Origin of the sequence: Pseudoclavibacter sp. CFCC 14310 (genome assembly GCF_008831165.1) — a bacterium.
GTDB lineage: Bacteria > Actinomycetota > Actinomycetes > Actinomycetales > Microbacteriaceae > Pseudoclavibacter_A.
Window position 1 is genome coordinate 229,747 of record NZ_WBKC01000002.1, and the last position, 113,862, is coordinate 343,608.

Below are 113,862 nucleotides of genomic sequence, written 5' to 3' on the forward strand. Positions count from 1 at the left end.
AGACGATCATCGCGCCACTGCTCACCCAACTGGACATGCCGGCGGACGCCTGCCGGGCGAGACTCACCTCCACCAGAACGGAGACTGCCGCAGGCGCTCAGCAGCGGCTGAGTATTGCCCTCGACTGGAAGGAACCAGCAACGGACGCGGACACCATGGCTGAGCAGATGATCTTCACTGGAATGCTGAAACGACTGATCGAGCAGCCCACAACCTGACATATGAGCACATTCGATCCCAGTCAGCATCCACGCGGTAACCAGGCCACCGGCCACGCCGGCCAGTTCGCAGCCAAGACTCAGACCAGCTCAGAAGTGGGTATCGGACAGTCGGCGGTCCAGACGGCCCACGAGCGATTCGAGGAAGCTCGCGCAGCCCGTGGGCGCGCAGCGATCGAACAGGTCGGTGACGAGCTGTTCCGCGATATTGGCGATCACGTGCAGGGGATCATCTACCGGGACACCGAGGAAGGCGAGGCCGAAGCCGTAGCGTTCGTCTGGAAGTCGAGCGGCACACAGCAGGACATCTGGGAGTACGACCGTCCCAATGGGGTCCGCAACATCGTGAACGACCGGCTCGGCCACGATGAAGACTTCGACAACTTTGCCATCCACTCTGACGCCAGTGGGTACGCCCACGAGCACCTGGAGTCAGCGCCTCAGTGGGACACCGAGGATTACACAGCACATGTACTGCCCGTTCAAGCGAACCCGCAGGCAGCGCGAAACCTCATAGTGGCGGAACGAGATGTGGAGGCGAGTGCCCAGGTCTACGTCGACGCGCTCGCCGAGGAGGCGGCGGCCAAGATGCTTGACACCAACCCCGGCATTCGCAGCATCCAGGTCAAAACCGACGACGATGACGAGCTTCGAGTGTCGGGCTTCGAGACAGCTGTGGCCGAGCGTCGCTTCGATGACGATGATGCTGCTCAGCGGTTCCTGGATGAGCTCGGCTTCGACCCCACAGACGATCAGCAGGATCTGCGCTGGGCTGTGGACTCCAAGCTGAACCATGGAGGCTGGGAGATCAGCACCCCGAAAGGCTCGATCATTCTCGAGCAGTGGGGGTAACGGGAGTGCTCAGCCCTCGCAGACGCAGTAGTCGACCACGTCTACATCGTCCGGAAGCCTGGCCTCTGCACTGCTCTGCGCCGCGCTCACACTGGGGCCCTCGCCCGCGACCCGTTGCACTTGCTGCTCGTTGAACCCGCAGACATAGAGCGGAACAGTGAAGGCAATCTCGACCCGAGCCATGACCTGATTCTCCGACACGGCCAGGCCAGAGCGCGCAGACACTCCGAATCCAGCAGAAGAGCACCCCGACCAGATTCGCCCCGCGCGTCGACCCGCATAGGGGGCTGTCATGGACACACTCCGCTACACCGGCCCCCACCTGAGCCGAGGTCACTCGGCATCGGCAGGAATCGACCTGTACGCCGCACAACCTGCGATCGTCACGCCCGGGATGCGCCCGACAGTCGTCTCCACCGGTGTGCGTGTCGCTCTGCCTCTCGGCGTGATGGGGATGATCGCGATCAGGTCTGGGTGCGCTGCAGAAGGCCTCCAGCTGGCGAACGCACCGGGAATCATCGACCCGGGCTACCGCGGCGACATCCGTCTGTTGCTGATCGCGCAAGGCGATCACCCAATCTCTGTCACGGCCGGCCAGCGGGTCGCACAGCTCATTCCTCTCCGTTTCGAGGCCCTGCGTCTGGAACAGGTGGTCGAGCTGCCGGAAAGCGAAGACGGTCGCGGCAACGGCGGTTTCGGCTCAACAGGGAACTGACCTTCCGCGCACAGAGGCAGTGCCACACAGATTCGATGAAAGGCGAACGTCATGACCACGCAGAGAATCACCGCACGCATCCGCCAGGCCCTCGATCATGTCGAGCAGTTGCACGTCGTCGCCGTGGTGATCGGCGAGCGAGATGCAGACATCGACTACGACAGCCTCTACCGCTCAGAGACGGTCGGACTCGTGAAGATCACAGACGAAAGCCTCACCAGCGCAGACAACGACGGTGTGCTGCTCATCACGACGACCGACTTCGACGACCAGTACGACCGCATCCAGTACTTCCTGCGCGCAATGCTGCGAAACGCCGGCGTCCCCTTCGAGCACAACGGCGAGCACAGCCTCCTCATCCGCGGTCTGAGCCCGCTCGATGTGATGGTTCTGCGCAGTTTCGGCCAACGCCCGGCCCAAGCCGCCTGAGCGCAGCACACATGCATGCGTGAACACCGACGAAGGAGGGCAGGAATATGACAGCAGGAACGATACGTGGAGTAGACCTCGGGATCACGCCCGGCAACGGGACACCGGGCTCTTTCGCCTCACACACCCATAGCGGCTACGACGGGCCGCAGCTCACCGATGAGCCAAATGTGCCCGCAGCTGCGGTCACCGCGTACTTCGCCGCCCTGTCACGTGTGCCGAAAGACGATGACGCAGACCCCTACGAGGCGAACCAGGTGTTTTCAGAGCACCTGCTGCTGACCTCGGAAGCGACCGCACATCTGGACGACGACAGCCTCCACAGGCAGGCAGCTGTCCTCAATGAGTTGGCCTTCCAGTCAGGTCAGCCGATCGCGCAGACTGCGGTCGCAGAGCTCGACCTGCAACCGTCAGACATCAGTCTCAGCGACGCAGCCACGCTGTCCACCAGGCTCGCACACCTCAGCCAGCAAGCCGACCAGCGAGTCAAAGCCTCACGGGACGTCGTTGAAGCCGACGCATGGTCGAAACGTCGGCATGCATACGCGCTCGCGGCAGTGGACACCGCAGCTGGATTCACTCTCGTAGAGGGGCGCGTCCAGCAGGCAGCTCATCTGATCGGCCTGTTGGGCTCCGGTCGCACACCTGAAGAGGCGGTCACGGCACTCTGAGGTCGCTACGCATAGGTACCGCGTGTAGCACCACCCGATGGAGGAGAACATGAGCGACCAGCCCCAGAAGACACTGACCCGACGTTCGATCCGCACGATCGTTGACCTCACGAAAGCCCTCGACCGCGCTGTCGTTCCGCATGAGGTGGTCACTGTCGCAGCAGTCGCGCTCGGGGTCGCACGACCAGATGCCCCGGATGCGAGCGAGCTGATCTCGCGCATTCTCCTTTCCGACGAGAAAGTGACGCCGATCGCCGACGTCATTCGTCTGGCTGCGGTGGACCCGCTCGACCTTGCGCTGGAGGTGCTGTCGCTGGAGCGAGACGGGATCAAGGCTGTCTGGTCTGTGCTGGAGGCACTCGGCGCAACAGACGGTGGACGACTCCCGCAGGCCGACACCCAGGCTGCCCGACGTACGGCGCAGGTTCTCTCTCGTCTGTCACCGCAGGCGATCGCCACGGCGCAGGCGGCAGTCGAATTTGCTCGCGGTGTCGTGCCGACACCCCCGGAGAGCGATGCGAGCAGAGCACCAGAGCCGGTGGCCGCTCCCGCTGCGGTGGACCACGTTCCAGGTGACTACGAGGACAGCTTCGTGAGCGCCCTCGAGGAGGACTGAACCCCGTGGCCAGATCGAAGAAGCAGAAGAAGGCCACGGAGGCAAGCGCGAAGACACGGACTCGCGACGCAGCGGAAACACCCTGGCAGGGTGCAGGGCTTGTCGAGGTGCCGGATGAGCAGTCCCCGGTCAACGCGAAACAGCCGAAGTGGCGCAAGCGCTATCGGCTGCTGGCCTGGGCGTCCCTGATCGGTATGCCGATTGTGCTTGTCGTCGACCTGAGTCTCGCGACGAAGGTCATGGACCCGAATTTCGGCAGCGCCGCAGTGCAGGTGGCCGACCAGGTGGACTCTGTCGGGAAGGCCACGGCATGGCTGACAATGCAGAAATGGCTGTCCGGTGACCCTTCGCCGCTGCCGGGTGCGACGGTCGTCTCCTGGGACGGCTTCTCCACGAAGAGCCAGGACAAGAGTGTCTCGCAGCAGGTGCTGCAGGCCTGGGGTGAGAAGGACTACACGGTGGAGATGCACCGGTTCACCCTCGTCGACAAGGCCGGTCAGGTGTACGAGGCTGACGTGACCGTCGCGGTCGACGGCAATGGCCAGTCTGAAGCGGTCGGCACGCCGTCGGCATTCCCGGTCGCACCGTCGTCGAGCGGGTGGTCGACGAAAGGTCCGTGGATGGACACCGTCGAGACCACGAAGACCGATGCCATGAGCGAGGCCGTCAACAACTGGGCGAAGGCCTACACCTCAGGGGACTCGGCGACACTGCGTCTGGCGGTCGGGGATCAGGACGCCAGTCACACGTACATGACGCTCGCGAAGGTCGGCTCTGTCTCCACGATGATTCAGAAGGCGGCGTACAAGCCGACGCTCAAGGACAAGACCTACGAGTCACAGCAGAACCCGTCGACGGTGATCGCTCAGGTCGAGATGAAGGTCGCATGGGACGGTCAGGACCCGCGCGAAGTCGACTCGAAGGGGCAGAAGCAGACGCTCGACGTGCTCATTGAGAACGCGAACACCGCCAGCCCGAGAGTCGTGGCCTGGGGTGCCACCGGCACCGGGCCCGACCTTGAGCCCTACCAGAACGCTGTCACCGGCCGCCAGATCAAGAAGGACTCCGACCAGGCGAAGACCCAGCCGACACAGCCCGCCCAAGCACCCACCGATCAGCAGCAGCCTGATCCGTCGGTGCCGATGGATGCGCAGTAGAGGAGCAACCTTTGAGCAAACACTCAAACGCCGGCGGCATGCACCAGCCAGTCGTCCACCCATCATGGCCGACTACAGTCCGTTCCCGCCGAAAGAACGGCATCATCCAAGGCATCAGCAATGACGTCTGGCTGTACAAGCGCGTGCCGCTGGCGCCGATCCGTGACGCGAAGACCGTCGAGGACGCCCTCGCCGCGCAGCGTGTGCTCGACAACGCCTTCGAGGCCTGCGCATCACTCGCCAGCGTCAGCGGGTCAAAACGCGGCATGAACAAGGGCCGCTACCGGCAGTTTCATCTGATCAGTGTGGTCGTGCCCAGATTCTTCCAGCCGCCGATCGGCCATCCCATTCACGACTATCTCGTGGAATCTCACGGAGACGTCGTCACCCAGGAGAAGGTCGTGCTGTTCGGTGTCCGGCTGAACAATAAGTTCGCCAGCCGTGGTTTCAAAGAGGCGATCGAGTCTGTCGTCGACACCATGGTCTCCGGCGGAGTGCCGATCTCAGACTTTGAGGCCGACTATCAGAAGGTGAACGCCGCCCTCGAACGCGCCGGACTGCTCGACATGCGCGATCGTGACTTCAAACTCGCGAATGGGTGGTGGAACTTCGGACGGAACCCCGACATCCCCTTCGTGCCGTACCGCGACCACGTCAGATTCTTCACCGACAGTCGAGCGACCCGGGCTGCCGAGCTGATGGGGTTCGACAAGCCAGAGCTCTGGGACGACATCGAGGGGCAGCGACCTTTGACGTTCGCCGCCGTCGGAGACTTCGACCTGAAATACACCTCGGAGACCCAGTCATGGGTGCGCTGGGCGATGGCGCTGCAGGACGTCGGCGCTCCGATGATCTCCATCCGGGGGCTGGTGGAGCCGCCGAAGATCACCCGCTCGGAGGTGCGAGGGCAGATCGTCCAGTACCGTGGCGACATCCGTGACCGACAGTCAGCCGGCAAGCTCTCCAAAGACGAGCTGGAGCAGAAGCTCGCCGAGCTGGAGTCGATCGACCAGGCGTACTCCGCGGCAGGCTCCGCACCTCCGACTCTGGTGGACACGTCGATCGTCTGTGCCATCCCCGGGCAAGTCGCCGACCTCGAAGACATCAGCATGAACACAGTCTTCTCCATGAACGCCATGAGCGACCGTCAAGACGTCGCCTGGATGGAGTCGCAACTTGCCAGCCCGTGGCGATCCAACCCAAATCTGGAGGATCTGCCATCCACGACGGTCGCGTACTCCGGAGTGCTGTCACAGTCGGCGGTCGGCGACGAATCAGGCATCTGCATGGGGTTCACCCAGAACGACCGTCAGCCGGTCTGGCTGAGCCCCACCGCCGTGGCCGACGAAGACGTACCGCCGATCTTCCTCGTGGCAGCAGGCTCCGGGTCAGGCAAAACCATGATGCTGCTGAACATGGCCGACCAATTCAGCCGCATGTCGGTCCCGAACATCATCGTCGACCCCAAGTACGGGTCAGACCACACCGCTGCAGTCATCGCCTCAGGCGGCCAGGTCATCTCCATGGACGACCTTGCCTCATCGGACGGCGCCCTCGACCCGCTGCGCTTCTCCGTCGACAACCCGCAGGAACAGATCGACACCGCCGCCGCCACAATCCTGCAGATCCGCCCATGGGCTGAGGAGCCGGAACGCTACGAGCGGGAGCTCAACAGCGCCATCTCCTACGGCGTGCGTCAGCGCGGCGCGAAATGCACCGGAGAGGCGCTCGCATACGCCTACAAAGACGGCAAGGCGTCAAAAGAGATGGTGATGCCGATCTTCCAGCTGAAGCAGGACAGCTCGCTTTTCGGCTCATTCTTCGGCATTCACCCAGAGTCTGCGGCGCTCGGCTCCTACGACGGCACCACCCTCCTGAAGCTCGGGAAGACTCGACTGACCCTCCCCACGAACCCGAACGCCCACAGGAACCTGAACGAGCGCATCGGCGTTGCAGTGGTGAAGATGATGTTCGTCGGAGCGATGATGAGTCTGACAAACCGTGACGGCGTGATCCTGCAGGATGAGTCATGGCTGCTGACGAACACGAGCCCCGAAGCAGCCGAGGAGGCCGGTCGTCTCTGCCGTTCGATGCGAGTGCTGCCTGTCTTCTTCTCCCAAGACATCACCGGTGCCATCCGAGCTGGTCTCGGCCCCCATGTCTCGCGTGTCGCCATCGGTCACATCCGTGAGAGGAACGAGGCCATCGCCGCCCTGCAGGTCGCCAGAATCGAACCCACTCCTGACGTCGTCCAGCGGATCATGGAGAAACCGATGCGTGGCGGCTCGGATGGCAGCCAGGTCGTCAACTGGTCGTCCATGGCGTCGCTGCGCCGCCGGAATTCTGACGGTACCAGCGAGATCGTCCGGGGGTCCGTGTTCATCATCACCGACCTCGCAGGACGGTCCGCGCCGGTGGAGATCCGTCTGTCGAAAGAGTTCCTGGCCCGGGCCTCCACGAACCGTCAGGACATCATTGCGCGTGAACAGGCAGGTGCCACCTCACCCGCATAGGTGTCGGCATGGGATGGTGTGCGACACAAGGTGATTGCCGGCAGCTGATGCGGGAGCTCGACGACTCGAGCGTTGACGTGATCATCACCGACCCGCCCTACGAGATCGGGCAGACGCAGAAGCCCGGACTGCACTGGGATGACCACGGCATCGCGTTCGACCCAGACGTCTGGGAGCAGTGTGCCCGAGTGCTGAAGCCCGGCGGGCACCTCGCAGCATTCGGCGCCTCGAAAACATACCATCGGTTGGCCTGCGCGATCGAGGATGCCGGACTCGTCGTCCGAGATCAGCTGATGTGGCTGTACGCCTCCGGCATGACGAAAGGGCTTTCCTTCGACCGTGTGTTCGTGAAGACCGGCCGCCCAGACCTGGCACACGAGTACGCCGGCACGCACTCCAGGCTGAAACCGGCGCATGAGCCGATCTGCCTGGCAGGTAAACCGTTCGCCACGAACATGCCCGACGGTGTCGCCCAGTGGGGGACCGGTACCCTGCAGATCGACCAGTGCCGGGTGCCGACCGATGAGAAACTCGGACGTATGCCGGGTCAGTCGACTGATGTTCTGCCCCTCGGCACCAGAGAAACGGCGAGCTCTACGCACGCGCTCGGACGGTTCCCGACGAACGCAATCCTCGTCGACGACGGCGCAGGAACCACACGTGAGCTCATCGACGATCTGGTCATCACCGGGCGCCCCAGGCAGGTCGCCCACATGTTCCCGAGCGTGGTGGACCAGGTGTTCTACGCATCCAAGGCTGCCAAGAGCGAGCGACCCACCGTCGACGGGGCCGGGCATCTCACGGTGAAGCCCCGTGCTGTGATGCGCTGGCTGGTGAGCCTACTGGTGCGTCCTGGGCAAGTCGTCCTGGACCCATTCTGCGGGTCAGGTACGACTCTGCAGGCAGCTGACGAGCTGGGGGCCGAGGCCATCGGATTCGACCTTGACCCCCACTCGATACGTCTCGTTCAGGCACGTATGTCAGATTGCAAGGCCCGCGACTGACAAGGCGAGACGGACAACCATCTCCTCGATCCGCTCGATACGACCGCCGGCGCCCAGGCAGGTGGCCACCCTCTTCAGCGCAAGGTCTACTCGCAGGTCATCCCACTGCTGCGACTCCCGCAGCGGGCTGAGCGAACCGTCAGCGCGCACCCGCGAGCACCTCGTAGCGATTACCGCGGAAACTGCCTCCGGCACCGACTCCTCAGCCGACTCAGGCAGCAGCGCGCTCGCGGCGTCAGCGATCTGGGCGATCTGCTCATCGTTCGGTCGGATCGCACCGGCGATGAACCCCCGCATCACCAGAGCCGTCGTGCGAGGCCCTGATTCCAGGAGCGTGGAAGCCTCAGCGAGTGTCAGCCCGTCCCAGAACCGCAGGGCAAGGTCCGGGATACTGCTCTGCTGGCTGGCGGTCATGGTCCCTTCGACAAGGGCAACCCACGCGGCCAGTGACTCAAGCGGCAGCGACGGTGTCGTCTGCAGCAAACGCTCCAGCGCTCGTCGACCGTCTACGGTGGCGACAGGCCGGCCGGAGATCCCCAGGTAGGTGAGGACTCCGACAGCGGCGGGATGCATCAGCTCTCTCGGGCGCCGGTCCGTAGACGTGAGCATCCGATCGAAGGTGTCCAGTGCCTGGTCGAACCGCTGGTCATCTGAGGCGGTCTCGTCGTCGGTGGCCAGTGCCGACTCCAGTCGGATGCTTGCGGCGCCGGCACGCTGCGATTCCGACGGGTCCTCGCGGATGATGCCGGTGAAGGTCTCCGATTTTGCGGCGCGAGCTCGAATATCCCGATGCTTGGACAGGGCGGTCATCTTCATCATCTGCCGTGCCCACCCCAGCAGCGACCGCCCGGAGCGGATCATCTCCAGATCGAGTGTCGAATGAGACCGTGCTGTGTCACGGATAGCCGCGATCTTCTTCTCAATGTCGAAGACGATCTCATCCACCAGGTCATGGCCGACCTGGCCTGAGAACCGATAGCGTCCGAAGACGACCTGCTCTGCCACTCTCGCCTGGATGACGATTGCCGCGAGCTGGCCGCGCACATGTCGCTCCTGATCGGGTGTCTGGGAGCCTGTGTAGTAGGCGCAGACGAGGTCTTTGGCTTGCTGGTCGTATTGGTCGTTGATCGCACGGTACGGTGATGTTGTCTCGGCCATGGCGTCTGGGCACGGTCAGGCTCCGCGCACATACGCGGATTTGAAGCCGATGTGCCCCCTCCGCGCTGGCATGTGCGCGGCCCGATTGCACGGTGTTACGACGCATATAGTCCCGTAACACCCGCAACGGAATAGACGTCAGCTGATGGCAGCATCCCGGTCGAGGATGTTTACCGGTTTCACACCCGCGCGGTCCTGCTGTCTGACCCCAAAACGACGCTTCGTCTGATCGGGGTCGAAGACCCGACCGGTGACCGGGTCGAGTTCGACTTTCGCCCGGCGGGCGCGGCCTTTGATGATCGCGTTGTAGCGTTCACCGGGGGAGCGAGCGTTCAGGATCTGAGACGCCGTCTGCTCCGAAACCTTGTAGCCGTAGACTGACCCGCCCATCCGCATGGCGAGCACGCCTCGTGCCTTGTCGTAGCCGGCCTCGCTGATGAAGCTTCGACGCTGAGACAGCGGCTTGAGAGGCACGCCCATCTGCTTGGCACGCTGTCGCCGACGGTTCATCAGCGAGCGCACCGAGCTGAGCGCGGTTCGAGGGCGACGCGACTCGAGGACGGCGTTGGCAGCCTCCGCGAGCTTCAGCCCCACCTGGTCGTTCGGGGCGAAACCGAGAGCTTTCGTCGACCAGACTCGAGGCTCATGCTCGGTCACTCGCACCCATGAGCTCACCTGGCGGCCGTTGATGGTCGCCGAAACCGGCACGTCGAACGTGCGGTGCCCGTGCGTCGCCGAATAGCGGCGGATCGCAGTCGCGCTCGGCATCCGAAGAGTGACACCCGCGCCCTCGTATTTCATGCGGTGGGTGCGGCGGTTGCCGGACAGCGCCCGCCCAGAAGTCTGCCCGGGCGTGTAGTCGTCGGGCATCTTCTCGAAACCAGCGCCGGCGGCCTCGTGCTCTGCCGAGATGAACGACCCCGACCACCACCGCTTGATGCCACGGGTGTCCGACGGGTCAAGCGAAGTCGACGCTGCTGCTGCGCCGACGGAGCGGCTACTGTCAGCGAGTGCCTTCGCCCGCTGCTGCTGTGCGGTCTTGCTGACGTTCAGTGCGTGAGGCGCAAGCGACACCTCCGGCGTGCTCTGCAGCTTCTCCGCGAAACTGCCGGGGGTGCCTTTACCCGGGGTGATGCCGATGTCTTTGCCACGGATGTGCTCGCTCATGACCAGTGATGTGTGCTGCCCGCGCACATGACGGGACATGAAGCATCTGAGTGCAAAGTTCGTCGTCATCCTGGTGGCCGTCATCGTCGCGGCAGGCCTCGGCAGCATGAAGCTCGGCGCCCTTGACGCGCTGAAGCAGGCAGTCGGCACCACCTGGAGCGACCCGCAGACGCAGGGCACTCTCGGGGACCTGTTCGGCACGGGCCGCGACGTGCTCTCCAACGGCTCGAAGGTTGTCGCCGACGCCGCCACCACGATCGCTGGGCAAGGCGATCAGACCTCTCAGGTGCGGGGCTCAGAACTCGGCTTCGACGTCAGTCAGGTGAAAGACACGCTCGGTGGCCTGCCGGTTCGCGGTGATGACCGTGGTGACGACTACAACCGGGAGGGCCAGTTCGGCCCGGCCTGGCAGGACGTCGACGGCAACGGCTGCGACACCCGCAACGACATCCTCGCCCGAGACCTCACCGCCGTCAGCAAGGATGGCAAGTGCACCGTGGTCTCCGGGCACCTCGAAGACCCGTACACCGCCCGGGGGATCGACTACCAGCGCGGCCGGGCAACCTCATCTGCGGTGCAGATCGACCATCTCGTGCCGTTGAAGAACGCCTGGCAGTCCGGTGCCCGCAACCTCAGCCAGGAACGCCGGGTCCAGCTCGCCAACGACCCGCTGAACCTGCTCGCCGTCGACGGCCCGACCAACCAGGCGAAGAGCGACAAAGACGCCGGCGAATGGCTCCCGGCGAACACCGCCTTCCACTGCCAGTACGTCGAGCGCCAGGTCATGGTGAAAGCGAAGTACGGGCTCTGGGTCACCAATTCGGAGCGTGACGCTATGGCTGGTGTCCTGGACCGCTGCCAGCAGTGAGCGGGATCAGAAGTCGTCGTAGGTCTCTGGCGCCGCAGCTGGGTTCGCTGAAGACGATTCCGATGTGGGCTCAGGATCGGTCTCTGGTGACGCCACGTCATTGAAGAAGCTTGCGAGGTCGTCAGCGATGTCGACCTCCTCGACAATGCCGACATCCTCAATGACCGGTGTCTCGTTCACGACCTCAACGGGGGTCGTGCCGTCGTCTTCCTCCAGGACGCCGAGGCGGGGACCACTCTCCTTACGGATGAACGCTTCGAGATTCGAACGCTCATCGTCCGGAAGTGGGTCACGCCGAGCTGCGAGCTGACGTGCTAACTCTTCCTGAGGGGCGTACCAGACCTGGATCACCTGCGTCGGGCCGACAAGCGGCTCCCAGAGGCCACGCCCCTTCGGAATGAAGGCACCGAGCTCGGGGGCATCGTCGGGGTTGCGCAGGGCAGACATCTTGTCGCCGTAGGAGGCTTTGCCCAGCAGGCTTCTGGCGAGGTTCGTTTTCAGGTCCCCACCAGGTATCGCGTCAAGAGTCTTTGCCGAGAGCTTCTGCGTGCCAAGCAGCAGGGTCACACCCGCTGACCGTGCCTCCCGCGCGATCTTCCCGGTCAGGATGCCGATGCTGGCCTTGTCCTGGTTGAGATGCATCATGCGGTCCCGTTCAGCCATCTCCTCCGGGTCCGACGAAGCATCAGGCACGGGCTCCTTCCCAAGCAGGCTGGTGAACTCGTCGACCATCACCCATATCCGCTTGGGGCGCAAGGCCTCCGGCAGGTCACTGAACGACGGGGCACCGTGAGCGGCGTTCAGATTCTTACGCTCGACCACCTGGGCGTAGACACATTTGAGCGCGGCAGCGGCGGTCTCGATGGAGTCTGCGAATGCTGCAGCGTAGGGGCGCACGAAGTTGAAGTCAGCGCCACCTTTCATCGGGTCGATTACGTAGATGATCTCGCCGTGAGCAGCCGCAGAAGTCAGGAACGTCTGAGCGAGCACAGAGTTGTGGGTCGGTACCAGGTCCTCAGTGAGGTAGGTGTGATGCTCCCCGGTGACCATCAGGCAGCGCATGGGCACGACGTCACCTTCGATGATGTCAGTGACGAATACGAGGTCGTGCCCAGTGCGCTCGCTTACCCGAGTCTCCAGTCGTTCAAGCTTTCGAGTCAGCCGGAACACAGGCTCCAGCGTTGTAAACGCGATGCGGTACCGGTTGCCCGTCATCTTGCGGGTGCCGTCACTGCGGGTGTATCCGGCACTCGCTGTGGTGAGTGATGCGCGAATCCCGAGCCCTCGGATGAGCTCGAGGACATCCTGTATGAGGCGCTCGTCTGTCAGGCAGATCTCACACGCCCCGTTGACGTCCACTGTGCCATCTGTGTCCATGAGTCCTTGCAGCAGGGCCAGGCGCTGTGCTTTTGACGCGCGCTGGTAGACCCTTGGGATCCACTTCTGCTTTGCTGGGCTGTCAGGGTTCAAGGTGAAGCCTGCGCTCACCAGATCAGGACGGAGGCCATCGAAGTGCCAAGTTACCGCCCGACTATCGCCGGACTTTCCCTCCGTACGCCGCAGGACGTAGCCATCAGTGAGGACGTTGTGCAGAACACCTTCGTCCAGTCCAGTAATCGAGGGGCCGCGTTTGCTTCCGTCACCGAGCCACGCTCCGAGCGTGTACGGGGCAACGGGTAGATCCAAATCCTGCCCCTGTAGCGAGCTTGCAATCTGGATCGCCCAGTTGTGAGCTCCCCGCGAATCGAGCACTCCTGCTTCCACGATCTCCTGCATGCTGACGATCGAGTTCAGGGGCTGCAAGGTTCGTGTGCGGTGTTCGACCGAATCTGCGAGCAGGGTCAGGGCCTCATCGACTGGGTAGACGGAGACCCGCTGACGCTGGACCTCACTGACTCCGACAGGGTCGAGCCCTCTCAACCAACCTCTCACCGTTTTCCTGCGGTTGCGTGAATCGCTCTCACCGAACAACAGCTCGGACAGCTGCGAGACCGTCACAGATTCGGTCAGTGGGGGACAGAGCCGCCCGTGCTCGATAACGGCTTGTCGGGCGTCTCGCGCGTCATACAGGCTGGCGGGCCTCCTGGTCGTGACCGTCCCAGCGAGCGCGAGGCTTTCCGGGAGGATGCGGCAGACTGCACTCAACGAGACCCCAGAGATCTGCGCGATAGTCTGACGTGTTGCCACCTGTCCGGCTGGCGTCTGCTCAGCCATGCCTCGGAGCCGTTGGGCGAGTCTGGCGCGCTCGTCTGCCACGACGGAGTCTCTGCGGGCCGCACTGCCCGGTGTGCGAGCTCGTCTCGCTGAAGCGGTCTGCACCGTCCACAGATGGTTTCCCCCTGAGCGGGCCCGCCGACCATCGGAGAGCACGAGGGTGTACTCCGTGCATTCTCGGATCGGTGAAAGCGCCCGAACCGTCTGGACGGACCCATCTGGTGCGTACACATGATCCCCGGGCTGAATGGTTCCAATGGTCGCCCACCCGTCCGGGAATCGTTCGGAAATGGGGACCGGGAGTCGCGTGCTCAGACTCTGCGCCTTGCCCGCACCGCTGACTCCGGCCAGCATGGCATGACCGTCCTTTGGGTCGAAGATGACGGGCTCGCCTTCGACCCCCATGGCGAACGGCACGCATCCTTCGTCTGCGAGGCGATCGACGAGCTCGAAGTCGTACGGCACGCCTTTCGGCAGTGGGTTCTCTCGGCAGACGAGCATGCGGACATGGTCGGGGCCGGTTTCGCTGTCGCGAATGTCGATGAAGTCGTTGCTGGATGCTGCCCTGAGCTTGCCGACCTTCTCCCGGACGTCGGCGGGGGCGAGCCCCATCGGCAGCTTGAAGGTGAGGTCCTGTACACGATCGTTGTGGGGGAGGACACCCGCTGAGACGAGTGAGGGCACTGCGCCGTTCTCGCTGACGACTTTCGCGGCAATGAAGACCTGCTGCCAGTTGAGGCTGGTCACATACTCGCGGTTGCGGTCGGCCGGGGTCGCGTACTCGATGCCGTCAGCACCGGGGGCTGCGCCGACGACGATGGTGGCCCGGCCGGTTTCCGCGCGGTCGACGATCAGCCATTCGGCGCCGAGGGTCTGCCGGATCTTCTCCGACTGCTTCCGGAGCGCGTCGAGAGTCACTCCGGCGCCGAGGAAGATGTCCATTCGCCAGATGGTGCCGGACGACGTGGCGGTGGTCAGAGCGGTCAGCTTCGTCAGGTGCGGGCGAGCGAGACGGCAGGCGTCGAACGCGTGGGAGAGGAAGCCGGCAAGGATGAGCCGCTGCGGTTCGTTGCCTCGCCCCGCCGGGACATAGTCCTGGGGGAGGGTTGGCAGGTCTGTTCCCGCGGGCACGGACACCACCATGAACGCTTCGGAGTGGGCGCGACCATCTCGGCTTGCAGGGTCCTTCCACGGCTGCACGGAAGCGAACGGTGCTGCCTTCAGCGTGGTCTTCAGCTTGTGCTCAGTGTCCTGATTCGTGAACTCGGCGGGCGTGACCCCCTGAGGTGTCACGAAGCCCCAGGTACCGACCGTGATGCTGCGCGCGGCACCAGTTCTCCGGTCGATGTGGCGGTACTGGTACTCGCGCTCCGTCGACGGCTGCAGTACCGGTTTGCGGCCGCCCTGTTTGACGATGTCCGTCCAACGCTGATCCCAGCGGCGGATCTTCGCGAGTTCGTCGAACCGGTGCACCCAACGCGGTTGGATGCGAGCGATCGGTGGTTCGGTGAGAGCACCAAGGTATGCGCAGTCATTTTCCGGATCGGCAATGATCTCGCAGCCGAGCTCTGCCGCCACGCGATCGAGAATGCCGAGCTCCATGAGTACGCTGACGGTCACGTCGGGGTTGGCTGGGCTGCGCCACACTGTGCCGAACGCGGCTCTCGTATCGTCGAATCCGTCGTCGGTGTCTCGCTGAGAGGGAGGGTCCGTGATCGGGGCCAGCTGCTCGAGGACGAGCGGCGGGAGCTTCTGCACTGCGTAGGCGGCGCGGGAGGCGACTGTCTCGATGACCAGCTGGCGGATGTCGTCGTCAGTCTCGGCGGCAGAGACGGCTGGCCAGTCGTCCGTGAACCAGGTGATGACGCGAAACCGTGTCGGATGCGATGTCGACGGCACTGGCTGCCCCTGGCTGTCGAGGTTCGGCTCGATGAGCAGAGCGACGGTGGTTCCAGGGTCGACGAGGGTTTCGAAGTCCTGCAGGCGGGTGAACATGCCGCGCGATCCGACCTCTGGGGGAGCGTCGAACGTGTCAATGGTGGCCACGTCACCAGGTAACCGGGAACGGTCGACCAGACGCGGGGCCGGATCGAGCTTCAGCACCTCCCAGCGAGGAGCCCACTGTGCGCGCCCATCGACCATGTCCCGCCAGTGGGCGATGACCGGCCGGTGGAGTCCCACCTGCAGGGAGAGGGGGACGCAGGCAAGGCCGAGAAACAGCGAGCTGAGGAACGAGACCTTCGGCCCAAGTGCACAACCCGCGACGACCACGGATGCGGCTGCGAGGACTCCACAGCCGAGACTGATCGTGGTGCGCAGGTCGCCGGAAGTCAGTCGCTTCCAGACCGCGGGCAGATCGAGTCCGGGGCGTGGCTGGACATCATCGGCGAACTGCCGGGCGATGGCCGGCACTTGTAGGGCGAGCGCGAACGCACCCCACGCGTTCAGCGCCGGGAACAGCGGCCACACTACCTGGAATGGGGCGCTCACCGGGAGGAACCATGCTGCGACGCCTGTGAGGAGTGCGGTGATGGAGGCCATGAGCGGCGGCCAGCCGATCGAGCTGATCTGGGGAACGATGAGTGAGAACCGTCCGGCGCGGAACATTTCGTGGCGGGACATGGACTTCTGCTCCGCCGTAGATGCCGGCTGGACGCGGCCGGTCCGGTCTTTCTTGCCCGTGAGGATCGGAGGCTGTGAGAACCAGCATGCAGCGACCACGAGGATCCAGAGCAGTGCGACGGCAGGCACCTGCCACAGCCACCAGGCGAGCGCGGCGACCGGCACGGACCCTACGAGCACCCATGGTGCGATGTCGGTCTCATTCTGAGGTGGTCTGACAGCCATGAACCGACCTATGCGTGAATGACCAGCTCGGCGAGCCGGTCAGTGATCTGCTGTCGACCAGGCTTGGTGCGGATGGTTTGATGTCGAGCGAACCTCGGCCCGGCGACGGCACGAGCGCCCCGTGGACGGTAGAGCCCGAGACGAAGTACCGCATGATCGTTTGACGGCCACACGACCAGCAGACAGTGCACACGGGCACCGGTGCGCAGGAAGCCACGGACAGCCTGCTCCGCCATCGGCAGCGTCTTCTTGTCCGCGAATGGGAACCGTTCACCCCCACGTCGGGACACGCCCCGGAACGTCCAGTAGAAGCCTGGTTTCCAGACTTTGGAGTCGATCAGCCACACGTCGCTGCCGGAGACCACGATGTGGTCGATGTTCGCACTGATCCCTGGGATCGGTATGCGGCAGTCGTGGATCACGTCGGCCCCGCCGGGACGCATCGCCAGGCGATTCAGCACCTCGGCTGTGCGCAGCTCGCCTGTCCGTCCGATACGAGCGACATCCTCGTTCGCAGCCCACCCCTCGGAGTGCTGCAGCGAACCACCTGGCACGCCGATCACCCGACCGTACGAGCGCGTCACGCGAGCACGCTCTTCACCAGGATGACGATTACCCCGAGGGCGAGCACGCCGGTGAGCGCCCAAACGATCCCGCGGACCTTCGGCTGGTCAATGAGCTTGTTGTTGTCGTCTTCGTCTTCACGCAGCAGGAACTTCATACCGGGGATGTATGCGTGCGAGGGACTTCCGCGTTGGGGGGGTCGAGCGTCGCCGAGAGCATGTCCTGTGCGGGGCTGTGCGCGTCGCTGAGGCCCTGGGGGTAGTTCCGGTGTGACGGGTTCAGCTGTGGGCTGGTGAGGCTGCTGTGGCTGTTTCTGCGTTGTCGAGGGGGTGGTCCTCGGCGGTGAGGTGCTCTCGAGTGGGAAGCGCCGGGGCCGATCTCGGCTGTAACGACATCAGCTCCAGCCGTGGGCTGGAATGACAGTCGCTGTGCTCCTGTCACCGCTGTAAGGACACCACTTCCAGCCGTGGGCCGTCACCGCTGTCACCGCGGTGTCACCGGTGGTGTGGTGACAGCGAAGCCCTACTGCGGACTGGGCAGGAGGGGGTTGTCACCACTGTCACCACTTTTTGTAGACCTCATGTAAGAGAGAGATATATAGGGGGCTCTCCCTCCCTCTCTTCCTCTCATCTGGAGGGGGTGTCCCCCAAATGCGGTGACAGCGGTGACAGACCCCTACTGCCCTTATGTTTACTGGGATGTAGCGTCACCGGAGGGATGGTGACAGGGTGGTGACAGCGGTGACGGCGGAAATGTGTTAGGCTCTCCCCGTGCGAGCCGGGGGAGAGCCTAAAGGTTTTCGGTCCCGGTGTGCGGCTTCTGCGGTTCGGTCCGTTTCTGTGGCGCGGGTGGCCTTCGATCGCGTCCCACACATGGTTTTCACGGGTTTTGGGGGTTGTCTGGTGGTTTTCTGGAATGTTATGCTCTCGACCTAGCGAGAGAGAGCATACAAGTTCCCAACGGAGCCACTGGCAGCCCTTAACGGCACCATTCTTCGAACAGTGCACGCACATCAGATGCGTACAGCCCAGAGTTGTGCAGTCCGTTCATCTCGATGGCAACGACTTCATCGGTGTCTGTTTTCAGTGCGACATCCACGACGTAGTCGCCACAGGTGGAATGTGCTTCCCGCCAAGCAGTCGTGTAGCTCTCCGCCCATTGCAGATACCGTGCCACCAGCTCCGGTGCCTCGAAGACGGGAGACACACCCCGAGTGCGCTCAACCCTCGGATCGAACGGACGTGCGATCGCATCGAGCGGGGTGAGGTGCTCGATGCAGCCCGCGCCGGTCACGACCTCGTGCCCCACAACGAAGATCCTGTACTCGGCGCTCAACGGCACCCACGGCTGCACTAGGAGTGCACCAGGGCGGTCGAGCGACCACATGCTGATCTTGCTGAAGAAGTCATGGCTGTCGAACGGCGACGTGGTGGTGAAGAAACTCATCTTCGGGTCGATGTCTTTGACGCAGACTCGGCCAGGAGCCAGTGCGTTGATGGTGTCCTTCGTCGCAGGGAACCCCTGACCTTCCCCACACGTGGTGCGGATGACCGGGCGCCCGGCATGAGCGAGAAACACCGGCTCTGCCCAGTAGCTGTCCACGACTCTCTCACCTGCCAGACGGGGATCGCTGAGATACGACTGCGAGAGGTGTCCGACATTGGCGACCGGACCGACGAGCTTCATGCGAGCGAGACGACCGGCATCCGTGCAGACCTCGCCCGTTGCCGCGTTCACGGCCTGGCGCTCAGTGGTCGTGCGGACCCAAACATGCTCCCTGGGATGCACGTTCAGGAGGGTGTCCAGCCGCAGGACGGCTTCCAGCCAGTCTTCCCGATCGCCGGTCGGCTGAGAGCTCGGGTGCCAATGCTGCCAGAGCGCCTGGAGCTCTGGAAAGCCACTGACGTAGCCCATCGGGGTCGACCAGAAGAGGATGTCTTCAGTCATGCTGAGACCTCCGAAGCGTCAGACGCGCGAAGAGGTCGCGGTTCGCTCCCTGTGCCCGCTGTTGTGCTTCGGCTTCGGTATCAAAGAGCGCCCAGAAGCCCATTTCGTCGTCTCCGATGGCGTGGACGGCCCAGACTGTTCGTCCGCCCTCGGGGGATACCTGCTGCAGAGGGTCAGTGACGGAGACGTCCTCGATGAGGCGATGCCCACCGCCGTGGACGATCACTGCGGGCACAGTGACCGAGGCGGGTGTCCTGGACGTGTCAGGGAAGCCAGCGAAAGCCTCGCCGGTCCACCCCCAGAGGAGACCTTCCTCGTCGAGCAGGATCACTCCTCTGCGTCGCTGTCTCCGCAGGGGCTGTGGACGCTGCCGGTGTCTTCTCATGCCACTCGTGTGCGCGGTTGGCTAGGATTACCGCGAGCTGATCGGGGGAGCGGATGATGTCGGATGACGAGCTGGCGCAGGCTGCCGCACAGGTGAGGCGACGGATGCGCGGCACTGCAGTTGACGTTTCGGTGAACATCGCCGAAGCGATGAGCGTGTTCGCACCACTCGGGTGGGCGATGTCTGCGGTGTGGCCATACGAAGGCACCGTCCGTGCCCTGAAAGCTGCGGAAGACGGCGCCATGACCGACCAGCTCGACCAGATACTCACCGACATCTGGAACGGGGAGCACGCACGCTGGATGGAGATCGGGGTCGAGCGCCTGCGGCGAGGAGGCAACGCTCACTGGCCGTTCAAGGCCGACCTCTGGCGTCGCGTTGATCTGGTCCAGAAGGCGATCGCACACCATCAGGCAGGTGCCTATGAGGCAAGCATTCCGATCCTGTTCGCGCAGATCGAAGGCCTTTCGTTCGACGTCACTGAAAAGGCCTTCTTCACGAAGTGGCAGCCGATTCCAGCGGTCGACGACAAGACCCTGGCTGGCCTGGGCGGCAACATCGAGGTCGTCCGCAGGGTCTGCAACGCAGACGTCAAACAGCGGCAGTCCTTGGGACAGTTCTCCAGGCACGGCGTGATGCACGGGCGAGAGCTCACCTACGACACGAAGGTCAACTCGACGAAGGCGATCGTGCTGACCATCAGCGCCTTCGAGCACTGGCTGCCACAGGCGGACAAAGTCGCAGCAACACTTCGGGCCGAGCATGGGCGAGAGGTCGCCGGTCATCCGGGTGTCGACGAGACAGGCCGGTTGCTTGACGATCGCGGTGTGCCCGAGCTTCGCAACGTCAGGTACGACCTCGAAGGCCGGTACATGCTGTGGATCAACACTGGTGGGATTGAGCCGTTCGATCTGCGCCGAGATCTTGGCGAACTTGCAACGACACACGGTGCGGCACGGGGCAGATTCACAATCCATGGTGACAACGTCGCTTTCTGGTGGAGCTATCGACTGCCGAGCGGGCACATCCTCGGCTGGGCGGCCCGCAAGATCCGTCCAGGAGCGCATCCGCCGCACGAGTCCTGGTGGTGGGATGCCGCGGCGGCCCCGGAGAACGCACCCTGGGAGGACCCGACCGGTTGGGCCCAGTACCCCGGGGACGCCGAGGGCGCTTGGCGTCCGGACGACCCACTCTTCTAGGCGTGTCGGCACAGACACCTATACTCTGAATCGAACATGTGTTCGAATACTTGGAGGTGGTTGCCGTGGCACAGATTGCGAAGATCGAACCGCACGGTCATGTGACAGTGCTCGCCGCGCTGAGCCCGGTGCACGCGGGCTTCCCCTCCCCGGCGCAGGACTACTTCGACGGTTCCATCGACCTCAACGAGCATCTGATCGCAGACCCCGTAGCGACCTTCATCATTCGTGTCGCCGGCGACTCCATGATCGGAGCCGGCATCTCCGACGGCGATGAAGTGATCGTCGACCGGTCCTTGAGACCCGCGGAGGGCAATGTGGTCATCGCCGTGGTCGAAGGGGAGCTGACCATCAAACGTCTCCGTCTCGGCGCGGCAGGTCCAGAGCTGCATCCGGAGAACCCGGACTACCCGGTGATCCGGGTGAGCCCGGGGCAGGAGCTGTCCATCTGGGGAGTGGTGACCCGATGCCTGCACCGAGTCTGAGCAGGTTCGCTCTCGTCGATGTGAACTCATGCTTCGCCGCCTGTGAGCGCATCTTCGATCCCTCGCTGGAGGGACGCCCGGTCGTCGTCCTGTCCAACAACGACGGATGCGTCGTCGCCCGGAGCGCGGAGGCGAAAGCCCTCGGCATCCCTATGGGCGAACCCTGGTTTCGGCTGCAGGCTTGGGCTGACAAACATGGGGTCGCAGCCCGATCATCGAACTACGAGCTCTACGGCGACATCTCCGGACGCATCATGGCGATGCTGCGACGATTCAGCGACCAAGTCGAGGTCTACTCGATAGACGAGGCCTTCATTCGCCTGAGCGGCACCGTCGAAGAGTTGGCCACGACGTCCAGAGAGATCCGACGGCGCATCCTTCACGACATCGGGGTGCCAGTGTCGGTCGGTATTGCGCCCACCCGAACGCTCGCGAAGCTCGCGAGTCACGGTGCGAAGAAGTCCCCCGCGCTCCACGGTGTCGCCTGCACCGACTGGTACACCGACGAGCAGATGGGCCGGATACTCACGAGCACACCAGTCGGTGACCTCTGGGGTGTCGGCCGACGCGGCGCGAAACGGCTCGCAGGTCTCGGCATCGACAACGCCTGCCAGCTTCGCGATAGCGACACGAAGACGATGCGCCGCCGGTTCAGCGTGAACATGGCCCACACGATCCTCGAACTGCGAGGGCACGCCTGCATCGACATCGGGGACCATGACGCCGTCCGGCAGCAGGTGATGTTCTCCCGATCGTTCTCGACACCGGTGACGTCGCCGTCAGAGATGCAGCAGGTGCTCTCCATCTACGCGCAGAATGCCAGCCGCCGCCTACGCGGCCAGGGGTCCGTGGCTGGTGCAGTCTACGCGTGGGCTCAGACGGCCTGGGCGACGCCTCCCATGCACACAGCGGCCGCAGCATGCGAGATCACACCTCGGACGGCCGACCCTGCGCTGCTGACGAAGGCCGCATGTCAGCTGGTGCTCCCGAGAATGCTCGAAGGCAGACGCTACGTGCGCGCCGGCGTATCACTGACCGACATCGCACAGACCAGGGATCAGGTGGTGCTGGACCTGTTCGACACGGACACCCCAGCAGCGCAGGTCGGCAGCCTCCTGGACCAGGTGAACGACCGGCTCGGACGCGGCGCGATCGGACTCGGCATGGCCGGGCTGCAGGCACCGCCCGACTGGCAGATGAAACGGGAGATGCTCTCACCGCGGGCGACCACCCACTGGGAAGAGCTCGCCGTCGCCCGATGAATGCTCAGGTCAAGGTCCGGCGGATCAGGCGGCTCGCTGACGCGACGTCGGTGGAGAGATCGGTTCCCAGGAATGCGTGACGCAGCCGCATTGGTCGGCACGCAGCGCGTTCGATGATCAGGACACCCGCAGGCATCGTCCACAGCCAGTCCTTCTCGAACAGATACTCGCTGCCGCCAGGGAGACGTTCGGCGACGGCCAGACGGATCGTGCCTGAACGGTCACCGCAGAAGGCTGGAGCGGCCGCCGCCGAGTCGCCCATATCCCCGTGGTAGGCGTCGAGCGCGTACAGCAGCAGGAGTCCGGAGAGCGAAGTTGGCTCCCAGGGATCCTCTGACACGCAAGAGCCGAACAGTGCCTGAGCCGACGCAGTGAGTACCACGTGGGCCTCTGCGGGCTCAGACGGCCACGCCGGAGTCGCCACGGTCAATGTCCTTCCACGTGGGCAGCGTGGGCCATGTCCTCGTCAGTCTGGTGTGTGCCGGCGGAGTTCAGCAACCGGAACACCTCGGCCTCGGCGGCGAGGGTACGCACCGAGGTCTGCACGGCCGGCATCGGCCACCCTGTGGACCTTCGGCGCCCGCGGGCGCTGAGCCCCGACATGGTGACCATGCCGTCGGAGTCGACTGCCTCTGGGGTGATGTCTTTGTCGTCGAACCAGTCTGCCGGTACGGAGAACTCGTCACTGGCCCATGCTCGCATGGTTTCGATGCGTTGTTTGCCGTCGATGACTCCGCACATGGCGTCGCTCCCGAACACTCGGGTGCTCTCGCCGGCGTCTCCCAGTGCCGTGAAGTACGACCTCTGGAACCTCTCTGCAGCGTCCGGGGATGTTCGTATCAGGGCGGCGATCGCTTTGGGGTCGATGGTTCCCGTGAAGCTGATGAGAGTGGTGGGGTGCATGTCCATTGGTGTGTCCTTGGCGTTCAGTAGCGTCATTCAGCGTGATGAGTTGGTGACTCATCGGTTTCTGCCGTTGTCGAGGTGAGTGGGATTGCCTCCAGCCAAGGACATTTCCCGATGGGTTTCTGCTCTTCCCCTGTTTTGGTGAAGGCTTCGCTGACGGTTCGTTGGGTGCTGTCAGCTGGGAGTCTGTTGAACGCGCTGTCGCCGACAGCGAGTTCTGTGAGTTGGGTCATGCTGCCGCTTCGCCGCCGTGAGAGATCACCAGTGCGCGTATGGTGTCGGCTTCGACGTAGCCGCGCCAGCGGTCGTCACGGTTGATGATCCAACCGGCCTCCGGAGGTTCGATACCCTCTGGGACCACGACCTCGAGATGCGAGTACGGGCCTTGAGAGTCAGCCATCGGCAGGCTGTGCACGAGGCTGTTCGCGTAGACGCCCAGGATGGCTCCGTCGACGCAGGCGATGGTTCCTGATGCCTGGTCGGTTGTTCCGAAGTCGATGATGCGGTCGAGTGTTGGTGTTCTCGTCATGCGCTCCATGTGCGCGGGAGCCGCCCACTGCGTCTCAGCGCCTACCCGGCTGCTCACGCGGCATCGGCGGGGATCGCACTATAAGGGTGAACCCGCTTCCGTAATAGCCGTTGCCGCGGGTACCGACAGCGGTGAGGATCGTCCGGTCGGGCACAGTACCGCCCTCCGCGTACACGGTGATCTGCAGACGTTCGAGTCCGTCGCCTTTCGGGTCATCACGCAGCTGGTAGGGGAACTCCGCGCGGGTGATGACGTTGTCGAATGCTTCCAGACGTGTGATCGCGTAGTTCCCTGACTCACATCCGGAGCATCCGTGGTTCCCCTCGACGTCGAGGCGAACACCGGTCTCCAGCACCAGTGTGCGCCCGTCCTCGACGCCCACAATGCGCCGACCCATGAGGAGTGCGCGGATGCGGTCTTCTTCTGCGCTACTGACCTTCCCCTGACCTCGGACTATGGGGGTGAACTTCTTCCCCCATGCGGTCAGTGACGTACGGTTCAGTCGCCCCTTGGTCAGGGCACGCCATGCCACAGCTGGGGTCTCCCCAATACGGGCGCCAGCCGGGTCGGCGACCACGATGACCTGAGCGTTGTCCCGCCGGCGCAGCCACACCTCGCCGGGTGTCGGTGTTCTCGTCATGCGGTCCATGTGCGCGGGAGCCGCCCACTGGTCTGTGCCGTGGAGACACGCGTCCAACCGTTCTCCGTCATCCATTCGAGCGTCCAACGTGTCTGGCCGACGTCGACGAAGCGCCAAGTGTGAGCCCCGAGCTCGAAACTCCAGCTCTCGTTGAACACGCCACTGACCGCCCGAGCCAGTTGTGAGCGTTGAACGGCTTTGACCACATCCGAACGCGGCGAGTCAGTCGCCCAGATCAGAAACCGTGCTGCCGAGCCGATCGTCCGGTCATGGAGCTCAGCGCGGGTTCGACGGATGATCTCCAGCTTTGAAGGTCGGAGTCGGGTGACCGCCCCGAAGTGCAAGACCAGTGCGACCGCGGTCATCCCGGCGGCAACGGACCAGACCTCTGCTGTGAGCAGGCCTGCGATCAGTACCAGCTCCGGTGCGAGCACGATTGCAAGACGCTCCATGCTCGTCGTTGGGTACGGAGGCCAGACGAAACGCTTTCTGCTCATGCGCTCTCACTATGCGTGCCGCCCAAGCTCCGGTACTCCACCGGGCGTCCGTGCTTCATGGCGTCTGCGATGCCGGCCCGCATGCCTGGGCTCAGACCATGGTCGGTGTAGACAACGGTGGCGTCCGCCCTCTCAGCGATCGCAAGACCAGCGGCGATGCCCGCTTGGCGCTCCTCGGGCTGCTGATCGTCGAGGACACCAGGTTGCGTGTACAGGAGATGGCTGGCGAACGGTGCATCGCCCCGGCTCAGACTGTCGGCCATGCAGGAGCGAGCGTATTCGACATTCGCGTCCACGTCACCGGCGTACGGCGACTCCAGGATCACGAACCTCACTTGTCTCCGTCAGCCGGAATGTACTCGACGATCTTTCGTCTGCCGCCGACCTGGCTGCCATCGCTGCGGCGGAACCGGTGGACGAGACCTGCATGGTGAACGATTGCCTGCGTGGGTGTGAGCCGCTGCACCAACACACGGGAGCGCGTCCGAAGCTGAGGATTCTCCAGCCAGAGGGTGGTGCCAATGTCCAGCTTGGTGAAATCGGTGGACTTCTTCTTCGTCATGCCATTCGTGTGCGCGGTGCATCGTCATCCTCGAACACGTAGGTCGGGACACTGGCCTTTCGTGCGGCGGAGATGCAGTGGGCGGTGCCTCTGGAGGCGTTACGGCTGAACGCCAGGCAGAGGTCCGGTCGTGCGTCGACCATCTGCTGATTCCTGATGAAGCCGGCGCTGCGCCCGAGACGATCCCAGTCCGCTGGGTGGGGTTCGAGCCTCCATCCCAGCGCCCGGGCGATGTCTGCGGTCTGCTGGTCTGCACCCCGTGCGGCGCCGTGGACGAGGGTCATGTGTTGGGCCGGCATGCAGCAGGAGACCTCGGCGAGGACTCGTTCGATCAGTCGCACGTCAGCCCAGTCGCGTGAGCCGGTGACCAGGACACGGAGCTTGCGTGCGCGGTATTCGTTCCAGGTGAGTCCTCCGCCGCCGAAAGGCAGCAGCGGTGTGACCAGGGAGGTGATCGCGATCCGTGCGGCTTCGACCGCTGAGGTCGCGTCCGGCCAGCGGGTGAGCGCGATGCTCTCTACGGGTGGTGTGACCCATTGCCGCTCGTGCGTCCAGCATCTGGTGCCGTCGGCGGCGGCGATGCGGTACCCGCCCCGGTGTGTCGATGGTTCCCACGGCCCGCGCCACTGAACGAGCGCCGACATGGCTGTGATCAGTCGCTCGGTCCCGCGGTCCATGGTGGAGTCTTCCGGCATCACCATGGTCTCGCGTGTGAGCAGGTCAGCCGATCGCATCAAGGCTCTCCGCTACGCGTGAGATCTTGTCCGCGTATTCGGGTGCGACTGCGATGACGTCATGATCCGGGGTGAGCGCCGCCATCTGGTCGGTGAGGGTGACGAGTCTGCGGCGAGCACGGTCGAACCTGCACCAGGCGAGGAACCGCTTGGATTGGGCGTCGGTCAGTGCTCGGGTGGTGCGTGCACCGCCGACTTCCCGCCCGTTGCTGATGCGCCACCGGCCGCCGTCGTCTGTGGAGAACAGGCGTGGTGAACGTTCGGTCACCCGGACGATGACCCGACTGTCTTCGATGATGACGAGGTCACCGGGCGCCAGGTCTTCGAGCGGTCTGGCTGCCCGGAGCGCAGGTGCGCCGGACTGTTCGGTGTCGTCTGCGGTGATCACTGTCCGCCTCGACCTTCGCTGATTCGGACTTCCGCGAGATCCTGGCGCCGTGGGTCTGCGACGGTGGATGGGCGGACGAGATGCGCGATGCTGTTGTTCTTCATGAGTAGATGTCTCCTTCAAGGATTCGGTTGATGGTCTGGGCCTCACGGGTTGCGAGGCCCAGATGTGGGTCGTCGAGTGCGATTCGCAGCAGTCGTGCCCACTGTTCGGCGTCCTGGGGCATGCCAGTCGAGCCCCCTTTGAAGGCCCGGACGACGTCAGTCACGATGACGGTCTTGTCTGCCCGGTTGAGCTTCGACCACTGGCCTGACACTGCCTGCACCGTGTCAGACACGATGTAGGTTCTGCGGCCCAGCGCGTAGCGAACGGCCGACACGAGCACGTGGGAGGGAACGTTGTGCAGAAGGGTCATGAACGCTCCTGATCCAGCTGGTTTTTCAGCAGGTGGTACTGTCGCCAGCTACGGATGAGTTGCGCTGCCCAGGAGCGAATGCGGGGGACCGGAAAATTGCTCGGGCGTGAGTCTGTGAACACCTCGCCGAGCGTCAGCGCCGTTTCGCCGAGCAGCGCCCCGGCATCCGACCTCAGTGTCAACCGCAGCAGGGGCTTCGGCATTCCCGTGATCTTCGCATCGAGGTCGAACCCGTCGCGTTCAAGCTCGCCCTGCAGGTCGCGCAGCGCGGTGCCGAACCTTTCGCTGGATGCCCCGTCGTCTGCCTCTTCAGTCAGGCCGGCCCGGTCCAACATCTGATGCAGCTGTTCCGCGAAGCCCGACGGATTGTCAGTGGTCATAGGTGGTCCTTCCCCGTGTGTCAGAACACCTATGCGCGTGGACTCACCAGCGCTGCCTGGGCGGGATGACACCAGCCGGTATGCCGTTGTTCGATACTCGCGGGGCAAGGTCCGTCGGGGCGTATCCGTAGAGGCCAGCCAGGTGGGCGGCGACAGGGTCGACCGTCCGATGACCGCTTCGCAGCCACTGCGGGTTTCCGAAGCATCTGCCGAGGTTGTCGATGGCGGCGGTCGCGTCGAAACGAGGGGAGAATTCAACGTCGAACGGGTCCGCGAGGCTCCTCATCTCCCAAGGGACGTCCGGCGGACCGCTCGGAAACCAGACGTTCAGCGCCGCAGCCCACGGTGAGACCCTGCCCGGTGACGGGTACCAGTCACGCCAGTCGATGACGCCGATCCGTTCAGCCGTTCGATTCCCAGGAAAACCCGGGGTGTTCCGCACCGCGAGGCGCACAGCGTCGAACGTGCGTTTGCGGACATTGCGGCTGACGGAAGAGTCAATGTTCGGGTTCTCAGCGGTGACGAACAGCACGATCAGGCCACTGTCACGCAGGGGTTTCGACGCGAGCAACCTGGCCCACCGTGCGAGTTTCGCTGGGACGTTCGACGTCGACGCTGTCAACTCGATCGCAACGCGCAGCCCGTCACCTCGAAGGGCGACCGCGTCCGCATCGAACGACGGATGCCACCCTCCGCTGATCAGGTCCTGCACCCGTCCGAGATGCTCGCCGAGCATGACCGCCACACTGCCGGTCTCCGCGATGCGCAGACCCAGCTCTGTGGCCACCACACCATGCCGGTCGTGCATGCCGGCACCGATCGCACCCTCTTCGACACCGGCGGTCACCTTCAGCCGTTCCGCGTACGAGGTCAGCGGGTACAGTGTCCGTTCGATCGCGCCAGTGCGGGTCAGCCGGTAGAGGTTCGATCTGGCTGACCGGTCTGTGCGTCGGAGGGCATCCGCGTGCACACCGACTTCGACGAAACCGAGGTGGAAGAGATCCGTCATCAGCGCCGAACGCCCAGTGGCGACCCGGGCCACGCCAGTGACTGCGGCGAGCTGCTCCGCCGACATGTTCTGCCACACGGTGAGCGCACCGACGATGGCCAACGTCTCCTGCAGACGATGCCCATGCAACCGCTGCAGTGCCGCAGTCCCATTACCGTTCAGCCAGTAGGGGACGCGAGCGAAACCGGAGGCAACCTGGCGCCGCATCTGGTGGACGTTCACCCAGGAGGCTTTCGAGCCGACCGGCCAGAAATCAGACCAGAACGGGTCGATGCGCTCACCTGCGGCAAGTCCGGCAGTCGCGCTCGAACGTGCATCGGCGAGCAGACCAGTGGCACCTTCGTAGAGTGCCGGGGGAGCACCGGCCATCAGTACCCCTGCGCGGCCCGGTAGTCTTCGACGACGGTGCCGTCAGCGGCCTCGAAGTTCGTGAGCGCGCAGGTGAACGCCGGCTGCCTGGTCTTCGCCACTTTCGTGCGCACAATCGCCACATACGGTGGAAGGTTCACGATGTCGGCCGGCAGCCAAGGAGATCCGTCCGCGGCGAAATCGTCAGCGAGCTGCTTCGCCACCTGCGGGTTGTCCTGGGCGAAAGCGAGCACCGTACCGAACCCGGTGACGGCCTCCTTCACCCGTTTGTCCAGCTGCTCGGTCCGCTGTGTCGCGAACACGGGCTGCACACCGTACGAGCGACCCTGGTCTCGCAGCCATGTGATGATCTCCGGGTTCTTTCCGGCCAGGAGTTTGAGCTCGTCGGCGAACAGCGTGCAGTGGCGGTCGACTTCCTGCCAGCCGGAGCACCGACGTTTGATCGCATCATAGAGCGTGTACATCAGCAGCCCCGACATCTCCTCCGTGAGCTTGTCGTCGATCGGGCGGCCGCCATGCGACTGGCCGGTGTTCACCACGACGGTGAGATGCTCGTCCAGCACCTGATCCCAGGTGAGTCGCGCCGGGCGCGCCCACCACTGCTCCGCCGCCAGGAGGTTCGTGATCTTGTTCCGTGGAGCTTGGAAGAGGTCGCCGCGCTTCGACGGTGTCAGCCCGGAGAACAGGGGCGTGATCTGTGTCGACGCGAACCCCAGATCGGTGCCCTCACCGGCATCCAGACGCATCGCCTCACCCTGCAGCTGACCGGCGAGAGCGACCGCCACATCATCGCCGCGCTCACCCATCAGGGCAGCCGCATACAGGAACGGCGAACCAGCGTCCGGGACACCGTCGACCACGGTGGCGATGCCCTCCGGATGCTCAGAGATCACGAATGCGGCAGCGAAAACGCGACGCAGAGTGTCGAACGAACGCTCCTGAATGGAGTCCTCGCCGAACGTGTACTTCAACGCACCAGCCGCCAGCCGGGCACGGAACTCGACAGACCCGATCTGAGGCGGGAACAGGTCGATCCCAGCTCGTGCCGGATCCCCGAGCTCGACACGGTAGACCGGGTCCCCGGCGTACTGTGCGAAACGCACATAGTGGTCTGCGCCGTCGCCTTTGTTCTCGAACGCGATCACCGCATTCCGGGCTCCTGGGAACCCCGGTCGTCCACTCGGATTCGCTTTCTCCAACGTCGTCCAGCCGAACACATTGTGCACGAACACGGACTTGCCGGTGCCGGCCGAGCCGAGGGCGATGATGCCAGAGAACATGTCCGCTGCAGACAGGTGCACACCGATGTCACCGGCGACGCCGATGAGCGGCCCGACGTTGTCCTGAACAGCCGCGGGAGCCTCGCGCCCGGCGGTGCTGTTCTCACCGGATGCGGCACCAGCCTGGGGTGCGGCGAACGCGGCGATCAGGTCAGCGCCGACCATGAACGATGTACGCGGCAGCGGATAGTCGCCAGGCTCTGAGTCATGGGTGACGCCATCCTTGTCGACGAAGGATCGTTTCGGGGGCCGCGGTCGACGCAGCATCGCACGGCGGACGGGGAACAGCCCGGTGAACCGGCCCACCCGGACCTTCGACGGCAGTGAGGGGATGCGCCCGGCACCGACCAGCAGCGTGACGAGCACCCCGACGGCGGCGAACACCCAGAACAGCGTCGTCACCAGCTGCAGCCGACCGGTCGCTCCGGTGACCAGCGCCGCGACAGCCGCGGCCAACGAGAGCCCGAACACCGGTGATGAGGCACTCCACGTCGACGGAGCGTACGTCTCGATCGGCAGGTCGAAGCCTGGCAGCGCCGCGAACACAGCATGCAGCAGGTTGTCCGCCGACACACGATCCACCGACCCCGCGTAGACGGCGACGACCGACGCCCCCTCACGTGTCGAATGATGCTGGCTGCGTTCGTTGCCGAACTGTGCGGACAGCCAGCGCCGCCACCACTTCTTCTCCCGACGGGCGGGCTGACGGGAAGAGATCGCCACCCAGTCGCCGACCGCGAGGCTCAAGGCCAGCGCCCGAGCAGTCTCCGCAGGGTCTGCTCCTGCGACCGTCTCACGTGTCTCAATGGACACCCGCCGGGGAATGCGAGCACCACGCACCACTGGGGTCAGCGGCAGCTCGATGTCCGACTCATCTGAGTGGGCGGCGACAGACACGGCGAGCTTCACCGCAGAGTCACGAGCGGACGCATCCTCTGGGGTGACGACGGCGTTGTGGATGCCGGCCTCATCACGCCAGACGACGATGGTCGAACCGTCCGGCCGCGCGTTCGCCCACGCTTTCGAGCGCATGATGAACGTCGTCGGATTCGCCTCGATGGTCCCAGCCCGGGTGAGGAGGAACGAACGGAAATCAGTCATGCAGATCACATATGCGTATCTTCCGCACGAACCCTCCGAGAAAGCCCAGTCCAATCCGCCGACCGCGCCCCCTCCGGCACCCCTCCCACTCGGGGCTGTTCTCGACCGCCGCGCTGCGCCGCCCTGTTCCGTCCTCCTCGTGCGCTCCTGTGGGTGCTGGGCTCGTCGTCCGTCTCTGGGGTCGCGTCGGTCTTCCCCTTGGGGTGGTCGGGGCTGCGCGATGCTCCCTCGGTCCGGTGCTTCGTCCCGTGGGCGCATCGCTTGCCGTCACCCGTCTGCCCGGGTGCCGGTGGAGTCGAACCGTGGGTTCGCCTCGGCGACTTCGTCGCGGGAACGCGGTGCGTTCCGGTGAGCACTGGTCGTGCCCACGCACCGGTGACGTGGGCCTCCGGTGCACCCTGTGGTGACGTTCCGAGAGGGTGCATGCGGGCTGCGCGGGCGACGCAGTCGCCTTGGTCGAAGGTGAGCATGCAGGGCACCATGCTGAGGTCCCACCGGGAAGGTGAACGAACGGAGTCAGGGGGACCGTGGTGCGGGATGCCGAGACGAGGCGGCGCGCAGCGAACACGGTCGGAGCGCACGTGGCCGGAACCAGCCAGGCGTGGGAGGGCTGGGCGGGGCGAAGCCCCAAGGTGCACCCGGTGAGGGTGGACCTCAGACCGGAAAGTCGGACGGGTGACGGGGTGAGGCCATGCCGGCACGAACGGTCAGGAAGGCCGACGTCCAGTCGGCGTTTCGGGGAGACGTGAAGGTCAGGCGAGCCGAACGAACGGGGAAGACGGGAAGGGTGCCGCTGCGCGCGAGCCCCGGGACGAAGCCGGCCCTCCGGGCCGGCGGAGTGGGAGGGGCGAGCACTTAACTATGGGTGGCTTCGGCTGTCGCCGGGTTTGCTCTGAACCGTCAGTGCACCACGGGCCTGCCGGCTGTTGCAAGGGTATGGATGAGCCGACTACTGCGCCATCATATCTGGTGTCACATCTCTAGCAGTTGGTGTTCTTTTCGATTTGCCTCCACGGTAGAGACGCCAGACACGCTGATCACCATTAGTTGACTCGAACGTGACGTACCACGGATTGTTTCCTTGGCCATCAGCACGCCAAGCATCAACAAGGTTGGAGACGGTCCAACGGCCGCTCTGGTCTGGCATGTCGCGCCAAGCGGTGGCTAAATCTCCAATTACGTAGAGGGGGACATCCTCTTGTTGCAGAACGGTCCCCTTCTTTCCATCGACTACTCGAGTACTTCCTTTAGCAGATTCGATGACGTGTTCGTCATCTTCTTCACCGTGGCTCTCTTCGTCTTCTTGGTACCGTTCCTCTATGGAGGATAGAGGGGTTTGAGCGGCACGATCAGTGAACTTTCTCATCTGGTCGCTGATCTTGTCCAACTTGCCGTTTGTCTGCGTTTGAGCTTGCGCGGAGTCTCGGTCCTGCTTACGAAAGATGAGGAAGGCGATGCCGATAGCAACAATGGTGAGGGCCACGCCAATAAGACTGATTGAATTCCAGACGAAGGTGTCGAGGTCCGGAAGGAGCAGTGGAACGAGAGACCATATAACAAGAAGCACCAGAGATAGTGATGCAGAGATCCAGACTTTTCTGGGGACCTCACTTCCATCGGTCTGATTGTCGTGTTCTTGTTTCGCGCTCATTGTGCCCCCTAGTACCAACCGGTGAATCGGATTGGTCTACATCATTTTTGTTGTCTAACTCACCATAGTGCAGGCGGCAGCGCCACCTGATAGAGCGCGCCACTCGGAAGTCTGAGGTTCGGGCTGTGTTCGGCGTCCGGGTGCTGTTCGCGCAGTGCGTCTTCGAGTCCGCTGATGATCACGTCGCGGAGCGTGTCGGCTTCGGGGAGGCCGTCTGCGATCGCTGCGGTGAGCGCGAGGGTGAGTCTGGTGAGCTGCCCGGTGGTGAGGGTGAGGTCACGGTAGCGTCTGCCGAATGCGGTCATCCGGTGTGCTCGGGTGTTCGCTTGTGTGCAGGCTTCGCAGCGGCAGCCGTGGTAGCTGTAGCCGACTTTGGTGCCGTGGGGGATCGCGTCAGTCGTCGGCATTGACGAGGTCGAGCACCCGCTGCAGTTCTGCTTTGGCTTCGGCGACTTTCCGCTCGGATCGGGTGATTGCGCTCTTCTTCAGTCGGTTGGCTTCCGCTTTGAGTTTCGCGGCTTTCGCGTTGGCCTGTTTGCTGGCTTCTTTGAGCTGGTCGGCTTCGAGACGGGCGGTCTTGTACTCGTCGATGACAACGGCGTAAGTGCGTTCAGGGTCACGTGGTTTGCGGGGCATGTGGCGTCTTTCATTCGTGGTGTGTGCTCGACTGATTGTAGCGACTACTTTGCTGACGGTTCCCGCCGGGGCGTGTGTCGATGAGGATCTCTGTTCGATCCTCTGAAGAGGTGAGAGATGAGTACCGTCGATCGACAGGGATGACTGTGGCCGTGCGGTAGAGCGATCGAATGAATGCGTCGTCACCGTAGGTGATGAGGGAACGTCCGGGGCGGTCGTGCAGCGTCTGAGCGAGTTGCTGATGGGCGGTGAACCGGTGCCGATAGAGTCTGTCGCCGTCGCGGCGGTATGGCGGGTCGATGAATGCGAGTTCGTTCGGGTGTGCGGCGAGTGTCTCACGCCAGTCTGCGGAGTGCTCTGCTGCGGTGAGTCTTCCTGCTGCTGCGAGCTCTGCGACGTTCGCGAGCCTGACGAGCGTCTCCGTTCGGTTCCACCGGTCTGTGATGCGCCGACCGTCGGACTGCGTCCAGCCGCCGATAGGTCCTGCGGTCGGAATGCCTCCCCAGGCCGTGCGTGAGAGGAAGAGGGTCCGTCGAGCGAGTGTTCGTGAGTCGTTGGTGTCGACGGACTGCCAGTGTTGGAACGCCTCCAGGGTCGGGGTGACTGACGCGAACCAGACGATCAGCGACTGGCAGTCCGTGGTGAGGACGTTCCAGAATGCGGCGATACCGGGGTCTGCGTCAGCAATGTGTGCGTGGTCGACCAGCCCTGCGGTGAGCAGCGCGATGCTCAGTGACGCCGAGCCGGCGAACGGTTCGACGAGCTCCACCTCGGATGGATCGAGCAGACGACTGATCAGCGGGGTGATGGTGGCCTTCCCGCCTGGGTAGCGGAGAGGCGAACGGGGGAGTGCGGGCACGTGGGGTCCTCTGTGGGTGGAGAACGAACGAACTCACCCCACGTGTCCATGGAGAAACACGTGGGGCGAGTTCGCGGGAGCGGAGCTGGGTCAGCAGCGACGACGACGTGAGGCTGCGGTCACTGCGGCGCCGACGAGCAGCAGCGCGAGTCCGCCTCCGAGGACGAGGGCATCGTCAGATCCCGTGCGTGCCAGACGGCTCTCATCGCCGGAGGCACCCTGCTCGGCGAGCTGTACTGTGCCGTCGCCGTGCATGGTGTAGCGCTGCGGCACCGGCGTAGTGAACGACTCCACCGTGTACTTGGCCGGAACAGCTGCGGCCGCTGCGGCCCCATCACTCGCGGGGGTGTCCACGTCGGTCTGCTGTGCAGGATCAGTGGGCTCCGCGGGGTCCTTCGGATCAGTCGGGTCTGCCGGCTGGACCGGATCAGTGGGGTCGACGGGGTCAACCGGATCAACCGGGTCAGTGGGATCAGTCGGGTCCACCGGATCGACCGGGTCGACAGGATCGACGGGGTCCACCGGATCGACGGGGTCCACCGGATCAGTGGGATCAGTCGGGTCCACCGGATCGACGGGATCAACTGGGTCAACCGGGTCCACGGGGTCAACGGGGTCCACCGGATCAGTGGGATCAGTCGGGTCCACCGGATCGACTGGGTCAACAGGGTCCACCGGGTCCACGGGATCGACAGGGTCCACCGGGTCCACGGGATCGACAGGGTCCACCGGATCGACCGGGTCGACGGGATCAACCGGGTCAGGGGTCGGCGTGCTCGCTTTGATTCCGTAGATGAACAGCGACTTCGTGTCACCGTCGAGCGTGACGGTGAGTGTGCTGTCGCCGTCGGGTACGGCAGCGAGCAGCTCATCGAGCGTCAGGCCGAACACCTTCGCAAACCACGTCGGTGTGCCGACCGGCTTGTCGCCGTCGTAAGTGACGTCAGAGAACGCTTCGAGGCTGCCGGTTCGGCCGGTGAACGCGGTCTTCCCATTCACGCTGATCGTGTAGCGGTTCTGCTGCGTTCCCAGGTCGGTGGCAAGGCTGGTCACGAAGCCGTTGTCTTTCGCTGAGGTGTTCTCGGCGACGCGCTTCGGGGCGGCCGGGGTGTCGGCAGCGGCCTCTGAAGCAGGAGCGATGGCGTCGGCGGGTGCGAGTGCGGTGCTCTGCTCGTCTGCAGGTGCGGCATCCTTTTTAGCGACCGGCTGGGCTTCCGTCTGCTGGGCCGTGGACGCATTGTCTTTCGACTGGTCCTGCTCAGGAGCAGCGGGCTCCGGCGTGGTCTTGCTGTCAGCCTCTGGTGCGGGGGTGGGTGTGGTGTGCTCCGTGCCCCCTGAGGCTGCCGGCGTGCTGTGGGTGTCGTCGGCCGCAGTCTTTGGGGCCACGGCAGGTTTCGGCGCTGGGGCGGGTGCTGCCTTCGGCTGCTCCGCGGGCTTCGGGGCTGCGTGCTCGGTGGAGGCAGGTTTGGGGGTCGGCTTCGCAGCGGGCGCTGCGGGCTTCGGTGCGCTCTCAGCCGGTTTCGCCGCGGTCGAGTTGGTCGTGCTGGTCGAGCCGTTTGGGCCGACCTCTACGGTCTTGGTCGATGACGTCGCGGGGGTCTGTTCCGCGGGTGCCACAGTGCTTGCAACGGGCGCTGCGGGTTCGGTGTCTTCGGCTGCGTTGGCGGCGGCCGGGGCGACTGTCAACGCCAGGGCGGCGGACGCGATTCCGATGCCTCCGTAGAGGGTCTTGCGGGTGTTGGTCTCCATGATTGTGTGGCTCGACCCACCCCGGCCACTGTGACCGGGTCTCGTTTCAACGGGGGTCGAAACTCCTTCCTGCTGCACTTGTGCGCGGAAGAAGAATACACCCGTAACGCTACGGTCGTAACCTAACGATCGTGAATGACGTGATCATGTGGTCGAAGAGCTCCAGTGCATCGAAGTCATCGTCGGTCTTCGACGCACAGATGATCAGGAACTGACCTGCGCCTTCGACCGTGACTGCCCCTGTGACACCGAAGGGGCTGACCGTGTCGATGCGTAGCATTTCGCCAAGCGGATGAAGCCGAACTTCGGGGAGCAGGCCCGCCTCGATACCGCCGAGTTTCGCGACCTGGTTCAGGAGCGAGTCCAAGGTGAGGGGATCTTCTATCGGCCCGGCGTCCACATGTCGAAGACGGTCTGGACTGTCGAAGGAAAGCACCGGATGAGGAAGAAGGGAACGCAGCGGATGAGGCCAAGGCGGAGCAGCAATCCAGCTGGTCGGGACGTCGATTTCGATTTGCAACAGCGTGCTCCTATCTGCTCTTCCGGTCGGCTCCGCATAGGTGTCGACTGGCGAACTGGAGGAGGCGCGCGTGACGAGTGTTTCGAAAGGCACTGCAGGTCTGACTGCAGTGTTCATCGCGGGTCTGTTCTGTGTAGCTGGTGCCCCGGCTGCCCATGCTCAGACAATCGAAACGACTGCGCTGCGGACGAGCCCTCCCCAGACCGGTGCACTGCACCAGACACTACACGTCAACGCCGCCGCGAGCACAAACGACGAGCTCGATTCCACACCTCCGCTGGCAGCGTCAACGCCGGAACCGCCGGCCAGTATCCCGGCCACCTCAGACGATGAACCGTCCTCCTCCGCTGTATCAGCTGCTGCCTCGCCGGACAGTCAAGACAGCCCAGCAGAGGCCGACAGCGATGCGGTGACCATCGCCTACAGATACCTCGGCACGCCATACGTCTGGGGCGGCACCACGCCCGACGGCTTCGACTGCTCAGGGCTCGTCCAGTACGTCTACGCACAGCTCGGCATCCGGCTGCCGCGGGTGGACACAGCCCAGCGAGCCGCAGGCACACAGGTGAACCGCGATGAAGCCCGCCCCGGCGACCTGGTCTGGAAACCGGGCCACATCGGCATCTACATCGGAGGAGGCCGGATGATCCATGCTCCCAAACCCGGAGACGTCGTCAAAGTCTCATCCGTTGACGCCGTCGGCATGACGACCTTCGTACGGATCAGCTGATGCTCAGAGCAACCCTCGGAAAGACGCCGCGTGGAATCGGACGTCCGCAGTCCTGGCTGCTCATCGGGGACCTGCTGATCCCCGTGTGGGATGCCGAGAACTTCATCGGACCCGCTGACGCACCGAGCGGCGAAACCATCGACGATCTCGCCGCAGCCATGGAAGCCCGACAAGTCAGCAGTGACCACCACACAGAAACGGACACCACATCATGCCCATGACATCCGCGAACACCGCGCCCAGCCGGCTGCGCCTGATCCTCCACGTCCCGGACGGACTGCCCGAAGCAGCGGAAGTCCAGCGCCTGCGCTCAGCCGTCGACTCGCTACCCGGAGTCTCAGCGGCACAGGTTCGAACCGGCCACATGCAGCTCGACGGGACACCCGTCGTGACCGTGGACTACAGCTCGGTCGGACCAGCCACGCCGGTCGACTCACTGACCGGTATCCTCGCTGCCATCCGTTCCATCCTCGATGACCGCGTGGAGTCCATCTCCGTTGACCAAGACCCAGCCAAATGAGCACGAGGATTGAGTCCGTGCTCGGGCCGTCTGACAAGCGGTACCTCGGCGCAGGCTGGCGACGAACGTCTTGCTCGGTCGACGTCACCGAGCAAGACGACACACACATCGGTGGGATTGCAGTCGTCTCCGTAGGAGAGGGACCAGGTCGCGACGTGCACCACCTGTCGTCGATTGACGTCGTAGCGATCGTCGACCTCCTGCTCCGCAGTCTCCGCCCGAAAGCACCTTGGGCAGTCACACACCTGGACGTGCGCACACCTGCTCACCCAGAGTCGACGGACGGACGTATCCCGGTGAACCTGCAGCTGGACGGTGAGGACCATGGTGTGACGACCTACACCGGAACGATCGGAGGGTTCCCGGTAGCCGTCGGAGGTACCTATGTCGGAGGGCTGGACAGCGGGCTGTCCGACCCGAGACTTCCGCACCCGGTCACCGACGTCGGAGACTGGGACTCGAGCAGTTCCACACTCATCGCCGAGCACGAGCCAGAGGTCGCTCTGCCGCTGTGCAACGTGATCGCCATTGTCGGCGAACTCATCGAAACCACGATCGTCGCAGAGACCGGCCGATCCCGAGACGAGCTCGGGGACATCTGGATGCGACGCATACAAGTGAGTCGAGCACCGACCGTCAGACAGATCATGCGAGAGACAACCGTCACTCTCGACCGTCTGCGCGACCTGTCACACAGAGGGAGAGAACTGATGGACATACGCGCGAGAGTGCAGCTCAGCGACTCAGCCACAGTCCGAGTCAAGCTGGGGGTGACCAGATGAGCGAGGTCGCCGACCCGATGAAAGACGAGCGGGAGCGCGTCTGGGCTGCAGTGCATGAGCACGTAGACTCAGAGCTCGGACCGAGGCAGCTGCTGGACCGTTTCGCTGACCTCTACGAGCACGATGACAAGGTGTACGCCGGCATGCGACTCGCGATCGCGCAGCCCGGCAGTGGTGCACAACGGATCGACGCGATGAAGCCCTGGATGCATGCGCTTCCTGACGTTCCGCGCGATCAGGTTGAGCTGATGGTCTGCGCCATCATGGGCGCCAGGTGCATCGGCGAGGTGCAGTGCATGGGCCGGCATGAGACCGCACTGCTGATCAGAAAGGTCGGCGAAGATATGATCGGTATCCTGAGATGGGAGCAGTCATGAGAAAGAAACGAACAGGTGGGCGTCCGCGTGACGCAAGCCTTGATGCTGCCATTGACGAGGCTCTCGTCACGCTGGTTCTCGAGCAAGGTGTCGAGGAGACCACGATCGCTGAGATCGCGGACCAAGCCGGAACCAGCCGTCAGGCCTTCTACCGCCGTTACCCAGACATGGAGCACGCCCTTCTCGCGACCCTGGCTCGGCGGTTCCCTCCCGCTGCGGCGCCAGACACCGGCGAACTCTTCGACGACCTCGTGGCGTTGCAGGAAGAGGAGGTCGCGATGCTCAACGACCCGTTCTTTCACGCTGCATTCCCGACGCTCATGATGCTGGCGGTCCGTCAGCCCGCACCGGGGGAGGGGCTCGGCGACCATGTCGTCGCTCCGCGCAGGGCCCGGGTGCAGGCGATCATCGACCGGGCCAGTGCCCGCGGTGAGGTGACCGGAGACATCGACGTGTCAGTGATCTGTGACATTCTGCTCGGATCACTGCTGCCCACGGCGTTCATGGGCGGCGGACGGGCACTCACCAGCGATGACGCCAGACGCTCGGCGATCGCTGCCCTCGCTGCAGCCCGCGCATAAGTGCCGCATGACCACTGAGCATTCCAGCTACCTCGAAGACATCCGCCTCGCAGAACAGGCAAACGCCGCCTACTACCAGAGCAGTGAGCCGATCATGTCGGACGCCGCGTTCGACGCGCTGCTCGAAAGGATCGCCGCATTCGAGGAAGCTCACCCTGACCAGGTGGTGTTCCACCGTCTGTTCAGCGCTCCAGGTGGAGGGCTCAGTACTGAAGGCACGGACGTCTCACACGAGGTTCCGATGCTGTCGCTCGACAAGGTCAGAAGCCTTGACGAGATCGAGTCTTTCACCACATCCATGGTCGCTCTCGGCAGCCCGGTCACTGTGGAACCGAAACTCGACGGCCTCGCCATTTCGATCGAGTACCGGGGCGGGCGGCTGGTGCGTGTGTCCACCCGCGGGGATGGCCGCACCGGTGAGGACATCACCGAGCGAGTGCGTTCCATCAGCAATCTCCACGGTGTGCCGTACGTCGTCCACCCTTCCGTGGAGCTTGAGGTCCGGGGTGAGCTGCTCATGTCGAAATCGGACTTCGCTACTTCGAACGCGAACCGTGTCGCTGCCGGGAAGACCGCGTTCGCAAACCCCCGGAATGCGATCGCAGGCACCGTCAGAGCGGACAGCATCGACTATGAGACGCATGCCACGTTCATCGCCTACGACGTTCCCGGATCGTCCGAGGATGTGAACGCCGCAGCAGCACACCTCCATGCTCTCGGTTTCTTGCCGTCGAGCGACCTCCTGGGCGACGTCCCACACACCGCCGAGCGCTCAGTGCTCGAAGCGGTCGAGAAGTTCGGTGTCGCCCGTGAGCACGATGACTATCCGTATCCGACTGACGGCATCGTGATCAAAGCGGTCCGTGCCGACATTCGTCCGAAGCTTGGCTCGACCTCCCGGGCCCCACGCTGGGCGATGGCGTACAAGTATGAGGCGAAGAAAGCGACGACCGTGCTGCGCGACATCGTCATGGATGTCGGCCGCACCGGGAACATCTCGTTCACCGGAGTGTTCGATCCCGTCCACGTCGACGGCTCCACGATCGCACGTGCAACCTTGCACAACTTCGCGTTCATCCATGACCGCGACATCCGTATCGGGGACACCGTCGAGGTCTACAAAGCCAACGACGTGATCCCACGGATCAGCCGAAGCTTCCCCGAACTGCGTGAGGGCAGCGAGCAGCCATACGACCCGGAGCGGGTGTCGCCGAAGTCCGGCAGCCCGCTCGACACCAGCGAGGTGATCTGGCGCTCAACCGACCCAGCGGATTCGCTCGGCTCCTGGGTCTCCTACGCAGTCAGCCGCGACTGCCTCGACATCGAAGGCATCGGCGGGGAGATCGCTGCCGCACTGGTGGAGTCCGAGCTGATCGGCGACATCGCTGACCTGTTCGGTCTCACTGTCGACGAGCTCACCGCCCTGCAGCTCAGCGAGGGACGCACCCTCGGGGCACGGAACGCCGCAAAGATCCACGCCCAGATTGAGACGGCGAAGACACGGCCACTGGCCCGTGTGATCACTGCGCTGGGCATCCGTCGTTCAGGCCGCACCTTCGGGCGCCGTCTGGCCGCACACTTCCACACGATGGCCGCACTGCGAGCCGCCGGCGTCGACGACCTTCAGCAGGTCGAAGGTGTCGGCCCGGAACGTGCTCGACTGTTCCGCGAGGGACTCGACCGTCTGGCGCCCGTCCTCGACAAGCTCGCCGCCGCCGGGGTCAACATGGGCGCAGAGCCCGACGCCGACGATCGAGGTGCCCGACCTCTCAACGGGATGACGGTCGTGGTCACCGGCGCAATGACCGGGGCACTGTCGAACCTGTCTCGCAATGAGATGAACGAGCTGATCGAACGTGCGGGTGGGAAAGCTTCCGGGTCAGTGTCGAAGAAGACCTCACTTCTGGTCTGTGGGGAGGAAGGGTCCTCGAAGTGGAAGAAAGCCACTGACCTCGGTGTCCGGATCGTCACACCGGAAGAGTTCGCGATCATGGTCGGCGATCTCGTGTGAGACAGCGGCGCACTGCGGCTGAAGACCTGCATCAGATCATGTGGGCACAACGAAAACCGGTCGGACGGATCGGATGTGCCGTAGGTCTACTGCTCGCGGTGCTGCTGTTCCTGCTCATCCTGAGCGGAGTGATCTTCGTCGTCGGCAACGCACTGTCCACGACCACGGTGACGTGCACTCTAACGTCGGTGGACTCGGTGCACGCGCGTCGGACGGCGTACGTGGAGATTGTGAGTTCAGACTGCCCCATCCTCCATGCCGGTCATCTCGGGGAACGTCAGGACCGGATCGCCGAGAAGATCCAGGTCGGGGAGCCGCACACGTTCACCGTGGCGAGCTTCGACCTGTGGCTGGGGAGGAATGGCCTGTCGTTCCCGTCGATCCGCGGTGGGCTTCCGGACGTCGACTGACGCCTTCAGTCCTCGACGTAGTAGCTCAGCAGGAGCTGACCTTCAGGGATCTGCGCCAGCGCAGCAGCCTTCGCGGTCTCGTAATCGGGTCCCGACCCGGATGCCTTCAGGACTGGCACCTCGACGGTGTCGTCATGCCCTGGATTCTCGCGTGGCGTCCGGTAGGTGATGAACACGTTCATGCCCGTGATTCTACCGCCGGCAGACCGTCGACCTTCTCCTGCCAGTCAGCGACGGTGAAGACCCGCCCTCGACTGGCGCGACACAGATTGCGGTATTGGATCGCCCATCCGAGCTGGCAGATCAGCTCGTCGATCTGATCCTCGACGTGTGCGAGCTCGGTTCCCGGTTCGATCATCATCCTCTCAGTCTGGCCCGATCACGGACCGAACGCCCCTCGCAGACAAGGGAATCTGTCCACGCGCATAGTCTCCGGCGAGGAGGCCACCATGGCACATCAGAATGAATTCCCGGTCGGCGAGCGACGCCTTGCCTGGATCGACACGGAGACGAACGGACTCTGCCCGTTCACGCAAGGCAGCCGACTGCTGGAGATCGCATGCCGGATCACGGACGCCCGAGGCACCATCGTCGACGACGGCGGATACCATGCGGTGATCCGCTACACACCGAGTGAGGCATTGGAGCTGCGCGGCGCAGCCGATGACTTCGTGAAAGCCATGCACTCACGAACAGGTCTCTGGGGGCGGCTGGCCTCCGGCACGCCACGTGCTCAGGTGGAGACCGAACTGCTCGACTACATCAAACGGTTCGCCCCCGAACAGCGTCAGGCACGCCTGGCCGGCAACTCGGTCGCACTGGATCGAAAGTTCCTGGAAGCGGAACTTCCCGCTGTCGAGAAGTGGCTGCACTACCGTGTGGTGGACTGCTCGTCGACACGGTTCGTGCTCGAGGCACTCGGGCATCACGGGAGCCCGCTGGAGGACGTTGAGCCCGAACACACCGCTTGGGACGACATCATGGGCTCAATCGCTGAATACCGCTGGCAGCTGGCTGAACTGGGCGGCGGGCACGCATGATGCCGAAACCGAGGCCTCGTCGAACGCTGGTCGCACATGACACCGTCACCAGCAGCGCACACTCGGGTGTCTGGGTGGTGGAGGCCATCTTCCGGGCCCGGGATGAACCCTGGCGTGACACGGCCATGCTGCGACCCGTGGACGAGCACGACCGACGTCGGCCCGTTGTGCGGCTGGAACGACTGATGCTCGCTCCTGACGCGAAGCAGGTGGCATGAGAACCGGCAACAGACCATGGGCACAGCCCGCCCGCGAAGGGGGTGGTGCGGGCGGCCTGTCTGCTACAGCGTACGAACTCAGAGCCGAGGCAGCAGCATCCAAGCGTGTCGGTCGGCGCCTCTCAGCGATCGTTGAAGAGTTTCGAGGCCGTCACGGTGACCTGTCGCCACAGGCGCTCCAGCTCATCCGGGGAGGCGCGGCCCTCTTCGGCATCAGCGAGAGCATGGTCGCCGATCACTACCGGCGGCCGCTGCTGGAGCAGATCGCAGCTGTCGCCCGAGACTTGGAGCGCGCCCCTCTGCGCAGTCTGGAGGCGCAGCTCGATGAGCGCATCACCTCACTCATCCATGGCGCCGACACCCGCCTCGACCGTGTGCAGGAGACGGTGGAGGACTCGGCGGACATGATCGGCTTCGGACTCATGCACGGATACGGGAACGCCTACACCCTGAGCTGCAGAGCTGGGCGAACCCTGCTCGGCTTACCTGACACCGGCGACGTCTCGGCTCCCGACACAGACGATGATGACATGCCAGGCGTCAACGACCGATTCTTCAGCCGGTCGACGAGAGCAAGTCGACGAAGCGCCCGCTGGTACAACAGGTGGGCCCGCCGTTGGACAGCCCTGCTCACACCGTAGACTTGGGAGGTCGAGAACGATCACCGCTGAGCGCAAGGGGAGCCATGTCAAGCGAAGAGATGGATGAAGAGAGCCTGAAGCGTCGGCTCGGGCTCGACTCCTGGCGGAACCTGTCGAAGGACAAGCTGATCGCTTTCGTCTCCGACCTGCCGAACATGAGCAAGGAAGTCGCTCTGGGCGTGGTCGCCCAGTTCCCGAATTTCAAGGAGCTCGCACTCAACGCCTTCGACAAAGCCACGAGCAACACCGCCAGAGTCGCGGATGCGAATTGGATCAGTCAGGAGAAGGTTCACACAGCACACACCGAGTATCGAGCGATGCTTGAACGTGAGCTCGAACGCGACGACCTGACGGCTGAGGATCGGCTGCGCATCCTGGCACTCGTGCACCAAACGGTTCAAGAAGAATCGGCGAAGGACTCCGAGCACAAACAGTTCATGGAGAAGATCCAGAAGATTGGGATGTCGGCGGCTGGTCTCGCCGTGCTCGCAGGGCTGACCGCCTTGGGCGGCAAGTTCGGTCTTGGGGAGCAGCTCAAACCAAAACGCTGACCGGCATCCACGCGCATAGTGCTCTGCATGAGCACACACAGCGAAGCACGGCACCGTCACGGCGTGAAGAACGCCCGCCTCGCGTTGACCAGGTCAGCGTACGCAGGGCAGGCGACCGCCAAAGTGGACACCGCCGACCTCCGTGAGACGTTCCTCGAACTGGACGCCAGCCACCGCATCATCCGAGACATCTCTCTGCGGTTGCAGGCACTCGAGCGCGACATGCTTGCCAACATCCCTCTGTCGGCCGCCGACCAGGACTGGGACCCGAACGACCAGTTCGGGGCATGCGCCAGGGACCGCGCACGCCGTGTGCAGGAAGCCCGCTCCGACGTGAACGCCATCATCGCCGGTATCGAGGTCCCACTGGTCGCTCATCTGCGACGACGTTCACAGGGGGGACGCCCAATGAGCGATGCACGCAAGACTGCACTCAAAGACTGCCTCGCGGAGTTCGCCGACATCGAAGAGGACACTCGATCACAGCTGCAGGAAGCGATCACCGGCCAGGTGCTCGACATGCCGGGCTGCATCGGCACCGGACATGTCTGGCGGATCACCGACCAGAGGCCAGATGAGAGCATCGACGAGTATGTGAAGGCCAACCGAGACGGTGGTTCCGTTTGGTCCGGCGCCAACCCCGCCGACGTCGCATCCGGGATCGCCTGGCTGCTGAGCTTCTCAGGCGAGGTGCACATCTACGGGCGCGACGGCAAGGAAGTCCCGGTCACGACCGCGCTGGGCCTCACCGGCAATCAGACCTCGGAAGGTGCAGCATGAACCCGCTTCGCGAAGACATGTGGCTCACCGCCGTCGACAAAGACACCGGTGAAGTCCTGGAACGGGCGGACATTGCTCACCTGAACGACGCCGGCATCGAGGCGGAAGCCCAACGTCTCACTGACCTGCACCCCGGATGTCAGATCGTCGAGGATGCCGCCCGCGCATAGTGCTCCCCATGAGCGCAACGGTATTCCCACAGTATGCAAAGACCACGAGCCCCGAAGTCGCAAAGACCCATAGCCTGAATCAGGATGCTCTGGACGCATTCCGCAAGAAGGCAAAGGAGTTGACCGACAAGTACGGTGGCACCGGGTATCTGAGCGGGTGCACGTTCGATGCGACACAGTACTTGAGCGGCATCATCAGTGAAACAGAGCCGGCCTCCGGCCGCTGGAAACGGTTTGGCTCGCGTGAGAACTACTGGCGCCCATGGCGGAATAATCCAGCCGCAATGGTGATGCGCTGTGTGCGGTACGAGCCAGAGCGTCTCCCCGGGGCAATCAGCTCAGCTTGGCAGTTCGACCGTGCAACAGGGGGCAGCCATGTCTTCAACTACATCTCGTTCGCCCTCGACGGTGTGATCTACACAGGTTGCTCAGCTGCCGGCGACGAGCACGATGAGAACAACCTCTGTGACTGGGAATCGACCTGGACTGAGATCACCGCTGGCGAGTTCAAGCGAGCGTTGGCCACCTACAACGAGCGACAGCAGGAATCATGACGCGCAACATGGGCGCACGCGCTGCCACACCTGAGTTGCGCCAGCTCCGTCAGGAAATCGCCGCACGCGACGCCGAACGAAGCATGATCCTGGCGGAATCCGACCGGCGTGCCCAGGCCCTCTCAGAGGCCATCGCCGTGGGGGCAGAGGCACAGTCAAGACTGCAGCGAATACAGGAGTGGGTCGATGCGAACCGCCAATTCCTTCCGCGCCCAATGGCCTGGGAGATCGAACGCCTCTTGCAGACAGCACAGGCACCCCAGAGTGGCGAGCACCGGTGAGGTCCGCGCACAGTAACGCAGTAGCCGATCGAACCACGAAAGGGGCTCCGCTGATGTGCGAACCGACTGAGGCTGATGCGCTGGCTGACGAGCAGTCATGGCGCACCGAGATGCTCGACGTCCTCGGGGTCGAAGACTCAGATGACGTGAGCGATCACGAGCTGATCTTGCAACAGGCCAGGAAACTGGTGAGCGAGCATGACCGCTTGACCACGGTGGTCGAGAGCGTGCGGGCGACACTCACTCAAGACGAGCCGGGCAACCCATATATGTACAACCCGTGGGAAGACGAATCTGTAGATCCGACGAACCTTGATGACGTGGTGCAGGCTGCTGTGTCTCGTGGCATCGACTTCGGCGCGTGGAACCAGGCTGAGCGGGTCAGGGGACTGTTCAGCGAAGCCCGCGTCGACACCGCCAACGGGTTCGACATCGCGACTACCTCAAAGGTGGCACCAAGTGACCCAGCCAAGTAAGCACGTCGAACCTTGGGGCGGCCGGTTCAACCTAATCTGCCTCCTCGCCGGCCCGATCGGGTTCCTGCCTCTCGCCATAGCCGTCTACGACGAGCTCATGCCCGCATGGGTGCTGCTGCTCCCCATCTGGCTCTTCGCTTGGGCCCTGTGGGAAGCGCACAAGGCGATTCGGGCGACACAAGCGCAACAGCGGAAAGAAGCGTCAGTGCCCGATCAGGAGGAAGCAATGTCGTCAGGTTCAGCTGGTCACTGTGAACCGAGTCGCAATGAGAGCGAGGGCTCAAGTTCTACGAGTGACGTGATCTCGTCGACCGATCAGATTCGGTTCCGCGCTAATCAGACCGAGAGCAGCAAGCCATGAGCGAATTGGTCATCTGCGATGCCACGGGCACAGAGATTGGCTGGTATGACCCCGTTGAGACAGTCACCCGAGACGGTCAGATACTGCGATTCACGAACGGGTTCCACGACTACGAAGTTGAAGTGCCAGTCGGCGGATCTTACGCCATTCGACCCATTGAGAGCGGAGCAAGCAATGAGTGAGAAGACACCGACAACTGACGAGATTCGGTTCCGCATCGAGCATGACTGGGAGCCGTACGGAGCCGGGGCGTTCGACCGGTGGCTCGCGAAGCATGACGCTGAGGTACTGCGCGCCAAACCAACCAAGAATGAGGTTATCGCTGCCGCCAAGGTGCTCTACAACACGCTGCTGCCAACGCCTCATCAGCTGCGTAAAGCCCGTCTGGGTCTGATCGCGGCGAGGAAGACCAGGAGCGAGGCGTTCGATGACTGATGAGCATCTTGCCAAGGTCGGTGTTCACCCTCCGACCGGGCACGTGTGGGTGGAGCGAGAAGGAAGTGTGATCGCGCAGGTCTATGACCGCGCGGACGCTGAAGAGATCGTCGCTGCGCTCAATGCGAAGACTGCGCTGGAGCAGACCGACGCGGCGAACGCGCGCGCTGACGGTCTGACGGCAGTGATCGAGCAGGTGCGGGCGGAGGTGGAGGAGCTGCGTCGGCAGGGGTATCCCGTAGGCGCCCTTGTACGTATTCTCGCCACGGCCCCGTCTGCGGCGCTCGCTCACCTGAAAGCCGAGGTGCTCCGGTGGTACGCCGAAAAGCTGATGGCACAAAAGGGGATCACGTTGGCCGATGCGTTGATTCTCAGGCACATGAACGAGGCCGCTGATCAGTTCGAGAGGGAGGCAGGCTGTGAAGCTTCGTGATCGGCTCATCCTTGGTCTGGCAGAACGCATCCTCAAACTTGCCTCGGATGGAACGCGGGAAGACCTGCGCGCGATACTCGCTCAAGGGTCACAGATGGTACGGCAGCAGAGAAGAGACGCGAACACGATCACTGCTGACGAGATCTACGGTAAGCGTGCGTCCGGCCCCCAGGACTAACCGCGCACAGGTATCACCATGAGTGGAATCTCTGGACCTGTACAGATCACCTGCGAGCAGCGGAACGCACTCTTGGGATCACCGATCACACCCGACTGGCATGTGGAGTCCGGGCTCAGCGACCCGAATGGTCAGTTCGGTGAGCCGCGTATCGAGACAACGTGGGGGCGAGGTGATGAGCGCGTCCGCGACGTACGCCACCCTGCGCTGGGTCACTACTCGCCGACCCCGGAGCATCCGGATGTGCGCCCGTGCGAGCACTGGCATTGGGTCGAGAGGGAGGCACCTGATGGTGGCACTGGCGAGCACTGAGCGCCTTGGATCGTCGTTCGGGGCGAGTTCATGGACGACTGGGAGGTAGACCGCAGTGACAGCAATACAGCGAAGCACCATCCAGATACCAGCGGACCTTCGCCGTCGAATCAAGCAGCGCGCGGAAAGGTCTGGCGTCTCCGTCACCCAATGGGTGGAGGTCGCTCTGGAACGACAGCTCGAGTACCGGACCAGGCGCGAAGGAAGCCTCATGAGAGCGGCCGCGCATATCCTGCGCTACCGAGACAGACCCGAATGAGCCCGACGGCAGGGGAGAGACAATGACCACACACGACGACCAGCGTTCAACGTCCGATCGCGCCCGACGACACTTTCGCACCACAACGGCTCTCGCTGTGGCAGCAGCAGCAGCAGCAGCAGCAGCACTGTGCCTGACCGGATGCAGTCCCACGGGCGGCAGCAAGACCGAGGTCACCGACGGCAACAGCAGTGCGAACCTCGTGGTCCAGCATGTGAATGTCGACGGCCGGGATGTGACCTGCGTGGCGATGCTCGGAGCGAAGCGAGGTGGGCTCTCCTGCGACTGGGAGCACGCCGAGCACCGTCGATAGTGGCGAGCACCGTCTGGCGCTGGATCTGCAGGATGTCCCCGCGCACATCTGGTGCATGACTGAGACACAGAGCCTCCCGACGAATCTGATGAACACGCTGCATGTGAGCGCTGGTGCAGCGAAGCTGCTCCGCCACACCGGACCGCGTGTGGTGATCACTGGTTCCCGTTCCGCGAGTGGCTACGGCGTCGAAGTCGCAAGACTCATGGTGGAACAACTCGCCGGGACGAACGCCGTCGTCCTGACCGGCGGCGCCTATGGCATCGACGCAGCCGTCATGGATGCCTGCTTCAGCCTCGACCTGCCACACGTTGCCGTCCTCGCTCACGGCCTGGACAGGTTCTACCCGGCCGGGAACGCCGAGCGTCTTAGTCGGACACCCCGCGTGAGCCAGTACGGGGAGGGCACTGCGCCGACACGTGCTCGGTTCCTGGAACGTCTGCAGCTGCTCGCGCAGCTCGCTACGCACATCGTGGTCATCGAGAGCGGTGTACGTGGTGGAAGCATCGGGCTGGCGCACGCCGCATCAGGGACGCTCACACGTGTCGGCGCAGTGCCTGGCCCGGTGACTTCAGCGCAATCCGCTGGCTCGAATGCCCTGCTCGCGGCCGGTGCCGACCTGGTCACCCCTGCAACCTTCCGCGGCTGGGTTGAGGCTTGTTGAGTTCCGCGCATACCCCAGAGGACACCACCAGAGGGGGAGACTATGGGAACACATGCATTGCCTGAGCCGGACGTGACGACCGCGATCACAAGTGAGAGTGTTCTGTCGAGGTACGTTGCAGGCGCCCAAGCTGTCGACGGAATCGAGCCGGAGCAGGCTCAGGAGAACTTCGAGGCCTGGAGAGCCAGCATCAGGGATCGCGCTCTCAGAGACGCCGGTGACGCACTCCTGGAGCTGTCCCGGCAACGCATGTCAGACACGGTCGCCGGCGACCATGATGCCTTTCGGGAGTGCCAGACACTGCACCGTGCGTACATGGTCATCCGCAAGCTCTGACGCGCAGTCCGCGCACATATGGTCCATGAGTGTTCAGCGGACCATGATGATCAAAGTCTCGGCTCAAGCCAACAACAACAAGTTCTACGAAGTCATTTGTGACGGGGATACGGTCACAAAACGGTGGGGGAGAGTCGGTTCATCTGGCCAGTGTCAGTCGCTCAATGGCGGCATCAGTCTCTATCGAAAGACGATCAGATCGAAGGGTTCGCGAGGGTATGTGATCGTAGAGGATGGTGCTACGAATGCGGTCGCTGAAACCGCAGTGAGCGCCGCTGCACATGAGCAGCTTTCTGCCGTCAATGACGACGAACTCTCGCGACTGATCGACTATCTGGTCAGCTCGAACAAGCATCAGATCGCGGACTTCTCTGGCGGTCGAATCACCGTGAACGGGGCCGGCAAGGTTGAGAGTGCGCTCGGGCCGGTTATGCCTTCCAGCGTCGCCCGGGCGCGGGCTCTGATCGCCCGGATGGCGGTGGAGCCGAGCAGGCGTCTGCCGTTGGTCGAGGAGTATCTGACGCTCATCCCGCAGCGCGTGCCGCGTGGGTGGCAGGAGAGTTTCGGCGCGTCAGCTGAGCATCGCAGAAAGCAGCTGGACTTTCTCGACCAGCTGGACGCAGCAGTCCATCAGCAGAGCATCCCGGACAGTGGGCAGGCCGGCCAGCTGTTCAACATGCGTCTGCGGCCGTTGGCCGACGCTCACGAGGAGCAGCGTGTGCTGCGGCTCTTCGAGGCCGGGCGGCACAGCAGTCATCGGTCCTCGTCGCTTCGGGTTAGACGCATCTGGAAGATCGAGCATGATGAGGCTCGAACGGCTGAATGGGAGAGCTTGGCTTCCACGGCCGGCAACGTCCGTGAGCTGTGGCACGGAACACGTGTGCACAACGTGCTCTCCATCCTGCACCAGGGGCTCGTGGTTCCGGCATCAGACGGCAGCGACAGCATCCAGATCACCGGGCGAATGTTCGGTGACGGTGTGTACCTCTCGGACCAGTCGACGAAGAGCCTGAACTACTCCGCCGGGCTGTGGGCGGGTGCACATCAGCCGCACTGCTGCATGTTCCTGACGAGGACGGTGCTCGGTCACGAATACCGCCCGTATCAGAATGGCGGGTGGCGGGGTTCGGCCAGTGTCCGAGAAGCACATGCCGGTGGGTTTGACTCGATCACAGTCAAAGGCGGTACTTGCGGGGTGAGGAACAACGAGATGGTGGTCTGGCGTCCAGAGCAGGTTCTGCTGTCTCATCTGGTCGAATTTGACCGTTGAACGTGCCGCCAGCGGCTCCCTTGGGAACCTGTATGCTCTCTCTCGCTAGGTCGAGAGCATAACATTCCGGAAAACCGCCACACAACCCCCGGAACCCGTGAAAACCATGTGTGGGACGCGATCGAAGGCCACCCGCGCTACAGAAACGGGCCGAACCGCAGAAGAAGCGCACCGGGGCCGAAAAACTTTTAGGCTCTCCCCGGCTCGCACGGGGAGAGCCTAACACATTTCCGCCGTCACCGCTGTCACCACCCTGTCACCACCCCTCGGGTGACGCTACATCCCAGTAATCATATGGGAAGCAGGGGTCTGTCACCGCTGTCACCACGATTGGGGGACACCCCCTCCAGATGAGAGGAAGAGAGGGAGGGAGAGACCCTCCTATATCTCTCTCTTACATGAGGTCTACAAAAAGTGGTGACAGTGGTGACAACCCCCTCCTGCCCAGTCCGCAGTAGGGCTCCGCTGTCACCACACCACCGGTGACACCCTGGTGACACCGGTGACAGCGGAGCTGGAGCTGGAGTCGTTACAGCGGTGACAGGAACACAGCGACTGTCATTCCAGCCCTGGGCTGGACCCGGTGCCTGTGGGGCGGCGAATGTCGGGCAGCCGTTCGCATAGGTGCTGGGCGTGAACACCACCAACCCACTCATCACTGCACTCCAAGCCGATGGGGTCGCACCCTCAGCTCTCGCTCGAGTGCCGGAGGAGAGCGCGCAGTCATCGTCAGGTACGTTCTCCTGGCTGCTCGACAACGGCGGAGTCGACGACTCGAGGCTGGCGGCGGTCGCATCCACGATTTCTCGGATGCCTACCGCTGACGTTCCGAGCGCTTCTCAGATCGACCAGGAGGTTGCCCGGCTCATTCCAGGGAAGCTCGCCAAACGGTATGCCCTGCTGACCGTCGCCGACGACGGTCACACGATCGACCTGATTGTCTCGAACCCTTTCGACCGGATGGGCATCAACGAATGCTGCGTCGCAGCCGGTCGGCGAGCTCGACTGTCTGTTGCACCCCGCTCGAAGATCCTTGAGACGGTCACGGAGATCTACCGGTCGGATCAGAGCGAGGCGCTCGACTCGCTTGGCGAGGACCTCAAGCAGCAGCTGGTCTCACAACGCACTGACTCCGGTGATGACCGTCCAGGAGATGATTCGCCGGTCGCTCGGCTGGTGAACGTCATGATCCAGCAGGCTGTCGATGACGGGGCAAGTGACATCCATGTGCAGCCGACCGGCGAGGATGTCGTCGTCCGGCATCGCATTGACGGTGTGCTCCGCAATGTCGCCAGGCATGAGCGCGCTCTGCACAGTGCACTCATCAACCGTTTGAAGATCGTTTCGAACCTGGATATTGCGACCAGAAACACTCCTCAGGATGGCCGGTTCTCTGCACGAACCGCGAACGGAACGATCGACATTCGACTTGCGCTGTTTCCGACAGTGCACGGTGAAGCGGCCGTCATGAGATTGCTCACTCATGGTTCCGCACCGATGTCGATTGAGGATCAGGAGTTCGCACCGAAAGCGTTGGCATCATTCCGAAGTGCATACCATTCTTCGTTCGGCCTGGTGCTGGTGACCGGACCGACCGGTTCAGGCAAGTCCACGACACTTCATGCCGCGCTTTCAGACATCAACGACCCCGGCGTGAACATCATCACCGTGGAAGACCCGGTCGAGTTCCGGTATCCGGGCGTGAACCAAATTCAGGTCAACGAGAAGCAGAACCTCACGTTCGCGACAGCTCTGCGTTCGATCCTGCGCGCCGACCCGGATGTGCTGCTCGTCGGTGAGCTCCGTGACCAGGAGACCGCATCCATCGCGATCAACGCGGCGCTCACCGGTCACCTGGTGCTGTCGACGCTGCACACCAATGACGCCTCCGGAGCGGTCGGACGTCTCATCGAGATGGGTGTGAAGCCGTTCCTGCTGTCGTCAGCCCTGCGAGCGGTGGTCGGCCAGCGTCTGCTCCGTCGGCTGTGCCCGCAGTGCCGCCATAAGGTGAGCGTCACACTCGGGCAGCTGCGGCAGATGGGGTTCCACTTCCGCGCCGACGCCGACGCCGGACTGCGGATGAGTGTCTTCGAGCCGGTCGGTTGCGACCGCTGCGACGGCACCGGCTACCTCGGGCGGCTGGCCATCCGTGAGGTCATGCCAGTCGATGAGGACATGGCGCTGATGATCGCCACCGGGCGCCCGAAGGAGGAGCTGCAGGCACACGCGATCGCTCACGGAATGGACACCATGCGCATGGACGGTCTGCGTAAAGCGCGGGCCGGCGCAACGTCCCTCGCGGAGATCCTGCGTGTTGTCGGGTGACGCTACGCATAGGGATTCGTTGTTGGCAGCTGATGCAGAGGAGAGCTGATGCCGAAGTTCAAGTACGTTGCTCGTGACCGGCACGGTCGCCGCAAACGAGGGAGCGACCACGCCACCAGTCAGGAGGCTCTCGCGAAGCGCATCTCGGAGCGCGGCGGAACTCTTCTGAGCGCTCACGAGGTCAGTGACTCGGCGCTCAACAAAGACATCAACATCCCGGGTCTGAGCGGCGGGTCGGTCAAGCCGAAGAGTCTGGCGATCGTCGCCCGACAGCTTGCCACGATGGTCGGTGCCGGACTTCCGCTCTCGGAGGCCCTGCGGATCGTCTCGAACCAGTCCGAGTCCAAACCGCTTGCGGCGGCACTCACGTCCGTGCGCACAGAGGTGACCGCTGGAACGAGCTTCTCCGAAGCGCTCAGCGAGCACCCGACGGTGTTCCCGCCGCTGTTCATCAGTCTGGTCCAGGCCGGTGAGGTCTCGGGAGAGCTGGCACGCACGCTGCATTCCGCGGCTGGTGCGTTCGAACGTCAGCACAAGCTGCAGGCGAAGATCAAGTCGGCGATGACGTACCCGCTGATCGTCCTGGCGATCGCATTCATCGCGGTCATCGGCATCGTGTGGGTGCTTGTGCCGAAATTCGAGGACATGTTCGCCACCCTCGGCGGGGCTCTCCCTCTGGCCACACAGCTGCTCGTCAACGCCAGCCATCAGATGTTCTGGCTCGGCCCGCTCCTGATCGTCCTGGCCTTGGGCGGCATCATCTTCGTTCGCACGTGCCGGAACAAGGACTTCTTCAGACGCCGGTGGCATCCGGTCCTGCTGAAGCTGCCCATCATCGGGACCCTTGCGCGGAAGCTCGCGGTCGCCCGCTTCTCGGACGCGCTGAGCCTGCTGACGAACGTCGGGGTCCCGATGCTGTCCAGCCTGCAGCTGGTCGGGCACGCATCGAACAACTGGGTCGTGGAGAAAGTGACCGACGAGATGGTCGAGCAGATCCAAGCTGGACGCTCCGTCTCCGGGGCGATGAGTGACCAGGAAGTGTTCCCGGAAATGGCGACAGAGATGATCGGTGCCGGCGAAGCCAGCGGTGACCTTCCGGTCATGCTCGACAAGGTCGCGGAGTTCTACAACGACGACGTGACCGAGGCGACCGAGCAGCTCACATCCATCATCGAGCCGATCATGATCGTGGTCCTCGGCGCAGTCATCGGCGGCATCGTCGTCTCCCTGTACCTGCCGATGTTCCAGATCAACACCCTCATCTCGAACAGCTAGGAGCACACCTGTGGCCATCATCACCAGCAGACGAACCGTCGGCCTCGACATCAGTCAGCGTGGCCTGCGCCTCGCCGAAGCGCATCTCGACAAAGGCACCCCGGTCGTCGACTCGTACGTCTCACGGGTGCTCCCTGAGGGGATCGTCTCCGAGGGCGCGATCATCGACAGCGAACGTTTCAGCGAGATCCTCCGGGAAGCGTTCGAGGCGGGGAAGTTCTCGTCGAGGAACATCGCCGTCGCCACGTTCGGCCGCCGAACGGTGATCAGAGAGATCACCATGCCGCGGCTCAGCCGCCAGGAGACCCGTGCAGCACTGGCGGTCCACGTTCCGACGGAGGACCCGCTTCCGTTCGACGCCGGTGAGGCCATCTTCGACTTCATCCCAGTCGAGGACGTCAAGTCCAGCTCGAAGCCGAAGATGCGAGGCATGCTGGTCGGCTCCGCCGCACAGCCGGTCATGTCGATCATCTCCGCCGTGAAGGCGGCAGGACTGCGTGTCGTCGCTGTCGACTCAGGACCGATCGCCGTTGTTCGTGCCGTGCCCGATGCTGTGTCGGCTGGTGACTACATCCTCATCGACATTGGCCGCTCGACGTCATCGGTCGTGTACGTCTCCGGCGGTCGGCCACGTCAGGTGGAGCTCACGATGGACGGCGGCGACATCGTCACCGAGCGCCTCATGGAGAAGCTTGGGCTCACACGAGGGGCCGCGGAGAAAGTGAAGCTGACCCGTGACCCGAACGTCCTGGAACGCTACAGAACACAGTTCCAGGAGGTGCTCGACGACACCGTGACCGACATTGCGTGGTCTGTCGAGGGCATCATGCAGGAGCACGACAGCATCGGCCAGCTTGTCCTCACCGGCGGCGCCGCACGTCTGCACGGCATCGAGCGCGCATTCGCCGACCGCTTCCAGGTGTCTGTGTCCGCGCCGGAGTTCACCTCGGACGAAGGGGAGGAGGTGTCGCTGGTCGCTGTCGGCCTGTCACTGCATGACCGTGGCGCATCAGCGAACCTGCTGCCGCATGAGGTGAGCGCCAAAGCGAAGCTGTCGAAAGCCGCGGCGACCAGCATCGTCACAATCGCGGCCAGCGCACTGCTCGTCGGCGCTGTCGCCGGTATCACGGGTGCGAAGGCCTCAGACGCTCAGAACCAGTTGGACGCGACGACGTCCATGAACACACAGCTGACAGCTGAGTATCAGCAGGTCGCAGACGCGGAGAAGACCGCCCGTCGGGTGGCGCTGCTGACCACGGACCGGACGGCGGCCACCGCTGTCGAATCAGACTGGTCGGACATCTTCACTCGCATGAACGCGGTCACACCCGCGGGCATGGACATCAGCGCGTTCACGATCAACAACTTCGGCTCATCGGGGTCGGGTGCGGAGAGCGGCGGGGACGGCATGAGCGTCGCCGTGTCGACGACGAGCAGCACGCTGCCGGACCTGACCGCCTGGCTGAACGCGCTCAAATCGAACCCGGACGTGCTCTCAGCGAAGGTCACGAGCTCTGAGCGCAACCAGACCACCGGCCAGTACCAGACGAGCGTCACAGTGGCGCTTTCGCCGACGTTTACCTACCGGTTCGTGCCGGAGCAGCAGTGACCAGACCGAGTTTCAACGAACAGAGGAAGCCATGACATCGAAGAAGACAGCCGGTGCAGCCAGCATCCGCAAACTCGTGCTGCCGATCATCGCGATTGCTGCGATTGGCGGGTCTGTCGCGCTGGGGATGGCGAACATCTCGGCAGCGAACGATCGGACCAGCCAGGCCCAGACCGTCCAGGGGCAGAACGACAAGCTGCAGCAGCAGGTCGACCTCGGTCGTGAAGCCTCAGAGCGGATCACCGAACTGACATCGCAGCGGGACACGCTGACTGCTGCCGTGCCGCCGACCCTCGACCAGGAGGGGTTCCTCGCCGAGCTCTCCGCCATCGGCTCCAAAGACGGCATCAACATCGACGGCCTGACCCTCGCAGATGCTGTGGACATGTCGTCCCTGGCGCCGCAGATGACTCAGGCACTGCAGTCAGTCTCACCGGAGGCAGCGCAGAAGGCTCAGGCAGCCAGCGATGCGCTCACTGAGGCTACAGGCAACGGTCTGCAGGCCGTTCCGGTCTCCGTGACGGCCTCAGGTGAGTACCGGAACATCTCCTCGTTCATCTCCGGCGTCCAGCACGCGAACCGCATCTTCTGGGTCGACGGCGCCGACATCCAGGCGCAGAAGTCCGGTGAAGCCCCGTACCGAGTCGTGCTCAGCGGTTACATCTTCGTCGCCCCGGACGGTGATGCGAAGTGAGCGTACCCGCTGAACAGTGGCACAAACTGCTCCGGTACTGCCTGGATCGAGTGGTCGAACAGGGAGCGAGCGACCTGCACATCGCCTCCGATGAGATCCCCCTCTACCGGGTGAACGGTGAGCTGCATCCTGTGCCCGGGCTGGAAGGCAAGGAATGGCCGGACTCGGTGATGCGTGACGTGATCGCGACCATCACCACCGAGGACCAGCTCGGTCAGCTGCGCCGTGACAAGGAGCTCGACTGTTCGATCGACTTGTCAGAGGAGACCCGTTTCCGTGTGAACGTCCACTATCAGGATCACGGGGTCGGTGCGGTGCTTCGGCAGATTCCCACGCATGTGGCGAGTCTGGAGTCGCTTGGAATGCCGTCGGTGCTCCGGAAATTCGCGAGCCTTCCACGCGGTCTGGTGCTGGTGACTGGGCCGACCGGGTCGGGAAAGTCGACGACACTCGCCGCAATGATCGACTTCATCAACTCCTCTCGACGCGAGCACATCATCACGATCGAGGACCCGATCGAGTTCGTTCATCATTCGAAACGCAGCTTCATCACGCAGCGCGAGGTCGGACGCGACACGGACTCGTTCCCTGAGGCGCTGAAACGCGCTCTCCGCCAGGACCCCGATGTCATCCTTGTTGGCGAGATGCGTGACCTGGAGACGATCTCGACGGCGATCACAGCTGCGGAGACCGGTCACCTGGTGTTCTCCACACTCCACACGCAGGACGCGCAGCAGACCACGGATCGCATCATCGACATGTTCCCGGCCGCGCGTCAGGAGCAGATCCGTCAGGAGCTCGCGGCCACACTCCGCGGCATTGTGACGCAGACGTTGGTTCCGGCGACTTCCGGCGGTCGCGTGGCAGCTCACGAGATCATGGTGTGCACTCCGGCGATCGCGAACATGATCCGTTCGGGGACCACCCATCAGATGCTCTCGGCCCTGCAGGCAGGGGCGAAGCTCGGCATGCACACGCTCGACCAGCATCTCGCAAGCCTGGTCAACAAGAACAAGATCACCCGGCAGTCGGCTTTGAACGTCTGCCACAGCCCCGAGACTCTCGCTGGATACCTGTCGAACGCATAGGGAACAGTCATGATCAGGAAAATCCTGCGACATGAGCAGGGGGACACACTCGCTGAAGTGGTTGTCTCCATGTTCATCCTCGCCCTGCTGGGACTCGCACTGCTGCCACTGCTTACGTCCGTGGCGGTGAGCGGCTCTGGTGTCGGCTCCCATGACCGATCCGCGCGAGCCCTGGAGCTTGGGGTGAACGCGGTTCAGGATGCCTCGAGTCGAGCGTCGATGCAGGATGCGGATCTCCGTGGCGGCAGCGAGTACACCATTCGCTGTTCGATCTTCACCACGGAGCTCAGCAGGTCTGTAGCAGATCAGAAGCCGGATACGGTGCTTCGGGTCGACCTGAAGCCGAACCGGTCGCAGCTGGACAAGCCGGAGCGCACGCTCTGGTTCAACCCGGCGACAGCCACCACCAGCGGCGACTACTCGCAGCTGTGCACAGACATGAACTCGATGCTGCAGCTGACGGAGGTGCCGTTCCGGGCACAGGTCACCACATGCACGAGAGCAGGCCAGACGGTCTCTCAGTGCACTGCAGCTGGCGGACGAACCCGCACGGAGGTGACCACGATTGTCAAGAAGTAACACGATGCGGCAGGCGCTTCGCCGGTGTGCCGGTGACCAACGAGGAATGACGTTGGTGGAGACGCTCGTCTCCATGGCTCTGATGCTGATCGTCATCCTCACGATCGGCGGACTGGTGAACTCGAGCGTCACAGTCACGAAGACCGCGCAGAACAGAACGAGGAACGTCACTGACTCGAACATCGTCGCGCAGGCGATTCAGAACGGGGTGAACGACTCATACGGTGTCCTGTATGGCGACGATGCCCGGGCACGGTTCCCGGGCGGCTCAGAATCTGATGTGAACGCAGTGATCGCTCTGACCCGTGACCGCGCGGCCGGCAACTGGCAGTGCCGGGCATGGGCGTACGAGCCGTCGACGAAGACCCTCTGGTCGAAGACGAGCGCCGTCATCGGTCAGAACACTGCCGGGCTCCCAGCGGGTGCGCAGACCGGCTTCTCACGTCCGGCGAACGCCTCCGAGGACGGGTACCGCGCCGCCGGTTGGCAGCAGATCGCCAAGTCGGTGACCCCGCAGAGCGGCAAGACGACCCCGTTCGCCGTCGACACGGTCCGCCGTGCACTCGGTGATGCCGCCAGCTCCATCGACCTTCACTACGTGATCGGGGCTGGCACAGCCGCAGCGCGGACATCGACCCTGGTCTCAGTGGACAGCGGGTACGGCAACGGAGATACCGACAAGGTGGAGGGCACATGCCGAAGCTGATCAGCAGACTGCACCGAAAGCTCCGCCGAGCAGAGGGTGTGACTTTGGCAATGGTGGTCATTGCCATGTCGGTTCTTGCGGTGCTCGCCGCCGGGCTGACCGTGTCACTGCGTTCGACGACCGGCACCGCGTCGGACTCCGACGCTCGATACCAGGCACGAGATCTTGCCTACTCGCTCAACGAGCTCGGAGTGCATCAGGCACGCTACGTCGGAGTGCCGGACTTCGCACCAGGCAAATGCTACTGGTGGTCGAAGTCCGGCGCGCAGCCGGCGAACACTGCAGGATGCACGAAGCTCACATCCTTCTCGACGTCCCAGGCATCCGATGCCATCACTCGTGGTCTGTTCCCGGCCGGTGCGTCAGGCAACGTGATTCTCCGCTTCGAAGACCCACGGTCCGCGAACCCGTCGATCGGAGCGTCCGCGGAGCCGTCGGGCTCAGCGGTCTACGCACGCATGGTGGTGACCTCGAATACGACGATCGCGTCCAAGGGCGCCAACAGCCAGGACCAAAGCGCCTCGCAGACCAGCGTCTACGACATCACGTTCGGGTGAGCCGCCCGCGCACAGGAGGCGCATGAGCATCCCAGAGCCCGCAGCACTGCCCACCCAGCTTGAACAGTGGCCGAGCCAGCCTGAACGCCCCGCAGCCACGAAGTCTGCGTGGCACCGGCTGAACGAACGGCACCCGCTGCTGAAGCCCACCCTCGACCTGCTGTACTGCGCTCTCGGAATCATCGGCGGCTGGGCTCTGCTGTGTGCGCTGGCTATCTCAAGCCTGCCCGCATAGGCGAGCTGGTACGAACAGCTGACCGAGAGAGAGGACGCAGGATGGAACAACCGACTGCCATTGAGATCATTGAGCATGACGGGCGAATCTACCTGTCTGTCCTGACCAGCGAGGGAACCGCCGCGGTGGAAGCCGTCCCATCACTGGTGGACTGGGTGTTCGAACCCGTCACCGAAGCTGACGCGAAACTGCTGGAGAACCAGTCGATCGACTGGGCAGCACAGACCGCCCGCCTGCGTCGCCGCGAGGCCGCAAAGACGCACGCGATACGGTCACACCATCCGACGTCCACAAGGTGGAGATGACGTGCTTGCACTGATCGCCGTCTTCGGGCTCGTCGTCGGAAGCTTCCTCAACGTCGTCATCCTCCGAACCCCAGCGGGGGAGTCCGTGGTCGTGGGGCGCTCACACTGCACGTCATGTGGTGAGACGCTCAGCTGGTGGGAGAACGTCCCGCTGATCTCCTGGCTGGCGCTGAGGGGAAGATGCTCGCACTGCCGTTCCCCGATCAGCGCGAGGTACCCGCTCATCGAATCCTCCACGATGGTCCTCTGGATGCTCCTCTGGCGCCTCACCGAACCGGGCGACATCGCTGACATCTCCCGGTTCGTCCTCCTGGCTTCGACGGCGAGCATTCTGCTGGCGGCCACATGGACAGATCTCGACACCGGGCTCATTCCGAACGCTCTGACGCTGCCGTCGACGCTGATCACCGTTGAACTCGTCATCCTGTGCGCCATTCTCGCCCCGAACGACGGTGGCTTCACGCGCGGCGCTGTCGTCGGGGCGCTTGCATACACGCTTCCCATCGCGCTGTTCGCTCTCTTCGGGGGCATGGGTATGGGGGATGCGAAACTCGCGCCACTGCTGGGCATGACGCTCGGGGCTCTGGGCATCGAGTACCTGGCGGTCGGAATGGTCGCACCCTGGTTTCTCGCGCTGCCGGCGGCGATACGTGTGATGCGAACCAGCCGTCGGGCGAAGCTGGTGTTCGGTCCCGCTCTCGCCGCCGGCTGGCTGGTGGCGGTCATTGCCGGGCCGCAGATCGTTCGTCTGTGGCTCCGCGCATAGGGGGAGGGAGCGGCCGGGAGGTCCGGACGCATCGCCATCAGGCGAAGAGAACACATAACGAGAAAGAACACATCATGGCGAACAATGTTCAGACCTTCTACGGAAATGTCACTGCCGACCCCGAACTGCGCTACACCCAGAACGGCACCCCCGTGGTTTCGTTCACGATCGCCCAGCAGAACGGTCACTTCGACCGTCAGAAGGGCGAATACGTCGACGAGCAGGCCACCTTCCTGCGTGTGAGCGCATGGCGAGGCCTCGCCGAGAACATCGCCGCATCACTACACAAGGGGCAGCGCGCGATCGTCATCGGCGTACTGAAGCAGAACGACTACGAAGACCGCGAGGGCAACAAGCGCACCGGGTTCGAGGTCACCGCTGATGACGTCTCCGCCTCACTGCTGTACGGAAAGTCCGAGTTCACGAAGGTGAACCGCAGCCAGAGCCAGGGCAACGGCGGTCAGCAGGCACAGCCGAACCAGGCGGCTCAGCCGGCCCAGAACAACCAGCCTGCCCAGAACACTCAGGCATCGTCAGCTCCGGCTGCTCCCGCTGCGGACGACGATGACGACGACGACTTCTGATCAGGTCTCGCCCTGAGCTGAGCGGAGGGTCTCACGGGAAACCGTGGGGCCCTCTTCGCATATAGGAAGGGCATGGGCTTTTCAGACGTGCCGTGGGCGGTGATCGCACTCGTCGCGCTCGTCATCCTCCTGCTGGCACAGTCGCGGCAGTCCAGAAGGAATCATCGGCGCCAGACCGATCCTCAGCGAACGTTCACGAAAGAGCAGCGGCAACGAGGCGCGTACCGGTGCGGCGGCCAGTGCGAGCACAAGTCTTTGCTGGGGCGCCGCTGCACCAGGCCCGGGGAACACGGCGACCACATCTACCCATGGTCTTTCGGCGGTGCGACGGCCATGTCGAACTACCAGCACCTGTGTGCCCGTCACAACCTCGCCAAGTCAAACCACGTTCCTTCGAAGCTCTACATCTGGCGGCTGGAACGTCGACGCAGGCACTACTTCCCGGAGGGTGAAGACCCCCGGGTCGAATGGCGGATGGGACGGGCGAGATGACGACGACGATCACACAACGACTGTCGCGTGCACTGGCGGTGCTGCTCTCAGCGCTGACAGTCATCGCATCGTTCGCAGCGGGCGTGATCCTGACCCCAGGGCATCAGACGCCGAAACCCGCCGATCTCAGCAGAACCGCAATGATCGCCGACGGTATCAGCCCGTCACTCATCGCCCGCGCGGAGGCAGCGACACTGGACGGTCAGGCTCCACACACTCCGGCAGCGGCTGACGTCACACCCGACGACGTCACACAGAACCCTGGCGCGCTCGATCAGCTGTTCACACAGCGTGAGAACGACCGGGTGACGCTGAACAGCATCGAACTGTCATGGATGCTTGCTGCCGGCCAGGAGCTGCAGTCCAAAGGAGTGAACCTCTACAGCAGCACCGAGACGAAGTGGAAGATCGGCGTCGCCCTGCAGGTGCTCGACCCGGACTCGACGAAACGCCACATGACCACTGACGCCCGGTACGTGCCGTCGGCGGACGACAACCACTATGAGCTGCCACCGGAAGCCGAACGGACCTCGGACGTCAAACAGCGCATCGAGGACACGAAGAAGCTCTATGTCGCTCTCGGTCGTATCGCCGGGCTCGACGAAAGCAAGTCAGAGCAGGTCTACACCACCGGCCTGCGTTGGGCTCTCGGACAGAAGGCCACCTGCGCTCCCAGCAACGGCGGCGGCAACGGCAAGCTGGAGGGCAACAGCAACCTGGAGAAGATCTACAGCTGGCTGATGACCGGCCCCGGCTACACCCCGGAGCAGGCGTCTGGAATCGTGGCAAACATCAAACACGAGTCCGGGGGAGACCCGACCGCGTCGAATGGGTCGTTCAGCCCGAACACGGCCTGGGGCGTCGCGCAATGGTTCCAGGCCCGGCATTGGAAACTCCGTGACGAGGTCAAAGCTCAGCTCGGCGACAAGTTCTATGTGGGCGACAAGTCGAACCCCCCGGCAAGTGAGGTTCTCACGCCGGAGGAGATGGACAAGCTGCTGGTGTTCCAGCTCGAGTACCTGCAGCGGGAGCTGGAATCGTCTTCCTACAAGTACATCGACACCGCGATTCGTGCCGTGAGCACCCCAGAGGAAGCCGCAGCGATCTGGTGCCGCGAATTTGAGCGGCCCGGCAACTACGGCTTCGAGGTTCCACGCCGCCAGAAAGCCGCAACCGAATGGTACGCAGCGCACCAGGGACAGAGCGCGCCGTCGACGGACTCCGGCTCTTCCGGGGGCTCTGACAGCGGGAGTATCGCCCCGAAGACCAGCTCGAACATCTCCCTGTACGGTGACTCACTGTCTGTCGGGATCATCAGCAAATGGATCGGCAAGACAGTCGACGGCGCGTGGACCAGCGATCAGGCTGGCAACAGCGGGAACTCCTACCGTGGCGGTTGGGCGAAAGTCGGCGCCACGTCTGCCGCGGTCGCTGACAACGCAAAACCCGTCGACGGTGCAGACGTCGCCGTCGTGATGGCCGGCACGAACGACCAGGGCTCATGGGGCTCCGGCGGTCAAGGCCCGGTCGGGAATGTCGAACGTGCGCTGAAAGCCACCGGCCAGAGCAACCTGGTCGTCGCCGCTGTGGCGCCGTCAGACGCGAACGGTGCCGGGTCGAAGACCTACAACGACGCCTTGAAGCAGATGGCCGATCGCAACAGCTGGCGTTTCGTCGATCCGTGGACGGAACTCCGAGCCGATGACGGACGATACAAGGACGAGTACCGCGCAGACGGAATCCACCCGAACGATGCGGGCTACCAGAAGGCCGCAGACGCGCTCTCGGCGCAGATCAGCAGCGGCAACAAGACGGTCGCTCAGACATGCAGCCCTAGTGGTAGCGGAGACGCCGGCGGTCAGGCACCACAGTTCGTCGGTGACATCGCCATGCCGTTGGCCGTGATGATCCGTGGCTCGAACTACGGTGCCCGCGTCCACCCGATCACCGGGCAGCTGCGCTTCCACTACGGCACCGACTACCCGGTGCCCACCGGCACGGCGACATTCGCTATCGCCGACGGGATCGTACACAGTGCTGGGCCGCTGGGCACCTGCGGCAATGCGATCGAGATCTTCCACAACATCAACGGCAGTCAGATCGCCACCCGGTACTGCCATCTCAGCAGCATGGAGGTCTCCGCCGGTGACACGGTGAAGAAGGGGCAGGAGATCGCGAAGTCAGGCAACACCGGTGGTTCGACCGGCCCTCACCTGCATTTCGAGGTGAGAACGTCCTGGGCATTCCCGAACGATTGGGTGACGGCATGCAACTCCGTCGACTCGGATGCCTGGCTGAAAGCACAGGGGCACAGCTGAACGCACGCATAGTGACTGGGTATGCAGGCACTGAGCACATGGGTGAACGAACACCGTAAGACGACTGTCGCCATCGGACTGGTCATCGCGATCGCGCTTGTGGCTGGTCTGTTCATCGCCCGTCAGGCACGCTGGCAGGCAGATCAGGATCAGCAGGAGCAGCGCAACCAGAGTGCGGCTGAGGTGCCGAGCGCTGAACGGCCGGGGGATGAGCCGATCGGCGGATACGAAGCTGACGTCCCCGACGAGATTCCGGTTGACCCAGCCGCCCGGAACAGGGTCCAGCAGGCGAGGGTGGAGGCCGCTGCCGGTTTCACTCAGCAGCAGATGCGTCGCGCTCAGCTTGCTGCGCTGTCAATGTCACGGTACATGAGCCAGGAGACGCAGGATCAGCGGATGGCTCGCCTCGCCCAGTACTACGCAGCTGGTGCGGAGGGGACTGACACCACCGACCCCGTACTGCGCTCACAGCGGTACCTCAACATGGTCGGGGCCGTGGAGGAAACCACCTCCGTCATCGGGTCAGCAGGGTCAGGGTTCGTCGACGTCACCGACAAGCTCGGCAACGGCGTCCCGTACGCTCAGGTTCTCGTGCCGATCGACTGGAAGGCCGAGATCACGCTCGATGGCGCTGAACCGCTCACGTACATGGGTTCCGCGACCTGGACCGTCTGGGTGCCCTACTACGAGGCCGACGGGGACAAGGCCGTAGCGGTCGTCGAGCCGGATCGCGGGAGCATCGGGATATGAGCGGCACCCCGAAGGTTCCCTCCAAGGGAGTCTCGAAAGTCCCCGGCAAGACCGGCGGCTCACCAGCTGTGCGAGGCAAAGGCTCGACACCAGAGCTCACCAGACGCACCCCGGACGGGTCGACGGCAGCGCGACCAGCAAGAACCGCCCCGAACGTTCAGCGGACACCGTCGGAAGTGCCGGCAAGACAGCAGGGAGCTGCGCGTCAGGGGTCTGCCGGCCGAGCCCCCGCCGGTCGGAGGGCAGACGGCTCGCCAGAGGAAGCGCAGTCCTCCCCTCAGGCTGCGGCAGAGCCAAGTGCCTCGGCAGCCGGTGGTGCTTCGAGCAAACCGATGGGGGCCAAGTCGCGCGCTGCTGAAGCCGGGCACCACGAGCCCGTGGATGAGCATCAGAACGGTGCGACCAACGCAGCGGGCGCAGCACTTGAGGCCTCCGGTCTGTCTGGCACCGCGCGTGGCGTGACCGGACGCATGTCCGACGGTTCGAAGATGGATGCCGCCCAGCGTGGCATCTCTATCGCATCGGACTATGTGCCGATCCTTCGCGACGTGGCGAAGCTCCCGCAGTTCGAAAAAGTCATCGGGACGATGAACAACAGGCGCTACCTGGTGGCGGTTGGTTTGTCTGTTCTGGGGCCGTTCCTCCCTGCGGTCGTGATCTTCATGATCGTCGCCGCCATCGGCATGTCTGGGGTCAGCACCCAGACGAACGCGCTCACACAGGCGGCCTCGAAAGTGCAGGAGGAGGCCGCCCCGAAAGACAAACAGGTCCAGGCACAGGAATGCGTCACCGGTACCAACGCGTCCAAGACCGACGACTCGGCGAACGGTTGTGACCAGGTGACCGTCACCTCGGCCAACGGCGGCAGCTCGTCGAATGAGCTCGGAACTGCGTCGGCTGACCGGCAGGCGGTCGTTGAGTATGCACGCCAGTTCCTGGGGGTGCCCTACACCTGGGGAGGCAACAACCCCGATGAAGGCATGGACTGCTCGGGCTACATGGTGTGGATTTTCAAGCACTTCAACATCAGCCTCCCGAGAACAGCTGAAGCCATGAGGGACTCAGGCAAATCCGTCTCCAGAGATCAGCTGAAGCCGGGGGACCTGATCGTCTGGACAGATCATGGGCATGTCGCCATGTACGTCGGCGACGACCGAATGGTTGAGGAGCCGAAACCGGGTCTCAGCGCACGTGAGGTGCCGTTGCGTGACCTGGATCGGGTCATCTTCCGCAGCATCATCAACGACTGAGAAGAGCAGGCAATGGACATTCAGCAGTGGATGAAGGATCACCGTCGGATGGTGACTGTGGTGGTCATCATCATCGTTGCGGCCGTGGTGGTGACGCTGGCCGTCATGCGGACGGCCGTTGGGCGCCAGCAGGCCGGGGGAGGGCAGACGCCCGACGCTGTGGCAGTGGCACCGTCTGGAGATGCCGACGCCGGCAACGACGACACTGCACAGCCGGGCTCTGCAGCCAGCGGAGACAAGCGGCAGCAGACACTCGACGATCTCGACCGTATTCGTTCCTTGAAGGGCGCCGGGGTCGCACCCGGTGAGCTCGAGCTGGCTGGACGGGCAGCCACTGAATTCCTGCAGTACAGTTCCGAGGAAACGGACGGCGACCGGGCAACGAGGGTGGCCAGCATCCTTGAGGACGCACCGTCGGACAAGCCCTCGATCGCCGCAACAGTACTCGGACGTCAGGGTGTCCAGATCCTCAAGCTGCAGGGACAGGTCACGAACACGGCAGTCTGTGATGTCAGCGATTACCGGCAGGATGGTGTCGTCGACGCCGAGGTCTGTGTGACTGTCTCCTGGCAGGCGCACGTCAGCATGAAGGACGGCACAGGCCTTGCCGACCACACTGAGTCCGGTGAAGGCACGTGGATCGTCACCGTTCCGTATGAGCGAAGCGTCACACGGGCGCTCACCCTTCGAGAGCCCTCATCAGCTGATATGACCTGGTCAATGGATCGTTGAGCGGGCGAACAGGTCAGGCAGACGTTCGATTCGACGCAGGTCGGAGAGCGCCAGCAACGCCTTCGGCGGCGTCCGGATCAGTGTCTGGGTCGCCGACTTGTTGAGCACCAGGCAGGTGCGGGGCTGGACGGCTTCGGGATGATCCCAGAGCATCGTCTCCAGCTCATCTCCGCCGTCCACGTCGACGAGCAGCACCAACGGGCGACCCGACTCGGTCAGCTCCAGCTGCTGGACCATCCACACGACTCGGCCGCCAGCGTTGTTCCGGAGCCTGACGATCGCTGACGCAGAGCGTTTCGCGAGCACCACGTTCAGCGCACTGAGCAGCAGGAACGTCCCGGCCAGCACCAGCGTGGCGAGTGACGCAAGCCCCACACGCAGCAGCATGTCGGTGTCAGCACCGAGCCCCACGAACCCGGCCGCCGGAATGGTGATCACCCCGGCCGCACGTTTCGGGGGCGTCAGGCTTCGGGCTCGAAGAATCAGCGCACCGATCACACCAAAGACCAGCGGGGCGACGAAGGCCTCGCCGCACAACAGAGCGACGGCCAGCGCACCGATCAGGAAGGCAACACCGGGCAGGACCAGCCAGGTGAGTGTGCAGCGGCGGAGACGGTTAAGGTCAACCAGGTCACCGAGCGTCAGCTGGGCTGTTGCTGCCGCTGGCTGGCGCGGCGCAGTCGTCTGGCGAGGCATCTGTCCGGGTTCGGCTGTCGTCGGAGGAGACTCGGGGGCAGCTGTTTCATGGAGCCCGGTCTCAGCAGCAGGCTCTGAGGGGTTCGGGTGGTCTCTGTCGTAGCGGCTGCGCAGCTCGCTCGTGCGGATCAGGTTGTAGGCGGCGTTCACCTGTGCAGTTCTTTCGGCGCCAGATTCACCGACAAGATCTGGGTGATTCTTTCGGACCTGCGCTTTCCAGGCGGCGCGGATCACTTCGTCGTCGGCATCATGCGTGACACCGAGGGTCTGATACGGGTCGCTCGACTCTTCGCTCATAGTGTTTGCCTTCGTCTCAGATGAACAGGTACACGGACAGTCCGATCAGCGTGACGACGAGCTTCGCGATCGCAAACCAGATCGGCCGGCCCGGCAGCTCGGGGTGACGGCGTCGGAGCAGAATCGTCCGCGCCCCGGCATGCAGAGCTACCGGGAGCACGAGCAGACTCGCTGACCAGAACAGCAGCGCGAACCCGCTCGCGTAGACCGTGAGACTGTCGCCGAATCGGAAATAGGTGCCGATGAGCAGGAGGCCCAACGGCCAGCTGATCCGGGACCGGTACCGGATCAACAGCTCCCGGGGAGTCAGATCCGGCCATGCGAACGTGCGCAGGTAGCTGAAGATCCTCTGATGGAGCATCGGCTCCTGGGCCGATGGGTGATGCTTGGGTCTGCTCATGCCGGGTTCTATGCGCGACCGTCGGCGACCGCCATCGCATCCAGGTGACGTTTCGCCCGTGTGACGGCAACGTAGTTGACCATCGCCTCCTCAGGAGGCAGGCCTTCTTTCCGGTTCGCATCGAGCATGTCGGTGAAATCCGAGGCGAGCCTCACATGCCGCCACTCTCGACCTTTGGCCTGATGGCAGGTGGTGACAACGACGTCTGCGTCCTCTTGAGCGGCTGCGGCATCCAAGGCGGCTCGAATTCGGTCGCTGCCGTAGGAGTCGACGATGGCCACCTGGCCCCGGAGCTCCATCGGGCATTCCGGCTGCTCGGAGAACTCGATCACCTGCTCCCAGCTTTGGAACTGCGCGAAGTCCGCGTTCGACGTGAAATGACGCTCGAGAAGGTCTTCCGCCACGCGGGCGACCTTCATCATCCCCTCTGTCTTCGACTCACCGACGATGCCGACGCAGATGCCCTGATCCTGCATCTTCAGCATCTCTTCGATCATGCGGGCGTTCGTTCGACAGATGACCACGTTCGGCGTGCGATGGCTGTGATGGTCGAGCCAGACACTGGACTTCGGTCGCATTCCGGTGATCGTCCTGCTGTCGCCGAGTCGCGTCAGCCAATAGTTCGCTTCGTCAGCGATCGCCTGACCGAACCGGAACGAAACGGTCATTGGAAGATGGTCGCCAGAGAACGAGTCCAGGGCATCCACAGCGCCCCTCCACCCGTACAGCTGCTGGGCGGAGTCACCGACGGTGACCACCTGAGTGTCCGTCTGTTCGGCGATCACTCCGACGAGCACAGGGTTCGCGTCCTGGGCTTCGTCGAAGAGGATGAAGTCCTGGTCGAACTTCGGGTGCGACATGGCCCACATCTTCATGATCTGATCGTGCGTGACCGGTGTCGCTGCATCGGACTGCTGCGCTGATGACCAGATCTGGCCGGCGATGCTGAGGATGAGCGGCGCCATCCGCTCCTGCTGCTGAACGTCCAACACCATGAGCTCGGGGTAGGCGACGTCCTGAGCGGTGATGCTCTCCCGGTTCGACTGGCAGAACGCCTGAACAGTACGAAGCCCCAGATGCATTGTCTGCCATGAGCTCAGACGCACCTCCCCGTCGGAGTAGGGGATCGCACCCCAGCATGACTTCCGTGTCTTCGCGTCCGGAAGCCGGCCGGCGATCCGATCGCGGCTTGGCACCCCGAGCGCGTGGTAGGCAAGGGAGTTCGCGGTAGCCACCCGTGTCGTGGTGGGGAAGACTCCACGTGCGTCTTTGGCGACATGCCGGTTGTAGGCGAGGTAGAGGCCGGGGTGGCCGCTGCGCTCGGCCATCGTGCGCAGAATGGTGGTCTTTCCGGAGCCAGCGCAGGCCTCGATCGACAGCCTGCGGCCGGCGGCGAAGGCATCGAGGATGTTCTGCTGCTCATCGGTGAAGGTGAGCTGTGCTGGAGTCTGAGTCATGCTCACATGTGTGCGCGGAAGCTCACGTGGCGCGCGCCGCATAGGTGTGTTCTGATGAGCACACATATCGGAGTCGTTGAAGTGCCGGGCCTTGTCGAGCCGTTGACCAGGGCGGGTTTCGACGTGGTCACCGGCGATGATTGGAAGTCGGCGGCCAGGGCTGTCCGCGATGCGCGCAAGGAGGTCGGGGCATTCCCGATCATCATCGGGGATGTGAGCAGGCCCGCGATCCAAGCATGGGTTGACGCGACGCTCTCACGCGCTGACGCGAAGATTCTGGCGGTCGTCGATGAGACTGTCGCAGACCGTGCAGGGTTGAACAGCGGCAGTGCCCTCTTCTGCGCGGTTGCTACCCCAGTCACCGCAACGCTGCTGCTGTCATGGCTCGAGATCGACCCGGACGTTGCGTTCGACGGCACGCTGTTGAGCCTGACGCACTTCGCTTCGAAGCCGGCGGAGCCAGAGATCGACCCTGATCTCGCTGACCTCTTCGACCTTGATGCCGCCGACACAAGCACTGCTGCCGCCCTGACCCCAGAGCCGAGCGAACCGGCGGCAGGATATGACGACTTCCTTCCGTCGGACAGCCTCCCAGCTGCGACGCATGACAGTCAGCACTCCGTACATCCCGAGCCTGTCTCCAGCGGCAGGCCCGCGCCCGAACCTACGGCAGCACCCCAGCAGCCGTCGCCGCAGGCGGCACCTGTTGAGCCGGCCCCGGAGCTGGTTGCAGGGTCGCCGAACGCGCCTCTTCCGGAGCCGGTCGAACCGCCGACCCCGGAACCGATTCGCTCACCCACCCCGGAGCCCATGTCTTCACCGCTTCCGGAGCCCGTTGCTGCCACACCGGCGCCGGAGCCGGATGCGACGACGCAGAAGAGCACCCACAGCATCATTGAAGAGCTGTTCACTTCAACGCCGCCGGTGCTCCCGGAGGCAACGACAGCGCCCACTTCGAGTGATGTGCCGCCAGCTGCGAGCTCGCCGGCATCGAATGATCTGATAGCTGAGCTGTTCGGGGACCGGGCCCCCGAATCTGCAGCGCCCCAGCAGCCGTCGCCGCCGCCGGTGGCACCTGTTGAGCCGGCCCCGGAGCTGGTTGCAGAGCCGGTGCCGGAGCTTCTTCCGGAGCCCGAGCCCCAGCCTGCGCCAGCAGCCGAGCTGTTCATCCCCCCTGTTCCACTGATTGTCGACGGCGAAATCGGACCGCTCCCGAAGGACGACCGTGCTCTCGCTGCGGAGGAAGAAACCGAGGCCGAACGGGCAGAGACGCAGGAGTACGACCAGGCGACGGTGATCGCACCGGAAGTCGGGCACATCAGCCCGCGGCAGGAGCTGCCCCGGTACCCGGAGTCAAGCACACCTGTGGTCTTCACCATGGCAGCGAAAGGCGGTGTCACCAAGACCACGACCGCTCTCGCTCTCGCGCACCGGGCGGCAGTCGTGTACGGCAAGCGAGTCACCGTCATCGACATGAACCGCGGTCAGGGCTCGATCTGTCAGATGCTCAGGATGGACACCGAGCGGCGCCTGACCAACGAGGGGCTACCCACGGTCTACGACATGGCGATCACCCGTCGACCGGAGGCGGCGATGATTCTCCCGGAGCGTGCAAGTCATTTCCGACCGCCGGAGCTTCCACCGGTTCCATTCGCGCTGATGCTCGCGCCCACCGACCTGCTCAACGACCCCCTGCTCGTCGACGACGGCCTGTACCGGACGGCCATCGACTATGCACGGACGGTCAGTGACCTGGTCATCGTGGACACGCAGATCATCGAATCGACGGACGTCTCCGGTCTCGTCGACAACGTGATGGCCCCGCTGGTGCGAGAACGAGGTGCGTGGGCGGTCGGGCTGTTCGAGAACAACCGTGAGGCGATCGCCAATCTGAAAGCACGGCTGGAGAGCGACTTCTCCGGCGCCCCGACCGGGCGCGTGCTGCTGGTGACCTCGCTCATTCATGATCGGGCAGAGCTCGGGACCGGTCTGCTCGCCGGGATCGACACCAAGTTCCAGGGACTCGGCCAGTACCTCGGCGCAACGTACTACGACGCGAAGTTCAGAGACGACTTGAACAACGGGTTGTTCGATTCGTCAAGCCCGGCGGTCGCCGGGGTCACAGACAAGATCGTGTCCCGCGTGCTGGGGGAGACGCCCCGGCTCGACTCGGCAGAGCTCGCCCCCAAACGCTCAGCCAAGCGGCGCGGACTGTTCAGGAGACGCCATTGAGGGGAGCGCCTCCAGCAGCTGAACAGATCGTAGAGAAGCTGGAGGCAATCCTTTGGAGCGAAGCCGCAGCCGACCTGCAGCTGGACCGGCTGCCGGCGAACGGGGTGATCGTTCGACTGCCGATGTTCGCACTCCGACCGCCGAAGATGAACGTCGGACGCAAAGCCCTGACACGGCAGCTGCTGCACCTGCGCCTGCAATGGCGGACTCCGGTCGTTCAGGTGCTCGCAGTCGGTGCGACGTTCACCGCCGAGTGGCGCACGACATCATTGGGCCATGGGCTGACCGGCAGCAGGACCTTCACCGCGGACGGAGCGATCGGCGAACGCTACTACGGCAGGCGTCAGCTGGCCCGCAAGGTGGAGTCCCTCCGCCATGGAGGTGTTCGTGCTCGCGCGGAGCTGCTGCACCTGTTCGAACCGTTCGCACGTGAACAGCTCGAACGTGCGAACTTCTCCCTTTCCTCTGAGATCGCGGACTTCCACAGACGCACGACCGCGGAGTCCCGGCAGTCCCACAGTGAGAACCTGCTCGACGACACCACCGTTGAACAGATGGTCACGGAGATGCTCTACGGGACGCCTGAGCGAAGGTCTGATGTCGACAGGCTCATCGACAAGGCTTTGGCCCCGGAGGCTTTGGACGGCTGCGATCTTGACCGGATCTTCCGGTACGGGGTGTGGTCGCGTGCTCGTTCGACAGTGCAGCGTGCGATCGGCGACCCCCATATCGGGCCGAAGATCCGCAAGCTCGTCGGGAAGTCGGCCAACCTCACATACGCAGAGGTGATCGAACGATACCGGCAGCTGTACCCACGTGAGCATCTGTCGTGGGAACGAACAGTGAAAGCGCTCAGCGCACCTCTGCCTCAGGGCCAGACGTTCACATGGGCTGCCGAGGTGCTGGAACGTCAGCCGAGAGAGGCAGCAGCATGACCGGCGTCAGCGATAACGCGGCGTCGCAGATGGCCCGGGCTCGCAACTCACTTCACACGGCGCGTCGGATGAGAGCAGAGTATCTGATGGGGGTGAGCGAGTCCGTACTGACTATTGACGATGTGATCCGTGCTGCTCGCCGCCCCGAGTGTGCTGCGCTGCGGAGGATCCTGCTCAGACAGCTGCTGATGGCCCCAGCCGGCAGTGGCCCGAAAGGTGCCGAGAACGTGCTCCAGCGCATGTTCGCTCTGCTTGGTGCTCGGAAGCCCCCGAAGAAGCCCACGATCACGTGGCTGCTTGATGAGCGCGTCGGTGGCGTTCGGCTGCGCGCATTCCTTGACGCACGGACCACCTCGAGCGAGCCTCCATGGCCGCAGTGGCCCTACGAGACCACAAGGGGGAGCACCAGATGAGAAGAGACGACGCCAACGAATCCGCTGAGCGGTGGGTGTCAGGTGAGATCAGCACCGATGACTTCATCGTTCAGCTCAGGACACCGGCGATGTACTGGGTGAAGAGCGCAGCATCACGGAACAACCTCCCATACACGGAGTACGATGACGCGCTCTCCGAGGTCATGGTCGCGCTCGTGCGCGCAGTGCATCTCTACGACGAGACCCCAGCGCTGAAATCCAGTGTCGGGAACTGGTCGGCGATGCTCAGGCAGATCGCGGTGCGCGAGACCTACCGTTTCTGCGCAGCACACCGGCAACATGGCGTCGGTGGCCTGTCAGCGATGACGCGTCGGAGCGCAAGGATCACGAAAGCCCGCCGCGAGCTGACCGCGGCCCTCGGCTATGAACCGGATGACCAGTCTGTCGTCGACCATGTGAACGACGAGGTCGACCGCACCGTCCGCAACCCCGTCAAAGCTGGTGCACGGGTGTCGCTGGCGGATCTTCGACCTCATCAGGTGCTCACCGGCGACGATGCGCACATGGAGCGCATTCGGGCCGTCGACGCGCAGGAAGACGTCGATGTCGCCATCCTCGTCGACCAGGTCATCCACGAATGCGAGCAACAGGACCCTTCGGTCGGTGGTGTCGCACAAGCATGGATCGGCCGTGTGGCCACCACCGGTGAGGTGGCGTCCATCGCCGAGATACGTGCGGCGACCGGTTTGTCGGTGCGAACGGTCCGCGCCCATGTCGAGCAGGTCAGGTCACTGCTGTCACAGCGGCTCGGCAGCCGTTGATCACGCGCATAGGTGCATGGACAGACATCACCGAGTGACGGAGTTGACGGATGGCCGACGAAACGAACGAAGCGGAGGTCTCCGCATTCCTGCGCGAGCTGGTCTCAGATGCGGTCGGCCCCGGTGTGCTGCCGCGTGCAGGCCAGGACGCCCTCGCCAGACACATGGCTGCGCGCCCGAGAGTCGCAGGCGAAGCGCCGACCGGTGTCGGCAAGTCGTTCGCAGCACTGGCGAACGCAGCGGTGAACGCCAGACACGGACGACGCACCCTGATCTCCACGGAATCGCTCTCCCTGCAGTCCCAGATCATGAACAAGGATGCGCCGGCCGCACAGGCAACCGATGCCAGACTGCGCGACGATGACCGTTCGTTCAGCATCGCAGTGCTGAAAGGGTTCTCGAACTTCGTGTGCCTCGCGAAGGCCATCGCGTCAGCTCGAGAAGCGGTCGGCACACCGTTCGCCGGCAAGGTCAGCGAAGCAGAGATCCCTGAGCTCCTGACAAAGCTGGACGCCGCCACCGGCACCGTCACCGTCGAGGATGTCGACTACGACGCGACCGAGATCGTCCCGGCCCTGCGTTGGGCGCTCGACGGCGCCGCCGGCACCGGTGACCGTGCTGACTGCGACGTGCCGATGGCTCGCGGCCAGTTCCGGCACCTGTCGATCTCCAGCGAGGAGTGCGAGCGCACCAAGTGCCCGCTGTTCGACATGTGCTACCCGCAGGCGGCGAAAGCTGCGGTCGCGGAAGCCGACGTCATCGTCACCAATCACAGCGTGCTCGCCGTCCAGGCCTCCCAGTCGATTCCCGTCGTGCTCGGGAACGCGAACGTCGGCCAGATTGACCATGTCATCGTCGACGAAGCGCATGCGCTGCCACAGACGGTGCGAAACCAGGGGCAGGAGGAAGTGTCTGCCCGTCGTGTGCGCTCTCTGATGCGGTCAGCGAAACGACTGATCGCCCCAGGCAGCGGAGCCCGGGTCGACCGCTGGTTCTCCGAAGGCAAGCGCCTTGCCGACGTACTGCAGTCCGCCTGTGCCTCCTGGCTCGCCAGCCGCGGAAATGACGATGGTGCGTTCAGTCAGGAAGACCAGCCGCTGGATGCTTCACGCGAACAGCTGGAGGGATGGGCGGGGACCCTGATCGGGCTGATCGACCCGTTGGAGAAGGTCGCTGCCGCCGGCCATGACATGAAAGGTGTGCAGGCTGCACGACACATTCGCTCCGCTGTCGCTCACTTCACTCACGCGATCGAGCAGGTCGCTGAGCACCGTGGGGGTGTCGCACGATGGGTGGAGACGATCCGGTTCCGCGACGGAACCGAAATGCCGGCGATGCAGTCCGCGCCGGTGAGTGTGGCTGGCATGATGGCCGCGAACCTCTGGGAGTACGAGGGCGGCGACGAGAAGGAACCGATCACTCCGCCTGAACGCATCGACCTGATCAGCGGCACCCTGCAGAAGAACATCGGGCATGAAGCGGGGCTCGACGTCGACTGGAGCGAGTACCAGTCCCCGTTCGACGCAGCGTACGGCAACAGCCTCCTGTTCGTGCCAAAGTTCACCGCCGATCGAGCAGAGGAGATCGCCGACCCCGGCCGAGGTGGGCGTTGGCGGTTCTCCACCCTGAAGCACCGAGCGGTCGCCGCAGACATGATCGTGCAGCTGGTGGGTGCCTGCAGCGGTGGTGGGATCGTTCTGAGCGCGAACAGCGCGAACGGACGCGAGTACGCTCGTCGTCTTCGCCAGGCGTACCCGAACCGTCTGATCCTCGACCAATGGTCGGGCGCCGGTGTACAGGAGCTCGTCACCCAGTGGCGCGAACAGCAGCAGGCGATCCTTGTCGGCACCAAGTCCATGATGACCGGCGTCGACGGCCCCGGACGCACCTGCGAACTGGTGGTCATCGACCGTCCAGCACGAGCACAGCGCAACCCGGTCGACGAGGCACGCGTTCAGCTCATCTACGACCGGACGGGGGACCGCTGGGGCGCCGACCGGCTCGTCTACGTCGCGGACGCAGCCATCCTGCTCGAACAGGCCCTCGGACGACTGATCCGCTCCACATCCGACGTCGGTGTGGCAGCGATCCTCGACTGCAGGCTGACAAAGACATCGGTGGTCAGCTACCCGACGCCGACACGCAGCCTCTACATGCATGCGGCAAGACGTTTCACCGCCAAGACCACCAACCTGGCCAAGACGCTGGAACACCTGAGGCAGATCGGAGGCGACGGACGTGCAGTCGCGTAACTCGAGACTTCTCCTGACTGCGGGGATCGCCGCCGCCGCATTCGTGTGCGGTCTGGTCCTGAAGCTCACCGTCCTCGGCGTGTGGCTGGTGCCGTCAGCGTCAATGGCGCCCGCCCTGCAGCCCGGGGACGTGGTGGTCGCGCTCAAGCTCGGGACAGACATCGACCAACTGCACCGGGGTGACGTGATCGGGTTCGACGACCCTGGTGGCTGGATGACGGACGACCCAGGGGATCACACACATCAGCTGGTGAAACGGGTCATCGGCCTCTCCGGCGAGCACGTCAGCTGCACCGCAGGCGCGGACACCATCGAAGTCGACGGCCGTCGGATCGTCGAGCCCTACCTGGATCAGCCGGCCTGCACGGTCGCTTTCGATGTGACCGTCCCAGATCACGCTGTCTGGGTGATGGGTGACAACCGTGCGGACAGCGCGGACAGCAGGTACCACCAGGACACACCGACCGGTGGATTCGTCAGCGGGCAGTGGGTGACCGGCAGAGTGATCGGTGTGCTCTGGCCGGTCCAGCACCTCACGCGACTCCCACGCGCATAGTTCAGCCATCATGTTTACGCACCTGCACGTTCACACGGAGTACTCACCCCTCGACGGTGCCAGTCACCTGGGTGAGCTGGTGGCGCGCGCTGCGAGTGACGGGCAGACGGCACTTGCAATCACCGATCATGGGAACATCGGTGCCGCATGGGCTTTCCAGCATGAGTGCGAACGGGCACGAGTCAAACCGATCATCGGGTGCGAGGTGTATCTGGCGATCGGCTCTCGGTTCGAGCGCCACACTCTCGAAACGGAAACCGACGAGTCAGCTGACTACGACTCGGAGACCACCCGGACGAAGGCGAAACGCTACTATCACCTGACGCTGATCGCCCGGAACAAAGCCGGGTGGCGGAACCTCAACCGCATTCTCGTCGAGGCGGAAGAACACGTCTGGTCACACCCCCGAATCGACTACGAGCTCCTCGCGGCCAACGCCGATGGACTCATCGTGCTCACCGGCTGTCTCGGCGGACCGGTGCTCGGGAACATGTCCCAAAGCTGCGCGTTCGCGGCGAAAGCTGCTGCAGCAGGGAACGACCTTTCGACATTCCCCAGCCCGGTGCAGGCCGAGGCGCACGCTGTCGCTGCAGACCTGATGGCCGCTCGCCGGTCGTGGGACGAGGCGTTGGCCGACATCCCAGAGGTAACCAAATACCCGGCGACTCCTGCGGAAGCGGTGGCCGGAGGAATCACGTCAGCCGAGGAGGAAGTGCCAGGACCCCTCCTCCTTGCCGCACAGCGGTGGGAGGAAGCCGACAGCAGAGCACGTCAGCTGCGCGACCCGGACAGCGACCTGGACCCTGTTCTGCTCGCCGGACTGGTGGCCAAGCATTCCGCAGCCGCTGAGCAATCTGAGGCGCTGGCCCGGGAGAATCTCGACTCCATCATCGCTGCGGTCGGGCGCGAGAACGTCTACATCGAGATCATGGAGCACGGGATCGAGAAGGAGTCAGCAGCGCTGCCGAAGATGGCGGCCCTCGCAGATGAGTACAGTCTGCCGCTCGTCGCCTCGAATGACTCTCACTACACCGCCCCGGAAGACGCCGCCACGCACGAGGCCATCCTCGCCATGCAGTCCGGTAAAGCGCTCGACGACCCGAAGCGCTTCCACTTCCACGGCGCCGGCTACCATCTGCGTACCGAAGCGGAGATGCGCGCACTGCGACCCGAAACCTGGTGGCAGTCAGCGTGTGACAACACCGCTCTCGTCGCCGACCGCGTGGAACCGCGAGTCATGCCCGATGCACGCATGCGGCTGCCGAAATACCCAGTGCCAGATGGCTACCCAGACGAAATGTCCTACCTGCATCACCTGGTGGCTGCCGGGGCGAAACGCATCTACGGCAACCCGCTGCCCGACAACGTCCGTGAACGTCTGCGCACCGAGATGTCAGTCATCGGTCAGATGGGGTTCCCCGCCTACTTCCTGATCGTCCACGACATGATCCGGTGGGCGAAAGACCACGACATCATCGTTGGCCCCGGGCGAGGCTGCCTGACGGCTGAAGCTCAGGTGTGGACGACACAGGGTATGAAGTCGATCAACGACGTCGAGATTGGGGATCTCGTCCGGACCCATACCGGTGCGATCAGACCGGTGGAGAATCGTTTCAAGTACGAGATCGACGAGCCGCTCGTCACCCTCCGTACTTTCCATGATGGTTCAGGCGTCACGATGACTCAGGACCATAAGGTTCTGTCTGTCCCTGGTCTCAGAGAAGAGCTGCATGAGCGAACCAAAGGTGGTGCAGTGTGGCCGACGGAAGTGACCGAGGAACCAACTTGGGTTGCGGCCAAAGACGTATCTGTGGGGGACTTGCTGTGCGTCCCAGTTCCGCCTTCGCCCGGCACTGCTCCAGCAGTATTCGACGTAGCTGAAACACTTCCCGAAGCGAGGCTGGGTCAGAAATTCACTGTCACGGACTCGGAAATCATCGAGCGGATACCAGTCAACCGCCCATACCGTTCCTCCGTCCGTGATGTATCGAGGCGAGCAGGAGTATCACGGAGCGCACTGCAGGCACTTGCCGGTGCCCGGGCAGCGTTCGGAGAATCTGCACCAGACGCTCTTGGCAGACGCTCTACACCTCGCGTGGTTCGAGCCAGGAAGAAGGCGGAGGAGGTGCTGCGCGCTGACGGGTTCGATTCATTCGGTGACTGGGACTCGTACGTCCATGAACACTCGTCTGTGGAAATTCGCACCCCTCGATTTGTGCCGTTGAACGATGACCTTCTGTTCCTGCTGGGTGCCATGGCCTCAAACGGATGGTTGCGAGGGGGAGGCGACCAACGACGCCTGGGCTGGGCGGAACGCCGATCAACGTCGGACACCAGGATCAGAGACGCGGTCAAGCGCATTTGGGGTCTCACGGTACGGACGGCAGAGTCGAAGACTACAGATCTGGTGCAGTACAACCTCTGCTCTGCTGCTGTCTTCGGCATGTTCTCCGCCTTCCTGCCGGGTTATGAGCAAACCGCTCAGACCAAGCGTCTGCCGGACTGGATCGCTGATCTCTCAGAGGGGCAGAAGCGCACGCTGCTCGAAGGTCTCTGGTGGGGAGACGGTTCAAAATCGGATGCAGCACGACGATGGTCGTACTCAAGTTCATCTCCCATGCTGACAGCACAGGTACGTGACCTGATCTGGGCTCTGCACGCGCCAGCCGGTGTGAAGACCGATGACCGAGTCGACAACCGCGCGGAGTTCAAGAACCGCGCGCCCTCCTGGCAGGTTCGCACCACCCCAGACTTTGGGCCCACGCAGCAAGGCCTCTGGTACGGGGGTAAGCGATACGTCTACCAAAGGGTTCGGTCAAAGACCACAGAGCAGAAGCGCACCACAGTGTACGACCTGCAGGTCCCAGTCGACCATTCGTTCATGACTGACTCCTTCGTGGTCCACAACTCCGCCGCCGGTTCGCTGGTTTCCTACTGCCTCGACATTGTCACCATCGACCCGCTGCGGCATCACCTCCTGTTCGAGCGGTTCCTTGAGCCTGGCCGAAAAGGCATGCCGGACATCGACACCGACTTCGAGAAGGCACGCTTCGGCGAGGTCTACGACTGGGCCCAGCGCACCTACGGCCATGACTCGGTCGCTCGAATCGGCACCTTCATGATCGCGACGACGAAACGAGCGATCAAAGACGCCGCTCGTGTGCATCGGCTCTCCGGCCTGGGCGATCGTCTCTCCAAAGCTGTGCCCGTCGTCGGAGGCAAGCCGTACACGTTCGCTCAGCTGGCGGACCAGTCTGACCTGAAGGGGGAGAAGTTCCGGTCAGTGCTGGCCCGTGCAGGCTCAGATGGTGCGAAGATCGTCGACCTCGCCGAACGGTACTCGAACACCATCGCCGGCACGAGCGTGCACGCCTGTGGCGTGATCATCTCCGGCAAACCCCTCGTCGGGAACGTACCGCTGAGACTGGACCCGAAGGAGGCGACCGAGGGCCGCCAGGTGTTCGTCACCCAGTGGACGGGGCCGGAGCTCGAAGACCTCGGCCTGCTGAAGATGGACATGCTCCGCATCCGCAACCTCGATGTGATCGCCAAAGCCATCGAGTACATCGAAGCGACCACGGGGGAGAGGATCGACTACTACGGCCTCCCGGACCCTGACACGCAGGGCGACCCGCGAGTCTCTGCGGCCTGGCAGCTGCTGCGTGACGGTCGCACCGCCGGGGTGTTCCAGATGGACTCCGACGGGATGCGTAAGCTCACACAGCAGGTGCAGCCGACAGAGCACAACGACCTCACCGCCATCCTCGCGCTCTACCGGCCGGGGCCGATGGGCGCCGGGATGCATGAGACGTACGCCCGCAGGAAGACCGGACGTGAGGAAGTCGACTACACCTACCTCACTGACGACCCGACCGAGGCACAGTGGATCGACACAGTGCTCGGCGACACCTTCGGCGTGTTCGTGTACCAGGAGCAGCTCATGCGCCTGGGCACGGTGGTCTCCGGGTTCGACGCCAGCATGCGCTCGAAGCTGCGCAAAGCTGTCGGCAAGAAGAAGAGGGCGCTGCTCGACGAAGTGTTCACCGCTCTGCGTGAGGGGGCCGGGAAAGAGTTCCGCGACGAAGCCGGGGAAGTCTTCTCACCGGTGTTCTCGGCCCAGACGGTCGAGCGTCTGATCGACGCAATGCAGGGGGCTGCAGCCTACCTGTTCAACCAGTCTCATGCGGCAGCGTACGCTCAGGTCGCATTCAACACCGCCTACCTGAAAGCGAACTGGCCGGCTGCCTATGGTGCGGCGATCCTTGCGTGCACCGATGACGAAGAGAAGCGTCTCACCGCAATCAACTCGCTGCGGGAAGAAGGCGTGACCATCCTCCCTCCGGATGTGAACGCCTCCCTGAGTGCCACGTTCCCGGAGGACGACACCTCAATCAGACTCGGCCTCAGCGAGGTCAAAGGCGTCGGAGTCGTCGGCGACGCCTTGGTCGAGCACCGACCCGCCGAAGGGTACACCTCACTCGGGCACCTCCGTGAGGCACTCGGCTCGGCATTGAACGTCGGTGCACTGGAGAACCTCATCTGCTCAGGGGCCTGCGACCGATACGGCCCACGGCTCGGTCAGATGACCGTGAGCCGCGCGCTTGCCAGCGGTGAAAGCATCCCCATCCCAGCGGCCGAGTTCGGGCTGCTCGAACGAAGCGTCAGGGAGCGCAATCTGCTTGGGGTGAGTCTGTCGGAGAACCCTCTGGCCAGGTACAAGGCTCAGGTAAAAGCATGGAGAGTCCCTGGGGTCGAAGACTCCGAGGGTGCAGCGCTCGGGGCACGTGCGATCCCTGTGCACCGAATCCCCGACGCGGAAGGTGCACGCGTTGTCATCGCCGGCATCCTTGCGAGCGCGAAAGAGCGCGCCTACAGCAAAGGCCAGATGCTCTCCGTCACCATCGAAGGCGGGAAGTCGAGCATTCGCGGGGTCATGTGGGCTGAGGATCTCGTCAGCCAGCTGCGCAGCGAAGAGGGCCTGCCTGCAGTCGGGTCGGTCGTCGCAGCCAGCGCACGAGTGCGCGTCCGTGAGGTCGAAGTCACCGACGAGCGCGGAGAGGTCATCGACGTCGAGCAGGTCAGAGAGCTCAACGTCATGCACATGTGGCCGATCCCGATCGACGAGAGACTCCACGAAGACCGGCTGTCGGTCGACGCTGCCGAGCAGGCATTCGCGCTCATGCGAGAACAGAAAGTCCAGCGGTTCGTCGACCTGCAGCTTCCGCCGAGCGAGTTCACCGAGCTGGAGACCAGCCTGCTGCGACCGCTGCGGAAACGACCAGTGGTCACAGTCACTGTCTGCCCAGTGTGCGGACGGCACCGGTACGTGACCGGATCGACCTCCGCGAAATGCACCATCTGCGTCGGATGCACCGGGCAGCCTGTGAAAGCACTCACGACGGCAGCCCGGGCGCCACGGTCTGTCAGCGGACGATCCGAAGCCCGAGAGAGCCCCGCCGAACAGTCCCCGGCGGGCAACGATCCGGATGAGGACAGTGACCCCGCACCTGCGGATGAGGAGAAGCCACAGACGTCACCTGCGGGTCTGCTCAGCGCAACCCTGCTGTGATCCTCCGCATATAGAGCTGGTATGAGCTCACTGCTGAAGACCGTCATCGCGACAGCCGCTGCCTTCATGGTCGGCGTGCCACTGTCATTGGGGCCGACCGCCACGCCGGACGCCCAAGCTGCTGTGGCGATCGCGCCGCAGTCTGCCGCCACCTCGAGCGCCAAACTGGACACCACCTACAGTCAGTTGAGCGACCAGATGGGCCTTGGTGCGAAGACCGGCAGTCTCTCGGGGCTGAAAGACAACGGTCAGCTGATGTACACCCAGAACGCGCTGATCTACGCTCACGACAGCTGGCAGGTCGGGGTGCCGATCAAACGGGGGAAGATCCTCGACGCCTACGCAGGGACCGGCTTCGAGAACGGCTGGCTCGGATACCCGAAGAAGCCTGAGACTGGCCGGTATGGCGGGACCGTTCAACAGTTCGAAGGCGGCTGGGTGAAAGTGGATTCCAACGGCTCAGTCAGCACCGGGGGTGGATCCTACGGGCAGGACTTGCGCAATGACCAGGATGGCATCTGGCACATTGCTGCCCTCTACACGAACACAGGTGGTGACGGGGGGAGACTCGGGCGCCAGAACGGACCGATCAACTGCGGCTTGTCTCTCGGTGGCTGCTACGCGGCATTCACCAAGGGTGAAATCTGGCGAACGCCGTTCACTGAAGCGGAAATCGCTGACTGGAGGATCATCCACCAGTTCGAGCTCACCGGGTGGGAAGACGGATGGCTGGGCTACCCGATCGAGGGAACGACCTCTGGTGCCGGAAACCCTGTCGGTGGCGCGTATGTGAACTTCGAGTTCGGGTCGATCTCCATTGACTCAGCTGGCCGCACAACCGTCTCTCAGAGCAAGTTCAACAATGGGCTGCAGAACGGCACCGGCTGCTCATATGCGAAGGCTGGAGACCACCAGTACCGTGACTCGGTCTGCTGGATTGACATGTCGCAGCTCAACGAGTCCCAGGCACGTTCAGCGGCAGGCCAGGATATGACGCTCACCCTTGACGGCGGGTATACGGCACGGTTCAAGTTCAAGGTGCGGAACTACCCAGGCCGAGGACAATCGAGTCTGTCCGCGGCAGCTGTGCCGACGTACTACGCATCGGGGCTTGGCAACACGGGGTTCGAGTCCATCGAGGGGCGACCGGCGCTGCTCTTCGACGGGCAGATCGGAAGCGGCGTCTCGATGACTATTGACTCCGTCAAGGTCACTGACGCCACCGGGGCGGTGGTTCCTGACTACGCATTCGTCACCGGTGATTCCGAGTCGACAGAAGTCGGTGAGACGGTCATCTTCCGTTCCGACAAGACCCTCACGAAGCTGGCCTCACTGTGGGGTGGAACGGGCCGTGGCTGTGATGACACCCGAACACAGACCACGGGAACGACCGTGACGTGCGTGGGCCCCAATGGTGGAAGCCTCCACCTTGTGGACGGGCCGTTCTGGCAGTACATGCAGTACGACGTTCAGCGTTCGGGGAACATCCTCTACTACAGCTACTCGCCGGGCTACATCACGCAGGACATCCTGGCGGACACCCCGAATGGAGCGATCTTCGGCTTCCTGGTGACGAAAGCGAGCACCACGGTCAAAGCCCCGAGCGACGCCCGAGGTGAAAGCCCCGTCTTCACTGGATCCGTTGGTTCTGGTTCAAACTCAGCGACAGTCGACGCGAATCCTGGGGAGACCAAAAGCACTGATGACAAGGTCTTCCTGAACGGTTCCGATCTCAAGTTCCGCGTGGACGCCAGGGGGACTTCACCAGCCTGGTACAAGTACAACTGGTCATGCACCCGGAACGGGCGGGCCGACCCGGCGCTCACCGCGGGTGCAGACGATGGCAATGAGCTGACTGTGGCGCGCTCGAAGATCAACTTCGGTGACCGAATCTCATGCACGGCCGATGTGCAGCTGCGTCCGGTGACGTTCACCATGCGTGACCGCTACTGGCGCCAGTAGGGAGCCAGAAAGCCCGGGGCCCTGTGCGACTCGCAATGTTCGGTCAACAGGACCTCGGGCTTTCTGGTGTCTACCGGTTTCGATGGACGCTCCACCATGCCACCGCTGCGGCGCATGGAACCATCACGAAGGTATGTGGCAGGAGCATGTCGATGAACTGCTGTACCCCGCCACCACCGATCAGGCATCCAACGAAGAGAGCGACATACGAGGCGAGTGCAAGCACCGCAACCACCCACAGAATGCGCTTCTTCATAGCGACCTCAGCAGACCGAGTTCCAGTCGATGGCTCCGCTACCCGCTGCTAACAGCAGTTCGCAGGGGATGCCCAGCGCTCCAACGGAGCCAGCTGCGGCAAGTCCACAGATGGCTGTGCCCCAGACGGTGTAGAGCCCATAACCGGCCCAAGCCCGTGCACAGTGGATGCCCCAACCATAAGCAGTGATCCCACCTGCAGATGGCTGGCAGCCCAGTGAAGGTGTTGAGTCCGGCAGCACCTTTGCATGCTCCTGAGTCGAGATCTCCCGAGCCTGTTGCAGGTCTACGGCATCAGCTACGTTCGTGGCCAGGAACTCCGTTGAGACTCCGGCGTGCGCTGCAGCCTCCTGAATTGCTCCAGACGAGACCAGAAGCTCAACCTTGGTTGCGCTTTGGTCATTCTCCGCAGCGGTGGCTGGGCTGACCATACCAAGTGCAACGAGTACTGCGCAGGTCATTCCGATCAGCGCTTTGATGAGATTTGTGCGTGTGAGTGTCATGCAGGCATCCTCCCTTTCAGTTACGCGTGTACCGTATCACACGGCCCGTATAGCCTGAGAGTGCGCCTGAGTGCGTGGAGATCGCTCGTCGGTGGAGGCCGCGCGCTTGTCTGCCAGCACGTCTCAGACGCCGACTGTTGGCGGTTATGGAGCCCGGCGCACAATCGGACGGCGGATGACAGAGGGCGTGGCGCCGTCGAACGCTCCGCGCATATGATGTGTGTAGAACAGGAGGTGGTGCGCGATGGCAACCCGTCAGTTCTTCGATACCTATGAGACACTGGCAGCAGCTCTCAGCAGTGCCATCGAAGTCCAGGGGCTGACCGCTGAGCAAGTGGCAAAGCGTGCTCGTGTGGATGTGTCTTTCGTCCACGACCTGCAGCAGGCCCGGCCGCAGCGTCAGATGGGCAAGACCCTCGATGTTCTGGATGTTCTCGACATCCAGCCATACGCTCTGCCTGCGCCGCCGCCGCCAGCCAGGAGACCGTTGCGCCGTGCCAGCTAAGGTCCTGGAGGTCTGGTGGGGTGGAGAGCACGTCGGCCAATTCACTCGGTCTGGTCTTGGTCAACCAGTCGAGTTCCACTACGATTCACCTGACCTTCCTCAGATCTCGCTGTCACTCCCGAATGGGAGCAAGGCCGGTGCATCTGCTCCGGGGCGCTTCCTGCGCAATCTGCTACCTGACCGGTCGCAGATGCTCGACCGCTGGGCTATGACCTATCAGACGGATAATTCGCCGTTCAGCCTGCTCGAACATGTCGGCACTGACGTCGCTGGCGCACTCGTCATCCTTCCCGAGGGAAGCTCCCCGGCGCACGATAGAGCCCCGGTGCCGTTCATCACCAAGGGCGACATCGCCGCGCGCATCATCTCCATCAGTCATGATGCTGACGCCTGGCGAGACCCGGACCCTCAAGTGGGACAGAGGTTCTCACTCGCCGGCTCACAGGGGAAGTTCACCGCGGCGAACATCGACGGAAGATGGGCGTGGCCAACCGTGAGTGCTCCCTCGACCCACATTTTCAAGCCCGGTAACAACGATCTCCAGCAGGTGGAGGAGCTGGAGGTTGCAGGCCTCGCACTCGCAGGTGAAGCTGGTATCCCGAGCCCGCATGCTGCGGTGTTCACAGCCATGGGGCAGCACGCCTTCCAAGTCGAGCGCTTCGACCGCGACACGTCGCAAGACGTTGCGGTCCGGCTTCATACCGAGGATATGGCACAGGCTCTGGGCGTCGACGTTGAACACAAATACGGTGTGACTGCTGCACAGGCCCTCAAGGTGCTTGAGCCGTTCGGTCGCCCGCAGCAGTTCATGTTCATCCGACAGCTCGCTTTCAACACCTCGTACGGAAACAGCGACGCACATGCGAAGAACTACTCGATCTACTTGGAGCCTGACCGGGTTGAACTCACCCCGATCTACGACACCGTACCCACTCAGGTCTACCCACAGTTCAACGCAAACTTGGCCATGAGTATTGGCGGTGCATCGACGTCGCAGGGAATCGAGGCTGACAATTGGCGGAAACTTGCCCGTCAGTCCGGGCTGGACGCTGAAGAGGTGCTCGACGTTGTCGAGGATGTGTCACGGACCGTCTCTGAACAGGGCATGGACGTGCTGAAGCAGCACGGTGTGCACGGGCAGACGCTCGATGCCATGGCCGGCATCATCGACCGAAACACTCGCAAGGCCCTGTCCGCATCATCCGCCGGTCACGGCATGCAACGGACCACAGTGCAGCCTCGCACATCGGACGGTCGATACGCGAACAAGCCCCAGTCCCCATCTGAGGTCGGCCTGTAGCCTGGTCACGCTCCGAGCGTCTCCCGGCGCGCTTGCACAAGATTGACGAGCACATCTGTTGCGGTGAGCTCGTCGTCTTCGTCGACGTAGACGCTGTTGTCGCCTCCGATGGTGGCGTCGAGGAACTGCGCTTTGCGATGCAGGGTGGCCTGCACGATCGGGTCAAGTGTCTCTTTGCAGACGAGGGTGCCGATCGACACCTGCTCTGCGGTCTGCCCAGTGCGGTGTGCACGGTCCTCGGCCTGCACGACGATACCTGGGGTCCAGTCGGTCTCCACGAAGAGCATCGTGTGGCACCGGGTGAGGGTGATGGCGACACCGGCAGCATGTGTCGAACAGATGAGAGCGCCGACGTGCCCTGCCTGGAATTCGTCGATCAGCTGATCCCGTCGGGCCCGGCTCATCCCACCGATGATCATGGCGGCGCCGTCGATACTGGGAACGCGTTCTGCCAGCGCTTCCGTGACCTCCTTGTGATGGGTCCAGACGATCAGCGGGTCGCTGTAGACGCCGGATGACGTCCGCGTCTGCTCGATGTGCTGGGCGATCATCTCTTCCGCGACCGGGACTTTGCAGACGCCGGCGGCTTTCCTCAGCTGTGAGATGTACCCGAGGTTCCCAGAGGCGTAGTCAAGGATGGTCTCGTCGTCGGGGAACGCACCATGCTGTGTCAGCCACTGGTCGATCTTCTGGTTCACTTCCTTGTGCGCCTTGTTGAAGCTCGCCATCGGTGCGTCGACGTAGATCGGGTACCGGTGTTTGGCCGGCAGCTGCGGTGACACCTGCTTCTTCGTTCTGCGGATCATCACCTGGCCGGTGAGCCGCTCCTGCAGCCAGTCCTCGCCTTTGCGTGAGGGACGAAGTCTCCCGTAACGGTCGAGGGTGCACGTGTGGTCGAGCAGCTGACGAAGCCCGCCGAAGACGGAGACATCCTGACCGGTGAACTCCATCAGCGGGGCGAGCTCAGCAGGGGACTTCAGCATCGGTGTGCCGGTCACGGCGATACCCGCTGCCGAGCAGTCGTGGGTGAGCTGCAGCACTGCCTCGCTGCGTTTGGAGCCGTAGGTCTTCCCGCGGTGCGCTTCATCCCAGATGACCACGTCGGGCGACCATTCAGTGAGGGTGGGCGCAAGACCGTCACGCTGTGCGAGCAGGCTGTCGGACACCACGACGGCGACTGGGCGGTCTGCGCGGCAGGGAGGCGGTGTGACCCAGCGCTTCCGAGTCTTGTCCGGCACCTTGAGCGCGAAGTTCCGTGCAGTGGAGTCAGCGGCAACGACACCGCAGCGCTCCAGCTCACGAAGCCAGTTCGTGATCGCCAGTGGCGGAGACACCACCAGAATGCGACTGGCCCCCATCAGAACGGCCGCAGCGATGGACTGGTAGGTGTTGTGCGTGTAGAGACCAGATGCAACGTAGCAATGGGTCTCTGGCACCACGAGGTCATAGATGTACCCACTGTGGTGGACTGTCTCAACCTCCTGAACCTCGTCCCAGTCGACTCCTGGTGCGCAGAGCGCCTCCATCCTGTCGATGCAATCAGCCAGTACGGCCCCGTCCAACTCGGACAGAGCTCTGATCGTCGCTTCTTTCCAGCGGCCGTTAGCCTCCTCTTTCACCGCCCTGAGAAGTTCGCCGGACTCGATCCTTCTGAGTATCTCCAGCGACTCATCCGCAGATTGTCTCGATGCGGCCATCCTTGGCTTCGATCGGAGTCCAGGGCCGAGCCTTCTTGCCGGGACACCTGCAGATTCAATTCGACGTAACGTGGCCATGCAGGGTGACCGGTGGTTCACTACCGACTCGGAGTGCGGGGTCTGCGCGAGGGTGTGCATCAGGTCGGCTTTCTCCCCGTCAGCGATCCCAATTTGTGATGCGAATCTATCCCAGTCCTGGCCCGCTATGACACCTCTCCAATACTGGCGTTTGATACCGGTCCCATTCGTTGCCCATTTCCATGTTGCCTTCGAGTTCATGGTTATTCCGAGGCGGGAGAGCATTAGCTGAACCTGTTGAATGAGGAGTTGCGATGCGCTTGAAACCTCGATTGCGTTGCGACTGACGAATGCTTCGCCTGCGAAGTAGTGCCGCAGGAACTCTCTCTGCAAGAGGACAGGACCAGTCATTATGAAGTGGGGCACGAACCGCTCTGCGGATCGGAGCCCGTGGGGTATGCCCAGATTGTTCTTCTGATACCTGATCCAGTTTCGGCTGTTGAGCGTGAGCTTCCAGATGGGCCGGTGGCCCTCAACGTGTGGGGATGACCGAATCTGTGCCTTGGTCGGTCGGCTCGTGAGACTGAGCTCATCGCAGATGAACATGAAGTCTCTGCGAAGTCGCTCAAGTGCTTGACGGTCGGTGTTGTCCAGGGTGGAACCGGCATGGGTGTCGGCTCCCTCGGCAATCTGCCATGCGAGTACTCGAACCATGGCCAGTTCGAGTGCAGAACAGTGCCCGTCAGTCTGCTCGGCCTGGTCCGACGCGCCACGCGATGACAGCCAGCTCCCCGCGGACAGTTCCCCGGCTTGCAGCCAGCCTTCCGAGGTCCAGAAGCGGTGCTGGGGCGTGCAGGTGATCCGTCTGCCCGAGCGTGTCTGAATCCGTATCATCTGGCCGTCGTACCTTTGACGGTACAGATGAGAGACCGTCGCATTGGTCTGCTGTCCGCTCGGGGTGGAGAGAGAGGGCACTTGATAGTGCTTGTCCTGAACGTCCACGAGCTCTGCGAAGTCAGGGTTCTCCTGATCTGGGTATGCGCCTGCTGAATTCTGGTTCCAGAGGTCGGCAATTCTGATCAGGTCGCCATCGACTTCAACGAGGGTTCGTCCGTCGAGGCACTTGCCGATGCCGGGCTCGTCTGCAAGGAGTCGGCGCCCGCATGCCACAGCCATCGCACCGACCTTCTGGTAGCCGAACAGGTCGATGCCGAACCAGTCGGGGAGTCGGCCGACGGCGGCAACCATCACATCACGGTCGGCGCGGCTCAGGTCTTTCGGGCTGGTCGCCGTTGAGGCGTGGACCAGCGCTTCCTGGAGGCGCGCTGACGGGGCACTCGTGTGTGTATGGCGTCTCCTGGCCAGTTCTATCGCTTCTGCAGAGAATCGGACTCCGGAGATCGGTGTATTACCGTTCGGGCATATATCTGCGATCGGCAGGAGGAACAGGCCGCGTTTGGCGTCCCAGGTCGCGGACAGCCCCAGCATCTCCTGGCACGCGGCACGGCCGACAAGCATGGGTCTGACGAGAACGTGACGGCGATTCGTCGACAGCTTCGACACCGGTGTGACGCCAGACTCGAACGGTGCCGTCAGGGTGAATCCCCAACGCACCAGCAACGCTTCGGGGGAGACCCCGATCCCGTTGGTCTCCCAGGCGTCGCCGTTCCACCAGATCGAACCGGACAGGTGTTTGCGCAGAAAGTCGATCAGCGGTCGCCCCCGGTGCTTCTCACCCTTCGGGAACCGCAGCTCGACGGTCGGTGCGCGTCGATCCGGTTTGAGTGTCGCCGTTCTCACAGGCTGTGGTCAGTTCTGCGGTGTCGCGTCAGGAGCCACACTCGAGAGGGACTTCTGTGCAGTGGCGGACAGGTCAATCTGCCAAGGGGAGTCCACGTTCTCCCGACTCAGCTCGACGTCGCCCTGGGTTCCGTCAACGGCTTTCGCCTGCACCGTGGCGTGATTGTCGGAGATCATCTTCTCGGACACGACTGTCAGTGAGACGTCAGCGCCTGAAGGCTCGCTCTCACCGGATCGGCAGGAGTCAATGACGAGGGTGGCGAGCTGACCGGGAACGAGCAGGGGTTCCATCTGGTCGCAGTTCTGAGACTGTGCGGCGGTGCTGAAGTCCGCGACCACTTCCGACGGTGAGGCCAATCCGCTGCTCGCAGCAGCCGACTCGGAGTCTTCTGCAGCATCGGTGCCGGAGGTGCTGCAGCCTGAGAGCAGCGCACCGGACATGCAGGCGAGCAGTGCTCCGGTGATGAATGCGCGGTTGGATGTCATGAGTGTCCTCCTCGGGGACTGGCGACGGTGTGTCATCGACGGCCTATGCGAGAGGGCCATGCAGCACGTGCCGCATGGCCCTCTGAGCTTGGTTGCCGCTCCCGGTCAGTCTTTGCGGAACTCTCCGGTGTCACCCAGGTCGACCAGGTGGCGGAGGATCTTCACCTTCCGGTTCGCATCGTTTTTGAGCGCCTCATGCGCTTTGAAGACGATGACTTTGTGCCCGACGAGAGCCGACGCCTGCTTGGCGACGATCATGCCCTCAGGCGTGTCCGTGCGGTCGGTGCGGATCACCTCAGTGCCCTCCGGGAAGGTGAATCCTTTTCGGTCTGCGAGGAAGCCCTTGTGGACCTGCTCGAGGAGTGCGTGCTGGGTCCATTCGCCGGGCTGCTGAATCAAGTAGACGAGCCCGCGTGTCGAGGTCTTCTCCTTCTTCACGAGTCCGACGACGGCGGTGAACACGTCGCAGTTCTCCAGTGAGTCGGCGGCCGCGACAAGGGGGTTGTTCTCTCCGCTGAGCTTTGCCGTCAACTCGTAGATGCGGGCTTTCACGCGGGCGTCATGCTCGCGCCGAGTCTCACCTTCGACGTCTGCCGTGCTGCGCAGCGCGTCGAGGATGATCAGGGTCTTGGTGATCTGGTCTGCCATTGGGTGCTCTCCTGGGGTGGTGGTTTCTCTGGATGGTTATGCGGCGTTGTCGAGCTGGCCGTCGAACGGGCCGAGCTGCGGGAGTGTTTCGAACACGCCGAAGTCCGTGTCCGGGAGTTCGTTCGAGCGATCCCAGAGCCACAGGCTCTCGTCGATCAGGACGATCACGTTCTTGCGTACTTTCTTCGCCCACGACCGCCACATGTCAGCGTCACCCCCGACCGGCAGAGGGCTCGACTCCATCACGGTGAACAGCAGCCCGCGGACGCGGGTGTTCGCCGACGACTGCCACGAGAACCGTCCGGTGAGGTGACGTTCGCCGGCACGCACGATCTTCGCCAGCAGCACCGCGAGGGTCTCGATCTGGGATCGTTTGACAACCTGGCCGGGGTACGCCTGTTTCAGGGCGGCGGTGGCACGGTTCAGGATCGCGAACGCGCCCTGCGCGGCGTAGGAGCCGATGTTCAGGTCGTCGTTGAGGATCTCGTCCCACGGTTTGCCTTCGCTGAGGTGTCTGGCCGGGGGCGCTGGTTTCGCCGCCGTCTCGGGGCTGGTCTGTTCGGTCATGGTCTTCCTTTCGCTCTCCAGCCCCCTGTGCGCGGAGAGACCGCCTCGGGTGATGCCGCCACTGCCGAGCACTGGGGTGTCGATCTGCCGCGCGGTCGGCAGACCAGGCGCACGGTCACTGGCAGTCCGGCCTTCGGCTGCTGCTGCCGGGCACACGGCGACCAGCGGGCACCATCCACACAGCGGGCCGGTCGACGTGTCGTAGCGGCGGGTATCGGCGAGGCGGTTGTGTGTGGCCCAGTTCTCGGCGAGGGTCACGGCAGTCTGGTCGATCGCGTCGGGGGAGAGGTCGACACTGCGTGAGCGTCCGACCATGGTGTAGAGCAGGTTCGCCTCGGAAGGGTCGACGATGTCCCACATCCAGCGATCTCGGTCACGGGCGTACTGATCCTTGAACCATGCCTCGTCACGGTTGCGCACGATCGTCCGAAGCGCGAGTGCGTAGGAACGCAGCTGCTCCCCGTAGTGGTCGCCGTAGCGTCGAAGCTTCTGTTCGGAGGACCATTTCCCGGTCTTGTAGTCGTCGATGGCTGGGACGACGAGTCCGCCCCGTCGTTCGACAATGGAGACCCGGTCCAGGAACCCGACGATCGGCACATGGGAGTCAGTGATCGGCAGCCCGAAGATGGACAGCTCGGTGGCGTAGACGTCCACCTCAGTGGGGTCTTCGATCTCCCAGAGGCCGAGTGCGATCGTGTCGAGGTAGTCGACCCACCTCTGTCTGGTGACGTCGTCGTCGAAGAGCTGACTGGCGAATCTGTCGCGCCCGGCACGGTATGCGTCCTTGGTTCGGGTATCCGGCGCCGAGGAGAACATGTGCTCGAAGATGTCGTGCACGAACGAGCCCGCGTCTCGCGCAAGGAACGGGTCGATCACGTTCGGCATGATCTGCCCGGCCGCCCAGCTGGCGTGACAGCCTTCCATGGCGTTCGAGACGCTCGCGGAGAAGTTCCGTCGACGAAGCTTGTGTGCGTTCAGCGTCTCCTCGGAGACGACAAGATCAGTGCCATCCCACGCGGCTCCCGAGATGAGTGTCTCGTCGGGGCCGGGGATGCGCTGGCTGCGAAAGGTGTCGACAAGTCTGCTTGCTCCGGGCATGCAACCGATGTGCGCGGAGGTCGAAAATCAAAGGGAATTACAGCGGGAGCAGAACTTGTATGCTCTCTCTCGCTGGGTCGAGAGCATAACATTCGGGAAAACCGCCAGACAACCCCTGGAACCCGTGAATTCGGTGTGTGCTGGGCTGATTCAGCGCCCGGTTCGAGCTCCGACCACCGGTGACAGGGCGACTCCGCACCGGGACCGAAAAACTTTTAGGCTCTCCCCGGCTCGCACGGGGAGAGCCTAACACATTTCCGCCGTCACCGCTGTCACCACCCTGTCACCACCCCTCGGGTGACGCTACATCCCAGTAATCATATGGGAAGCAGGGGTCTGTCACCGCTGTCACCACGATTGGGGGACACCCCCTCCAGATGAGAGGAAGAGAGGGAGGGAGAGACCCTCCTATATATCTCTCTCTTACATGAGGTCAACAAAAAGTGGTGACAGTGGTGACAACCCCCTCCTGCCCAGTCCGCAGTAGGGCTCCGCTGTCACCGCACCACCGGTGACACCCTGGTGACAGCGGTGACAGGAGCACAACGACTGTCATTCCAGCGGAGCCGACCACGGAGCTTCCAGCTCGAGCACACCATCGCCGAGACCACCCCTCGACAACACAGAATCGCCCCAGCGGTTCCCGTGGCCCCGGTGAGGGCATGTGTCCACCCGGGGCGTGCAGCAGCACACATCTGTGGGCATGAGCAAAAATGCAGCGACCTTCGATGAGTCACTTCACCCGCGGGGGAACCAGACCACCGGTCACGCCGGCCAGTTCGCAGCCAAGGCGCAGACCGCCTCTGAGGTTGCCCTGGAGGAACGCCCACGCTCCCGGTATCGGAGGCTGGGGCCTCGTCGGCCGACGGCGGGCCTGAGTGACGCTGAGGTCTTCACGACCGCACGACGGCAGATCTCCAACTACGCCTCGAAGTGGGGGTTGTCCGGCAGCGACCGTGATGAAGCCCTCGGTGACCTGCTCCTGGACCTGGCGGCCAAACAGCACAACGGGAAAGCCATCAGCGGCGCACTGATCAACGTCAGCGCACGCGCGGTCGCGAGCAGGTACGTGAATGGCCCTCACATCCGTCATGAGGATGCGAAGGCCATGACCATGCTGAAGACCGACACCGATGCGTTCCGCGAGCTCTACGGGCGCGCGCCCAGCGCTCATGAGGTCGACGGCATGGCAGCACACATTCGTGAGAACTGGCATGACCGAAACCATCGTCCGAGCGACCGGTTCCACCGCAGGATCGAGGACACCCGCGCGGTGAGCCTCGACCGCAGTGTGTTCGACGACGGTTCAGCGACCCTCGGTGACACGCTCGAAGACAACGCACCAGAGCCACTGCAGCACGTCGACTTCAATCAGGTCACACCGGTCCAGCTCGACCAGGCGTTCACCCGTGCGCGCATTCCAGCCACCGCAGAGCTCCTCCCGGAGAGCGCCCAGCGGCTCAGGGCACAGGTGGCTGAGCCGGCACGTGAGCTCGCTCGGTTCCGTACCGGTGACATCTACGACCCGCGGGTGTTCGGCCCATGGGGGAACCCGGATGCCACAGAGCGCACGAAGATCGCCGACCGCATCATCGCCACCGGTGATCTCGCAGACCGGATGTGGTCTGTGGCCGTCGACCGGGCGGCCGGGACTCCTGCTACGCATAACAACTCAGCGAAGGCCGCCTGACCGGCGGCGAGACCACGAGAGGGCCTGAAATGGACATCATCGGCTACGGCGATCTGCCGATCGTCACCGACGCAGCTTCGAACATCAACCTGCAGTCGAAATGGGGCACGTTCTGGGGCTCGGTCTCCAGCGCGCTCTCCGGCGTCTCCGGTGTGATGACGATGATCACGATCGTCGGCTTCATCATGATCGTGCTGAGCCTCGGGAAGTTCCTCTACGAGAAACGCAAGAGCCAGGGCGCCGGCGGCATCGCCGGTCAGCAGGCGAAACCCATCTGGTGGGCGCTGGCCCTCGGCGGTCTGCTGATCGCACCTGAAGTGCTCGTCCCGATCTTCCTCGGCGTGTTCGACATCCTCATCAACCTGGTCATCAACCTCGGAAACTCCGCCGGCATCTGGTAGGTCGAGCAGGGCTCTCCCGACGACGCTACGCAGTCACCCGGTTCCATACCGGCTGGTGTGTAGCGTCGTCGGCATGACCACACGACATCAGGCACGGCACGCACATTCATTCAAGACATCTCGACGGGCTGAGGCAGCGTGGACGCTGTCATTGTGGACAGCCGCGTGGCAGATCATTCCTGACGTTGCTGCCTGGATCAGCAGTACATTTCACGTCCCACTCGAAGGTTCATTTCCTCTCCCCGGCATCACCCTGCTGATCGGTGTCGTGCTGGCTGCGTTCATTCGATTCTCACCCCGGGCACGTGGGCGGCACCGTGCAAGTGGGCGCTAGACCGCCTCCGCCGCATACATCCCAGTCATGAGCATGTACACGCTGACTGAGCTGACCGGCCGCAGACGCAACCAGGACCGTACGATCGTGATCGCGACCGTTGAGGCCTCGAAGCGTACCTGGGTGGCCGGCATCCTCGGCGCGGTCGCCGGCGGGATCATCACGATGCCGTTGGTTCTGCTCACCGCTGGTGCGCCGATACTCGGCGGGGCGGCCGGCGCGGTCGCAGCAGTCTTCCTGTTCACGAAGCGCAGCAGCACCGGTCTGAAGCAGGAGTACTACAAGCAGTTCCGTGACCGCGCGAAGGCGAAGAGACGCCTGGGCGTACTCACCATGTGCAATGAGCCGGTGAGCCTCAGCATCGGCGTCGCGAAGATCGTTCCGAGCTCCCGGCGCCTGGTCGACGAGCCGTTCATCGGCGGCGAAGCACCTGACATCAAGCGCTTCCACATGGCTGATGGGTCGACTCGCCCGCGACTGCATGATCGGGTCAGCCCGGCCGCTACGCATACACACAGGGCGTGAAAGCAATGCGCCATGCTCGACCGCGAGTCCGAGACCTGATCCTCAGGGTGACGGTCGCCATGTCTTCGTTCGTGTTCGCCCTCCTCGGCGTCGTCCATGCAGACAGCTTGGAGGATAGGCTTCCCGCGTTCCGTTGGCTGGGGTCGACCATGAGCCTGCACTCACGTGTTGACTGGACGGACGCCCAGCAGCTCATGGGGTCGGTGTCACGTTCGACCATCCAGTCCTGGCTGCTTGGCATCTCGCAGGCGATCTGGGGCGGCACGATCGGTCTGCTGAAGTTCGCGCTCACCGACTTCAGCCCGACCGATGCTGCAGGTAGTGCAATCGACACCGGTACCAAGACACTCTCATCGAGCGTTGTCGGTTCCACCCTGATCGTGATCGCGGTCATCATCGTTCTGATCTCTGCATTCCACAAGAAGCGCAAAGGGGAGAGCGGTTCACAGATCTGGCGTCGGCTCGGCTTCATTCTCGGTATCGCCATGATCCTCACGGTTTTCGCCACCAGCGACAAACTGACACCGACAAAGGTCGTCGGTGCGGTATCGAACATCGCTCAGTCCGCAGTCGGTTCGCTGACGACCGGCCTCACACCAGACTTCGGCGGGTCGAAGGACAGCATGTCGTCCTACTACATCGACAACATGCACAAGGCGTACCTCGCTGACGGCAGGTCTAACGCACAGGTCGACCAGATCAGCCGGCTGTGGGAGCAGTCTGGCCTGCAGGCCTACAAACGCGTGCAGTTCGGCGGCAACAACATGATCGCCGATGACGTGTATGCCCCGTGGCTGGATCTGATCTCCGGCACACCAGCTGAAGAGATCAAACAGCACGCTGGCCTCACCCAGAACGATGTGAAGTGGGACTCACCGGCCATGCTGAACAACCGCCTCGACCAGGGAGACTCAAAGCTCACGGACCAAGCCATCTTCGCCTGGGCTGCCTGCGCATCAAGCGACGGGGGCTCCAGCTGGTACGTCCGTGATGTGTTCAGGCCGTCAGCGGGGAAGTCGTTCAAGACCATGCAGGAGAACGGCAAAGAAGGCGAAGAGTGCTGGAAGATGTTCAATCAGACTGCCGGCAACTACGGTGACGTCTTCGACAACGGCAAACCTGCGAACAACGTCAAAGACTGGCTCAAAGGCGTCGACGACGTCAATGCTGTTCGAAGCGACTCCCTGAACATGTCGAACCTCGACAAGGGTGCAGCCATCATCAACTTCTCGGACGCCGTGCACGGTGCTGACGCCGGATCCGGAACGATGGAGTCGATCACAGCTCTCTTCGTTGCGCTGGTGTGCTTCGTCGTCTTCGGGTTCATCTTTGGAGGCATCATCATCTTCATCAAGGTGATGATCATGATCATGACCGCTGTGCTGGTGATCGCTATGGTGGTGTCGATCTTCACCCAGAACGGGCCCACCATGCTCGCAAGATACGGCAAACAGTTCTTCGGGTACCAGTTCTTCGCAGCCGGGTCTTCAGCGATCCTTGCTGTGGTGCTGTGGATGACGGGCATGGTGTCCTTCGCGATCAACGGTCTGCTGTCCGGCATGGGATCGAACCTGCTGACTTCGTTCATCTCCATGCAGGTGCCGGCGTGGGCGCCGATCCTCTCGATCATCGGCCTGCATCAGGTGTTCACGAAGCTGCTGAAGATGCCGAGCCCGTTCACCCTCGGCGGGGCGAAAGCCTGGTCGACAGTCGGTGCTGCAGCCGGGCCCATGGTCGGCTCGGGCATCGGCTCATGGCTTGGGAACAAGGCCGCCACCGGTGCGAAGCGCGCCGGCTCTGCGGTCGCCAGCAAGGCGACAGGCGGTCGTCTCGGCGGTGGCGCGGGCGCTGCCGGTGTTGGCCCGAAGAAGCTCAAAGACACGACGCCAATGGACTCCGCGAAAGGTGGAGCCGCCGCAGCCGCCATGTCGAAGAAGCGAGCGAAACAGCTGGGGAAGGCCGGCGTCGACGCGGGGGAGGCCGCAACAGCTCTCGCTTGGGCGAAGGCGAACAAGGACAAGATGCCGGAGACCGCTGGTGCGAAGCTGCGCAAGTCGCTCGCTGCCTCGAAGGCTGGCCGGGCCACCGCTCACCCGTTCGCCTCTCTGGACTCCCTTGGCCAGAAACGCCGTGAGATCCGCCGTCGGCATCTCGATGGGGTCGGCCCGACCATGGGCGAGCGGCTTCGTGCCCTCACAGGGACTGACGAAGACAAGGCAGTCCTGGACAATGCTCGTGCGGCACGCAGCATGGCCAAGGAGAGCCTGAATGCCGAGCTCGGCGGGTCTCTGCGTGAACGCACCACTCGAGCGATCAAGGGTGCGCCCGGCGCAGTCCTCCAGGGGGCCAAGTCTGGCGCGAAGGGCGTCGCTCACGGCACGGTCGCAGCAGCAAGCTGGGCACGTCAGTCCGCTGGTCGAGCCATCTCGCACGCGGTCGAGAACCCCTGGCAGACGGCCGCTACCGTCGGCAAGGTCGCTGGTGTCGCACTGGTCGGCGGCGCCACCGGTGGCGTCGGTCTCGCGGCGATCGCCGGAGGCACGTACCTCGCACGCAAGAAGTACAAGTCGGTCGTCGGCGAACGCCGAGTGGCCAAGGCTAAGAGTGCGATCGCCATGTACCAGAAGCTCGGCGAATCAGGAGCTAGCAAAGCTGCTGACTTGGCTGAGCGGGCTCGGTCGCAGCGCCCCGAGGGTGAGTCGGCAGAGGGGCAGGCGTAAACTATGGGCGACCTAACCGCCACGGCCCTCGGCCAACAGCCTCGGGATTTCCTGGGCAGATGGATCGAGTTCCGCAACTCGATTCCGGAGATCGACCCGATCATGACCAGCGACGAATACTACGCCGGCTCCACCTGGGACAAACCAGCAGCTCCTCGCGACCCGCAGAGTCTCTACCGGTTCTGGACCGACCCAGAGCTCAAGATCCATCCCAACGCGATCCTGAACTTCATCGATACGCACGATGGCCAGGCCGATGTTGATCACCGTCTGTTTCTGAAATATGTGGCGCAATCCTGGCGAGATACGACCGGCAACGGTGACAAGTTCGACCGCGGCGACCCGAAAGCGAAGGCTGAATGGGCCGAGGTCGAACGCAAAGCTGATGAGATCTGGTTCCACGGCAATGCGGCCCGCCTCAACCCGAACACCGCTGAGATCGTCTTTCGCTCGTCGAAGATCCTCTGGCAGGCACAGCTGTTCTACGACGACGCAGACCGTGAAGCCGTCCGGGGTTTCAAGGTGATCATGCCTGTCCACGGCAGCCCCGAGGTCACGATCCAGCAAGTTGAAGACCGCTACCACCTGGTGGAGGAGTACACCGAGCCTGAGGTGCCTCGCGTATATCGGCCAAACGTCCTCGGCCTACTCGGGAAGCGCGCAGGCTGGGAGTTCCCGGCACGGTATGAAGGTCGCAACTTCGACGAGCAGTGGTGACGGCGCCGCGAAGGTAGCAACCCTTCTGTAACGCAACGTGTGTATTCTGGACGAGTGAATAGACCCAGAGCACTCATCGCACTCGCACTCGTGGCAGCCAGTGGCTTCGGCCTGTCTGCCTGCAGCAGCACCCCAGAGATGACCACTGACGAAGCGTGTCAGGTCGTCATGGACGATCAATTTCGTCTACACCGCGACACGGCTGACTCGTCGCAGGTCACCCACCTCGCCGACGCGTACGAGAACATCTCGAAGCGCAAAGACGACTTCGACATCTCCGTGGCCACGGGCTACGACGACATGGATCAGCGGATCAGCTCACTCGCCAACGACATGCGCCGCTCGAAAACCATCGACAATGATGGCTACGCGTATGTCAGCAAGCTCTGCTTCGGAGGACGACGATGACCGCCCGGGGTTCGGCCGCCACGGCAGCAGTTATTGCGGTGACGCTCCTTCTCGCCGGCTGCTCACCGTCACCTGAACAGCAGCAAGCCGCGTCCGACTGCAATCAGGCTCGAGATGACCTGTCCAGCGCCATAGAGACGTTCCAGAACATCACCTCTGACCCTGAGGTGTCCCGCGCCCTCCAAGCAAAAGCCGAGGACATCGGGCGCTCAGGGACCGACGCGCAGGCCGCGATCCACTCCGCGGCCGAGGCCCAGTTCGACGACAGTGTCCCGGAATGCTCCGGTGACACAGACCAGCTGAACTCGACCGCCGAGGACCTCCGGAATCGGAAGTCGAGCGTCCAGCAGCTCAGCGGCACTGCGCGGCTGAAGGCCGGAGAGGTGGGCAGCTCGTACGCCGAGACGTTCAAAGCCAGGGTTCCAGCCGTGAACGGCAAAGCCATCGCCGCATGGAAGTACGCTCGCACTCTCACCCCGAGCAACACGAACACCCCCGGCACGCCCGCAGCCGCCTTCAACACCGCGATGAGTTCACCTGCTGTGACTGAGGCGAAGGCGAACCTCAAGACGGCAATCACCGCTTGGAACGAAGCTCAGCAGAAGACCGGGTGGGATGTTCCGAACTCCGCTCAGACCACGCAGCTCATCGACAGCATCGACAACGGGTTCAAGAGCCTCGTCACAACGTACTACGACCACCTCGACTGGGTGGCGGCGAATCCGTTCTCCACCGCGGATCAAGAGCAGGTCATCAAACAAGGCGTGCTCGACAGCTACCTGCAGGCTCCAGAGTCAGCTCTTCCAGCGACGACAGACTAGCCAATGCCGATACTTCTCCTCGTCATCTTCGCTGTCATCGTGCTGGCCGTCGTCGTGGTGTGGAAGGTCCGCCCGCTGCGCTACCTGGCGCTCACCGCGCTCGGCCTCTCTTTCGCCTGGACGTGCCTGCAGGCCCTCGCGAAGGCTCTCTCCGGTGTCCCGGTCTGGGTCTGGTGGACGATCGCCGGGGTGGTCGTGGCGCTGATCGTCGCGCTGGTCGTGGTCGCTGCTGTCACACCGACACCAGCACCAAAACCGGGGCAGCAGAAGACCGCCGACGCGCTGGAAGCCCGCGAGAGCGTCGCTGACCGGCTTCTGCACGAGTCATTCAACCCCGATGGCACATTGAAGCCCCGGAACGGGCCACCACCAAGGCTGCCGAACCCCGAAAGTGCGGGCACACCCCGACCCGTGCCACCACCGCCAGACCCCAACCGGTGGTGATCAGGCAACGAGTCGAAGGTTCGGGCGGATCTGCTTTCCTCGTGATCGGGGGAGCTCCGCATCCCAGCCGGGCAGTCGGGTGTCGAGCATTCGTTTCCTCTCCGGCGTGATGACGATGTAGCGCCTGACGGAAGCAAACCAGACCCCCTCAGGTTCGCTGCGGTACGGGAAGCGTCCATGTTTGGCACGGAATCTGACGACCCCGTCGACATGCTCCTCGAAAGGTTTGCGGTTGCGGACAGGTCGTTTCATGCTCCATCCGGGGAGTTCTCGGTTCAATGTGGCGAGCTCGTCGTCCGTGAGCTTCTCGGCTATCCACTGACTGCGTCGAATGCAGATCAGCCAGGCCCCGTTCGGTTCCGATGGGGCTGGGTAGCGGCCTTCCCGCAGGAGGAAGTCACGCACCTGGGACACTGTGTGGTCGAATTCGATCTGCCCCGCAGTCTTCGCCCTTCGCCCGTGCCGCCAATCGGGGTGAACTGTGTCCAGCAGAGCGAGCCGTTCCGGGGTGAGGACGATCGAACCTGCCCGGCAATTCGAGAGGAACATGCCGTGCGGTTGGAACTCGTTCGGCAGCACACCGTGTTTGGCGATGAACCGTCTCATCCCTTCGAGGTGCTCTTCGAAACTGTGTGATCGGGCGCGTTTAGGCTTGCGACGCCATCCTGGCAGCTCCTGGTCGAGGACCCGACCCTGTGAGACAGTCACACCGACTGTGCGTTTCTCTCGAATCCACCGACCGTTCGGGTCATCCTCTCGAGGGAACCGGCCTGTCTGGCGTTGGAATTGTTTGATCTGATCGATCCGATGCATGAACGCGAGGGTGACCCCTGACGGCCACGCTCTGTCAGGCAGGTCTCGACGACCGCCTTTGACGGTCTGGGGTTTCTTGTTTGTCAAATTTGTCGGACGCGGTACCTGCTTCGGTGCATAATCTGGTGCATATTCACTCATGCCCCGTGGTGTGCGCGGGGCCAAACCAGCTATTTATGGTGTGATGCTGGGCAAGCCGATACTCAATGGACCTCGAGCTGCTTCCTGAGCTCGAGGATGTCCTTGATGGTGGGTGCTGGCACTGAAAACATAAACGCGAAGGCCCAAGCGACTTTCAGGCCGATATGGCGACGCCTCTGAGTCTCCGTCTGGCTCTTTCTTACCTGTTCCAGTTGAAACCGAAGTGTCTCACGTCCGATCGTAAGGAATGCCATTCTCAGCAGAGTCGCTGCTCCTACGATCAAGCTGATGACCCAGGCAAGCTCCCACCAGATGATGTAAGGGTCGTTCGGATTCTCTGGGAGATATGCAGAGGACACAAAGAAGATCATGAAGCTCAGGAACATAACGATGCTAGACCCAATCTGGAACGGTTTTGCATAGATTGCGTCGAGTACCTGGTCGCGTAGAGCAGAGGCTTGAAAGCGTCTGAATAACAACGGCCTTGAGTCATCGATTTTGGACCTTTGGAATTCACTGATTCGACCCTCGACCTGGGCCATCAGGTTCGGTCTCCTGGTTTTTCTGACCCTTTCCCCGATCCACTTGACCAAGGAGCTCATTGACGCCCCGGATAAAGCGGAAATAAGGGCGACAACGACTGTCTGGTTCACTGATTCTCTCCATTCTTGGTGCAACTTGATTACTTACCGGCAGGACCATAGCAGCCGAATGGTGTGCAGGCTGTACCTTGGAAGTGGTCAAAGCGTTCTGTGCTTGAGACCAGCGGTGGGGGTGGTTGCCTCGGGGTGGAATCCGGGACTTCAGTCCTCGCCGCCGCATATATCCTCTGCGACTGCATCGTGCAGTCGGATGGAGGACAAACATGCGTGCAACGGACATCACCCCAGAAGACGCCGACAGCCAGACGAATGTCGCCGCAGCGCTCCTGGAGCGCAAGATCCCTGCGGAGACCGTGCCTGCAGGTACCGAGATGCGCGTCGACGGCGAGCTCTACCGAGTTGTGCGCCAGGGCGTGGCGACCGAGTTCGTCTTGGCACTCGCCGCGATTGCGCTGACCAGCTGTCTCATCGGCGCCCTGCAGACCCTCCTGTGGGCGGCTCCATTCCTGCTCTCCAAGCTGCTGTTCGCCCTCGCCTCAGCCGCGATCGGTATCGTGCTCGTCGTGACCATCGCACAGCGCCCAATGCTCGGCAAGCGCAAATGGGCCCATGCGTCTGTGGTCGGTTCTCCTGTGGGCAGGGCGTCTGCCACCGAGAATCTGGAGGCCTCCGCGCACACGGCCTAGCATGACCACCAACCCCGTCGACATCGCCGCCCTGATCACTGAGAAGCTCGGCACACTCACCACAGTTCAGGCCGGTACCGATGAGCCACCTTCGCTGTGCGTCACCCTGCCAAGCACGTGGCCGGACGGCGACAACCTGATGCTGTTCGTCTACCCAGTCCCAGGCGAACAGTGGGTCGTCACCGACGACGGCGAGACCGCGACACGACTCGGGTGGGCAGGCATGAGCGACGAGGAGGCTCAGGCCATAGTCGCTGAGGCCTGTGGCACCCCGTTCGGCTCAGCGGCGGGCAGTGGCTCAGTGTGTATGGCGGTGTCGACACCTCAGCATGTGCCGTTGGCCATCGTCCGGGTTGCCAGCGTCTGTCTGAGCCTGGCACGTGTGCGTTGGAGCCGGTCGTGAGGCCATTCGTCTGGTCTGCATGGCTTCTGGCGCTCACAGCAGTCGCCGTGGCAGGTTTCGCCCCGCTCTCCATCCCAGCGTTCGCAGGGGTAGACCCTGTAGTGTCGGCGATCGTGGTCGGGCGCATTGCTGTGACCGCGGCATCTGCGGTGACAGTGTTCTCCGTCTCGGTCGCGAAGACCCAGTCCGGCGGTCACCGTCTGGCTGACATAGCCGGCGCACTGGTGGTCTCGTTCTTCGCTGCAGGTCTGGTCTGGCTGCTCGCCACCTGGGCGTGCACCGCGTTGGGTGCGCTCTGATGTCCGCTTTCGCATTCCGCGGCTGGTCGAAGGGAGCGGCCTCCCGCATCTACGTCGAAAGCGACGGGCGAACCATAGGGCACATCGACCTGGTCACCGGCGACCTGCATCCGACATCCGGACATGCCGAACAGCTGCGGGCCGCGTCCGGAACCCTGGTCGAACGCCTTGACGCCAGGCGCCACATCCCCGGTGACCTGGCGTTGAGGCCACCGGCATTCATGCTCAAACAGCTGCTGGCCCGCACGCGCACACCTGACCGACGAGCACGTGTCCAGGCTGGCATCGAAGGCGAGGAACGCACTGCACGTGTGCTGGCCAGGCTGGCTGGTGTGCGGCCGCTGCATTCACTGCCACTGTCTCCGGACCACGACGTCGACCACATCGTGTGCGGCAGCCCCGGGGTCGTAGTCCTGAACACGAAGACGACAGTCTTCGACTGCACAGTCGACGACGGGGTGATCCGTGTCGGCGGCCACCGCCAGGACTGGCTGCCGAAAGCCCGAAACGATGCGGATGCGCTGGAGTCGATGCTCCGTCGTTCCGGGGTGAGTGTGCCAGTCGGCTACATGCTGGTCGTATGGGCGAAGACGTTTGCCGGCAGCAGCCCCATTGTCATCCCCGGAACCGGGCTCGGCACCGCGCTCTCCGAGCTGAACACCGACGTGTCGCCCGCGGTCGTCGACGTCGCCTACGAGGTGATGCGACACCCGGACTTCTGGGCCTGAACCGCAAGCACCTGCCCCGGGGCGAGGGGCATGCCCGATGTGTATGCAGATGGCGTCGCACGCATATGTGCACTCAAGTGGAAGACCTCGAGAACCTGCGAACCCGACTGATCGCTGCCGGCGACGCCGCCCGACACCTGTACCGCAGCACCGAGGTCCGCGAAGAGGACGTGCCCTGGTGGGATCAGCTGCTCGCCTCCGTGCTGGCACCTCCGACGCACACCAGGTACGGCAACATCGTCGAAACAGGTGCAGTGGTCTGGGCCACGGATTTCGCTGCTGCCGAAGAGGTGCAGCGACGGTTCGGCTTCCCGATCGCTTTGGAGCACGCTGACGGCGCATAGGCGTCCTGCATGAGCAGAGCACAGGGCGGGGCAACGTGGTACACGTCAGACCCGCATTTCTATCACCGTCTGGTCGCCGGGCTTCGAGGCTTCGACAGCGCTGACGAGATGAACGCGTCGATCGTTGAACAGTGGCGGTCGCAGGTGCGCCCGAACGACACGGTCTTCGTCCTCGGTGACGTGTGCGTGAACCGTGTGCCGCAGACGCTGGAGCTCGTCGAGAGCCTCCCCGGTCGCAAGCATCTGATCACAGGGAATCACGACATGGTCGCGCCCCAGCATCGGGATGCGATTCGGCGCCTGCCTGTGTGGGCTCAGGTGTTCGACACCATCCTGCCGTTCGCGCGCCGAAGACTCGCCGGCCACGACCTGCTGCTCAGCCATTACCCGTATACGGACTGGGGTGACGGCGAAGGCCGCGCTGGGTGCCGGTACCGCCAGTACCGTCTGCCGGACCTGGGGGTGCCGCTGCTGCACGGGCACACTCACGGCACCGAGCGCGCCCATGGCCACAGTCTCCATGTCGGCTGGGATGCATGGTCCCGGCTGGTGCCGCAAGACCAGGTGATCGCCTGGCTGGACACACTGCCAGCGGTGACCGCCGATGAGTAGTCGACGCAGCAGCGCACACCCGCGCTTCTATGAGGAGGTCCAGGAGGGCATGCGTGTCCTCATCCGCTGCGAAGGCTGCGGGCGGTGGTTCCCGTGGACGGCGGTCGGCCGGCCGGAAGTCCAGACACCGCCGACCTACCACAACAAGTCCTGCCAGAAGCGTCATAAGGAAGCACTCCTCAGTCAGCTGCCGGGAAAGTGCCCGAGGCTCGACAAACGGATGTACGCGAGCACGCGTGAGGCGGAACTCGTCTGCGGTCAGCACCGCCGTCTGCACCATGAGCTGCTGAGACCGTACCGCTGTGTCTGCGGCGGCCTGCACATCGGGCGCCTCCACTACCGGATTGTGGGTCTCAGCCGCGGTGACCGGTGAGCGCAGTCACCAGGGCGGCCACGAGCGCCGTGCTTGTACTGGCCATACTGCTCGCCGGTGATGCGGTTCCCGGCGGTGCAGACGGCGACGGCAGCGAGCCCGCAGCTTGGTCTTCCGGGCTGAACGTGCTGCATGAACACGGGTTCACCGGAGCTGGTCGACGCATCGCCGTCATTGACACCAGCGTGAACGCCCAGGTCGTCCCGGTCGACCGGGTCTGGGAGAACCGGTGCGGTGGCCCAGCGGACACCGTCGACGGCGCACTCGCGCGTCACACCTCCACTGTGGTCTCGATCATCCATGCCATCGCACCAGCCGCGCGCATCGACGTGCACCCGGTCGGGCGTGCGTCACTCACCGGCCAGATCAGCTGTGACCGGGACCGGTCCGCTGCTGTGGCGGAGGCGTTCGACGACGCACGGGGATCGGATGTGATCGTCATCACCTCGACGGTCCAGCGGAGCCTCACCCTCGACGCCGCAGTACAGCAGGCGATCAGCTCCGGCTCGACGGTCGTCGCCGCACGCCCGGAGTCGAGTGTCGTGGACCGTTCACAGCTGTTTGCCCTGCCCGGGGTGATCGGTGTCCAAGCGGTCGACCGTGCTGGAGGGGTGCCGGCCGGCCACGCGGTGGACGACCCGGGAATTGACGTCCTCGCCCAGGGAGTCGACATGCCCGCGTTCGGGGCCCGATGGGGGAGGGTCACGGCGTCCGGCACCTCCATGGCCGCCCCTGTTGTCGCCGGAGTCCTCGCCGCTACCGGGCTCGCGGCGTCAGAGCGTCACTGGCTGACTGGGCGACGACTGATCACCCCGAAGACGGCGCTGCACCGGCTCGCGCTCCGCGCACAGCTCAGCGGAGACACAGACACCGTTGGAGGAACGAATGAGCCGCTACACCCCGTACCTTGATGCACTCGAGGAGCTGAAAACGGCACAGGCAGACGCGGACCCGAACATCATTCGACAGTGGATGGGGTGGGGGCCGATCGCTCCGCTCGTTGACCAGCTGCGCTCCGGCGCTGACGGCCCGGATGTTGCACGGCTTCGCTCCCTGGCCCCACAGGTCGTGAACATCGACAACTCGTTCTACACACCGAAACCAGTCATCGAGGCCTGCTGGGGGCTTGCGCGTGCAGCTGGAGTGACCCCCGGTGACGCTCTGGAACCGGGCTGCGGCTCCGGTCTGTTCATCAACGCCGATCCGGTCGGAATGCACTGGACGGGAATCGAAGAGGACCCGATCGCCGCCAGCATGGCCCGCGTCCTGAACCCGGAAGCGGTGATCGCCGTCGGACGCTACGAAGCCCTGCAGCATGCCCCCGGACGCTACGACCTGGTCATCGGGAACGTGCCTTTCGCGAATACCAGGGTGTTCGATCAGCAGAACCGCACGATGCACACCTCGCTGCACATGTACTTCCTCACCCGTGCACTCGAAGAGCTGCGGACCGGTGGAATCCTGATCGCAGTGACCTCGCGCTTCGTGATCGACTCGCCTTCGAACGCTGAGGAACTCGCCGAGGCTGGAGAGTTCCTCGGGGCAGTCCGACTGCCGTCCGGTTCGTTCGAGGGCACCGATGTGGTCGCCGACGTCATCGTGATGCGCGCCGGAAAGCGGTCAGCTTCCGACACCGTTCGCCACTGGTTCGACACTCACCCGGAGATGGTCGCCGGCACGGTCGAGGACACCGGGTGGATGAACGGCATCCGTGTCCACGGTGGCCAGCCGGAGCTGACGCGCGCGTTGGAGGCGTTGGGCCGCGAGGTCGCCGGTGCGGCCAGCACAGCTGCCGTCCGCCAGACCCATCCTGAGCAGTCCCTGACTCGGCTGCCGGTCGCTGACGCAGCCGGGCGCCCGATCGGGTCGTTTCAGCTGAGTGATGACGGCATCGTCGAGGTCACCTCGACCGGCAGCATCCCCGTGCGACGCAGTCGTGAGCTGGAGGCGCTGATCCCGCTCCGTGACCTCGCCGCCCAGCTGATCGCAGCTGAGACGGAGGGTGCTTCCGACCTTGAAGAGATCCGTGCCCGCACCCGGTCAGCGTACGAAGCGTACGTCGGGCGGTTCGGCCCGCTCGGGCGAGGCAAGCTCGTCGAAGGTCCGGCTGACCCTGACACCGGGCTCCCGTCGCTGTCGTGGCGCAGGCCGACAATGGGAGGCTTTCGTCGAGACCCGGGGGCTGCGCTGACCCTCTCGTTGGAGGTCTTCGACCAGGAGAGTGGTGAAGCGAAGCCGGCCCCGATCCTCCTGCACCGGGTGAATGTGCCACCGCAGCCGGTGACGACAGCGAAGACTCCGGCTGACGCGCTGGCGATCTCACGCGGGGAGGGGCGCGGGGTCGACCTCGAACGCATCGGCAGCCTGCTCGGCGTCGACGCAGCGACAGCTCAGGCTCGGCTTGGCGACCTCGTGTTCGAGACCCCGGAAGGTCAGCTGCAGCCCGCAGACGAATACCTCTCTGGGCCCGTCCGGGCGAAACTCGCAGCAGCCGAGGCCGCGGGCCTCACCAGGAATGTCGAAGCACTGAGCAAGGTCGTCCCGACCCGTCTGACGGAGACGGAGATCTCCATTCACCCGGGTGCGGCGTGGATTCCTGCTCAGGTGATCTCCGATTTCACCGAGGAGGTGCTCGGCGGACGCTGCACCGTCGAATACGACCAGCTGACCGGCCATTGGTCCGTCTCACGCGGCTGGGCTTCCGGTCAGGCGCGGATCAGCTACGGCACCGACGACCGTGAGCCCTCGCAGCTGCTTGAGCACCTGCTGAACAACACCGCCCCAGTCATCACCCGGGAGACACCCGTCGGCGACAGCTGGCGCGAGACGAAGAAAGTGAGGGATCAGAAAGCCACCCTCGCCTGCGAAGAGCAGATGCAGGCAATCGCCGAGCGTTTCTCCACGTGGGCGTGGGAGGACCCCGACCGGGCAACTCAGCTGGTCGACATCTACAACGACCGTTTCAACTCTCATGTGCCGCGCAACTTCACCGGCGAGTGGCTGACTTTCCCGGGGCTGTCCGACGGGTTCACGCCGTGGGCGCATCAGCGTCGCATGGTGGAGCGGATCATCTCCAGTGAACGGGTCCTCTGCGGGCACCCGGTCGGCGCCGGCAAGACGAGCGAGTCCATCATGGCAGCGGTCACTCTCCGCCGCTTCGGGCTGGCCGGCAAACCGATGATCGCCGTTCCGAATCATCTGCTCGAACAGTACGCTCGTGAGGCTCAGCAGCTGTACCCGACTGGTCGGTTCCTCGTCGCAACGAAAGAGGACCTCACTCAGGATCGCCGCCGGCTGTTCGCCGCTCGCTGCGCCACCGGCGAGTGGGATGCGGTGATCGTCACTCACCAGGCGTTCACATCTTTCGCCCTGTCGCCGGCAGCCGACCGGACCATCACCGCGCGGCAGGAGAGTCAGGCGATGGACACCCTGTACGCACAGGGGGTCGGTTCGTCGAAGAAGCTGGCGAAGGCCCTCCGGTCGTTCCGCACCAAGGCGGAGAAGATGTCCTCGGGTCTCGCCGACCGGGAGCAGGTCACGTTCGATCAGCTGGGTGTCGACTACCTCATGGTTGACGAGGCACACATGTTCAAGCGTCTGGATGTGGGCGCCGGACGAGACCAGGGGTTCTCCACCGGAGCGTCGAAGCGTGCGTGGGATCTGCAGCGCAAGATCGAATGGCTCGCGCTGGAACGCCCCGGCAAACCGATCGTGACCCTGTTCACCGGCACACCGTGGTCGAATTCGATCGTTGAGACCTTCGTGTGGCAGCGGTACCTGCAGCCGGATCGTCTGGACGCCGCTGAGGTGTCGAGCTTCGCGTCATGGGCGTCCACGTTCGTTCGTTTCGAGTCGAAGGTGGAAGTGTCGCCTGACGGTTCGACGTTCCGTGTGCAGCGCCGTCCTGCCGTCATTCAGAACCTTCCGGAGCTGATGGGGATGCTGGCTGATGTGGCTGACGTCCTCACCCCGGAGCAGATCGGCTTGGAGCGTCCCGCCCACACGGAACGAAACGTCGAAGTCGAACCGACAGATGCGCAGCAGGAGTTCATCCGTGAGCTCGCCGAGCGGGCGGAGGCCATCCACCAGGGAGCCATCGCTCCTGAAGAGGACAACATGCTGAAAGTCTGCGGTGACGGACGCAAGGTCGCCCTTGACCCTCAGCTGGTCGACTTGGACGAGGTGAGCCCGAAAGTGGATGCCGTCGCGAGCGAGATCGCCCGTATCTGGGGTGAGACGAAAGACCGGCACTACCCGGGCCGAGACGTGCCCGGTGCCCTGCAGATCGTGTTCTGCGACCTCGGCACACCAGGGGACACCGGCACTCAGACGTACGGCAGGCTTCGCCGCGCGCTGGTGAGGTATGGGCTGCCCGCCCAAGGCATCCGGTTCATTCATGAGGCGTCCACCGGCCGCCAGCGTGACGCACTGTTCCAGCAGTGCCGCGAAGGTCAGGTGGCCGTGCTGATCGGCTCCACGGAGAAGATGGGTACCGGAACGAACATCCAGGACCGTGTCGTGGCCGTCCACCACATGGACCCGCCGTGGCGGCCGTCGGACATCACCCAGCGCGAAGGTCGGGCGCTGCGCCCAGGGAACCTGAACGATCGTGTGTATGTCCTCCGGTACGTCGCACGGGGCACGTTTGACGCGTTCAGCTTCCAGACGCTGGAGCGCAAAGCCCGGTTCATCGCTCAGCTGATGGGTGCATCCAGCGGTCAGCGTGAAGTGGAGGACATCTCCGACAGCGTGCTCACGTTCTCTCAGGTGAAAGCGATCGCCGCCGGGAACCCGATGCTGCTGGAGCACGCTCAGGTGCGAAGCGACATCCGCCGCCTGAGGGTGATGCGCGCTGTCCAGTCACAGGGCGCGAAACGGACGCTGAAAGACGCCACATTCCTGCTGCAGGAGGGAACAGATCTCGTCGAGCAGTCGAAGACGATCAACGTCTGTATCTCAGCGCACACCCCGTCGAGCGGCTGGGACGGCATCCCCAGAGCAGTGCGGGTCATGGGCCTGATGGGAAGCCGTACGGAGGATGCCGGCTGGCAGGGGCTCCTTGTCCGTCTGGTCGACCGGAGGGAGGCGACCGGCGTGGTGGCCATCCGCGTGCAGCAGAGCCGCTACAGTGCCGGCACCATTCAAGTGGGTACTGTGTCCGCGCGGTCGTTCTCGGATCAGAAGACCGCCATCCGCCTGATCCGTCAGAAACTCGAACGCTGGGTGGGGGGAAGTCTCAACGCCGAAGAGTCCTCCGATCTGAGGGAACGGGGAACCGCTCTGATCGAACGATCCCGGGAGATGACGGCCAGCGCAGAGCAGTTCGTCTTCGACCGTCAGACAGAGCTGGATGCGGCGGAGTTCCGTCTGCGTCAGATCGAACGCGCCATGGAGGATCAGGCGCTCGAACAGGCTCAGCCGCAGCCGGTCGCCGCCTGAGCACCGCGCACAGGAGGGGAGACAGAAGGGGCCCGGTATGACCGAACCCATCACTCAGCGCACGGTGCGCGCGGACTTTGCGGCGGCGCTCGAATCCGCGTTCGGGAACCGCATCACTCAACTCGGGGCATACAAAAGAGCAGCCTGTGAGCACATACTCGAATGGGCGGTGCCAGGAGACTGTAGCAGTGCCCTTGTCCAGGTCGCGTTCGAGTTCGGACCCGTGGTCTTCGGACGGGTGCTGCTGTTCGGCCTGACCCGGCAGAACAGTCTCACGGGCTACTGCAAGTCAGTGATGCGTTTCAAGAGCCGCCAAAGACTCGGGATCACTGTGGGCTCAATGCGGTGGCCAGCCGAGCAGCTGCCGGAGGAGTTCAAGCCCACTGCGAAGCACCTACCGCCATGTGACTTCCACGGTGCACTGCTGGAGGCGTCAACGCTCGGCTACGGCACACCAGTTATGCAGGTCGCCATCGAGAATCTCCTGGTGCATGCGAGGCTGCACGGGCGGTCTTCCGCCTTGGGCCGTCTTCCTCAGTTCGAGGTGGACAAACCGGACTTCATCCGCATCCTGGAAGTGTTCCAGGCACCAGCTGCGAAGACCGCATGACCGGCGAGAAACGCTCCACCGCAGACAACCGGGTCGTCTACCGGCTAGTAAACGTCGGCGTCATCCTCACCGCTGTGGCGGCCACCCTCGTGTCCTGGCAGGGCCTCGTGTTCGTCGGCCGGTGGGCGGAACTCCCGGAGCGGATGCTCTGGCTGATGCCGCTGATGATCGACCTTCCTATCGTCGTCTTCACGCTCGGCGGGCTCGCCAGACGCTCGAGAGGGGAAACCTACTGGCTGTTCAGCCTCGCCGGCTATGGACTCACCCTCGTCAGCGCGACAGCGAACTTCCTGCATGTGGTCTCCATCCGTGGGCTCAGCAGCCTGGAGGGCGTGGCCGGGTCGTTCCTCGCCGCTCTCGCCCCGATACTGGTGCTGCTCACCACCGAGGCGCTCGGAGCGCTGCTGGCGAAACCCTCGACGGTCACAGCGGACTCGGAGGCCGCGGCCGCGACCGTGGATGCCCTCACCGCAGCGCTGGAACGAGCGCGTACGACGATCGCCGACAGCAGGCAGGAGGTTGCCGAGCTGGAGAAGTACCGCGACAATTTCGGTCGCGGACCCGCATAGGGCAGTGCACATGAGAATGTGCCGGCGCAGATCGCGTCGAGCGGGAAAGGAACCACATGAGCGTCACCGTGTTCAGCAAACCAGCATGCGTCCAGTGCAGCACCACATACCGTGCCCTGACGAAGCGCGGCATCGAATACGAGACCATCGACATCACCAAAGACGAGGCCGCCTTGCAGAAGGTGAAGGAACTCGGCTACCTGCAGGCGCCGGTGGTGCTCACCGACGAAGGTGTGCACTGGTCAGGGTTCCGCCCCGACCTGATCGAGAAGTACCTGGTTGAACCCGCACGGCAGCATGCGGCTGCAGCC

At 63.7% G+C, this 113,862-nt stretch carries 119 protein-coding genes and 1 pseudogene (2 of these 120 cut by a window edge); 80 read left to right on the top strand and 40 right to left on the bottom strand.

What is annotated here, in order from left to right; translation table 11 throughout:
• Positions 1-218: the 3' portion of a hypothetical protein gene (locus F8O06_RS04780; protein WP_158037772.1), read on the top strand. The gene continues 151 nt to the left of window position 1, outside the view; only the last 218 of its 369 coding nucleotides appear in the window; its start codon lies off the left edge, out of view; the stop codon is at positions 216-218.
• Between the two features lie 3 nt (positions 219-221).
• The gene (locus F8O06_RS04785) at positions 222-1,070 is read left to right on the top strand and encodes a hypothetical protein (RefSeq protein WP_158037773.1); all 849 of its coding nucleotides are present in this window, start codon (positions 222-224) and stop codon (positions 1,068-1,070) included.
• A gap of 9 nt (positions 1,071-1,079) precedes the next feature.
• On the opposite strand, the gene F8O06_RS12170 is transcribed toward F8O06_RS04785, so the two are convergent.
• The gene (locus F8O06_RS12170; protein WP_192496840.1) at positions 1,080-1,253 is read right to left on the bottom strand and encodes a hypothetical protein; all 174 of its coding nucleotides are present in this window, start codon (positions 1,251-1,253) and stop codon (positions 1,080-1,082) included.
• Between the two features lie 109 nt (positions 1,254-1,362).
• On the opposite strand from F8O06_RS12170, the gene dut reads away from it, so the two are divergent.
• The 7 genes from dut to F8O06_RS04820 are packed head-to-tail and all read left to right on the top strand — an operon-like array spanning position 1,363 to position 8,175.
• Positions 1,363-1,785, top strand: a complete 423-nt coding sequence (gene dut / locus F8O06_RS04790; RefSeq protein WP_158037774.1) for a dUTP diphosphatase — start codon at positions 1,363-1,365, stop codon at positions 1,783-1,785.
• Positions 1,786-1,836: 51 nt separating this feature from the next.
• Positions 1,837-2,214, top strand: coding sequence for a hypothetical protein (locus tag F8O06_RS04795; protein WP_158037775.1), 378 nt, complete (start codon positions 1,837-1,839; stop codon positions 2,212-2,214).
• Positions 2,215-2,261: 47 nt separating this feature from the next.
• Positions 2,262-2,885: a hypothetical protein gene (locus F8O06_RS04800; RefSeq protein ID WP_158037776.1), complete on the top strand. Its 624-nt coding sequence runs from the start codon at positions 2,262-2,264 to the stop codon at positions 2,883-2,885.
• Between the two features lie 49 nt (positions 2,886-2,934).
• A complete protein-coding gene (locus tag F8O06_RS04805; protein WP_158037777.1) occupies positions 2,935-3,501 on the top strand; it encodes a hypothetical protein in 567 nt (188 codons plus the stop codon).
• Between the two features lie 5 nt (positions 3,502-3,506).
• Entirely contained in the window at positions 3,507-4,658 is a 1,152-nt protein-coding gene (locus tag F8O06_RS04810; RefSeq protein ID WP_158037778.1) for a hypothetical protein, read from the top strand.
• An 11-nt stretch (positions 4,659-4,669) separates the two neighbouring features.
• Positions 4,670-7,171: an ATP-binding protein gene (locus tag F8O06_RS04815; protein WP_158037779.1), complete on the top strand. Its 2,502-nt coding sequence runs from the start codon at positions 4,670-4,672 to the stop codon at positions 7,169-7,171.
• A 47-nt stretch (positions 7,172-7,218) separates the two neighbouring features.
• Complete coding sequence (locus tag F8O06_RS04820) at positions 7,219-8,175, top strand: DNA-methyltransferase (RefSeq protein WP_192496841.1); 957 nt, start codon at positions 7,219-7,221, stop codon at positions 8,173-8,175.
• Here F8O06_RS04820 and F8O06_RS04825 read toward each other — a convergent pair.
• Both F8O06_RS04825 and F8O06_RS04830 read right to left on the bottom strand, forming a co-directional pair.
• Positions 8,152-9,333 carry a hypothetical protein gene (locus F8O06_RS04825; RefSeq protein WP_158037781.1) on the bottom strand — a complete coding sequence of 394 codons (1,182 nt, stop codon included), beginning with the start codon at positions 9,331-9,333 and terminating at the stop codon, positions 8,152-8,154. The genes F8O06_RS04820 and F8O06_RS04825 overlap by 24 nt on opposite strands.
• 138 nt (positions 9,334-9,471) lie before the next feature.
• Positions 9,472-10,500 (bottom strand): KTSC domain-containing protein, encoded by a 1,029-nt coding sequence (locus F8O06_RS04830; RefSeq protein ID WP_158037782.1) that lies wholly within the window; start codon positions 10,498-10,500, stop codon positions 9,472-9,474.
• A gap of 37 nt (positions 10,501-10,537) precedes the next feature.
• On the opposite strand from F8O06_RS04830, the gene F8O06_RS04835 reads away from it, so the two are divergent.
• The gene (locus F8O06_RS04835) at positions 10,538-11,368 is read left to right on the top strand and encodes an HNH endonuclease family protein (protein ID WP_225733403.1); all 831 of its coding nucleotides are present in this window, start codon (positions 10,538-10,540) and stop codon (positions 11,366-11,368) included.
• 6 nt (positions 11,369-11,374) lie between these two features.
• Here F8O06_RS04835 and F8O06_RS04840 read toward each other — a convergent pair whose 3' ends face one another.
• From F8O06_RS04840 to F8O06_RS04855, 5 genes are all read right to left on the bottom strand, one after another.
• Positions 11,375-16,429 carry an LAGLIDADG family homing endonuclease gene (locus F8O06_RS04840; RefSeq protein ID WP_158037783.1) on the bottom strand — a complete coding sequence of 1,685 codons (5,055 nt, stop codon included), beginning with the start codon at positions 16,427-16,429 and terminating at the stop codon, positions 11,375-11,377.
• Between the two features lie 8 nt (positions 16,430-16,437).
• Complete coding sequence (locus F8O06_RS04845; RefSeq protein ID WP_225733404.1) at positions 16,438-17,013, bottom strand: nuclease-related domain-containing protein; 576 nt, start codon at positions 17,011-17,013, stop codon at positions 16,438-16,440.
• Positions 17,010-17,150: a hypothetical protein gene (locus F8O06_RS12175; RefSeq protein ID WP_192496668.1), complete on the bottom strand. Its 141-nt coding sequence runs from the start codon at positions 17,148-17,150 to the stop codon at positions 17,010-17,012. The genes F8O06_RS04845 and F8O06_RS12175 overlap by 4 nt, the downstream gene beginning before the upstream one ends.
• Before the next feature lie 821 nt (positions 17,151-17,971).
• A complete protein-coding gene (locus F8O06_RS04850; protein ID WP_158037785.1) occupies positions 17,972-18,940 on the bottom strand; it encodes an ATP-grasp domain-containing protein in 969 nt (322 codons plus the stop codon).
• Positions 18,933-19,271: a hypothetical protein gene (locus F8O06_RS04855; RefSeq protein ID WP_158037786.1), complete on the bottom strand. Its 339-nt coding sequence runs from the start codon at positions 19,269-19,271 to the stop codon at positions 18,933-18,935. Before F8O06_RS04855 ends, F8O06_RS04850 begins: the two co-directional genes overlap by 8 nt.
• Before the next feature lie 107 nt (positions 19,272-19,378).
• Here F8O06_RS04855 and F8O06_RS04860 point away from each other — a divergent pair, with 107 nt between their 5' ends.
• The 3 genes from F8O06_RS04860 to F8O06_RS04870 all read left to right on the top strand — a co-directional run bounded on the left by F8O06_RS04860 (position 19,379) and on the right by F8O06_RS04870 (position 22,271).
• Positions 19,379-20,524, top strand: coding sequence for a hypothetical protein (locus tag F8O06_RS04860; RefSeq protein ID WP_158037787.1), 1,146 nt, complete (start codon positions 19,379-19,381; stop codon positions 20,522-20,524).
• Positions 20,525-20,598: 74 nt separating this feature from the next.
• Complete coding sequence (locus F8O06_RS04865) at positions 20,599-21,009, top strand: LexA family protein (RefSeq protein ID WP_225733438.1); 411 nt, start codon at positions 20,599-20,601, stop codon at positions 21,007-21,009.
• On the top strand, positions 20,991-22,271 hold the full coding sequence (locus tag F8O06_RS04870; protein ID WP_158037788.1) for a Y-family DNA polymerase: 1,281 nt from the start codon (positions 20,991-20,993) through the stop codon (positions 22,269-22,271). Before F8O06_RS04865 ends, F8O06_RS04870 begins: the two co-directional genes overlap by 19 nt.
• Before the next feature lie 4 nt (positions 22,272-22,275).
• Here the strand turns inward: F8O06_RS04870 and F8O06_RS04875 are convergent, their stop codons facing one another.
• The 19 genes from F8O06_RS04875 to F8O06_RS04965 form a co-directional block, all read right to left on the bottom strand.
• The gene (locus F8O06_RS04875; protein WP_158037789.1) at positions 22,276-22,695 is read right to left on the bottom strand and encodes a hypothetical protein; all 420 of its coding nucleotides are present in this window, start codon (positions 22,693-22,695) and stop codon (positions 22,276-22,278) included.
• 2 nt (positions 22,696-22,697) lie between these two features.
• A complete protein-coding gene (locus tag F8O06_RS04880; protein ID WP_158037790.1) occupies positions 22,698-23,180 on the bottom strand; it encodes a hypothetical protein in 483 nt (160 codons plus the stop codon).
• Positions 23,181-23,406: 226 nt separating this feature from the next.
• Positions 23,407-23,706: a hypothetical protein gene (locus F8O06_RS04885; RefSeq protein WP_158037791.1), complete on the bottom strand. Its 300-nt coding sequence runs from the start codon at positions 23,704-23,706 to the stop codon at positions 23,407-23,409.
• A gap of 34 nt (positions 23,707-23,740) precedes the next feature.
• On the bottom strand, positions 23,741-24,346 hold the full coding sequence (locus F8O06_RS04890) for a hypothetical protein (RefSeq protein WP_158037792.1): 606 nt from the start codon (positions 24,344-24,346) through the stop codon (positions 23,741-23,743).
• A complete protein-coding gene (locus F8O06_RS04895) occupies positions 24,343-24,843 on the bottom strand; it encodes a hypothetical protein (RefSeq protein ID WP_158037793.1) in 501 nt (166 codons plus the stop codon). The genes F8O06_RS04890 and F8O06_RS04895 overlap by 4 nt, the downstream gene beginning before the upstream one ends.
• Entirely contained in the window at positions 24,840-25,178 is a 339-nt protein-coding gene (locus F8O06_RS04900) for a hypothetical protein (protein WP_158037794.1), read from the bottom strand. The genes F8O06_RS04895 and F8O06_RS04900 overlap by 4 nt, the downstream gene beginning before the upstream one ends.
• On the bottom strand, positions 25,175-25,405 hold the full coding sequence (locus F8O06_RS04905) for a hypothetical protein (protein WP_158037795.1): 231 nt from the start codon (positions 25,403-25,405) through the stop codon (positions 25,175-25,177). Before F8O06_RS04905 ends, F8O06_RS04900 begins: the two co-directional genes overlap by 4 nt.
• Positions 25,402-26,139: a DUF2493 domain-containing protein gene (locus tag F8O06_RS04910; RefSeq protein WP_158037796.1), complete on the bottom strand. Its 738-nt coding sequence runs from the start codon at positions 26,137-26,139 to the stop codon at positions 25,402-25,404. The genes F8O06_RS04905 and F8O06_RS04910 overlap by 4 nt, the downstream gene beginning before the upstream one ends.
• On the bottom strand, positions 26,126-26,527 hold the full coding sequence (locus F8O06_RS04915) for a hypothetical protein (protein ID WP_158037797.1): 402 nt from the start codon (positions 26,525-26,527) through the stop codon (positions 26,126-26,128). Before F8O06_RS04915 ends, F8O06_RS04910 begins: the two co-directional genes overlap by 14 nt.
• Positions 26,528-26,627: 100 nt before the next feature.
• The gene (locus F8O06_RS04920; RefSeq protein ID WP_158037798.1) at positions 26,628-26,942 is read right to left on the bottom strand and encodes a hypothetical protein; all 315 of its coding nucleotides are present in this window, start codon (positions 26,940-26,942) and stop codon (positions 26,628-26,630) included.
• On the bottom strand, positions 26,939-27,322 hold the full coding sequence (locus F8O06_RS04925) for a hypothetical protein (protein WP_158037799.1): 384 nt from the start codon (positions 27,320-27,322) through the stop codon (positions 26,939-26,941). Before F8O06_RS04925 ends, F8O06_RS04920 begins: the two co-directional genes overlap by 4 nt.
• 43 nt (positions 27,323-27,365) lie before the next feature.
• The gene (locus tag F8O06_RS04930; RefSeq protein ID WP_158037800.1) at positions 27,366-28,700 is read right to left on the bottom strand and encodes a hypothetical protein; all 1,335 of its coding nucleotides are present in this window, start codon (positions 28,698-28,700) and stop codon (positions 27,366-27,368) included.
• The gene (locus F8O06_RS04935) at positions 28,700-31,081 is read right to left on the bottom strand and encodes a hypothetical protein (protein ID WP_158037801.1); all 2,382 of its coding nucleotides are present in this window, start codon (positions 31,079-31,081) and stop codon (positions 28,700-28,702) included. Before F8O06_RS04935 ends, F8O06_RS04930 begins: the two co-directional genes overlap by 1 nt.
• A 949-nt stretch (positions 31,082-32,030) precedes the next feature.
• A complete protein-coding gene (locus F8O06_RS04940) occupies positions 32,031-32,732 on the bottom strand; it encodes a hypothetical protein (protein ID WP_158037802.1) in 702 nt (233 codons plus the stop codon).
• Positions 32,733-32,791: 59 nt separating this feature from the next.
• Entirely contained in the window at positions 32,792-33,139 is a 348-nt protein-coding gene (locus F8O06_RS04945; RefSeq protein WP_158037803.1) for a hypothetical protein, read from the bottom strand.
• Complete coding sequence (locus tag F8O06_RS04950; RefSeq protein WP_158037804.1) at positions 33,126-33,368, bottom strand: hypothetical protein; 243 nt, start codon at positions 33,366-33,368, stop codon at positions 33,126-33,128. Before F8O06_RS04950 ends, F8O06_RS04945 begins: the two co-directional genes overlap by 14 nt.
• Positions 33,369-33,378: 10 nt before the next feature.
• Positions 33,379-34,227 (bottom strand): DNA adenine methylase, encoded by an 849-nt coding sequence (locus F8O06_RS04955; protein WP_158037805.1) that lies wholly within the window; start codon positions 34,225-34,227, stop codon positions 33,379-33,381.
• A gap of 90 nt (positions 34,228-34,317) precedes the next feature.
• Positions 34,318-35,976: a hypothetical protein gene (locus F8O06_RS12350; RefSeq protein ID WP_225733405.1), complete on the bottom strand. Its 1,659-nt coding sequence runs from the start codon at positions 35,974-35,976 to the stop codon at positions 34,318-34,320.
• A gap of 109 nt (positions 35,977-36,085) precedes the next feature.
• Entirely contained in the window at positions 36,086-36,613 is a 528-nt protein-coding gene (locus F8O06_RS04965; RefSeq protein WP_192496892.1) for a hypothetical protein, read from the bottom strand.
• A 292-nt stretch (positions 36,614-36,905) separates the two neighbouring features.
• Here F8O06_RS04965 and F8O06_RS12355 point away from each other — a divergent pair, with 292 nt between their 5' ends.
• The 7 genes from F8O06_RS12355 to F8O06_RS05000 all read left to right on the top strand — a co-directional run bounded on the left by F8O06_RS12355 (position 36,906) and on the right by F8O06_RS05000 (position 41,907).
• Positions 36,906-37,226 (top strand): C40 family peptidase, encoded by a 321-nt coding sequence (locus F8O06_RS12355; RefSeq protein WP_225733406.1) that lies wholly within the window; start codon positions 36,906-36,908, stop codon positions 37,224-37,226.
• 211 nt (positions 37,227-37,437) lie between these two features.
• Entirely contained in the window at positions 37,438-37,746 is a 309-nt protein-coding gene (locus F8O06_RS04975) for a hypothetical protein (protein ID WP_158037808.1), read from the top strand.
• A complete protein-coding gene (locus tag F8O06_RS04980; RefSeq protein ID WP_158037809.1) occupies positions 37,743-38,528 on the top strand; it encodes a hypothetical protein in 786 nt (261 codons plus the stop codon). Before F8O06_RS04975 ends, F8O06_RS04980 begins: the two co-directional genes overlap by 4 nt.
• Positions 38,525-38,905: a hypothetical protein gene (locus F8O06_RS04985; protein WP_158037810.1), complete on the top strand. Its 381-nt coding sequence runs from the start codon at positions 38,525-38,527 to the stop codon at positions 38,903-38,905. Before F8O06_RS04980 ends, F8O06_RS04985 begins: the two co-directional genes overlap by 4 nt.
• Entirely contained in the window at positions 38,902-39,486 is a 585-nt protein-coding gene (locus F8O06_RS04990) for a TetR/AcrR family transcriptional regulator (protein WP_192496842.1), read from the top strand. The genes F8O06_RS04985 and F8O06_RS04990 overlap by 4 nt, the downstream gene beginning before the upstream one ends.
• A 7-nt stretch (positions 39,487-39,493) precedes the next feature.
• Positions 39,494-41,497: an NAD-dependent DNA ligase LigA gene (gene ligA / locus F8O06_RS04995; protein ID WP_192496843.1), complete on the top strand. Its 2,004-nt coding sequence runs from the start codon at positions 39,494-39,496 to the stop codon at positions 41,495-41,497.
• A gap of 98 nt (positions 41,498-41,595) precedes the next feature.
• Positions 41,596-41,907 carry a hypothetical protein gene (locus F8O06_RS05000; RefSeq protein WP_158037813.1) on the top strand — a complete coding sequence of 104 codons (312 nt, stop codon included), beginning with the start codon at positions 41,596-41,598 and terminating at the stop codon, positions 41,905-41,907.
• A 5-nt stretch (positions 41,908-41,912) separates the two neighbouring features.
• Here the strand turns inward: F8O06_RS05000 and F8O06_RS12180 are convergent, their stop codons facing one another.
• Complete coding sequence (locus F8O06_RS12180) at positions 41,913-42,089, bottom strand: hypothetical protein (RefSeq protein WP_192496844.1); 177 nt, start codon at positions 42,087-42,089, stop codon at positions 41,913-41,915.
• On the bottom strand, positions 42,086-42,268 hold the full coding sequence (locus F8O06_RS05005) for a hypothetical protein (RefSeq protein ID WP_158037814.1): 183 nt from the start codon (positions 42,266-42,268) through the stop codon (positions 42,086-42,088). Before F8O06_RS05005 ends, F8O06_RS12180 begins: the two co-directional genes overlap by 4 nt.
• An 88-nt stretch (positions 42,269-42,356) precedes the next feature.
• Here F8O06_RS05005 and orn point away from each other — a divergent pair, with 88 nt between their 5' ends.
• From orn to F8O06_RS05160, 32 genes and pseudogenes are all read left to right on the top strand, one after another.
• Positions 42,357-42,947 (top strand): oligoribonuclease, encoded by a 591-nt coding sequence (orn, locus tag F8O06_RS05010; RefSeq protein ID WP_158037815.1) that lies wholly within the window; start codon positions 42,357-42,359, stop codon positions 42,945-42,947.
• Entirely contained in the window at positions 42,944-43,165 is a 222-nt protein-coding gene (locus tag F8O06_RS05015) for a hypothetical protein (RefSeq protein WP_158037816.1), read from the top strand. Before orn ends, F8O06_RS05015 begins: the two co-directional genes overlap by 4 nt.
• On the top strand, positions 43,162-43,806 hold the full coding sequence (locus tag F8O06_RS05020; RefSeq protein ID WP_158037817.1) for a hypothetical protein: 645 nt from the start codon (positions 43,162-43,164) through the stop codon (positions 43,804-43,806). The genes F8O06_RS05015 and F8O06_RS05020 overlap by 4 nt, the downstream gene beginning before the upstream one ends.
• Positions 43,807-43,850: 44 nt before the next feature.
• Positions 43,851-44,357, top strand: a complete 507-nt coding sequence (locus tag F8O06_RS05025; protein WP_158037818.1) for a hypothetical protein — start codon at positions 43,851-43,853, stop codon at positions 44,355-44,357.
• Between the two features lie 27 nt (positions 44,358-44,384).
• A complete protein-coding gene (locus F8O06_RS05030; protein ID WP_158037819.1) occupies positions 44,385-45,137 on the top strand; it encodes a hypothetical protein in 753 nt (250 codons plus the stop codon).
• On the top strand, positions 45,134-45,307 hold the full coding sequence (locus F8O06_RS12185) for a hypothetical protein (protein WP_192496845.1): 174 nt from the start codon (positions 45,134-45,136) through the stop codon (positions 45,305-45,307). Before F8O06_RS05030 ends, F8O06_RS12185 begins: the two co-directional genes overlap by 4 nt.
• An 8-nt stretch (positions 45,308-45,315) precedes the next feature.
• Entirely contained in the window at positions 45,316-45,861 is a 546-nt protein-coding gene (locus F8O06_RS05035; RefSeq protein WP_158037820.1) for a hypothetical protein, read from the top strand.
• Positions 45,858-46,142: a hypothetical protein gene (locus F8O06_RS05040; RefSeq protein ID WP_158037821.1), complete on the top strand. Its 285-nt coding sequence runs from the start codon at positions 45,858-45,860 to the stop codon at positions 46,140-46,142. Before F8O06_RS05035 ends, F8O06_RS05040 begins: the two co-directional genes overlap by 4 nt.
• Before the next feature lie 53 nt (positions 46,143-46,195).
• The gene (locus F8O06_RS05045) at positions 46,196-46,618 is read left to right on the top strand and encodes a hypothetical protein (protein ID WP_158037822.1); all 423 of its coding nucleotides are present in this window, start codon (positions 46,196-46,198) and stop codon (positions 46,616-46,618) included.
• Between the two features lie 535 nt (positions 46,619-47,153).
• Entirely contained in the window at positions 47,154-47,414 is a 261-nt protein-coding gene (locus tag F8O06_RS05050; RefSeq protein WP_158037823.1) for a hypothetical protein, read from the top strand.
• Positions 47,415-47,481: 67 nt separating this feature from the next.
• Positions 47,482-47,847 carry a hypothetical protein gene (locus F8O06_RS05055; protein ID WP_158037824.1) on the top strand — a complete coding sequence of 122 codons (366 nt, stop codon included), beginning with the start codon at positions 47,482-47,484 and terminating at the stop codon, positions 47,845-47,847.
• 771 nt (positions 47,848-48,618) lie between these two features.
• Positions 48,619-48,909 (top strand): hypothetical protein, encoded by a 291-nt coding sequence (locus tag F8O06_RS05065; RefSeq protein WP_158037826.1) that lies wholly within the window; start codon positions 48,619-48,621, stop codon positions 48,907-48,909.
• Between the two features lie 55 nt (positions 48,910-48,964).
• Positions 48,965-49,573, top strand: a complete 609-nt coding sequence (locus F8O06_RS05070) for a DNA-processing protein DprA (protein WP_158037827.1) — start codon at positions 48,965-48,967, stop codon at positions 49,571-49,573.
• A 382-nt stretch (positions 49,574-49,955) separates the two neighbouring features.
• A pseudogene (locus F8O06_RS12545) lies at positions 49,956-50,120 on the top strand (WGR domain-containing protein); the annotation flags it as partial.
• A 54-nt stretch (positions 50,121-50,174) separates the two neighbouring features.
• On the top strand, positions 50,175-51,179 hold the full coding sequence (locus F8O06_RS05075; protein WP_225733439.1) for a hypothetical protein: 1,005 nt from the start codon (positions 50,175-50,177) through the stop codon (positions 51,177-51,179).
• A gap of 633 nt (positions 51,180-51,812) precedes the next feature.
• Positions 51,813-53,504 (top strand): GspE/PulE family protein, encoded by a 1,692-nt coding sequence (locus tag F8O06_RS05080; RefSeq protein ID WP_192496847.1) that lies wholly within the window; start codon positions 51,813-51,815, stop codon positions 53,502-53,504.
• Positions 53,505-53,552: 48 nt separating this feature from the next.
• Positions 53,553-54,779 (top strand): type II secretion system F family protein, encoded by a 1,227-nt coding sequence (locus F8O06_RS05085; protein ID WP_158037830.1) that lies wholly within the window; start codon positions 53,553-53,555, stop codon positions 54,777-54,779.
• A gap of 10 nt (positions 54,780-54,789) precedes the next feature.
• Entirely contained in the window at positions 54,790-56,388 is a 1,599-nt protein-coding gene (pilM, locus tag F8O06_RS05090; RefSeq protein WP_158037831.1) for a pilus assembly protein PilM, read from the top strand.
• Positions 56,389-56,419: 31 nt separating this feature from the next.
• Positions 56,420-57,082, top strand: a complete 663-nt coding sequence (gene pilO, locus F8O06_RS05095) for a type 4a pilus biogenesis protein PilO (protein WP_158037832.1) — start codon at positions 56,420-56,422, stop codon at positions 57,080-57,082.
• Positions 57,079-58,170: a type IV pilus twitching motility protein PilT gene (locus tag F8O06_RS05100; RefSeq protein ID WP_318655867.1), complete on the top strand. Its 1,092-nt coding sequence runs from the start codon at positions 57,079-57,081 to the stop codon at positions 58,168-58,170. Before pilO ends, F8O06_RS05100 begins: the two co-directional genes overlap by 4 nt.
• A gap of 9 nt (positions 58,171-58,179) precedes the next feature.
• The gene (locus F8O06_RS05105; protein WP_158037833.1) at positions 58,180-58,749 is read left to right on the top strand and encodes a hypothetical protein; all 570 of its coding nucleotides are present in this window, start codon (positions 58,180-58,182) and stop codon (positions 58,747-58,749) included.
• Between the two features lie 4 nt (positions 58,750-58,753).
• The gene (locus F8O06_RS05110) at positions 58,754-59,455 is read left to right on the top strand and encodes a prepilin-type N-terminal cleavage/methylation domain-containing protein (RefSeq protein ID WP_263970007.1); all 702 of its coding nucleotides are present in this window, start codon (positions 58,754-58,756) and stop codon (positions 59,453-59,455) included.
• Positions 59,456-59,520: 65 nt separating this feature from the next.
• On the top strand, positions 59,521-60,012 hold the full coding sequence (locus tag F8O06_RS05115; RefSeq protein WP_158037835.1) for a hypothetical protein: 492 nt from the start codon (positions 59,521-59,523) through the stop codon (positions 60,010-60,012).
• A gap of 22 nt (positions 60,013-60,034) precedes the next feature.
• Positions 60,035-60,247, top strand: coding sequence for a hypothetical protein (locus F8O06_RS05120; RefSeq protein WP_158037836.1), 213 nt, complete (start codon positions 60,035-60,037; stop codon positions 60,245-60,247).
• Positions 60,248-60,288: 41 nt separating this feature from the next.
• Positions 60,289-60,552, top strand: a complete 264-nt coding sequence (locus tag F8O06_RS05125) for a hypothetical protein (RefSeq protein ID WP_158037837.1) — start codon at positions 60,289-60,291, stop codon at positions 60,550-60,552.
• 1 nt (position 60,553) lies between these two features.
• Positions 60,554-61,318, top strand: a complete 765-nt coding sequence (locus F8O06_RS05130) for a prepilin peptidase (protein WP_158037838.1) — start codon at positions 60,554-60,556, stop codon at positions 61,316-61,318.
• 74 nt (positions 61,319-61,392) lie between these two features.
• Positions 61,393-61,902 carry a single-stranded DNA-binding protein gene (ssb, locus tag F8O06_RS05135; RefSeq protein WP_158037839.1) on the top strand — a complete coding sequence of 170 codons (510 nt, stop codon included), beginning with the start codon at positions 61,393-61,395 and terminating at the stop codon, positions 61,900-61,902.
• A 72-nt stretch (positions 61,903-61,974) separates the two neighbouring features.
• Entirely contained in the window at positions 61,975-62,394 is a 420-nt protein-coding gene (locus F8O06_RS05140) for an HNH endonuclease (protein WP_158037840.1), read from the top strand.
• Positions 62,391-64,712, top strand: coding sequence for a phage tail tip lysozyme (locus F8O06_RS12500; RefSeq protein ID WP_192496849.1), 2,322 nt, complete (start codon positions 62,391-62,393; stop codon positions 64,710-64,712). Before F8O06_RS05140 ends, F8O06_RS12500 begins: the two co-directional genes overlap by 4 nt.
• A gap of 21 nt (positions 64,713-64,733) precedes the next feature.
• On the top strand, positions 64,734-65,462 hold the full coding sequence (locus tag F8O06_RS05150) for a hypothetical protein (RefSeq protein ID WP_158037842.1): 729 nt from the start codon (positions 64,734-64,736) through the stop codon (positions 65,460-65,462).
• Between the two features lie 377 nt (positions 65,463-65,839).
• Positions 65,840-66,712 carry a C40 family peptidase gene (locus F8O06_RS05155; protein WP_192496850.1) on the top strand — a complete coding sequence of 291 codons (873 nt, stop codon included), beginning with the start codon at positions 65,840-65,842 and terminating at the stop codon, positions 66,710-66,712.
• Positions 66,713-66,724: 12 nt separating this feature from the next.
• On the top strand, positions 66,725-67,444 hold the full coding sequence (locus F8O06_RS05160) for a hypothetical protein (RefSeq protein ID WP_158037844.1): 720 nt from the start codon (positions 66,725-66,727) through the stop codon (positions 67,442-67,444).
• On the opposite strand, the gene F8O06_RS05165 is transcribed toward F8O06_RS05160, so the two are convergent.
• The 3 genes from F8O06_RS05165 to F8O06_RS05175 are packed head-to-tail and all read right to left on the bottom strand — an operon-like array spanning position 67,430 to position 70,294.
• Complete coding sequence (locus F8O06_RS05165) at positions 67,430-68,437, bottom strand: J domain-containing protein (RefSeq protein ID WP_158037845.1); 1,008 nt, start codon at positions 68,435-68,437, stop codon at positions 67,430-67,432. The two genes, F8O06_RS05160 and F8O06_RS05165, sit on opposite strands and share 15 nt — an antisense overlap.
• Positions 68,438-68,453: 16 nt before the next feature.
• A complete protein-coding gene (locus F8O06_RS05170) occupies positions 68,454-68,798 on the bottom strand; it encodes a hypothetical protein (RefSeq protein ID WP_158037846.1) in 345 nt (114 codons plus the stop codon).
• A gap of 47 nt (positions 68,799-68,845) precedes the next feature.
• On the bottom strand, positions 68,846-70,294 hold the full coding sequence (locus tag F8O06_RS05175; RefSeq protein WP_192496851.1) for a UvrD-helicase domain-containing protein: 1,449 nt from the start codon (positions 70,292-70,294) through the stop codon (positions 68,846-68,848).
• Positions 70,295-70,348: 54 nt separating this feature from the next.
• Between F8O06_RS05175 and F8O06_RS05180 the strand changes: the two genes are divergently transcribed.
• The 7 genes from F8O06_RS05180 (at position 70,349) to F8O06_RS05210 (ending at position 84,995) form a co-directional block, all read left to right on the top strand.
• Complete coding sequence (locus tag F8O06_RS05180) at positions 70,349-72,526, top strand: AAA family ATPase (RefSeq protein ID WP_158037848.1); 2,178 nt, start codon at positions 70,349-70,351, stop codon at positions 72,524-72,526.
• Entirely contained in the window at positions 72,523-73,461 is a 939-nt protein-coding gene (locus F8O06_RS05185) for a hypothetical protein (RefSeq protein WP_158037849.1), read from the top strand. The genes F8O06_RS05180 and F8O06_RS05185 overlap by 4 nt, the downstream gene beginning before the upstream one ends.
• A gap of 409 nt (positions 73,462-73,870) precedes the next feature.
• Positions 73,871-74,656 carry a hypothetical protein gene (locus F8O06_RS05190; protein ID WP_158037850.1) on the top strand — a complete coding sequence of 262 codons (786 nt, stop codon included), beginning with the start codon at positions 73,871-73,873 and terminating at the stop codon, positions 74,654-74,656.
• Positions 74,657-74,706: 50 nt separating this feature from the next.
• Positions 74,707-76,908, top strand: coding sequence for an ATP-dependent DNA helicase (locus F8O06_RS05195; protein WP_158037851.1), 2,202 nt, complete (start codon positions 74,707-74,709; stop codon positions 76,906-76,908).
• Positions 76,895-77,464 (top strand): signal peptidase I, encoded by a 570-nt coding sequence (gene lepB, locus F8O06_RS05200; RefSeq protein WP_158037852.1) that lies wholly within the window; start codon positions 76,895-76,897, stop codon positions 77,462-77,464. Before F8O06_RS05195 ends, lepB begins: the two co-directional genes overlap by 14 nt.
• A 10-nt stretch (positions 77,465-77,474) precedes the next feature.
• The gene (dnaE, locus tag F8O06_RS05205) at positions 77,475-83,033 is read left to right on the top strand and encodes a DNA polymerase III subunit alpha (protein WP_158037853.1); all 5,559 of its coding nucleotides are present in this window, start codon (positions 77,475-77,477) and stop codon (positions 83,031-83,033) included.
• Positions 83,034-83,054: 21 nt separating this feature from the next.
• On the top strand, positions 83,055-84,995 hold the full coding sequence (locus F8O06_RS05210; RefSeq protein ID WP_158037854.1) for an LGFP repeat-containing protein: 1,941 nt from the start codon (positions 83,055-83,057) through the stop codon (positions 84,993-84,995).
• Positions 84,996-85,065: 70 nt separating this feature from the next.
• On the opposite strand, the gene F8O06_RS05215 is transcribed toward F8O06_RS05210, so the two are convergent.
• Both F8O06_RS05215 and F8O06_RS05220 read right to left on the bottom strand, forming a co-directional pair.
• Entirely contained in the window at positions 85,066-85,251 is a 186-nt protein-coding gene (locus tag F8O06_RS05215) for a hypothetical protein (protein WP_158037855.1), read from the bottom strand.
• A 7-nt stretch (positions 85,252-85,258) separates the two neighbouring features.
• Positions 85,259-85,753: a hypothetical protein gene (locus F8O06_RS05220; protein ID WP_158037856.1), complete on the bottom strand. Its 495-nt coding sequence runs from the start codon at positions 85,751-85,753 to the stop codon at positions 85,259-85,261.
• Positions 85,754-85,997: 244 nt separating this feature from the next.
• On the opposite strand from F8O06_RS05220, the gene F8O06_RS12190 reads away from it, so the two are divergent.
• Positions 85,998-86,258: a hypothetical protein gene (locus F8O06_RS12190; protein ID WP_192496852.1), complete on the top strand. Its 261-nt coding sequence runs from the start codon at positions 85,998-86,000 to the stop codon at positions 86,256-86,258.
• Positions 86,182-87,558: a HipA domain-containing protein gene (locus tag F8O06_RS05225; protein WP_225733407.1), complete on the top strand. Its 1,377-nt coding sequence runs from the start codon at positions 86,182-86,184 to the stop codon at positions 87,556-87,558. Before F8O06_RS12190 ends, F8O06_RS05225 begins: the two co-directional genes overlap by 77 nt.
• Positions 87,559-87,563: 5 nt before the next feature.
• On the opposite strand, the gene F8O06_RS05230 is transcribed toward F8O06_RS05225, so the two are convergent.
• The 4 genes from F8O06_RS05230 to F8O06_RS05245 all read right to left on the bottom strand — a co-directional run bounded on the left by F8O06_RS05230 (position 87,564) and on the right by F8O06_RS05245 (position 93,872).
• Entirely contained in the window at positions 87,564-91,073 is a 3,510-nt protein-coding gene (locus F8O06_RS05230) for an SNF2-related protein (protein ID WP_158037858.1), read from the bottom strand.
• Positions 91,074-91,082: 9 nt separating this feature from the next.
• The gene (locus F8O06_RS05235; protein WP_158037859.1) at positions 91,083-91,559 is read right to left on the bottom strand and encodes a hypothetical protein; all 477 of its coding nucleotides are present in this window, start codon (positions 91,557-91,559) and stop codon (positions 91,083-91,085) included.
• Positions 91,560-91,664: 105 nt separating this feature from the next.
• Positions 91,665-92,207: a hypothetical protein gene (locus tag F8O06_RS05240; protein ID WP_158037860.1), complete on the bottom strand. Its 543-nt coding sequence runs from the start codon at positions 92,205-92,207 to the stop codon at positions 91,665-91,667.
• A gap of 36 nt (positions 92,208-92,243) precedes the next feature.
• Positions 92,244-93,872 (bottom strand): RecB family exonuclease, encoded by a 1,629-nt coding sequence (locus F8O06_RS05245; RefSeq protein WP_158037861.1) that lies wholly within the window; start codon positions 93,870-93,872, stop codon positions 92,244-92,246.
• A gap of 703 nt (positions 93,873-94,575) precedes the next feature.
• Here F8O06_RS05245 and F8O06_RS05250 point away from each other — a divergent pair.
• The 8 genes from F8O06_RS05250 to F8O06_RS05285 all read left to right on the top strand — a co-directional run bounded on the left by F8O06_RS05250 (position 94,576) and on the right by F8O06_RS05285 (position 101,932).
• Positions 94,576-95,562, top strand: coding sequence for a hypothetical protein (locus F8O06_RS05250; RefSeq protein ID WP_158037862.1), 987 nt, complete (start codon positions 94,576-94,578; stop codon positions 95,560-95,562).
• Between the two features lie 29 nt (positions 95,563-95,591).
• Positions 95,592-95,963 carry a hypothetical protein gene (locus F8O06_RS05255; RefSeq protein ID WP_158037863.1) on the top strand — a complete coding sequence of 124 codons (372 nt, stop codon included), beginning with the start codon at positions 95,592-95,594 and terminating at the stop codon, positions 95,961-95,963.
• 361 nt (positions 95,964-96,324) lie between these two features.
• On the top strand, positions 96,325-96,822 hold the full coding sequence (locus F8O06_RS05260) for a hypothetical protein (RefSeq protein ID WP_158037864.1): 498 nt from the start codon (positions 96,325-96,327) through the stop codon (positions 96,820-96,822).
• Between the two features lie 149 nt (positions 96,823-96,971).
• Positions 96,972-99,542: a hypothetical protein gene (locus F8O06_RS05265; protein WP_158037865.1), complete on the top strand. Its 2,571-nt coding sequence runs from the start codon at positions 96,972-96,974 to the stop codon at positions 99,540-99,542.
• Between the two features lie 3 nt (positions 99,543-99,545).
• Positions 99,546-100,259, top strand: a complete 714-nt coding sequence (locus tag F8O06_RS05270; protein WP_158037866.1) for a hypothetical protein — start codon at positions 99,546-99,548, stop codon at positions 100,257-100,259.
• 54 nt (positions 100,260-100,313) lie between these two features.
• Positions 100,314-100,667: a hypothetical protein gene (locus tag F8O06_RS05275; protein ID WP_158037867.1), complete on the top strand. Its 354-nt coding sequence runs from the start codon at positions 100,314-100,316 to the stop codon at positions 100,665-100,667.
• On the top strand, positions 100,664-101,488 hold the full coding sequence (locus F8O06_RS05280) for a hypothetical protein (protein WP_158037868.1): 825 nt from the start codon (positions 100,664-100,666) through the stop codon (positions 101,486-101,488). The genes F8O06_RS05275 and F8O06_RS05280 overlap by 4 nt, the downstream gene beginning before the upstream one ends.
• A 3-nt stretch (positions 101,489-101,491) precedes the next feature.
• A complete protein-coding gene (locus F8O06_RS05285; protein WP_158037869.1) occupies positions 101,492-101,932 on the top strand; it encodes a hypothetical protein in 441 nt (146 codons plus the stop codon).
• Here the strand turns inward: F8O06_RS05285 and F8O06_RS05290 are convergent, their stop codons facing one another.
• Both F8O06_RS05290 and F8O06_RS05295 read right to left on the bottom strand, forming a co-directional pair.
• On the bottom strand, positions 101,933-102,886 hold the full coding sequence (locus F8O06_RS05290; RefSeq protein ID WP_158037870.1) for a hypothetical protein: 954 nt from the start codon (positions 102,884-102,886) through the stop codon (positions 101,933-101,935). It lies immediately after the preceding gene.
• 62 nt (positions 102,887-102,948) lie between these two features.
• Positions 102,949-103,539, bottom strand: a complete 591-nt coding sequence (locus F8O06_RS05295; protein WP_158037871.1) for a hypothetical protein — start codon at positions 103,537-103,539, stop codon at positions 102,949-102,951.
• A gap of 212 nt (positions 103,540-103,751) precedes the next feature.
• Between F8O06_RS05295 and F8O06_RS05300 the strand changes: the two genes are divergently transcribed.
• From F8O06_RS05300 to nrdH, 11 genes are all read left to right on the top strand, one after another.
• Positions 103,752-104,174, top strand: a complete 423-nt coding sequence (locus F8O06_RS05300; protein ID WP_158037872.1) for a hypothetical protein — start codon at positions 103,752-103,754, stop codon at positions 104,172-104,174.
• A 1-nt stretch (position 104,175) separates the two neighbouring features.
• Entirely contained in the window at positions 104,176-104,577 is a 402-nt protein-coding gene (locus tag F8O06_RS05305) for a hypothetical protein (RefSeq protein WP_158037873.1), read from the top strand.
• 47 nt (positions 104,578-104,624) lie between these two features.
• A complete protein-coding gene (locus tag F8O06_RS05310) occupies positions 104,625-104,876 on the top strand; it encodes a hypothetical protein (RefSeq protein ID WP_158037874.1) in 252 nt (83 codons plus the stop codon).
• Positions 104,876-105,604, top strand: coding sequence for a nuclease-related domain-containing protein (locus F8O06_RS05315; RefSeq protein ID WP_158037875.1), 729 nt, complete (start codon positions 104,876-104,878; stop codon positions 105,602-105,604). The genes F8O06_RS05310 and F8O06_RS05315 overlap by 1 nt, the downstream gene beginning before the upstream one ends.
• Before the next feature lie 65 nt (positions 105,605-105,669).
• Complete coding sequence (locus F8O06_RS05320; protein WP_158037876.1) at positions 105,670-105,948, top strand: hypothetical protein; 279 nt, start codon at positions 105,670-105,672, stop codon at positions 105,946-105,948.
• A gap of 9 nt (positions 105,949-105,957) precedes the next feature.
• A complete protein-coding gene (locus tag F8O06_RS05325; protein WP_158037877.1) occupies positions 105,958-106,560 on the top strand; it encodes a metallophosphoesterase family protein in 603 nt (200 codons plus the stop codon).
• 369 nt (positions 106,561-106,929) lie between these two features.
• Entirely contained in the window at positions 106,930-107,844 is a 915-nt protein-coding gene (locus F8O06_RS05330; RefSeq protein ID WP_158037878.1) for a S8/S53 family peptidase, read from the top strand.
• Positions 107,819-112,372, top strand: coding sequence for a helicase-related protein (locus tag F8O06_RS05335; protein ID WP_158037879.1), 4,554 nt, complete (start codon positions 107,819-107,821; stop codon positions 112,370-112,372). Before F8O06_RS05330 ends, F8O06_RS05335 begins: the two co-directional genes overlap by 26 nt.
• 37 nt (positions 112,373-112,409) lie before the next feature.
• Complete coding sequence (locus F8O06_RS05340) at positions 112,410-112,982, top strand: hypothetical protein (protein WP_158037880.1); 573 nt, start codon at positions 112,410-112,412, stop codon at positions 112,980-112,982.
• A complete protein-coding gene (locus F8O06_RS05345) occupies positions 112,979-113,551 on the top strand; it encodes a DUF2637 domain-containing protein (RefSeq protein ID WP_158037881.1) in 573 nt (190 codons plus the stop codon). Before F8O06_RS05340 ends, F8O06_RS05345 begins: the two co-directional genes overlap by 4 nt.
• Before the next feature lie 56 nt (positions 113,552-113,607).
• Positions 113,608-113,862 carry the 5' portion of a glutaredoxin-like protein NrdH gene (nrdH, locus tag F8O06_RS05350; protein WP_158037882.1) on the top strand. The gene runs 12 nt beyond the window's last position, so the window shows 255 of its 267 coding nt (coding positions 1-255); the start codon lies at positions 113,608-113,610; its stop codon lies beyond the right edge, outside the window.

Excerpts from the sequence above, each read along its gene's own strand:
- F8O06_RS04785 (WP_158037773.1), top strand. The coding sequence starts at position 222 with ATGAGCACATTCGATCCCAGTCAGCATCCACGCGGTAACCAGGCCACC.
- F8O06_RS12170 (WP_192496840.1), bottom strand. The coding sequence starts at position 1,253 with ATGGCTCGGGTCGAGATTGCCTTCACTGTTCCGCTCTATGTCTGCGGG.
- dut (WP_158037774.1), top strand. The coding sequence starts at position 1,363 with ATGGACACACTCCGCTACACCGGCCCCCACCTGAGCCGAGGTCACTCG.
- F8O06_RS04795 (WP_158037775.1), top strand. The coding sequence starts at position 1,837 with ATGACCACGCAGAGAATCACCGCACGCATCCGCCAGGCCCTCGATCAT.
- F8O06_RS04800 (WP_158037776.1), top strand. The coding sequence starts at position 2,262 with ATGACAGCAGGAACGATACGTGGAGTAGACCTCGGGATCACGCCCGGC.
- F8O06_RS04805 (WP_158037777.1), top strand. The coding sequence starts at position 2,935 with ATGAGCGACCAGCCCCAGAAGACACTGACCCGACGTTCGATCCGCACG.
- F8O06_RS04820 (WP_192496841.1), top strand. The coding sequence starts at position 7,219 with ATGCGGGAGCTCGACGACTCGAGCGTTGACGTGATCATCACCGACCCG.
- F8O06_RS04825 (WP_158037781.1), bottom strand. The coding sequence starts at position 9,333 with ATGGCCGAGACAACATCACCGTACCGTGCGATCAACGACCAATACGAC.
- F8O06_RS04830 (WP_158037782.1), bottom strand. The coding sequence starts at position 10,500 with ATGAGCGAGCACATCCGTGGCAAAGACATCGGCATCACCCCGGGTAAA.
- F8O06_RS04835 (WP_225733403.1), top strand. The coding sequence starts at position 10,538 with ATGAAGCATCTGAGTGCAAAGTTCGTCGTCATCCTGGTGGCCGTCATC.
- F8O06_RS04840 (WP_158037783.1), bottom strand. The coding sequence starts at position 16,429 with ATGGCTGTCAGACCACCTCAGAATGAGACCGACATCGCACCATGGGTG.
- F8O06_RS12175 (WP_192496668.1), bottom strand. The coding sequence starts at position 17,150 with ATGAAGTTCCTGCTGCGTGAAGACGAAGACGACAACAACAAGCTCATT.
- F8O06_RS04850 (WP_158037785.1), bottom strand. The coding sequence starts at position 18,940 with ATGACTGAAGACATCCTCTTCTGGTCGACCCCGATGGGCTACGTCAGT.
- F8O06_RS04860 (WP_158037787.1), top strand. The coding sequence starts at position 19,379 with ATGATGTCGGATGACGAGCTGGCGCAGGCTGCCGCACAGGTGAGGCGA.
- F8O06_RS04870 (WP_158037788.1), top strand. The coding sequence starts at position 20,991 with ATGCCTGCACCGAGTCTGAGCAGGTTCGCTCTCGTCGATGTGAACTCA.
- F8O06_RS04880 (WP_158037790.1), bottom strand. The coding sequence starts at position 23,180 with ATGGACATGCACCCCACCACTCTCATCAGCTTCACGGGAACCATCGAC.
- F8O06_RS04885 (WP_158037791.1), bottom strand. The coding sequence starts at position 23,706 with ATGACGAGAACACCAACACTCGACCGCATCATCGACTTCGGAACAACC.
- F8O06_RS04890 (WP_158037792.1), bottom strand. The coding sequence starts at position 24,346 with ATGACGAGAACACCGACACCCGGCGAGGTGTGGCTGCGCCGGCGGGAC.
- F8O06_RS04895 (WP_158037793.1), bottom strand. The coding sequence starts at position 24,843 with ATGAGCAGAAAGCGTTTCGTCTGGCCTCCGTACCCAACGACGAGCATG.
- F8O06_RS04905 (WP_158037795.1), bottom strand. The coding sequence starts at position 25,405 with ATGACGAAGAAGAAGTCCACCGATTTCACCAAGCTGGACATTGGCACC.
- F8O06_RS04910 (WP_158037796.1), bottom strand. The coding sequence starts at position 26,139 with ATGCGATCGGCTGACCTGCTCACACGCGAGACCATGGTGATGCCGGAA.
- F8O06_RS04920 (WP_158037798.1), bottom strand. The coding sequence starts at position 26,942 with ATGACCCTTCTGCACAACGTTCCCTCCCACGTGCTCGTGTCGGCCGTT.
- F8O06_RS04925 (WP_158037799.1), bottom strand. The coding sequence starts at position 27,322 with ATGACCACTGACAATCCGTCGGGCTTCGCGGAACAGCTGCATCAGATG.
- F8O06_RS04930 (WP_158037800.1), bottom strand. The coding sequence starts at position 28,700 with ATGGCCGGTGCTCCCCCGGCACTCTACGAAGGTGCCACTGGTCTGCTC.
- F8O06_RS04935 (WP_158037801.1), bottom strand. The coding sequence starts at position 31,081 with ATGACTGATTTCCGTTCGTTCCTCCTCACCCGGGCTGGGACCATCGAG.
- F8O06_RS04940 (WP_158037802.1), bottom strand. The coding sequence starts at position 32,732 with ATGAGCGCGAAACAAGAACACGACAATCAGACCGATGGAAGTGAGGTC.
- F8O06_RS04945 (WP_158037803.1), bottom strand. The coding sequence starts at position 33,139 with ATGCCGACGACTGACGCGATCCCCCACGGCACCAAAGTCGGCTACAGC.
- F8O06_RS04950 (WP_158037804.1), bottom strand. The coding sequence starts at position 33,368 with ATGCCCCGCAAACCACGTGACCCTGAACGCACTTACGCCGTTGTCATC.
- F8O06_RS12350 (WP_225733405.1), bottom strand. The coding sequence starts at position 35,976 with ATGGAGACCAACACCCGCAAGACCCTCTACGGAGGCATCGGAATCGCG.
- F8O06_RS04965 (WP_192496892.1), bottom strand. The coding sequence starts at position 36,613 with ATGAACACTGCAGTCAGACCTGCAGTGCCTTTCGAAACACTCGTCACG.
- F8O06_RS04975 (WP_158037808.1), top strand. The coding sequence starts at position 37,438 with ATGCCCATGACATCCGCGAACACCGCGCCCAGCCGGCTGCGCCTGATC.
- F8O06_RS04980 (WP_158037809.1), top strand. The coding sequence starts at position 37,743 with ATGAGCACGAGGATTGAGTCCGTGCTCGGGCCGTCTGACAAGCGGTAC.
- F8O06_RS04985 (WP_158037810.1), top strand. The coding sequence starts at position 38,525 with ATGAGCGAGGTCGCCGACCCGATGAAAGACGAGCGGGAGCGCGTCTGG.
- F8O06_RS04990 (WP_192496842.1), top strand. The coding sequence starts at position 38,902 with ATGAGAAAGAAACGAACAGGTGGGCGTCCGCGTGACGCAAGCCTTGAT.
- ligA (WP_192496843.1), top strand. The coding sequence starts at position 39,494 with ATGACCACTGAGCATTCCAGCTACCTCGAAGACATCCGCCTCGCAGAA.
- F8O06_RS12180 (WP_192496844.1), bottom strand. The coding sequence starts at position 42,089 with ATGAACGTGTTCATCACCTACCGGACGCCACGCGAGAATCCAGGGCAT.
- F8O06_RS05005 (WP_158037814.1), bottom strand. The coding sequence starts at position 42,268 with ATGATGATCGAACCGGGAACCGAGCTCGCACACGTCGAGGATCAGATC.
- orn (WP_158037815.1), top strand. The coding sequence starts at position 42,357 with ATGGCACATCAGAATGAATTCCCGGTCGGCGAGCGACGCCTTGCCTGG.
- F8O06_RS05015 (WP_158037816.1), top strand. The coding sequence starts at position 42,944 with ATGATGCCGAAACCGAGGCCTCGTCGAACGCTGGTCGCACATGACACC.
- F8O06_RS05020 (WP_158037817.1), top strand. The coding sequence starts at position 43,162 with ATGAGAACCGGCAACAGACCATGGGCACAGCCCGCCCGCGAAGGGGGT.
- F8O06_RS05025 (WP_158037818.1), top strand. The coding sequence starts at position 43,851 with ATGTCAAGCGAAGAGATGGATGAAGAGAGCCTGAAGCGTCGGCTCGGG.
- F8O06_RS05030 (WP_158037819.1), top strand. The coding sequence starts at position 44,385 with ATGAGCACACACAGCGAAGCACGGCACCGTCACGGCGTGAAGAACGCC.
- F8O06_RS12185 (WP_192496845.1), top strand. The coding sequence starts at position 45,134 with ATGAACCCGCTTCGCGAAGACATGTGGCTCACCGCCGTCGACAAAGAC.
- F8O06_RS05035 (WP_158037820.1), top strand. The coding sequence starts at position 45,316 with ATGAGCGCAACGGTATTCCCACAGTATGCAAAGACCACGAGCCCCGAA.
- F8O06_RS05040 (WP_158037821.1), top strand. The coding sequence starts at position 45,858 with ATGACGCGCAACATGGGCGCACGCGCTGCCACACCTGAGTTGCGCCAG.
- F8O06_RS05045 (WP_158037822.1), top strand. The coding sequence starts at position 46,196 with ATGTGCGAACCGACTGAGGCTGATGCGCTGGCTGACGAGCAGTCATGG.
- F8O06_RS05050 (WP_158037823.1), top strand. The coding sequence starts at position 47,154 with ATGAGTGAGAAGACACCGACAACTGACGAGATTCGGTTCCGCATCGAG.
- F8O06_RS05065 (WP_158037826.1), top strand. The coding sequence starts at position 48,619 with ATGACCACACACGACGACCAGCGTTCAACGTCCGATCGCGCCCGACGA.
- F8O06_RS05070 (WP_158037827.1), top strand. The coding sequence starts at position 48,965 with ATGACTGAGACACAGAGCCTCCCGACGAATCTGATGAACACGCTGCAT.
- F8O06_RS05085 (WP_158037830.1), top strand. The coding sequence starts at position 53,553 with ATGCCGAAGTTCAAGTACGTTGCTCGTGACCGGCACGGTCGCCGCAAA.
- pilO (WP_158037832.1), top strand. The coding sequence starts at position 56,420 with ATGACATCGAAGAAGACAGCCGGTGCAGCCAGCATCCGCAAACTCGTG.
- F8O06_RS05105 (WP_158037833.1), top strand. The coding sequence starts at position 58,180 with ATGATCAGGAAAATCCTGCGACATGAGCAGGGGGACACACTCGCTGAA.
- F8O06_RS05110 (WP_263970007.1), top strand. The coding sequence starts at position 58,754 with ATGCGGCAGGCGCTTCGCCGGTGTGCCGGTGACCAACGAGGAATGACG.
- F8O06_RS05115 (WP_158037835.1), top strand. The coding sequence starts at position 59,521 with ATGTCGGTTCTTGCGGTGCTCGCCGCCGGGCTGACCGTGTCACTGCGT.
- F8O06_RS05120 (WP_158037836.1), top strand. The coding sequence starts at position 60,035 with ATGAGCATCCCAGAGCCCGCAGCACTGCCCACCCAGCTTGAACAGTGG.
- F8O06_RS05125 (WP_158037837.1), top strand. The coding sequence starts at position 60,289 with ATGGAACAACCGACTGCCATTGAGATCATTGAGCATGACGGGCGAATC.
- ssb (WP_158037839.1), top strand. The coding sequence starts at position 61,393 with ATGGCGAACAATGTTCAGACCTTCTACGGAAATGTCACTGCCGACCCC.
- F8O06_RS05140 (WP_158037840.1), top strand. The coding sequence starts at position 61,975 with ATGGGCTTTTCAGACGTGCCGTGGGCGGTGATCGCACTCGTCGCGCTC.
- F8O06_RS12500 (WP_192496849.1), top strand. The coding sequence starts at position 62,391 with ATGACGACGACGATCACACAACGACTGTCGCGTGCACTGGCGGTGCTG.
- F8O06_RS05150 (WP_158037842.1), top strand. The coding sequence starts at position 64,734 with ATGCAGGCACTGAGCACATGGGTGAACGAACACCGTAAGACGACTGTC.
- F8O06_RS05160 (WP_158037844.1), top strand. The coding sequence starts at position 66,725 with ATGGACATTCAGCAGTGGATGAAGGATCACCGTCGGATGGTGACTGTG.
- F8O06_RS05165 (WP_158037845.1), bottom strand. The coding sequence starts at position 68,437 with ATGAGCGAAGAGTCGAGCGACCCGTATCAGACCCTCGGTGTCACGCAT.
- F8O06_RS05170 (WP_158037846.1), bottom strand. The coding sequence starts at position 68,798 with ATGCTCCATCAGAGGATCTTCAGCTACCTGCGCACGTTCGCATGGCCG.
- F8O06_RS05175 (WP_192496851.1), bottom strand. The coding sequence starts at position 70,294 with ATGACTCAGACTCCAGCACAGCTCACCTTCACCGATGAGCAGCAGAAC.
- F8O06_RS05180 (WP_158037848.1), top strand. The coding sequence starts at position 70,349 with ATGAGCACACATATCGGAGTCGTTGAAGTGCCGGGCCTTGTCGAGCCG.
- F8O06_RS05190 (WP_158037850.1), top strand. The coding sequence starts at position 73,871 with ATGAGAAGAGACGACGCCAACGAATCCGCTGAGCGGTGGGTGTCAGGT.
- F8O06_RS05195 (WP_158037851.1), top strand. The coding sequence starts at position 74,707 with ATGGCCGACGAAACGAACGAAGCGGAGGTCTCCGCATTCCTGCGCGAG.
- dnaE (WP_158037853.1), top strand. The coding sequence starts at position 77,475 with ATGTTTACGCACCTGCACGTTCACACGGAGTACTCACCCCTCGACGGT.
- F8O06_RS05210 (WP_158037854.1), top strand. The coding sequence starts at position 83,055 with ATGAGCTCACTGCTGAAGACCGTCATCGCGACAGCCGCTGCCTTCATG.
- F8O06_RS05215 (WP_158037855.1), bottom strand. The coding sequence starts at position 85,251 with ATGAAGAAGCGCATTCTGTGGGTGGTTGCGGTGCTTGCACTCGCCTCG.
- F8O06_RS05220 (WP_158037856.1), bottom strand. The coding sequence starts at position 85,753 with ATGACACTCACACGCACAAATCTCATCAAAGCGCTGATCGGAATGACC.
- F8O06_RS12190 (WP_192496852.1), top strand. The coding sequence starts at position 85,998 with ATGGCAACCCGTCAGTTCTTCGATACCTATGAGACACTGGCAGCAGCT.
- F8O06_RS05225 (WP_225733407.1), top strand. The coding sequence starts at position 86,182 with ATGTTCTCGACATCCAGCCATACGCTCTGCCTGCGCCGCCGCCGCCAG.
- F8O06_RS05235 (WP_158037859.1), bottom strand. The coding sequence starts at position 91,559 with ATGACATCCAACCGCGCATTCATCACCGGAGCACTGCTCGCCTGCATG.
- F8O06_RS05240 (WP_158037860.1), bottom strand. The coding sequence starts at position 92,207 with ATGGCAGACCAGATCACCAAGACCCTGATCATCCTCGACGCGCTGCGC.
- F8O06_RS05245 (WP_158037861.1), bottom strand. The coding sequence starts at position 93,872 with ATGCCCGGAGCAAGCAGACTTGTCGACACCTTTCGCAGCCAGCGCATC.
- F8O06_RS05250 (WP_158037862.1), top strand. The coding sequence starts at position 94,576 with ATGAGCAAAAATGCAGCGACCTTCGATGAGTCACTTCACCCGCGGGGG.
- F8O06_RS05255 (WP_158037863.1), top strand. The coding sequence starts at position 95,592 with ATGGACATCATCGGCTACGGCGATCTGCCGATCGTCACCGACGCAGCT.
- F8O06_RS05260 (WP_158037864.1), top strand. The coding sequence starts at position 96,325 with ATGAGCATGTACACGCTGACTGAGCTGACCGGCCGCAGACGCAACCAG.
- F8O06_RS05265 (WP_158037865.1), top strand. The coding sequence starts at position 96,972 with ATGAGCCTGCACTCACGTGTTGACTGGACGGACGCCCAGCAGCTCATG.
- F8O06_RS05270 (WP_158037866.1), top strand. The coding sequence starts at position 99,546 with ATGGGCGACCTAACCGCCACGGCCCTCGGCCAACAGCCTCGGGATTTC.
- F8O06_RS05280 (WP_158037868.1), top strand. The coding sequence starts at position 100,664 with ATGACCGCCCGGGGTTCGGCCGCCACGGCAGCAGTTATTGCGGTGACG.
- F8O06_RS05285 (WP_158037869.1), top strand. The coding sequence starts at position 101,492 with ATGCCGATACTTCTCCTCGTCATCTTCGCTGTCATCGTGCTGGCCGTC.
- F8O06_RS05290 (WP_158037870.1), bottom strand. The coding sequence starts at position 102,886 with ATGAGTGAATATGCACCAGATTATGCACCGAAGCAGGTACCGCGTCCG.
- F8O06_RS05300 (WP_158037872.1), top strand. The coding sequence starts at position 103,752 with ATGCGTGCAACGGACATCACCCCAGAAGACGCCGACAGCCAGACGAAT.
- F8O06_RS05305 (WP_158037873.1), top strand. The coding sequence starts at position 104,176 with ATGACCACCAACCCCGTCGACATCGCCGCCCTGATCACTGAGAAGCTC.
- F8O06_RS05315 (WP_158037875.1), top strand. The coding sequence starts at position 104,876 with ATGTCCGCTTTCGCATTCCGCGGCTGGTCGAAGGGAGCGGCCTCCCGC.
- F8O06_RS05320 (WP_158037876.1), top strand. The coding sequence starts at position 105,670 with ATGTGCACTCAAGTGGAAGACCTCGAGAACCTGCGAACCCGACTGATC.
- F8O06_RS05325 (WP_158037877.1), top strand. The coding sequence starts at position 105,958 with ATGAGCAGAGCACAGGGCGGGGCAACGTGGTACACGTCAGACCCGCAT.
- F8O06_RS05335 (WP_158037879.1), top strand. The coding sequence starts at position 107,819 with ATGAGCCGCTACACCCCGTACCTTGATGCACTCGAGGAGCTGAAAACG.
- F8O06_RS05340 (WP_158037880.1), top strand. The coding sequence starts at position 112,410 with ATGACCGAACCCATCACTCAGCGCACGGTGCGCGCGGACTTTGCGGCG.
- F8O06_RS05345 (WP_158037881.1), top strand. The coding sequence starts at position 112,979 with ATGACCGGCGAGAAACGCTCCACCGCAGACAACCGGGTCGTCTACCGG.